This is a genomic window from Paenibacillus faecalis, assembly GCF_900289175.1.
Taxonomy (GTDB): domain Bacteria; phylum Bacillota; class Bacilli; order Paenibacillales; family Paenibacillaceae; genus Paenibacillus_AQ; species Paenibacillus_AQ faecalis.
The window spans coordinates 3,089,667-3,205,009 of the sequence record NZ_LT985747.1 but is presented as its reverse complement, the minus strand read 5'-3'; the positions used below and the strand labels follow the sequence as shown (position 1 = coordinate 3,205,009).

Sequence of the window (115,343 nt, the reverse complement as noted above, 5' to 3'; positions counted from 1 at the left end):
GATGGACGGGGATATGTTATACGTCGTCTGCTGCGCCGAGCTGTTCGCTATGGCAAGGTCATCGGGCTGGATAAACCGTTTATGTATACACTGACCAAAACGGTTGGTGATATCATGGGCGTGTATTATCCGGAGGTTTTGGAGAAACGGGCGTTTATTGAAAAAATTATCGCTACAGAAGAAGAGCAGTTCCATAAGACGCTTTCTGATGGATTGACTATTTTGGAAAATATGAGCACTGAGGCCAAAGCACAGGGAAAAACTGAAATCAGCGGCAATGATGCTTTTAAACTGTATGATACCTATGGCTTTCCGCTTGATTTGACGGAGGATTATGCATCTGAGCACGGACTGACGGTTGATCGGGAAGGCTTTGAGCTGGCTATGAAAGAGCAGCGTGAGCGTGCAAGAGTAGCGCGTCATGAAACGGAAAGCATGAAGGTACAAGGAGGCGTGCTTTCCGATTATACGGTTAAAAGTGAGTTTGTTGGATATAATGACACCGTTCAGCAATCTAAGGTAATGGCTATCGTTGTAGATGGCGGATTTGTTGATCATATTGGAGAAGGGCAGTCTGGTCAGGTCATTTTGGATTCGACTCCTTTCTATGCTGAGAGCGGCGGGCAGGTTAGCGATCAAGGGGTACTGGAAAGCGATCGTGTGCGCGCCAAGGTTGAAGGTCTGTTCAAAGCACCACATGGGCAACATGTTCATATGGTAACGGTGGAATCAGGTGAATTAAAAGTTGATGAAACGGTCAAAGCTGAAGTAGACCGGGAGAAGCGTCTTGATATTATCAAAAACCATACGGCGACGCATCTTCTGCATAAGGCACTCAAGGAAGTGCTTGGCGAGCATGTAAATCAGGCTGGTTCACTCGTTGAGCCTCAACGCCTGCGGTTTGACTTCTCTCATTTTGGCAGCATTACGCCGGAGGAGCTTTCCAAGATCGAGCAGCGCGTAAACGAGCAGATCTGGAAAGGAATCGAAGTTGTCATTGATAACAAACCGATCGATGAAGCCAGAGCGATGGGGGCCATGGCTCTATTTGGTGAAAAGTACGGAGATATTGTGCGAGTCGTTCAGGTCGGTGATTACAGCATAGAGCTTTGTGGCGGATGTCACGTCGACAACACGGCACAGATTGGAATTTTCAAACTTCTCGGAGAGAGCGGTATCGGCTCAGGAGTTCGCCGGATTGAAGCAGTGACAGGACGCTTTGCCTATGAATTTATGGAAGGCGAATTGGAGCTTTTGAGACAGTCCGCTGCTCTGCTAAAAAGCAAATTACATGATGTGCCGAAGCGGATTGAGGCTTTGAACCAGCAGGTGAAGGAGCTTGGCCGTGAGAATGAATCCCTGCTTGGCAAGCTAAGTGCGATCGAAGCAGGTCAGCTTACAGAGCGTGTTGTTGTAGCTGGAAATACCCAGCTTCTGGCTGCAGAAGTACAGGCTGCAAATATGGACGCACTTCGTACGGTAGTTGATGAATTGAAAGGAAAGCTTCCTGAAGCTGTCATCGTTCTTGGTGCCGTCATTGGAGACAAAGTGAACTTTGTAGTTTCCGTGCCTCAAAATCTTGTGAAAAAAGGTCTTCACGCCGGAAAACTGGTGAAAGAAGTAGCAGCTGTTTGCGGGGGAGGCGGCGGCGGTCGTCCGGATATGGCGCAAGCCGGTGGCAAGGATGCTTCCAAAATCAAAGAGGCTCTGAAGCGTGCTGAAGAACTGGTTGCTGGAAGTGTATAGGTTTGACGTTTTTGCCTTTAATTATTTCGAAACAGGTTTCCTTACGGCGTAAGGAATATGTTATGATATAGAAAGATCAAGCTGGTAAATATTTTTCGACGAAGCATGGATTAACATGTTCTTCGAAGAAGCGAGGTGTCACACATGGACTCCATGGATAAGACTGTCAAGTTCAATGTAAAAGGTGATGAGAAGGAGGCTTCTGCCCGGGACATTATACTGTCGGTATACGACGCGTTGGTTGAAAAGGAATATCATCCGATCAATCAGATTGTCGGATATCTGTTGTCCGGGGATCCCGCTTATATACCTCGGCACAACAATGCTAGAAGTTTGATCCGGAAGAAAGAACGAGATGAATTGATTGAAGAACTGGTCCGGTTCTACCTAGCCAGTCATCGTTAGGAGTGCAAGGATGAAGATCATGGGATTGGATTACGGGGACCGTCGAATCGGTGTGGCTCTCAGCGATGTGTTCGGTTGGACAGCCCAAGGGCTGGAAGTGATTGAACGCCGCCGGGACGGCATTGAATTGGAACGGATCATTGCCCTCGTGAAAGAGCATGAGGTCGCTGAGATTGTGGTTGGTCTGCCTAAAAATATGAACGGCACGATCGGTCCCCGAGGAGAAATCTGCATGGAATTCGCAGAAAAACTGCGAGAGTCCTTGTGCTTACCCGTTCACCTTTGGGATGAACGGCTTTCGACAGTATCCGCTGAACGGACCCTGGTGGAAGCCGATGTCAGCCGAAAGAAGCGCAAGCAGGTGGTGGATAAAATGGCTGCAAGCTTGATTTTGCAAAATTACTTGGATTCTAAAAGGTAAAGGTGAGGGGGATCACAATGGCGAATAAGCATATTGGTATGGAAGAGGAACCGGAAATTATTTATATTCCAGATGATGAAGGCCACGAAGAGGAATTTGAAGTCATCATGAAATTTGATGTTGACGGCTCCGATGCAAAGTATATGATGGTGGTCCCGTTGGAATCGGAAGATGACGAGACGGATGAGGTTTACGCATTCCGTTACGAAGAAGACGGTGAAGACCTGAAGCTGTATATGATTGACGATGATGAGGAATGGAGCATTGTTGAAGAGACGTTTAATACGCTCGTAGATCAGCTTAATGGGAGCAATGACAATGACTGATTTTTCTGTTGATCAAGTGGTATGGACCCAAACGTTGAAGGACGCTTTTGGCGAAAGTATAGAACTTCAGGATGAGAAGGGATATACAGCCGTATATGATCTTGCTGCTGAATTCGAAGTGAATGGTCAAGGATATGCCATATTGGTACAACCGGATCGTAAGGCTGAGGAGTATGAAGTACTTCGTATTGTTACTGCGAAAGACGGAAGTCTGGAGTTGGCTACCATTGATGACGACGATGAATGGGAAAGCATCTCTGAGCTGTATGATGAGCTTACATTCCCGGAAGAAGATGAAGATTGATTTTAATTTTTCATGTCTTCCAAAGACATTGTAATTTCAAATAGGGTTCTGGGAAGGGCGGACTGGTCCGCCCTTTTTGGCTGTAAAGGAGATGAACAGATGAAGAAACTGGCCATAACGGTATTGGTGCTGCTCATTATTGCTGCAGGGGTAGTGTTTTACGTGTGGAATGGCATGAAGCCCGTTGCGAGTTCCAATACTCCGATCGAATTTACGATTGAATCCGGTATGAGTACATCTCAAATTGCCGATCTGCTAGAGGAAAAAGGGCTTATTAAAAATGCACTTTTATTTAAAGTTTATTTAAAGCTGGAAGATGAGGGCAGTCGCTTTATGGCCGGTATGTATGAGGCAAAGCCTGGCATCACCTATGATCAGTTGATAACGAAGCTGAACAAAGGGGAAGTGAAGCCTGGAGAGATGATACGTTTTACGATTCCAGAAGGATATACGGTTCTTCAGATCGCAGAGACGATTTCCAAGGAGAGCGGTTTGGATGCGAAGGAAATTGTAAAACAGGCTGATCAGTCATCAGGCTGGGAGGGCACCCTGATTCAAGAAATTCCAAAAGATGCGAAGTTAAGACACCATCTGGAGGGATATTTGTTCCCGGCAACTTATGAGCTGCCTAAAGACAGTACACCACAGGAAATTATCCAAGCTATGCTTAGTGAAATGGAGAAACGATTGAATGAAATACCTGGCTGGGAAGAGCTATTGAAACAGCGAGGAATGACGGTGCATGAACTGCTCACGGTAGCATCCTTGGTTGAACGCGAGGTTGTAGTCGATGAGGAACGCGCTTTGGTGGCAGGTGTTATATATAACCGGATTGAGCAAGGGATGAAGCTTGAGATTGATGCAACGGTACAGTACCTTCTGGATAAACCGAAGGAGCGATTGTTGTATAAGGATCTGGAGGTGGACAGCCCTTATAACACTTATCGGAATAAAGGACTTCCTCCGGGGCCAATTTCAAGTCCAAGCCTCGCTTCCATTGAAGCTGCGCTGAAGCCGGAAGAGTCAGATTATTTCTTTTATGTAACGAAGAAGGATGGAACACAGGAACATCTATTTGCTAAAACCTACAAAGAGCATCAAAAAAACATTGAGAAAAGTAACAAGATGGCACAATAGCATTAGGGGGAATTGCAATGGGTAATAAACCTGAGCTTCTGGCAGCCGCAGGAAGTTTGGAAGATATACAAGTTTATCTGCAAGCTGGGGCGGATGCCGTATTGGTTGGGGATGACCGCTTCGGTTTGAGATTGCCGGGAAGCATGACACTTGAAGACATTCGTAAAGCGACTGAGATGGTACATGATGCCAGTGGTAAAATTTATGTAAGTTTGAACAATTTGATGACCAATGATTTGCTTGAGGCTCTCTCTGAATATGTCAAGGCATTAGGAGAAATCGGCGTTGATGCGGTAGAATTTAATGATCCATCGGTATTAACGGCGGTTAAATCCTTCGCTCCCTCACTTAAGCTTCACTGGAACGCTGAAATGACATCAACAAACTATTCGACCTCGAACTATTGGGGGCGCAGAGGGGCATCACGGGTTATTTTAGCGCGGGAATTAAATATGGATGAAATTACTGAAATGAAACCGAAGCTGGAGATTGAAGCGCAAGTTCAGGTTCACGGGATGACTAACATCTACCACTCCAAGCGTCGGTTGGTGAAGAGCTATATGGCTCATCAAGGACGACCGATAACCGAAGGCAGCATGGGAAAAGAACGGGGATTGTTCCTTATAGAAGCAGAGCGGGAGGAAGAGAAGTTTCCGATTTATGAAGATATCAACGGTACTCATATTATGAGCTCTGATGATATCTGTATCCTTGAAGATCTTCATCTACTGATGGAATCCGGCATCGATAGCTTCAAAGTAGAGACTTTGCTTAAACCGCGCCATTATAATGAAGCTGTGCTTCGCGCGTACCGTAAAGCGATCGATTTATATGAGGCTGATCCAAAGGCCTATGCCTTTGATGAGCAATGGCTGGAGGAGATTCGGGCCCTTCAAGATCCCGAGCGGGAGCTTTCTTTCGGATTCTTTTATAAGGAGCAGGTTTATTAATCAAATTTTCAGTGAAAAAATGAACTTCTCTAGTTCAGTCTATATAACAAGGAGTGACCAAAATGGCAGCTATGGTAAAGCCAAAATATAAAGGCAAGCGTTACCGCTTGGACAAGCCGGAGCTGCTTGCACCGGCAGGTAATCTGGAAAAATTGAAATTTGCAGTTCACTATGGCGCTGATGCGGTTTATATCGGTGGACAAAAATATAGTTTGCGCTCCAATGCCGACAATTTCAGTTTTGAAGAAATGAGAGAAGGCGTTGAGTTCGCCAAAAAGTATGGCGCCAAAGTGATCGTGACAACGAACATTTATGCCCATAATGAGGATATTGAAGGCATTGAGGAATATTTGCGCAATCTAGAAGAGGTTGGGATTTTCGCGATCATTGCAGCTGATCCAGCGATCATCGAAATTGCGCAGCGCTCTGCACCGGGGCTTGAAGTTCACTTGAGCACACAGCAGTCGACGCTGAACTGGCAGGCGGTGAAGTTTTGGAAGGAAGAAGGACTGCCGCGTGTTGTTCTGGGTCGGGAAACAAGTCTTGCGGAAATCGCTGAAATTAAAAAACATGTCGATATTGAAATCGAAGCTTTCGTTCATGGAGCGATGTGCTCGTCTGTTTCAGGACGATGTGTATTATCCAATCACTTTACCGATCGGGACTCTAACCGGGGCGGATGCTGTCAATCTTGCCGCTGGAAATATGATTTGTTTGAGGATAAACGAGACGTTTCTGGGGAACTGCCCGTATTGGACAAATCAGCATTTGCGCCCTCTCCTTTTAAACCAGGTGTAACGCAAATCCCTTTGTTTCAACCGGAAGATAATCAATTTACGATGGGCTCAAAAGATCTTAGCATGCTAAAGCATATTCCGGATCTGGTTGAGGTTGGTATCGACAGCTTTAAAATTGAGGGCCGTATGAAGTCGATTCATTATGTGGCAACGGTTGTTAATGTTTATCGCCAAGCTATCGATTCTTATATGTCTGATCCTGAAAATTATGTGCTGAAGCCCGAATGGATCGAAGAGCTGAACAAAGCGGCAAATCGTCCGCTGAATACCGGATTCTTCTATGATACACCGGATCACGAGGATCATATTTATGAACCGGAAGAGAAGGCGGCCCCTTACGACTTTGCAGGACTTGTAATCGATTATGATCCTGCGACAGAAACGGCGTTAATTCAGCAGCGCAATCATTTTAAACCGGGTCAGAACATTGAGTTTTTTGGACCGGGCGGCACTTTTTTCAAACAGGTGGTCGGTACGATCACGGATGAAGAAGGGAATGAACTCGATGCAGCTCGACATCCGCTACAGCTTGTACGAATGAAAGTGGATCAACCGGTTAAAAATTTTGATATGATGCGAAAGCATAAGTAATGCAGTTGATTTTATAAAATAGGTATAAATATCTTGATTTACAGGATTCCGGTACCTCGTCAGGTGCTGGAATCTTTTTTTAATCATCAAAAAATTAGGACCTTAGGCTTATTTTTGAGTATAAACCCAAAGGAAATCATGCCCATCTGTCGAAATAAAAAGTAGTGTATTGTTTTACTACGGTTTTTAAAAAAATGATAGTGGTGGGTGAACAGCAAATGGGAGAGGTTGAACAGCAAGATAAAAAGCCGAAAAAACAGAAGAAGGTGAAAGAGCCAAAGAAAAATAAACCTGTTACTTCTGGACCGAAGGGGGATCGTTCGAGAAAACCCAAATGGGATGAATGGGTTAAAATCGCCAAACAGATGCGTGTGAATCCTGCCAATTCGGTAGGTATGCGCTTGTTTTTGATTTTCTTTATCGGAATCGTATTATTTGTTGGGATACTTGGTGTACTGTCTTACCTGAAAGCCAAAGATACGATCGAGGACAATGCGGCCAAATCCAATCAGCAAACCATCATTCAAACTTCCGAAAAGGTCAACATTATTTTGGAGAAGTATGAAAATCTGGGAAGACAGATCTTTTATGATAAAGAGCTGCAATCGCTTTTATCGAAGCTTAATCAGGAAAAACTGACGGAGTATGAAAAGTTTACAGCTGAAAAAGATGTTCGAGATAAGCTGACCAACAATATTACGGCTGATGGACATATTAAGGCGATATACATTATTCCACCTGATAAGAGCAATGTTATCGCTGCTGGCGGTACGACGGATAACGTACAAGCTATGGTGGATGAACCATGGGTGCAAGAGCTTGAGAAGGGTGCGAAGACCCTCTGGCTGCCAACGAAAAATGAAAATGGGGTTAACTATTTCACGATCGCCCGCTCTTTAGGTTCAATGAACGATCTCAATGCATCATATATTTTTGTTATTGAGCTTAATGAAACAGTGATTGGCGAGCATATGCAAAATGTTAACCTTGGCGCTGACGGACAGCTGCAGCTCGTTACAAGAGATGGCGACATTATTTCGGCTAATGAGGAATCGTTGATCGGTCAGAAGTCTCTTTTGAATTTTATGAAGGATGAGCCTGAGGATAAAAAGAACGGAAGTCTCAGGGCTCAAGACGTGAACAAAAAAGATATATTGGCGGTATACAATACACTGGATATTAATGATTGGAGACTCGTTGGTACGATACATACTGGAGAGCTGACGAAAGATGCCCAGGGCATTCTGACGATCACGATGTGGGTAGCGCTCGCCGATGTGATTATAGCTATATTGATCGGCATATGGATGGTTCGTATGATTGCACGCCCTCTCGGCAAGCTCAACTTGTTGATGAAAGAAGGCGCTAAGGGGAATCTGAATGTTCGTACCGATCATCGTTCGAAAGATGAGATCGGTCAGCTATCTTCAAGCTTCAATGATATGATGGAGCAGATTACACTCCTTGTTCAGCAGACGAACAATACAGCTCAGGATGTGTTGAGTACTGCATCAGAACTGACGGATGCTTCCAAGAAGACGGCTCTGTCAGCGAAAGAAATTGCTGTGGCAACGGAAGAAATCGCAAATGGAGCGAGCAGCTTGGCTGTGGAGGCCGAGCGCGGTAGCGATCTTACAGGCAACATCTCAAGACAGATGCAGGTCGTGGTTTCAGCGAATGAAGAGATGGGCAAGTCGGCTCGTCATGTTGAGAGTTCAAGTGAACTGGGTACAAAACATCTGAATGATTTGCTCGATAAAACACATCAGACAGAAGATATGACCCGTGCGATGATGCGCAAAGTCGATGGTTTAAAGGAAACGACTTCTTCTGTCGTCAAAGTGCTGGATGTGCTGCAAAATATTACGAAACAGACGAATATTTTATCTTTGAACGCTACGATTGAAGCGGCACGAGCAGGCGTTGCAGGTCGCGGGTTTATGGTTGTAGCAGATGAAATCCGTCAGCTTGCTGATCAATCACGGCAATCGATCGATATGGTCAGCCAGATTACAGACCGGATCATGACGGAGATGAATGAAACGATCCAAGTACTTATGGATGCGAACCCACTGTTTAAGGCACAGATGGATTCTGTTAAAGAAACGAATGATATATTCATCTCGGTTCAGCAGCAGATGGGCGAGTTTATTGAGCGGCTTGACTCTGTTACAGAGTCGATTGGTGGCCTCAATCAGTCACAGATCGTCCTTTCTGAAGCGATGGGCAATGTTAGCGCTGTTGCTGAAGAATCGTCTGCGACTTCTGAAGAAGTGGCCTCCTTGAGCAATGAACAACAAAGTGTGAGCAACCAGCTCGTCAATCTGTCCAGCAAGTTGGAGAATGTATCCAATGAGCTGAAGGCTACGCTATCCCGATTCACATTGTAGGGATGACTGAAACTTGGATTTCCTTTTGGAAATCCAAGTTTTTTTGCATATAAGCCGCTTGAAACGGTTGTGGAAGGGGGATGAGGGAATAATGATAGGAAAAGGGACAGGTTAGGGGGATGATCATGCGAGCGATTCGGCACAAGCGAATACTTTATGGATGGCTGGCACTTATAGCGCTGATAGCTTTATTGGCTTTCCGGTTAGCATGGATTCAGCTTGTCATGAAAAACCAAAAACCTCCCGGCAGTTCGCATACGCTGCTTGAAACATCACTTCTTCAGCGGGAGCAGGGGATTGTACTGGACACGGGACGAGGACATTTCACGGATCGAAACGGTGTGCCGTTAACGGGGAAGCTGATCTGGACCGCCGTCCTTTTTCCCGTTATGAACAAAAATGTGATATCGAATGATACATTTTTGAAGCTGGCTCATATACTGAATACGAAAACGGAACATATAAAAGAAGTATGGCTCACGCTGAACGAGCCGATGCTGTGGCATGCTCAAGGGTCGCGTATTCCGCTTGCGCTGAATTCATCACAGATCGAAGCGATCGAGCAGCTGGAACTGCCTGAAATCCAGGTTCTTCCTTATGAACAGAGGTATGGAGACAAAGAGACGGGGATGCAGTGGTTAGGCTTTATATCGGGGCAGCGGAAAGAGAATCTGTTTTTTCGTGATTATGAGGGGGTACAGGGAACAAGCGGGCTGGAAAGAACACTGGATACTCTTTTACAGGGGACAGGACCTACGGTGGTCTATTTCCCTGTCGATGGCCAAAGGCAAGTTATACAAGAAGTGAAGCCGATGGTGAAAGCAGGGAATAACCCATATTATCCGCTCCGGATGACTACGACCGTTGATGCGAAGCTTCAGAAGGGTATTGAGCAGCTAACAGAACAGGCTGAGATGAAAGAGGGAGCGGTGGTCGTCCTGGATGTTCGGAACAGTGATATCGTAGCGATGGTTTCCAGGCCCTTTTTTAACCCGGAACGCATTCATCCGAAACAGGGTCAATGGCAGAATCGGGCGGTAAAGGGAGCAGTACCGGGATCAATATTTAAAATTGTAACGGCTGCCGCGGCGCTGGAGTCAGGTGTAACTTCAGAGAGAGAAACGTTTTACTGCAGCGGCGAGTATGGAAAATACGGTTTATCCTGTTGGAAAAAGGGAGGACACGGAACGGTTAACCTGCGGCAAGGGTTTGCGGAATCCTGCAATATCGTATTTGCCGAACTGGCTGAACGTCTGACCTCAAGCCAGCTGCAAGATACGGCCTTAAAGCTTGGTTTAGGGCGGACAATCGGCTGGCAGGAGCAGGATGTACTGGGGATGCCTTTGTTGAAGCCGTTGGATTATGAAGAGAGTGGGACGATCTTTGCCCCTGCCGCAGATTTCGCAGATTCTGGTGCGCGCGTCCAAACAGCGATTGGGCAGCGAGATACAATGATTACCCCGCTTCAGGCAGCCAATCTGGTCGTCACACTGCTGAACGGCGGAGACATACATTCCCCTCGCATCGTTCGCCATATCTCATATGCAAACGGCCAGAAACTTCAAGCCTTGGAGCCTTTGAAACTTTCTTTTTCTGAGGGGATGATCTCCAGAGAAACATCTCACTTGCTTGTGGACTGGATGAAGGATGTGGTTCAGAAAGGAACGGGCAAATCCTTGAAGCATTCGACTTCACAACTTGCGGGAAAGTCCGGTACGGCTGAAACGATTGTAAAGGGCCGCTCCCGGAACAATCAATGGTTCGTAGGATACGGCCCTGTAAAGCATCCGCGCTATGCGGTAGCTGTATTGGTTGAAAATGTGAGTCCAGGCAGTAAGCATCAGGCAACAGCACTGTTTGGTCAGGTCATGGATTTGCTGCTTTCCTCAGAAGTGCTGGAGGATTGAGTTGCCTGCGGGTTCATTTCAAACGGTGATACATCAAATTCTTCTTTCGGCAGTGTAATCCATTGCTGCAGGTAACCTTGCATTAACAGTTCTTTCAGCAGGATCAGCAGAATTGGAGACAGGATCAAACCTGCAACCCCGAAAATAGATACCGAAATAATCATAAATGACAGCATAAGAAACGCTGAGGATACACCGAGGGATTGCCCGGTGATTTTCGGCTCGAGCAGCTGACGGGTTAGCATAACGACAGCCAGGAGGATGATCAATCCAATGGCAAGGCCTGCGTTGCCAACGATAAAGAGATAAATGATCCATGGTATAAAAATAACCGGGACGCCCAGCAGCGGCAGCAGATCAAAGACCGCACTCAAAATCGCCAGTGTGAAGGCGTTGTCTGTACCGAGAATAAGAAGGCCTATGTATACGAGAACGAATGTGATGGAAATCAATTTTAACTGTGCCTTTAAATAAGCTCCGATTGCCATAAATACATGTTCCTTCAAAAAGAGAAAAGCTTTCTTGAGCGTCTTTGGCGTCTTCTCTTTGGCTACCTTGCGCCAAGTACCAATTTCGGAACTGAGGAAAAAGGCGAGAATAATGGCAACGCCAAAATTGGCAATAAAGGTAGTGAAAGAGCCCATAAATCCGACGATATAGCGTAAAAATGATTCAGCTGCATTTTGAGCGAAATTGGTAATATCCTTAAAGTAGCCGTTCAACCGCTCCATTAAGTCTGGCGGAAGCGCATCTAGCTTATCTTGCAAATAAACCATGACAGAAGTGAAATTTTCCTGAAGGATGCGGGTATACATCGGGATATTATCCTGGAGATTCATAATTTGTGAAATGATGATTGCTCCAGCGCCAAAGAGCACTCCAGATATGATCAGCAGAAACACCAGTACGGCGATAGCAGCGGCAAACGCTTTGGGTAACCCGCGGCGATGAAAGAACCGTGCCATCGGCTCGATCAGTACAAATACGAGAAAGGACAGGAAGACAGGAGCTGCAATTTGATATAGTTTGCTGAACGCATACATAACGAGATAAACAGTCAGCACGATCACCGCTATATCAAAAAAGGTTCTCCAATATTTTTTGTAGAGGGGAAGCATCGTAAATGAATTCGCTCCTTTATACAATTAGTCATTGTTTCTATTGTACACGATTTGTGAAAAAAACACCTATTTCTTTTTATGCTATGATAAAATATCAATAGTGTACTGCCAAAGGAATAGAATAGAGAGAAGCGGGGAGTTGGCATTGGAGACATTACTGCTCTGGTTATTTTATCTTTCATCTTTTTATGCCTTTATTCCCGGGCTTATAACCCGGATTTTTGGCTTTCGAGTATTTCGCAGAGGCAAGGGAAGTCAGGATTTCGCACTGACGTTTGATGATGGACCAGATCCTGTATACACCCCACAACTGTTGGACCTTTTAAAGCGTTTTGATATGAAGGCAACCTTTTTTCTGGTTGGTTCTCATGCGGAGAAGAATCCTGATGTAGTGAAACGAATTCATGCGGAAGGCCATTTGATTGGAATTCACAATTATATGCACAAATGCAACTGGCTAATGCGTCCCAAAACCGTTCGTCAGCAGCTTAAACGAACCGATGACATCATTTACAATTTGACGGGGGAACGTCCGACCTATTATCGACCGCCTTGGGGAGTTGTGAACTTTTTTGACTTTGCCAAAAACAGCGGTTATCGAATTATACTGTGGTCCTCCATGTTTGGAGATTGGCGCAGCAAGACCGGCTCCAGTAAATTGAAAAAGCGGATGCTGCACAAGCTAAAGCCCGGAGAGGTTATGCTTTTGCATGATTGTGGAACGACGATGGGAGCGAATCCGGATGCACCGGGGCAGATGCTGATTGCACTCGAGCAGGTGCTGGATGAAGCGAAGAACAAAAACATGAAAAGTGTAAGGATCGATACCATGATTCGAGAAGAGAAAAAGTTAAAAAAAGCTCAGCTGTCCATTATGAAGCGTGCTTTAGTCTCTTTATGGCTGCTGTGGGAAAAAGCATTTCACGTCATGTTCAGCCTTCAGACGGTAACACCGAAAGACCCGATGCTCCACTTCCGGCCCATTACGTATCAAGGCGAGACGATCGTTACCGAAGTAGGCGGTCGTCTGGAAAAAGGAGATCAGGTGCTGGAGCTCCATTTTGACAATAAGAAGCTGTTTCAATTTGGAAGCCGCTCCCGTTCGGAAATGCAGCTTGCGATCCAGATGATCAGGGCGGTGCAGAACGATCTTCCTGCGTTGGCCAACATCGTGTTGGAGCGTCCGGAATATATGGATATCAAAGGTATTTACGGGGTCACAATGATTACCCGAGGACCGGAGCAATTTGGTTTTCATATTCATGATCTGCCGAAGGGGTTGTTCGCCAGCTCGACACGTATTTATCTTAAAATTTTGATGAGTGTAATTCATCCGAAAGGCCAATCTCGTATGAAGGAAGGCCGCAAAACGATGGAGCCGAAGATTCTGATGATGACGGTGGATGAGTTAATTCATCGTTATGCAGAAAAGGGAAGCCGTCGGTATCGCTCGTCTGACCAGGAGAGCATGGAGCAGCAGGAAACAAGTGAACTGCCGATAGCAAGCGCATCACAAGGCTTATCTTAAAAAAAGAGGTGTCCGAAAGGTCTGTTAAACCTTAGGACACCTCTTTTTCTGTCAGGAGACAAATATCAGATTTTCAGAACGCCGCCTGAGCTTGCATTCGTTACAAGCTTGGAATAGCGGGCCAAGTAGCCAGTCTTTACTTTAGGCTCGAACTCTTTCCAGCTTTCACGCCGCTTTGCCATCTCCTCGTCGCTAACTTCAAGCTGAATGACACGGTTGTTCAGATCCAGCACAATCATGTCGCCATCTTCAACAAAAGCGATCGGTCCGCCTTCAGCAGCCTCTGGAGAGATATGACCGATACTGATGCCGCGGGAAGCTCCTGAGAAACGACCATCCGTAATCAGGCCGACTTTGGCTCCAAGGCCCATTCCAGCGATCTGGGAAGTCGGGGCCAGCATTTCCGGCATGCCCGGTCCGCCCTTAGGTCCTTCGTAGCGGATAACGACGACGTCGCCTTCCTTTACTTTTCCGTTCGCAATGCCTTCCAAAGCCTCATCCTGAGAGTTGAAGCAAATCGCTGGGCCTTTGTGATAGCCGCCAACAGAAGGATCAACCGCTCCCACTTTAATGATGGAACCTTCTGGAGCGAGGTTTCCATATAAGACCGCAAGGCCTCCGCGTTCGGAATAAGGCTGATCAATCGGATGGATTACATTCGTATCCTGGATTTCACATCCGGCTACGTTCTCGGCTAGTGTCTTGCCTGTAACGGTAATGCAGTCGCCGAACAGAGCACCTGGCTTTTTAAGCAGCTCGTGCAGAACTGCGCTTACGCCGCCAGCAGTATGAACATCTTCAATGAAGTAATCGGATGCCGGGGCCAGCTTCGAAATATGAGGTACCCGGTCTGCCACCTGATTTATACGCTCCAGCGGGTAATCGATGCCTGCTTCGTGAGCAAGGGCGAGCGTATGAAGAACGGTATTAGTAGAACCGCCCATAGCCATGTCCAGTGCAAAAGCATTGTCGATCGCTTCACGGGTTACGATATCTCGCGGCTTCAGATCTAGCTTAATCAGCTCCATCAGTTGGCGAGCCGATTGTTTAACAAACTCTTTTCGTTCTTCTGCAATCGCCAGAATCGTGCCATTCCCTGGCAGAGCAAGGCCCAGCGCCTCAGCAAGGCAGTTCATGGAGTTAGCGGTGAACATACCGGAGCATGAACCGCATGTTGGACAACCGTACTGCTCGAGCTCGAGCAGCTCTTTATCATTGATTTTGCCGATCTGATGGGCACCGACTCCTTCAAAAACAGAAGTCAAGGATAGTTTACGTCCTTTACTGTCAACCCCCGCTTTCATCGGGCCGCCGCTTACAACGATGGTTGGAATGTTAACGCGCAGCGCCCCCATCAGCATCCCGGGCGTGATTTTGTCACAGTTCGGAATACAGACCATGCCGTCAAACCAGTGGGCAGAAACAACGGTTTCCAGTGAATCTGCAATAATTTCACGGCTCGGCAGCGAATAACGCATGCCGATATGTCCCATAGCTATCCCATCGTCTACGCCGATGGTGTTAAATTCGAACGGTACCCCACCAGCTTCGCGAATGGCGTCTTTGACGATCTTGCCGAATTCCTGAAGATGTACATGGCCCGGAACGATATCGATATAAGAGTTGCACACGGCGATAAACGGTTTATCAAAGTCCTCTTCTTTTACGCCGGCGGCACGCAGGAGACTTCGATGCGGTGCCCGATCAAAGCCTTTTTTGATCATGTCTGAACGCATTTTTTTTGCAGTCATGATGTCGGTTTCCTCCCCCAGATTCCATATTTGATTTTGCTAACACTTTATCGCGGTTCACCGGCAAAGCAGCCGGGTGTCCGTGATACACGTTTCGGTTTTAAATGAGTCTATCACAAAAAGGTATGTATTTCTACTTATTTTACGGGAGTTATAGCGCACGGGTCAGCGCTTTATAATAAATGAAGGGGTATTCCTGGCTAAACAAATTTAGAGGAATCCCCTTCGTAAAATGAAGTGACTATTTCGTTATTTTTTTCCGCCTTTACGTCCGATTTCTTGATAAAATTCCCGGCTGTGATTGCGAGAGGTCGCTTCCCCGCCCATTTGGCCGATTTTCTGATAAAACTCACGGTTATGGGTTCTGGAAGTGGCTCGACCGCCCTTTTTTCCAATCTCCTGATAAAATTCACGATTATGCTTTTTTGCAGTTGCCTCACCACCTAGACGACCCGCTTCTTCTCTGGACATTTTTCCGTTTTTGCTGCTGCCTGCCATAACAAATCACTCCTTCTCAGTCGTTTTTTGCTGTGTGTACCACTTACTTACCACAGCAAACTTGAAATGAATCAATAAAACGACTAAAGATTGGAAAAAAGAACACGGTTACCTTGCGAAAAAACGATGAATCACAACATTTTCCAATTGTAAAATTTTATCTACTGTAGGTTCGATGATAGGCTGGAATAAACGTTTAACACCTGGTTGAGCAAGAAGTATGGTGCATAATATGGCAGCTGTAATCAGAAGCACTGCTCCTCCGATATTCGTGATGGATTCATAAAAGCTTGAAGAAGCCATAAACCTGATAATGATTCCGTGCAACAAGAACACATAAACGGTACGGCGGCCCAGCTCGGTTATTTTTCCTGAAGTCATGGGCACAAAGGCAAGGAATGCGGCAGATGCTGTCAGTTGCAAGGCATAAATGGCGATCCGGAACAGACCTGCGTACCACATCTGCTGTCCAAGTTCTGCATAAGTCATGCTTCCGTACAGCCATCCAGCCGGCAGATTATTTCCCCACAGGCCGAACCCAATGAACAGAAGAACCGATATTGCAGCAGCGGCCCGTTTTATCCATGAATGAAAACGAAGAGCAAATATATCAAATGAAAAATGGTATCCTATTAAGAAGAATGGAAAGAAAACAAAAGTACGGCTAAGGCTTAGCCAGACACCTTCTATTGGAAGGTAGCCGGCCAATATGCCGAATATGGCTGCAAATAACAGTTGCTGTCCCGCTGAAAATTTGCCGAGCATCAGGAGCAGCAAACGCCAGCATGCATGGCTGAAAAGAAACCATAATAGAAGGTATGGCGCAAAAAACGAGCGATGTATATCATCGACATGAAAAAAGAATGTATCCAGCAGAGAGTATAAAGTTTGAAAAATGACATATTGTATAGCGATTTGAAATAGAACTTTCCGACAGGTTTTGCCTTCCATTGAGTTTTTTGCAAAGTAACCCGTAACAAGAACAAACAGCGGCATATGAAACGAATAAATCCACATATATAGTGTGTGGAGGCCGCTCATTCGGGTAATTAAAGGTTCAATGGCGTTCGAGATAAACACAGTGACAATCAAAATAAAGCGCAGATTGAGAAAGAAGGTTTCACCTTTTTGTTCAATAGTGTAGTCCATGGTTCCCTCCTAAGCTATAATTTAAAATTACTCCAATTCAAATGTATAGCAGGTGATTTTAATCACGAATCATTTTGTTGTCAGCGTTTTCAACTTGTCAAAGTATTGAATCTCCACGGGTTATCGAGTTACACTTCCACTAGGGGGAGCGGTACGATAGACTTTAGCAAGGAAGAAAAAGAAGACATTTTTATATAGAAAGAGTATTATCGAAAGAAAAGGGAGGGATTGTCAGTGCCGCTTCTTCAGGTCAATGGGCACAGGGCTTCGTGCCGGGGGATTTTGTTTGATAAGGACGGTACGTTGCTTCATTTTATGGCGCTATGGGGAGGATGGGCTGACTATGTTCTCCGGTATATGGAAGAGCATTTGGGGCTTATGGGAGCCGAATTTACCGTACCTAGAGAGAGGGTGCTTGGCACGGTACACGATTCAGGCGGAGCTGTAACGGATTATGATGTTCAAGGTCCGCTTGCCATGGGGAGCGTAGAGGAGACCACCGGAATGCTGGCTTGGCAGCTGTACGCTGCCGGAATGCCCTGGGATGAAGCCATCCTTCAGGTAAATCGAATAACGAATGACGCACTGCTCCAAATTCGGCAGCATAAGCCTGCGTTTCCTATGCCGGGATTGGATGCGTTTTTACAGTCGTGCAGAAAGGCTGGCTTGGAACTAGCTGTGGTAACTTCGGATACGACTGCAGCCGCACTGGAGCATTTGGAATGGATGGGGATTCGCTCCTTTTTTCCGGTTGTTCTTGGCCGAGATCAGGTTAAGAACAGTAAGCCGCATCCTGAAATAGCAGAAAAAGCATGCAGAATGCTCGGGCTGGAGCCGGGTGAAGTTGTTGTAATTGGGGATAGCAATGCGGATATGCTGATGGCCAGACAAGCTGGAGCAGCAATGGCCGTCGGGCTTTGTCGCGGGGACGGAGAAGGCGATCATCTTGTAGATGCCGAGGTTGTCATCTCCGATTATAATGAAATAAAGATTGTTGATTAGATTGGTAAATTGAAATGCTTTTTTTAAAGGAGGTGTATGATTTGGATAACAGGGAAAAGATTGAAAAGTTGGCGACATGGATTGAAGCAAGTGATTATATCGTTTTTTTTGGAGGAGCCGGAACGTCAACAGAAAGCGGAATTCCGGATTTTCGCTCAGCCGCAGGTCTGTATCAAACAGAGCATCATTCTCCGTATCCTCCGGAGGAAATGCTCAGCCATACCTTTTTTATAAATCATCCCGATGTGTTTTTTGATTTTTATCGAAGCAAAATGCTGCATCCAAACGCGGAGCCTAACGGCTGTCACAAGCTGCTGGCCAGACTTGAGAAGGAAGGCAAGCTGAAAGCCATTATTACTCAAAATATTGACGGATTGCATCAAATCGCTGGAAGTACGGACGTTTTGGAGCTGCACGGCTCTATTCACCGGAATTATTGTATGGGCTGTTCACGTTTTTACTCACTGGAAGAGGTTATGGCGATCAAAGAGACCGTTCCGCTTTGTTCCAATTGCGGGGGGATGATCAAGCCGGATGTTGTTTTGTACGAAGAAGAACTGGATCATAACATTCTAATGCGCTCTATACAGGAAATATCCACAGCAGATTTGCTTATCATCGGCGGTACATCGCTTACAGTGCATCCAGCTGCGGCGTTGGTAAATTATTTTCATGGTAGCAAAACAGCGCTGCTCAATGCAGATCCGACGCCATATGACTATCGGGCCGGATTGCTTATCACTGAACGCATCGGCCAGGTCATGGCCCAGATCGATAACCTGCTTCGTTAATATTGAGCAGATGTGGTTGACCGTCCCCTATGCGGTGCCATATTCGCGCGCTGGGAGCAGCGTGCAGATTAAGGATGAAGTGCGTTTCTTCAGAATTATAAGAGCCAAGCAGTTATATTTCATAAAAAGTAGTTGTTTATGAAAATCAAGAGAGGCAGGGATCGCAAATGACTTATGTAGCAAGTGAAGACCGCTATGAAGGAATGATATACAATCGTTGCGGGCGATCAGGTTTAAAGCTTCCGGCCATTTCCCTGGGGCTTTGGCATAATTTCGGCGGCATCGATGCATATGAGAACGGTCGTAATATGATTACTCGCGCATTTGATCTCGGAATCACCCATTTTGACTTGGCGAACAATTACGGACCGCCTGCCGGTTCAGCAGAAGAAACGTTTGGCAAAATACTGTCACGCGATCTGAAACCATACCGTGACGAGCTTGTGATCTCTTCCAAAGCCGGATACTATATGTGGCCTGGACCTTATGGAGAGTGGGGTTCACGCAAGTATATGATCGCCAGTCTGGATCAAAGCCTGAAACGGATGGGGCTGGATTATGTTGATATTTTCTACTCCCATCGAATGGACCCGGACACACCTCTGGAAGAGACGATGATGGCGCTTGACCATATCGTTCGATCGGGTAAAGCGCTTTACATCGGCATATCGAATTACTCGCCAGAGAAAACAGAAGAGGCTATTGGGATTTTGAAAAGCCTGGGTACGCCATTGTTAATTCATCAGCCGAGCTACTCCATGTTAAACCGTGGAGTGGAGAACGGTCTGTTTGATGTATTGGAAAAGAGCGGTGTCGGAGCTATAGCATTTACCCCGCTGGCACAAGGATTGTTAACGAATAAATACCTCAACGGTATTCCAAAGGATTCCCGCGCGGCGAGTCCTTCTGTATTTTTGAATGAAAACAATATTACGCCTGATGTGCTGCGCAAGATTCGTGCCTTGAACCAGATGGCGGCGGCTCGTGGTCAAAGTCTGGCCCAATTTGCATTGGCCTGGGCTTTAAGAGACAGGCGCGTAACCTCGGCTCTGATCGGGGCGAGTAAAGTCAGTCAGATCGAAGATAACGTTGCGGCTCTGAACAACCTGGAATTTTCTAAGGAAGAGCTGGACCGCATTGAAACCATTTTAAAAACGGAAAATGAAGGATAGCGTGTTCAAATGCTTTCAGTTACCTGTCATTTCTTTGCGGTAGCTGGACGGAGATTGTCCACAAAAACGTTTAAACTGTCTTGAAAAATATAATGGATCGGTAAGTCCAACCGAGGCGGAAATTTGCTCAACCGAAAGCTCGGGACGCTCGCGCAGCAGCCGCTTGGCCTTGTCGATTCGTAATTTTAACAGGTATGTCACTGGTGATATACCTGTTTCTTTTTTGAATATACGAGATAAGTATGCACGGTTATATCCGAGACTTGCACACATTTGCTCAATGGAGACAGGATGAGCATATTGAGACGCCATGTAGTTAATCATCTGCTTGACCGTACGCTGTACCTGCGGCTCTACCACCGTCAGCTTGGAAGGATGATTCGCACTGTTCATGATCTCGGCCCAAATGAGGTGCAGATAGCCGATGGCAGCTGTATGAGCGCTTTCCTGTTTCATATGAAAACGCTGCTGAATATGATGAATATATTTAGGTATTATGCTGTCATTGCTTGTCACTGAACTGTTTTTCAGAACAGGGCAGCCTGGAAGGAAGCCGGCAGCTTCCACAAGAGAGCAAGCTGTTTCCCCAGTAAAGGCGACCCATCGGTATTTCCATGGGTCATCGTGACATGATACATAACTGACGAGCTGTCCTGGATGAATGAGAAAACAATCACCCGGTCCAAGTTCATAGACATCTGTTTCGGTGCGGAATGTTCCGTGTCCGGATTCAATGGCATGCAGTAAATAATAGTCATATATTTTGGGGCCAAGGGCATGATCGGGTTTCGTCTGGCTTTCACCGGCAAACAGTACATTCAGCATGCCCGGTTCGATTTGAACGGGATTGGAGGATACGGAGTAGCTTTCTTTTTTTTTCATGCTGATCCCTCCCTTTTAAACATTTTAACTACTTTTATTTTACATCGTGAGGTCACATTTATCCATATATACCACACAAGACTGCATTACGCTTATCGTATAAGTCTTTTATACTATGGATAACGGTACTACCATATGTACAGGATGGAGTGATACATGATGAATACAGAGCAGATGATTAAGAAATTTATAGAAAAATACGGTGAAGGCAATCACTCACATCGGGTGTTCAATGCACCTGGACGTGTGAATCTGATTGGCGAGCATCTGGATTATAACGGAGGCTATGTGCTTCCAGCAGCACTTGAATTCGGGACAACCCTTGTGATCCGTGAGCGTGACGATCAGCAGATTTCATTTGCGTCTACCAATATGCCGTATGAAGTAACTCTCACGATGGAAGAGGTTTTTAGCGGTAAAAGCGGCGAGTGGACGGATTACCCGATCGGGGTCATTCAGGAACTGGATAAGGTTGGATCAAAGCTAACAAAAGGCTATGATTTGCTGTACCACGGTGATATTCCGAACGGAGCAGGACTTTCCTCATCGGCTTCGATTGAAGTTGTAACCGCTTTTGCTTTGCTTTCAATGGAAGGCCGGGAGATCGATACTGTGGAAATTGCAAAGCTGTCCCAGAGAGCAGAAAACTTGTTTGTTGGCGTCAATTCAGGGATTATGGACCAGTTCGCAGTAGCTAACGGGCGCAAAGATCATGCTATTTTGCTCATGTGCGACACGCTGGAATATGAATTGGTTCCGTTTGAAACAGGAGCTTATAAAATTGTAATTGCCAATACGAATAAACGAAGAGGTTTGGTGGATTCCAAATACAACGAACGGCGTAGTGAGTGTGATCAAGCGCTGGAACTATTGCAAAAGGAGATGCCTTCTCTTCAATATTTGGCGCAGCTAACGACTGAACAATTCGCTGCGCTTCAAAACAGCATTTCCGATGAAACGGTAAGACGACGCGCCCAGCATGTCGTGGAAGAGAATCAGCGGGTGCTTGATTCGGTAGAAGTATTAAAGAATAACGATCTGGAGACTTTCGGCAAATATATGAACCAGTCTCACGATTCTTTGCGCTATTTGTACGAAGTTACCGGAAATGAATTGGATGTCATGGTAGAAGAATTCCAGCGTCATGCAGGTACGCTTGGAGCTCGAATGACAGGGGCTGGTTTCGGCGGTTGTACTGTGGCATTAGTTCATGAAGATCATATCGAGAAGGTAATGAAGGAAGTTGCACAACAGTATGAAGCAAGAACGGGACTTCGACCTGATTTTTATGTGTGCGGCGTTGGACAGGGTGTACATGAAATAAAGGGGGCGCTATAAAATGGCGATTTTAGTTACTGGCGGTGCTGGATACATTGGATCTCATACTGTAGCTGAGCTGTTGGAGCGTGGGGAGGAAGTTGTTGTCCTTGACAGTCTGGAAACAGGACACCGAGATGCTCTTTTGGGTGGAAAGCTCTACGAGGGAGATTTGCGTGACAAGGCGTTGTTAAAAAAGCTGTTTTCTGAAAATGAAATTGATGCGGTTATTCATTTTGCAGCCAATTCTCTCGTTGGTGAGAGTATGAAGAACCCTGTGAAATATTATGACAATAACGTATTTGGCACATTGTGCCTGCTGGAAGCGATGAATGAGGCTAATGTGCGAAAGATTGTATTTTCATCCACGGCTGCAACGTATGGCGAACCAGAGAAGGTGCCGATCGAAGAAAAAGACCGTACAGAGCCATTGAATGTATACGGCGAAACGAAGCTGATGATGGAAAGAATGATGTCCTGGTTTGATAAGGTGCTGGGCATCAAGTATGTATCATTGCGGTATTTTAACGCGGCAGGCTCTCATGTCAGCGGCAAGATCGGTGAGGACCATCGTCCGGAAACCCATTTGATTCCGCTCATACTTCAGACAGCGCTGAAACAGCGTGAGCATATCTCCGTCTTTGGTGATGATTATCCGACAGCCGACGGCACTTGTATACGGGATTATATTCATGTCAGCGATCTGGCTGACGCTCATCTTCGCGCAGTAGATTACTTGCGCCGCGGCGAGGACAGCAATGTGTTCAATCTGGGGAATGGACTCGGGTTCTCGGTTAAGGAAGTCATCGAAGTATCCAAGCAGGTAACAGGTCGTGATATTCCGGTTGTGATTGAAGCCCGCCGTGCCGGAGACCCGGCAGTTTTGGTCGCTTCCTCCGAGAAGGCCCGGAACATCCTGGGATGGAAGCCTGCCTATAATAAGCTTGAGGATATCATCGAGAGCGCCTGGAAGTGGCATAGCAGCCACCCGCAAGGGTATGGCGACAATTAAGGGGGATTGAAAAAGATGGAAAACCAGACAGCAAGAACTCCCGAAATGGAAAAAGCGCTTCATGCAATCGAACGCCTTGTTCTCTTTGCCCTTCGCAAAGGATTAATCCGGGAAGCGGATCATGATTACAGCCGAAACCTGCTTATGGAGGATTTTGGATTTAGTGAGCCTTACGCTGGAAAGTTAAATGACGAGCTGCCTGACGGCCCGCAACCGATGCTTGATGTTCTGATCGATTATGCGGCTGACAACGGAATGATTCCAGAAAATACAGACACATATCGTGATCTGCTGGATGCAAAAATTATGGGGCGCTTGATGGCCCGCCCTTCTGAGATCGTTCAGGCATTCAACCGGACGAAGCAGAACCAGGGCATTGAAGCGGCGACAAGCGATTTTTACAAACTTTGTATCGACTCCAACTACATTCGGATGGACCGCGTGTCCAAGAACGAATATTGGAAGCATGCAACTGTTTACGGAGACATTGAAATTACCATTAACTTGTCTAAACCGGAAAAGAGTCCAAAAGAAATTGCCATGGCCAAGCTGCTGCCTCCACCTGTATATCCGAAATGCCAGCTATGCAGGGAGAATGTCGGTTATGCAGGACGGGTTAACCATCCGGCCCGGCAAAATCTAAGAGTGATTCCTTTAGAACTAAAGGAGGAAAAATGGTTTTTTCAATATTCTCCTTATGTGTACTATAACGAGCACTGTATCGTGTTCCATCATGATCATGTTCCGATGAAATTAACAAAGGATACGTTTGAGCGCTTGCTGGATTTCGTCACGGTATATCCGCATTATTTCCTTGGTTCAAACGCTGATCTTCCGATTGTCGGTGGCTCGATCTTGACCCATGATCATTTCCAAGGCGGACGACATACATTTCCGATTCAAAATGCGCCTAAAGTAGCCGGTTTCAAAAATTCAGACTATCCGAATGTTTCTGTCGATATTGTCAACTGGCCGATGTCAGTCATTCGTTTATCGTCGAAGGATCGGAGTGCGCTGCTTGAATGTGCCGATCATATTTATGAATCGTGGAAAAGCTACAGTGACTCTTCAGTAGATATTGAAGCAAGCAGCGAGGTGGATGGAAAGCAGGTTCGTCATAATACGGTTACTCCGATTGCACGCCGAAGTGCTGAAGGCGGTTACGAGATGGATTTGGTGCTTCGAAACAACCGAACGAGCGAGGAGTATCCAGAAGGCATATTTCACCCGCATCGGGAAATGCACCATATCAAGAAAGAAAATATCGGTTTAATTGAAGTTATGGGTCTGGCCATTCTTCCTGGGCGCCTTAAAGTGGAGCTGGATCGAATCGCTGGTATTTTGTCCGGGGATGATGAGCTGTATGAAGCCGTACAATCGGACGGACATGAACTTGCGGTTCATCGTGACTGGATCAAACAGCTGAAGGAGCAAACAGGTGAAGCCATGACGAAGGAGGAAGCGGTGAAGCTGATCCGCAGCGAAGTTGGTGATATTTTCACCACCATCCTCGAACAAGCCGGCGTCTATAAACATACAGACGAGGGGCGTACGGCATTCCGCCGCTTTCTTGAGGGCGCAGGATTTTCAGCACAATAATTTTTAGAGTGTTATAACGAAGCCGCAGTTCCTCATTGGAATTGCGGTTTTTCATATAACGGTTGTATTGAATGAGATCGAAGTAAATATGGCGAATTAGGAAAATGTTTGAAACGAAGTTAACTTTGCCCCGTATTACTTTATTATATACAGTGAGGGATTCTGAAGGAGGCAGTCAAAATGGAGGCACTGTTTTGGGGATGTTTAATCGGAGGGGTACTGTTTGCCGTCGTGACCGTTTTGCTGGGGGATGTTCTGAGCGGAGCACTGGACGGGATGCTTGATTTTTTGTCCGTTGATTTCTTCAAGCCTGTTGTGTTGGCAGCGGCAGTTACTGTTTTTGGAGGTACGGGCATTATGCTGCAGAAGTACACCGACTTATCCCCGGGACCGCAGGTTGTCATATCTGTACTTGTAGCTATTCTGATATCCATTGTCGTGTATTTCGGTTATGTGCGTCCGATGGAGAATAGTGAAAACTCAACAGGCTTTTCCATTCAAGAGTTGGTGGGGAGAATCGGGGAAATTACCGTTCCGTTGCCAGCTCAAGGTTATGGGGAAGTGATGGTGAGGGTAGGAGCAAGCAATACATTACATATTGCCTCCAGTTTTGATGAAACGCCGCTTGCTGCCGGAGTTCGGGTAGTGGTTGTGGAAGTGGCTGAAGGCGTCCTGAGGGTGACCGAGCTGGAAGAACGAAAGGGAGATGAGTATGAACTTGCCTGATTATTTATTGATTCCATCTATTGTTGTAGGGGTTATTATTGTACTGGGTCTTGCTTTTTGGGCTCGCTACAAGACGGTTAGTCCGGATGAAGCCATGATTGTGACCGGGTCATTTCTTGGCAGCAAAAATATTTCACAGGATGAGTCCGGGCGAAAAATCAAAATCGTTCGCGGTGGAGGCGCATTTATTTTACCGGTTTTTCAAAAATCCGAGTTTATTTCACTGCTTTCGCATAAGCTTGATGTCATGACACCGGAGGTCTATACGGAGCAAGGAGTTCCGGTTTTAGCAGACGGAGTTGCGATTATCAAAATAGGTAGTTCAATCGAGGATGTGTCCACAGCGGCAGAGCAGTTCCTCGGTAAACCGGTAGATTCACTGAAGGGTGAGGCTCAGGAAGTGCTGGAAGGCCATCTGCGCGCGATCCTGGGTTCAATGACGGTCGAGGAAGTCTATCGCAACCGGGATAAATTTGCTCAGGAAGTTCAAGGTGTGGCTGCTCGCGATCTGAAGAAAATGGGATTACAAATTGTGTCCTTTACGATTAAGGATGTACGTGATAACCATGGTTACTTGGAAGCGCTCGGTAAGCCGCGGATTGCAACGGTGAAGCGGGATGCGGAAATCGCCGAGGCTGAGGCCGTGCGGGATGCCCGTATTCAAAAGGCGCGCGCCGAAGAAGAAGGACAGAAGGCTGAGCTGCTGCGTGATACGAATATCGCGGAGGCCGCGAAGGATAAGGAACTTAAAGTAGCCTCTTTTAAGAGGGAGCAGGATACGGCCAAAGCGGAAGCCGACCAGGCGTATCATATTCAGGAAGCCAGAGCGAAACAAACGATGGTAGAAGAACAGATGAAGGTGGAACTTGTCCGGAAAGAACGGGAAATCGATCTTCAGGAAAAAGAAATTGTGGTTCGCCAAAAGCAGTATGATGCCGAAGTGAAGAAAAAGGCTGATGCTGACCGATATGCAGTTGAGCAGGCTGCTGAGGCTGAAAAAGCACGTAAAATGCGTGAAGCAGATGCTTTGCAATATTCCATCGAAACTCAGGCGAAAGCTTCCGCTGAGCAGAAGCGTTTGGAAGGTCAGGCTGTCGCTGATGCTGAACGCGCTAAAGGTACCGCGGAAGCAGAGGTTATTCGTTTGCGCGGTTTGGCAGAAGCGGATGCAAAGGAAAAACTTGCGGAAGCTTTCCAAAAGTTCGGGGAAGCTGCCGTACTCGACATCATTGTCAAGATGCTGCCTGAGCTTGCAGGGAAAATCGCGCAGCCTATATCGTCCATTGAAAAATTGACCGTTGTTGATACAGGGAAGGGCGAAGGGGCAGCTCGTGTCAGCAATTATGTGACGGAACTGATGTCTACCGCCCCGGAGATGCTAAAGAGTGTTTCAGGAATTGATGTTGAAAAGCTGATTCAAGATTTGACTAAACGCCCTGCGGCTTCACCTCAAAAGCCAGCTGCAGCTCAACCGATTGAACCAGAGCCGGTAACGCTGGAAGTTGGAGCGGCTAAAGAAGAATAATAGATCTGGATCAGCGGAAATGACCGCTAGATTCGAGAAAAGAAGGTCGAGTTCAGGGGGATATTTTTCTCCCATACTCGACCTTTTACTTTATCACGGCGATTCTCAAGTATTGACATATATCTCGTTTTGATGAAATAGTAGTTATCTGTTAGAATGAGCTAGATATATGTGTTAGTCAAATGAGGTGCGGATGTGAGCAGTTTACGAGTAGCTAAAGTATTAAATAATAATGTAATCATAGCAAAACATCCTCAATATGATGAGGTCGTCGTCATCGGTAAAGGGATCGGTTTCAAACGCAAGCCAAATGAACGTATACCGCTGTCAGCTGTTGAAAAAATGTTTATTTTGACCAAACCTGAGGAGCAGGAGCAGTATAAACAGCTTGTCCCCCAGATTGACGAACAGTTAATTGAAGCCATGAACGATATCATACTTCATGCTTCAAAATCCATGGACGGGTCCCTAAATGAGCATATACACATAGCTTTGACGGATCATATCGCATTTGCTATGAAGCGCCATAAACAAGGTCTTCTGATTCATAACCCTTTCTTGTATGAAACAAAGGAATTGTATCCTGAAGAATTTCAGATGGCTGAATATGCTGTGGAGATTATTAAAAAGCGGCTTGGGGTAGATCTCGGTCAAGATGAGGCCGGTTTCATCGCTCTTCACTTCCATAGTGCATTGACAAATCAGCATATTTCAGAGGTTAGAAAATATTCCGAACTTGTATCTGATCTCGTACAGATGGTTGAGCTTAAACTGGAGTATAAAATCCCGCGGGATTCCCTTGATTATTCTAGACTGGTTACACATCTGCGCTTTGCCATAGAAAGGATACGGCGGGGAGAATCAATCGATGAATCAGGGCCGCTGGATAGTCTTCTTAAACGAGAGTACCCAGAAATGTATGCGCTAGCTTGGACGTTAACCAAAATAATGGAGCAGCGTCTGAAAAAGCCGATTTATCCGGCAGAGGCAGGTTATTTGAGCATTCATTTGCAGCGGCTTGCTCAAAGAAAAGAACAAAATGAATAATTCGTGAACATTTGATGAGTTATCGTGTATTGGCTTGAAACCGGATGAAATGGGTGTTATGATACTGTCAGTAATTTAACAAAACTGCAAATCAACGTGTAACTGATTCGATCAGGCATGAGTGTATAACAGGTTATTTTGGTTGCTTCCATCATTTATATGGGTATATTAGCCGTATAAGTGATAGAAGCAATCGATACCTGGTATATATTCATGCCTTTTTTGATTTGAAGTTTTGTATGTACACCTTGATTCGACAATTAGAAGGAAGGGGTATTACAATGTTCAAGCGATTTTTTGGTGTACTGCAGAGGGTCGGTAAGGCACTCATGCTGCCGGTTGCTATCCTCCCGGCTGCCGGCCTGCTATTGGGGTTAGGTAATATGCTGGTCAATGATGACTTCCTGCAATATGCCCCATGGCTTGGAGCAGAATGGATTCAAGCGGTTGCAACGATCATGATGAACGCCGGACAGATCGTATTTACGAATTTGTCATTGCTGTTTGCTGTTGGTGTAGCCGTAGGATTGGCCGGAGGTGACGGAGTTGCGGGCCTTGCTGCCATTGTCGGATATCTTGTGATGAACGTAACCATGGGAACGGTGATTGGTGTCACACCGTCCATGATCGGGACTGACAATGCATATGCAAGCGTGCTCGGTATTCCAACGCTGTCTACCGGCGTTTTCGGGGGGATCATAGTCGGTATATTAGCAGCCAGCATGTACAATCGGTTTTTCAAAATCGAGCTGCCATCTTATCTGGGCTTCTTTGCAGGCAAGCGATTTGTACCGATTATGACAGCTGTGACTTCGGTGTTGCTGGGCTTGCTCATGACGGTGATCTGGCCGCCGATTCAAACGGGGCTAAATGCCGCTTCACATTTTATGTTGGAGCAGAATTTAACGCTGTCGGCGTTTGTGTTCGGCGTCGTGGAGCGAGGGTTGATTCCGTTTGGTCTGCATCACATCTTCTATTCACCGTTTTGGTTTGAATTCGGTGAGTATGTGAACCAGGCAGGACAGGTCATACGCGGGGATCAAAATATTTTTATGGCCCAGCTTCGAGACGGGGTTGAGTTTACCGCAGGTACTTTCATGACGGGGAAATTTCCGTTTATGATGTTCGGTCTTCCGGCTGCGGCACTTGCGATTTTCCACGAAGCAAGACCGGAACACAAAAAGTACGTTGCGGGTATTATGGGGTCGGCCGCTCTGACTTCCTTTTTGACAGGGATTACGGAGCCGCTTGAGTTCTCCTTCTTATTCGTAGCGCCGCTCTTGTTTGCAGTTCATGCAGTATTTGCAGGTTTGTCCTTCATGACGATGCATATTCTGAACACCAAGATCGGAATGACTTTCTCGGGTGGATTAATCGACTATATGATATTCGGGGTAATTCCAAACCGTACACCTTGGTGGAATGTGATCATCGTTGGATTGATCATGGCAGTGATCTACTATTTTGGCTTCCGATTTGTTATTCGCAAGTTCAATCTGAAAACTCCTGGTCGAGAGGATGGGCAGGAAGAGAAGAATGAATCCGGTGGAGGCAGCAAGGATCAATTGCCGTATGAAATTTTGAGCGCACTTGGAGGACAAGCAAACATCGCGCATTTGGATGCGTGTATTACACGTCTTCGTGTTGAAGTGAAAAATAAAGAGAGTGTTGATAAAGCAGGGTTGAAAAAGTTGGGCGCTTCTGGCGTACTGGAAGTAGGCAACAATATTCAAGCGATTTTTGGTACTCGGTCGGATACGATCAAATCGCAAATTCAAGATATTATGTCAGGTCTTGCTCCTGCTCCTTCCTCTGTAACGAATGAAGAGGAATCGGATGTTGTAGAGCAGGAAGCGGAACAAGATGGCGATGCTGTGATGATGGAAGAGATCGTTGCTCCGGTTAACGGGGAACTGATGGATATTTCCAATGTTCCTGATCCGGTGTTTTCCGAACGGATGACAGGTGATGGATTTGCTATTTTGCCCCATGATGGAATGATTTCGTCACCTGTTTCTGGTAAAGTATTTAATGTATTCCCGAGTAAACATGCGGTCGGCATTATGTCCGATGGCGGTAAAGAAGTGCTTGTTCACATTGGTGTAAATACGGTTAAATTGAAGGGACAAGGCTTTAAAGTGCTCGTGAGCGAAGGGGATCATGTATCACCCGGACAGCCGATAATGGAAGTCGATCTGGAATATGTGAGAGAGCATGCCAAATCGATTATAACTCCGGTTATCTTCTCCAATCTTCCAGAGGGAGTGTCGGTGAAGCTGAATAAAACAGGTGTTGTCAAATCAGGCGAACCCAATATTATTACAATGAAATAGTTCATTGGGGAATAATAAATAAATAAAAAAAGAAAGAGGATGAAGAACATGCAAAAAACGTTTAGAATTGTCGACGAGGATGGGATTCACGCACGTCCCGCTACAGCATTGGTAAATACCGCTAATAAATTTAAAGACACAGAATCTTTCGCTGAGGCGAATGGTAAAAAAGTAACGTTGAAATCGATTCTGGGTGTTCTGTCACTGGGGTTGGAGCAAGGGGATACACTTACTCTTATTTCGGAAGGAGCCAGTGAGGAAGAAGCACTGTCTGCATTGACGGACGTTATGATCAATGAAGGGCTGGGCGAACTCAATGAATAATATAAAGGGAATCGCGGCTTCGGCAGGTATTGCCATTGCCCGTGCATTTACCCTGGAGCATCCGGATTACACGGTAACAACTCAAAAGGCGGAGGATGCCGGCAAAGAGGTGGCCAGACTTGAAAGCGCACTGGATAAATCCCGAGCTGAGCTTGAGGCCATTAAGGAGCGGACCCGTCAAGAGCTGGGTGAGAAGAAGGCTGAGATTTTTGAATCTCACCTTCTCATTCTGGATGATCCTGAGCTGATTACACCGGTAAAAGATAAAATTGCCTCGGAAGCAGTTACGGCAGAATATGCTTTGAATGAAACAGCGGAGCAATTTATCGAGATGTTTCAAAATATGAAAAGCGCTTATCTTCAGGAGCGCGCAGCCGATATGCGCGATGTAACGAAGCGTATACTAAAGCATTTGCTTGGACTGAACTATGTTAGTCCGTCCGAAATCAATGAGGAAGTTATCGTCATTGCCGAGGACCTGACACCTTCAGATACGGCGCAGCTGAATCGTCAATATGTCAAAGGCTTCGCAACGAATATTGGTGGCCGCACATCCCATTCAGCGATTATGGCGCGTTCACTTGAAATCCCTGCCGTTGTCGGTACGAAAAACGTTCTTTCTTTGGTGAAAAACGGTGATCTGGTCATCGTTGATGGTCTTGAAGGGAACGTGCTGATCAACCCTTCCGAAGCGACGGTTGCGGAGTACCGCAACAAGCAGGAGGCCTATGCGAAGCAGGTTGAAGAGTGGAAGAAGCTGAGAAGTGAGCCTACTGTATCGAAAGACGGGGTTCAGGTGGAGCTTGCGGCTAATATCGGTACACCTAACGATGTGGCTGGTGTTCTGGAAAACGGAGGTGAAGGCGTAGGGCTCTATCGTACGGAATTTTTGTACATGGGGCGCGAGAAATTGCCTTCGGAGGAAATTCAGTACAATGCCTACAAGACTGTGCTTGAGAAGATGGAAGGCAAGCCTGTTGTAGTTCGCACGCTCGACATCGGGGGCGATAAAGAATTGCCTTATCTCGATTTGCCAAAAGAGATGAACCCGTTCCTTGGATTCCGTGCAGTTCGCCTTTGTCTGGAGCGACAGGATATTTTCAGAACCCAGCTTCGGGCACTGCTCCGGGCAAGTGTTCACGGCGATTTGCGGATTATGTTTCCAATGATCGCTACTTTGGGCGAATTCCGTGAGGCTAAGGCTCTGTTGGAAGAGGAAAAGAGCAAGCTTGTTTCTGAAGGGATCGCTGTTTCAGATAACATCCAACTCGGAATTATGGTGGAGATTCCGTCAACAGCTGTAATGGCCGATCAGTTCGCGAAGGAAGTTGATTTCTTCAGTATCGGAACCAATGATCTGATCCAGTATACGATGGCTGCCGACCGGATGAATGAACGTGTATCTTATCTGTACCAACCGTATAATCCGGCCATTCTGCGTCTTGTAAAAATGGTCATTGATGCTGCTCACCGTGAAGGCCGCTGGGCGGGCATGTGCGGGGAGATGGCAGGAGATCCCGTTGCGATTCCGCTGCTGCTCGGTTTGGGATTGGATGAATTCAGTATGAGTGCAACCTCCATCCTTCCGGCACGCAGTCAAATTTCCCGTCTCTCCCGTGCGGAGATGCAGGAGCTAGCGGCAAAGGCGCTGGAGATGCGCACAGCGGAGGAAGTTGTTGATCTTGTAAAAAAAGCAACTGCTGAGTAAGCAGTAAGCAAGCTGTATGGTTGATCAAGGTTTTTCGAAGTTTTATCAAGGGTGTTTTTAGCATCCGTCTTTTGAAGACGGGTGCTTTTTTTATTTTAAAATAAATTTCTTGTTCGTTGTCGGATTCTATTTTATCTTTCCTGTCTAAGTATATGTATGTTATAGAAGCGATTGTACAAGCATTGATCAGATAAAGAGAAAAGGGTACATAAGCCGATAGGCATGGCCTGGCATAAACTAAATATGTAGCGATTTATCAACTAAGGGTGAGGTCTGGCTAATGAATCAGAAGCCAATACTATTAGAAATCCAGCGATAAAAAGCGACGGTGATAATGATGAGCATGGACATGTTCCATTATAAAACAAACATAAAACTTGGTGTAACTTATAGAAAAAATAAAAGTGTTTTTAGGCTATGGGCGCCAACGGCCCGTGCGGTATCTTTAGTACTGTATAAAGATGCCGGTATTTACGATGAATCTGGGTTAGTTATGGACCATGAGGGCGGACAAGAAATCCGCATGAGTCGCGGGGACGATGGGGTATGGACTTCCATCATAACTGGGGATTTGGCAGGTCGATACTACCTTTACAAAATAAAACATGATCACGGCGGATATCGCTTCGCTGTAGACCCTTATGCAACAGCAGTATCGGCTAATGGTTGCCGCGGAGCTATCGTTGATCCGGAAGCTTGCCGTCCTGACGGTTGGGCGTTTGATTCATCTCCCCCGCCGATCCAGCCTACCGATGCGGTGCTGTATGAACTGCATGTAAGGGATTTTTCGATATCGTCTAACTCCGGTATGAAATATAAGGGGAAGTATAAGGCGTTTACAGAACACGGGCTGAAGGATGAATACGGAAATAGCCTGGGAATAGATCATCTTGCCGAGTTAGGTGTAACACATGTGCAGCTTTTGCCCATATCTGATTTCAGGACGGTCAATGAGCTTGAAGAGACAGGATCCTATTACACAGGAAAAGAGTATAACTGGGGCTATGATCCGCAAAATTATAACGTGCCGGAGGGCTCTTATTCAACCGATCCGACAAAGCCGGAGGTTCGTATTCGGGAATGTAAAGAAATGATAATGGCCCTTCACAATAAGGGGATCAGAGTCATTATGGATGTCGTTTATAATCATACTTATACGGTTGATGACGGCCCATTTGAGCCGATTGTTCCCGGATACTTTTATCGCCGGCACGAAAATGGCGAATTGTCCAACGGTTCGGGAGTCGGTAATGAGCTAGCTACGGAAAAACCGATGGTTCGAAAATATATTAAAGATTCCCTGCGTTATTGGGTTGAGGAGTACCATATAGACGGTTTTCGGTTTGATCTGATGGCTCTGATCGACAAGACAACGATGTTTGAGATTGTAGAGGAGCTTCGCCGTGAGGTAAAACCTTCATTGCTGATTTATGGAGAGCCTTGGACAGGAGCGGAAAGTCCGCTTGTAAGCAAGACGGTCAAAGGAAGCCAGCGAGGGAAAGGCTTCGCAGTGTTTAACGATCATTTTCGTTACGCCATTAAAGGGGATAATGACGGAAGTGAAAAAGGGTTTGCTACCGGGGCTTCCGGCTTTGAGAAATCAGTGGCTGAAGGTATGCTAGGGTCGATTCACGACTTTGCCTACGCTGCTTCGGAAACGATCAACTATGTGACGGTACATGATAATTTGAACTTATGGGATAAGGTACTGACTGCAATGGGATTAGGACGTAAAGCAGGGCTTCTTCATATGAAAAATGGCGTACCGGCAGATGGTGGAGATATATGGAAGAAAGTGTTTGAAAGTCAACCTTATTTTGCTGTTTCGGATGATGATATATTGAATTCCGAGCCTGTGCGTCGAAGCTTGCTGGCTAACAGTATCGTACTGTTATCCCAGGGGATTCCGCTTATCCATGCAGGCGATGAACTGCTGAGGAGCAAGTTTGGCGATCATAACAGTTATCGGAGCGGAGATGCAGTTAATGCGATAAGATGGGAGAACAAAGCGCGTTTTCTTCCTGTTTTTCAATATTATAAAGGGCTGCTTGAACTTCGTCGGAAGCATTCATCTTTCAGGATGGAAGATCGTGAACAGATCGAAAAGAACATGAGCATCATTCGCTGTGGAGAACAAATTGTAGCTTACCAATTGGAGAATAACGGGAGTGGGGATAGCTGGAACAAAATTGTTGTTATCGTCAATGGACGGTGTAGCGATACCGTTATGGAGTTGCCGGCGTCGCCATATGTTTGGAATGTTGTTGTAAATGACAAAAGAGCTGGTATAGAAACGCTTATGGAGATTGACGCTTCCAAAGTTACCGTACCTAAGCTGTCTGTGATGGTGTTATATGCAGATGAGGAGCGGCCGAAAAAAAATATTGTGGCTATCGAGCTGGAGTATGAGCGGGCAGATCATCATTATGATGGCTGGAATGTTTGGGTATGGGATACGGGGGTCCAGGATGGAAGGATTGACTTCACGCCAAAAGAGGATGGAGGGGTTAGCGCTTTAATTTACGCCGCGGCTGACGTAAAACGGATCGGTTTTATTATTCGTTTGAATGATTGGGAAGCTAGAGAGTCAGAGCAAGACCGTTTTATCACCATCCCTTCAGGGGAAGAGCGGTTAAAAGTTAAGGTGATCAGCGGAAAAGGAAAATGCGGTTCTCACTCAGATATAGCCAGTTAGTATGTAATAGAGCCTTCGGTTTGCCGAAGGCTCTGTATTATTTTAAAGAGGGGGTAATTATATTTACCCTGTTTTTAAAAAAATTAAACAAAATAAAAAATAGTTGTTTCAAAGCCATCAAAATGGGGTAATGGTTAGTTAGACTTTGTTTTCATTCAAGAGGAGGGTGTTTATCACTATGTCATCAAAAGGGAACAATGTTCAACTAACAGCAGAAATTCGCAATGAGTTTACACGGGCTTCACGTCGCAGTCTTCGTCAAAATGGAGGTCTTCCCGGCGTTGTGTACGGCTCTAACATGGAAACGATTCCGGTTTCCGTTGATATGAAAGAAGCCTCAAGACTTTTTATTACAGGTCGTTCGGAAGTGTTTGATCTTGCCATTCCAGGCTCCGATCCGCTTCCCGTACTGATTAAAGATGTTCAGAAGCGGCGTGGCAATGTAATACACGTTGATTTCCTTCGTATATCGATGAATAAAGTGGTTCGTGTTACGATTCCGGTAGAGTATTTGGGAGAAGCAAAAGGAACCAAAAGAGGCGGTGTACTGCAAACCCAGGTAACCGAGCTGGAAATAGAAGGCTTGCCAGGAGATCTTCCAACTACCATTGAAGTGGACGTTTCCGGGATGGATATTGGCGATAAGCTAACGGTTGCCGATATTGACTTGGCTCAAGGGATAACATTGATTGCAGACGGTGAAGAGGTGCTTGCCTCCGTTCTTGTTCCGCGTGCTGTAGAAGCAGCAGAAGCGGGTGAAGAGCAGGCGGAAGAAGCAAGTGAGGCCTAAAGTTATCAGATAAATATAATAAGCAAAAAGCCCTCCGAAATATTTTCGGGGGGCTTATTTATGATCGACAGTTCCTTTGTACGCTGCTGGGGAATCGCCGAAATATTTGTTCCAAATGGTGAGGTAGCTTCCATCTGCGTGCATAGCTTCCAGCGCATTATCGACTGCAGCGACAAGGTCGGAATTACCTTTTGGGAACGCAGCGCATATCTGATGAGCCGGTTTCAGGGAAGCCGCTGTTTTTAAAGGGAAATCGGAGGTTTGCTGGCTCAAGTTCAGCAATGATAGGCTATTTGTAATGATAGCATCTGCTTTACGTTTGACGAGCAGATCAACCGCCTCGGATAAATCATTGGTTACAACGGTTTTGGCTCCATATTTAGAGGCAAGCTGCTGATATTCATCCACTTTTTCAACAGCAACCGTCTGTTCCTTCAGATCGGTAAATCCCTCGACCTTACTTTCATTCGACCGAACTGCTAATACTGTAGCCGAGGTTGTATAGGGTTGAGACATATCATATAGCGCTCGATGCTCCTTGCTATCTGCAACTTCACTAAAGACTGCATCATACTTGCCTTCTGATAAGCCTGGCAGCAGGTCATTTTCTTTCACTTCAACAAAGACAGCTTTCATTTTCAGGTGTCTGGCAACTTCTTCAGCGATTTCGACATCAAAACCTGTTAACCGATCGCCTGTTCCATGATAGCTGAAAGGCGGAAAATCGCTTGTAGTTCCGATACGTAAAGTATTCTTTAATGCTGCATTTTGCAAGAGTCCACCAGTCTTTACCCGCAGCGGGTCTACCCCCATATTTGGATTTGGAGTTCTGTCATAGCTTTTTACGCCACATCCCGGAAGAAGTAGTGCCAATATTATCATGACCAGCAATGTTTTAATGGAGTATGGTTGTCTGACCATTTTATCCACCCTTTCCAGCTTTGGATTTCCAGTCGTTTTTTTATTAAAGTTAGGTTTTCCTAATCAGCGTGATGTATTCGTATAGAAGCGGCGGATGAGCTGGAACGCAAAAAAAGCTTAATCTTCGCGGATATTCCGCCTGGATTAAGCTTTAAAAAAGTAAGATGGCATTATTAAATATCGTTTGTTATCTGGACATCCAACCGCCGTCGACACATAGGACGTGGCCGTTTACGTAATCGGATGCGGAGGAGGACAGAAAGACAGCAGGGCCGCCGATATCTTCAGGCTTACCCCAGCGACCAGCTGGTATGCGCTCTGTAATCGACTTGGTTCTTTCCGGGTCTTGGCGTATAGGCGCTGTATTATCGGTTTCGATATAACCCGGGGCGATGCCGTTAACCTGAACACCGCTTCCAGCCCATTCGTTGGCAAATGCTTTGGTAAGACCTGCAACTCCATGTTTACTTGCCGTATATCCCGGAACAAACATACCGCCCTGATAGGAGAGCATGGAGCAAATGTTGATGATTTTTCCGCTTCCTCTTTCGAGCATATGACGCCCGGCGATTTGAGAGAGAAGATATACAGTGCTCAAGTTGATATCAATGACGTCAAACCAGTCCTTCTCACTGTGATCTTTCACGGGTGTCCGGCGTATGATACCGGCGTTATTCACAAGAATATCAATATGACCTGTGAGCTGAAGGGCTTGATCAAATGTTTCCTGAAGTTTGGAATGATCACTTAGATCGGCAACAATATCCACGCCTTGTCTGCCGTATGACCGGACGCTCTGTAAAGTCTGCTCACTTGAGCTGTAAGATACCGCAGCAATATCTGCACCTGCAGCAGCAAGAGCGGTAGCGATCCCTTGGCCAAGTCCGCGGGCAGATCCGGTGACCATCGCTGTTTTACCTGTTAAGTCAAAGCTGTTCATGAAAGGTACATCTCCTTTTGTAAAGCATGATTAGGTTGTGCAGAAATGCAAAAGCATTATTCTGGCATTTCAATGGAGATTCCCGCATTGCGGTACTGTTTGGCTGTTTCTGCCGGAAGTCCCCGATCGGTAATGATCGATGTTAACTCATTCAAGGCGGCAAAAGTACGCAGCGCAGTTTGTCCGAACTTTTGATGATGCGCTACAGCAAATACTTCGCGAGAAGTACTGACCAGAGCTTTTTTGAAATCGATCAAATCTCCTGTATATATGGAAAGGCCATGCTCTAAATGCACCCCTGTTGCCGATACGAAAGCTTTCTGGATGTTTAGCTGCTTCACGTATTCTGCTGCCTCAGGCCCGGCGAGCATGTTTCGCACACGGTAACCACCAGGGACGACGAGCCGGACCTGATCTTTGGATGCCAATTCGCTGATGATATAAACATCATTCGTAATGACCGTCATTCGTTCATTAGGTAGTTTACGTGCAATTTCAAGCGTCGTGCTGCCGCCATCCAGAGCAATGATATCGTCAGGCTGTATATGATGCAGGGCTAATGTGGAGATCTCAATTTTTTGATCTGCATGTTTGGTCAGCGGTTCTTTAGATGGGAGAATACCGAATTGATCTTTTTGGGCAAGCATCGCTCCCCCGTGAATTCGCACAATCAATCCCTGCTCCTCCAGCTTCGTGAGATCCTCCCGAATTGTTTTTCCTGTAACCTGCAGTCTCTCGCTTAGTTCAGCTACCGTGACTTCCTTCTGAGTCAGCAGCAGCTCCATGATGCTTTCGTATCGTCTAATAGGGTTCATTTCTATTCACTCTTCCGTTTATTGTATTACTTCTATTTTAATTCTTTCATCGATACTGGGTCCATATCATCATACCTTTTGTTATCTCCGGCCATTCCCCAAATAAATGTATAATTGCTTGTTCCTACACCGCTATGAATGGACCAGCTTGGCGAGATAACCGCCTGTTCATTTCTCATGACGATATGACGGGTTTCAGTCGGTTCGCCCATCAGATGGAATACGACTGCGTCTTCCGGCAGATCAAAATATAAATACGCTTCCATACGACGCGGATGAGTGTGAGCTGGCATCGTATTCCACATGTTTCCGGTTTTGAGGAGAGTCATCCCCATGACCAGCTGTGCGCTTTGAATGCCGTTCTGATGAATAAAGCGGTAGATGACACGGTCATTTGAGTTTTTGATATCGCCGAGCGCGCTGGAATCCACTTCTTCCAGTGTCGCTTTTGCTGTTGGGAATGTTTTATGGGCTGGCGCAGAATTCAAGTAAAATTTGGCTGGCTGCTTGGCATCCGTGCTTTTAAAAATAACTTCTTTCGTACCCATGCCGACATACAGGCACTCTTTATGATCCAGCTTATGTTCCGTTCCGTCTGCAATCACAACTCCATCTCCGCCCACATTAATAATACCTAACTCGCGGCGCTCTAGGAAGTAGTCTACACCCAGCTCTTTCATATCTGTTTCCAATTTAACATCTTTATTTACAGGGTGAGCTCCGCCTACGATGAAACGATCCTCATGCGTGAGAACCAATTCCAGTTTGTCAGGGGTAAAAAGAGTTGGGATATGAAATTCCTTTCGAAGCCTTTCTGTATCGAATTGTTTAACCTCATTCGGATGTGAAGCGTAACGTCTTTCCATTTCTTCTATCTCCTTTATGCTGTAATCATGAACCTGTTACCGTTCATATAAGTACAATTTACTCCATTTACGTTCATTTTACAAGTCATAAAGTATGAAGTGAACGAAAACTATATTTTTTATGGGAATCTATCCTTTGGGGAAAGCTAAACCCACTTAAAAAAGGAGGAAATCGATATTCATGTGAAAAAGGTGAGCTGGGTGAGAACGGGGTTACGATTGATTGTTATGGTATTCATTATTTTAAGTTTATGGGGTGACAGTGCGTATGCACTTCTCGGAAAGGACAGTATTAACGGAACGCTGACGGCCATGGATCGTAAAATTCTTCGAATTGCTCATCGGGGGGCATCCGGTTATGCACCAGAAAATACGATGGCGGCATTCGAGCGTGCCCGGGCTTTAGGGGCTGATATGATCGAGCTGGATGTACAACTGAGCCGTGACGATCATGCGGTCGTTATTCATGACACTAATGTGAACAGAGTAAGTAACGCCAAAGGGCTTGTACGGAATATGACATTGGAGCAGCTTCAAAAGCTGGATGTAGGTTTATGGTATGATCCTTTGTTTAAGGGAGAAAAAATCCCGACGCTTGAGGAGGTTTTAGAGAGATTTGGAGGAAAAATGCCGTTGTTAATTGAGATGAAATCACCAGCAATCTACCCGGGGATTGAACAAAAAGTAGCGGATTTGTTGCGGAAATATCGGTTGGATAAACCGTCTGAGGAGATTCCGGAAGTTATAGTACAGTCTTTTAACTCCGTATCTCTTCAACGGTTTCACAAGATCATGCCGAGCGTTCCTCTTGCTGTTTTAGTATCCAATCCGTTAGAGTTGACGGATGGACGGATTGGGGAATTTGTTCAGTTCGCACAATATGTAAATCCGTCACTGGATGCTGCAAATAAAGATAATATTCAAAAAATCCATAAAGCAGGCATGAAGGTATTCGTCTGGAATGTAAAGCATATGCTCGACATGGCACTGCTTCAAAATTCAGCTGTTGACGGGATCATAACCGATTATCCGGACCTGCTGTAAATCATGTATAATGATGTCGAGGTGATCATCGTTGCATCCGGTAACTCGAACATTGGTGATTCTTGGTGTTACATTGATTGTAATTGGTTTATTGTGGCCGCTGATCGGACGATGGATAGGCCGACTTCCGGGTGACATTGTCATTGACCGGCCTGGTTTTAAGTTTTATTTTCCTATTGTCACTTGTATCATTTTGAGTCTTGTCGGGTCTGCGATTATGTTTCTGATCCAGCATTTTCGGAAATAAACGGAAGGTGGGCAGGTTATGGCTCACATAATAAAATGAGCTGGTACTCGTACGAATAATGACTACGAGCCAGCTCATTGTTATGATTTTTGACGAAGCGGCGACACGAAGATAGAGGCGGATGGGTCTATATTACGTACGATTGATTTCAGTCTGATCATTTCCATTACATGTATATGGTATATCAACAGTTGATCAGGTTGTTGCTTCGCAAGAGTAGCTGGATCATTTAAAATATGAAGTGATAAAGACTTCCTCCCGAGCATCTGCTCTAAAGAGTTCTGAATTTCCCGAGTGTGAAAGCTGTGAATGACGATTTCCCGCTTTAATGAATAACCGGAAGCGGTTAATCGAGCGGCCTCAAGGGCCATTAGACAGGCGATTGCAGAATACATTGCCTGTTCTAAACCAAGTAGCATACCAGCCAGAGATAAAACAAATAAATTGATAATTATGCCTGCGTTGGAAAGGCGAAGTTTGCTTATGATGGCTCTAAGGGGTGAATGGATTTTGGGTAAATGTAGCAGTATATCGAGTATAGCTCCGTGCTTGATTGCGATCCCTATGCCTAGACCTAGGAAAAATCCGCCGAGTCCTGCGGCTATCGCCCCGCCTTCAACGAGAGGTGGGAGGGGATGGAGCAGAAGCGAACAGGTCGAGAATACGGCAAGTCCGGTTGTTGCCCTAACGGCCAGCTCTCGGTCAGCTTGCTGGAACAGAATGATAATCAGCGGCAGGTTGAGCATAAACAGAAATTTCCCTGTCGCAAGGCCGGTTACTTGAAAGGCCAAGGCTGAAATTCCAGTAATGCCCCCGGCAATGAATCCGTTTGGAACGAGAAACATATCCAGACCGAAGGCAGCAATGATGCTTCCGATCATAACCATCAATAATCGCCTGCGGTTAGAAATAACAGGTGTATCGTTATGGTCTGAAGCAAGAAACGGCTGATTGGACATGAGATGAACCGCCCCCTTCTTGAATACATCTTTAAATATATAATAGCAGGAAAGCTCTCCATTTTTCGAATTTCTGCTAATTTGTAACATGTAATTAAACAAGGCCTAAGCAGCATATTGCTCTAGGCCTTGTTATTTATTCATCGCGTATGCTTTTATCCTTGGATGTGCTTTTTTCATTTAGAATCTCTTTTTCGTCCTTGTTTTCCAAAATTGCACCAACAACTTCATCAATCATATCGGTTGCATTGTCGTCTGGATTATCCGGTTCGGGGATGGGATGAACGCCTGGAAAACGTTGGTCTGAATCTGATTTTTTTTCGCTCATAATATGCTCAGTCCTTTCTGGCCATATTTTGACTCAATACCGGTCGATATATGTAACGATAAACCAATGAAACATGAATGAATCACGGACCTTATAATGATAAGATTGGGGGAGCAAGATAAAATCATGTGCAATTTGTGGTCTATTTTGATGAGGAAAGCTTGGAGGGGCTTTTATGGTTGTTGAACTGCTGCTATCGATGACAGAACGTATTGGAATCATTGTAACTATTGCTTTTGTCGTGACCCGGTTTCAATTTTTCAGATCCTTGCTTAGTCAGGATTCACTGAATACATATCAACTCATTCAAGCGATATTGCTGTTTGGTATATTGGGGATTATCGGAACGTACACCGGAATTACGGTCAATACCGAATCGCTTGAAATCAATAAGTGGATGTTAGAAGTTACACAGGAAGAAGCGATTGCCAATTCAAGGGTTGTCGGTGTTGTTATGGCTGGATTGTTTGGCGGATGGAGGCTTGGTTTGGGAGCGGGGTTAATTGCTGGTATTCATCGGTTTACCCTCGGTGGATTTACCGGGCTTGCTTGCGGATTAGCCACGATTATTGCCGGGGTTTTGTCAAGTTTGCTTCATAAGAAAAACAATCAGGTCACTTTTACGGCGGCTTTCTTAATGGGAGCCTTTGCTGAAGCTCTTCAAATGCTGATTATTGTACTGCTGTCCAGGCCTTTCGAGCAGGCGGTTTCACTAGTGTCCTATATCGGTATACCGATGATTATAGCCAATGGGATTGGGTGCGTTTTATTTTTGCTTATTATTAAATCGGTTTTGAGCGAGGAAGAGAAGGTTGCTGCTTTGCAGGCCCAAAAATCACTTCGGATTGCAAGGAAAACACTCGGCTTTATGCGTCAAGGCATGAACGAGGATTCCGCCGGGGCAGTGTGCCGGATTTTGCTTGAGGAAGTCAAGGCGAGTGCGATCTCCATGACGGATGATAAAATGATTTTGGCTCATATCGGCATTGGTGATGATCATCATGCCCCCAATCGTCCACTACAGACAGAGGTGACGCGAAGGGTGATCGAGAAAGGCGAGCTTTTGATCGTAAGCCGTGAAGATATTCATTGCCAGGCTGAAAATTGTCCCCTGGGGGCAGCGATTATTGGTCCGCTTAAGCAAGGCGGCAAAACGGTAGGAACTTTGAAGTTTTATTTCCGCAATGCAAAAGAGATTAACCATGTTACGATGGAACTGATGTCAGGTCTTACGATGCTGCTTAGCTATCAGCTTGAGGCCGCCAAGCTTGAGGAAGCCCAAAGATTGGCCAGAGAGGCCGAAATCAGAACGCTGCAGGCACAGATCCATCCTCATTTTTTGTTTAATACGCTGAACACGATCCTGTCTTTAATTCGCATTGACCCGGAGAAGGCTAGAAAACTGCTGCGAAGCTTATCTGATTTCATCAGGCAGAATCTGACCGCTGCCACCTCAGACAGAGCTACATTGAAAGTTGAGCTTCAACATATCAAATCTTATATGAGCATTGAAGAACTAAGGTTTGTAGACAGGCTTAAGGTGTATTACGAGGTGGATGAGGGAGCATTGCGAAGCGAGGTCCCTTCACTAACACTTCAACCGCTTGTGGAAAATTGTATTCGGCACGGTTTTCGGGAAAAGAGCGAGAACTGTGTCATCCATATACGCATTATGAGGAATTCAAGTTCAGGAGTGACGGTGTCGATCAAGGATAACGGTAAAGGCATATCTTCTGAGCGACTGAAATATTTGGGGCAAAAGGTGCTTGAATCTTCTTCAGGTACCGGCCTTGCCGTTTATAACGTTAACAAACGTCTGATCTTGATGTACGGGGAAGAAGCTGCTTTAAAAATATGCAGTGATCAAGAAAAAGGGACGGAAATATCTTTTTCTGTACCGTAATTGCATAGAATTAGAACAATTGGAGGGCAGGGAGTAATCATGAACACATCTATTCGAACATTGGTAGTTGACGATGAAAGATATAGCCGTGAAGAATTGATTTATTTGCTGAAACAGCATCCTTCCATTGAGGTGGTCGGTGAAGCGGAGTCGGGTGAACAAGCTGTGCTCAAAACGATTCAGCTACAGCCTGATGCTGTCTTTCTTGACGTGGAAATGCCGGTTATGAACGGGCTGGAGGCAGCAAAATCGATGATGGAGCTCAAACATGTTCCGAAGATTGTTTTTGCTACCGCTTATCCTCAATTTGGAGCTGATGCATTTCGTCTGGAAGCTGTTGATTATTTACTTAAGCCGATTGACGAAGAGCAGTTGGCCGAAGCGGTCAAACGTTTGGAGAAGGCTTGTCTGAAACCAGTCATACAGCAGGCTGTGAAATCAGGCGGAAAACTTTCCATTGAAGAGAATGGGGAGATTATATATTTGAACCCGGATAATATTATATATATTTCCCGCGAAGAATCTTTTTCCAAGATTAAAACTGCCGCACGAGAATATTTTGTGAAGACGCCGCTTAAGGAATTGGAGTCCCGTCTTCGCCCGTATCCATTTTTCAGAATTCATAAAAGCTATATCGTTCATTTGAATTACGTAAAAAGACTTGTCCCCTGGTTTAACGGCGCTTATCAGTTGGAATTAAACGGGTGTGACGACATGCTTGCTGTTAGTCGTAATTATGCCAAGGCTTTTCGCACGGAGCTTGAGCTCTGATGTAGACGATGAGAAGCTGCACGTTAATTTAAATTTTTAACATCTTAAGCCCTATAATTGACATGTTAATTCAATAGAAAACATATAACTGTGGAATTATTCTATAATAATGTAAGCGATTCCACGGAAGGGGCGATGAATATGTATACTTTTATTATTTCAATCCTTTTGTTAATACTGGGTTATTTCACTTACGGAAAATATATCGAGAAAATGTTTGGGGTTAAAGATACAAGGGCAACCCCTGCTTATGTCAACCATGACGGGGTAGACTATTTGCCGATGAGCACGAACAAAAACTCGCTTATTCAGCTTTTGAACATCGCGGGAGTCGGTCCTATATTCGGGCCAATTATGGGCGCGCTTTACGGGCCGGTAGCTTTTCTCTGGATCGTTCTCGGATGTATTTTTGCAGGGGCGGTCCATGATTATTTGACAGGCATGATTTCGATCCGCAATCGCGGAGCTCATCTGCCTGAGCTGGCAGGAAAATTTCTTGGAAAAGTGATGAAGCACGTCGTCAACGCATTTGCCATTTTGCTGCTTGTTTTGGTAGGTACCGTATTTGTCACATCGCCAGCCAGTCTGATCCACAATTTAATGAACGGTGCTGTCAGTCTGCCGATCATTACGCTTGTCATTTTTGGATATTATATTTTGGCCACATTATTGCCTATTGATAAAATCATTGGACGTTTCTATCCGCTATTTGGCGCATTGCTTCTTATATCTTCTGTTGGCGTAGGCGGAGTTTTGATTTTTCAGCAAGTTCCGATTCCTGAACTGACTCTTGCGAACATGCACCCTGATAATTTGCCAATCTTTCCGCTATTGTTTCTGACGATTACTTGCGGAGCACTGTCCGGCTTTCATGCTACCCAGACACCAATCATTTCACGGACGACGCAGAATGAAAAACAGGGGCGTAAAATTTTCTACGGTATGATGATCGCTGAAGGGATCATTGCTATGGTTTGGGCAGCTGCTGCAATGAGTCTGTTCAATGGACCGGTCGGTCTGAACGAACTTTTGGCAACAGGTGGAACAGGGCTTGTTGTAAGTGAAGTTGCGGTGGCAACACTTGGTGCGGCAGTTGGTACATTGGCTGTACTTGGGGTTATCGTTCTGCCGATCACATCAGGGGATACCGCCTTCCGCAGTGCACGTATGATCATCGCTGATTATATAAAGCTGTCCCAGGTCAAGATAAACAAACGCTTGGTTATTGCTATTCCTTTGTTTATCATATCGATCGCGCTTACTCAAATCGATTTCAATATTTTATGGAGATATTTCTCCTGGGCAAACCAAGCTACCGCGGTGATTGCGTTGTTCGTCGGAGCTATGTATCTATACATCGCCCGGAAAAATTATTGGGTTGCTTTGATTCCGGGGGCGTTTATGCTCTATACAACGACGGTATATATTTTGAACGCGGAGATCGGTTTTAGAATGTCTATGAACATGTCTTATATTGTTGGGGCAGTTATTACCGCTGTTCTTGTCATTATCTTCTTCTCAGCAGCCAAAAAGGCACGAGCCGAAGATATGCCGCTGGAGGTGGATGTTTCAGACTACAAAGCGGCATAACGAAATGGATTATAAATGGCGTGCAAATGGATAACCATTTGGCACGCCATTTTTGTGGAAATCGGTATATCTCCGGTTTAAATAGATGAAACCTTAGAATTTGAATTTTAGTGAATGATGTATTGAATTACATACGACTCGACTGCAAGCGAGGCGTTTCAAAAGATCTCTGGATCTTTTGGGACACCTTTTTTTGCTTTATGAGAAGGCTAGAATTTCTCATTAATGTCACAAAATAGCCAAAATATAGTATGATGTTGTTTATTAGTGAAGGGAGTGATTGGAGCGTATGAAGAAAAAAGCAAGCATCTATATTTTTATCTTTGTAACCGCTTTCCTAGTTTCCGGTTGCGGCCTCATAGGAGATCGTTCGGATAACCGTTCCCCTGAAACACAGAATCTGACGTCCATCCATATCGTAATATCGAATCTGGGGATGACATTTCCTTCTGGGATGGATGAAAATGACAATCCATATCTGAGCTATATCGAGGAAAAAACGGGGATTGACATACAGGTCACGATTCCTCCGGCGGAAGTGTATAACGAGAAGCTTGACGTTATTATGTCCTCAGGCAATTTGCCGGATATGATGCATGTCTATGAACCGGTCTGGTTTGGCAATTATGCCAAACAGGGGGGCTTTATGGCATTGGATGATCTGATTGACCGGTATGGACCGAATCTTAAGGAGAAAATTCCAGGAGAAGTGTGGGAGCGTGTACGATACGGCGGAAAAATATATGCGGTTCCCAGTTTGAATGAGGTCAGTGGTGTGGAGCTGGTTTATGCGAGAAAAGACTGGTTGGATCGGCTTGGCCTAAAACCTCCTGTCACATTGGATGAGTATTACGAGGTCATTCGGGCGTTTACAGAGGATGATCCGGATGGTAATGGTGAGGATGATACGGTAGGACTGATCTTTACAAGCAATTTGGGGCGCTCAGCTCCGTTTTTCGGTGCATTTGGAACTCAGCTGAATTTCTGGTTTGAACGGGATGGAGAACTGGTGAACGGAAATATACTGCCGGAGACGAAAGAGGCGCTTATGTTTTTGGCTCGGTTGTATGAAGAAGGGCTCTTGGATCGGGAATTTCCACTCAACTTGCAGAACAATTTGTACGAGAAAATTGAGAATGGAAAAGTGGGACTGTTCTCTGCAGCTTGGTATGATACCCGAGGTCCGATTGCCGACAATATGAAAAAAGACCCTAGTGCTCAATGGATTGCCCTGGAATACCCGACAGGCCCGAAGGGGCATAAAGGAGTGTACGATAAAGACATCATTCGGGGATACAACGTTATCCCGGCAGGAACACAGAACGCGAAAGCGGTTATCCAGATGCTTGATTTCATTGCAAGTGATTATAAAAATTTGAAACTGGGATTTGAAAATGAAATCTGGCGAATGGATAAAGGCAAGATGGTTATAGATTTTGAGAAGCACGATGAGCATTTATACCGTGGGATATATCAATCGCTTGTGGATGTGCCGGACCCTGTTTTGTCTAAAGAACGTCTGGACTCACTCGGAGATTTTCAATTATATAACAACTTGGAAATGATCAAGAAGAACGTCATTAAAAATGAGTTTTATGGAATACCAACCCCGGCTATGAGTATGTATGACAAGAAGCTGTCCGGGCTGCAGGACATTTTTACAAAGATTATTATGGGAATCGAGCCCATCGATGCCTTTGATACTTATGTAGAGAAATGGAAGCAGGAAGGTGGAGATGAAATTACGAAGGAAGTAAATGAGTGGTACAGAAACAAGACCGTGCAAAAGTTGGGGGCTGGTCTGGATGAATAACTTGTTCCGCAAGGTTCGAGAGAAATTTTCTCAAAATATCCAGGCGAGGTTGACAGGATATTTTCTGTTGATTTTGCTGCCCCTGGTCATGATCAGCTTGTTTGCGCTGGAGAGGTCCCGTGACATCCTGTATGAGCAGGCGGTGGAAAGAACGGAAATGGCGCTAGCATCAGCACTAAACCACTTTGATCTCGTACTTCAAAATGTGGAGGAGATTTCAACGTTAATTGCGGCCGATTCTGCGATGAACGAACTGCTTAACAAAAACGATCCGGATTTTTCTCCAAAATCCATCGTTGATTTTTCAGTTATTTTGGGACAGCTGGCCAATTCCGTCTCGGTCAATCGTTATGTATCCCAAATTTCGATATACCATCAAGCTTCGAATGTATTGATCTCGACGAATTTTGGGGGCCGGAAGTTGGAGTCGGAGCCTCAGCAGGAATGGTTAGTGGAAGCGGCAAGAAAGAATGGAACCGGAATTTCTTATGTCATGGCAGATCATCCTGTGACAGATGATTTAACGTTTGGCAAAATGAGTGGTACCGATACGATTTCATTAATTCGATCGATGGATTTGTACAATTCAGAGCGCCAGTCGAATTTGTTGATCGTTAGCTTTAACAAGACCAAGTTGCAGAATATACTCAAGCCACTTCTTCCTACAGAGAACAGCCGAATCTCCTTACTGAACGAGAAGGGTGATGTTATTCTTGAAACGGGCAGTACTGGTCAGGCAGAATTATCCGAGGATGAGATGCTGGTTACAAAAGACTCTGATTATTCGCTGTGGCGTCTTGCTCTGGTTCAACCTAAAAAAGAACTCTATGAGGAGACCGATCAACTCCGTCTGTATACGTTTACGATTATCGCTATAAGTATTGTGCTGGCAATTATCATCTCCTGGGTAATTTACAGCGGAATTGCAGCTCCCATTCTGAAACTGTCTCGCGGAATGAAAAAGCTGAGCCATGGAGAACTGAATGTATACATTGAAGATAAAAGAAAGGATGAGCTTGGTTTTCTTATTCTTTCTTTCAACCGGATGGTCACCGATCAAAAACATTTAATCGAAAACCATTATGAACAGCAGCTTCGTTTGAAAACAACCGAATTAAAGTTTTTGCAGTCCCAGATTAACCCGCATTTTTTATACAACACGCTCGATTCCATTTACTGGACGGCGAAAAATTACGAGGCCGAAGAAATTAGTGAAATGGTTATGAACCTGTCCAAATTTTTTCGCTTGAGTCTAAATAAAGGGAGACAGGTGTTTTCCATTGCTGAAAGTATTGTACACCTACATTACTATATCCGGATTCAACAGCTTCGGTTTCTGGATCATTTCACGGTAGAGTACCGGATTGATGAGAAGAGCAAATCGATTCCGATCTTAAAGCTGCTGCTTCAGCCTTTGGTGGAAAATGCGATTATTCACGGTATGGAAGGCAAATCATCCGGTGGCGTTCTCATTATTTCCAGCAGCATTGAGCAGATTGGGCAAAAGGACTACGTCAATATTAGCGTTCAGGACAACGGACCAGGGATGACGAAGGAGAGGCTGGAATATATACGAGGTGAGCTGATGCGTATGGGATCGAGCAATTTTCCGTCCCTCTCGCAGGAGGAGGAATATATAAAGGATCTGTTTGGACTTCGCAACGTGTTTACGCGAATGAGATTGTATTACGGTGAAGAGTCGGATATGACGATTGAAAGCACGTCTGGAATCGGTACGATTGTCACGATTTATATTCCACTTGAACGATGTGAAATGGAATGGGAGGGGACCGCATAATGAATTTGATGATTGTGGAAGATGAACCCCGGTTAAGGAATTCACTTGCTTACAACATTCCTTGGGAAGAACATGGTATCGAGATTGTAGGTCTGGCATCTAACGGCGTGGAGGCGCTGGAAATAGCTGAGCGTAAAATGCCGGATATAATGCTTGTTGATGTCCAGATGCCGGAGATGGATGGATTGACACTAATTCGCAAGCTGAAGGAGCGTCAAGCGGAAAGAGATCTTATGAAGATGATCATTTTGAGCGGACATGATAACTTTGAATTTGCTCAACAAGCGATGGAGCACGGCGTGTTGAAATATTTGCTGAAGCCTGCAGGGGAGAAAGAGATCCTACAGGCGGTTTTGGAAGCGAGAGATCAGCTGCGAATGGAGCTGGAGCAATGGCAGATGACCGCGGAGCTGAAGCAGAAGTGGAAAGAGCATCTCCCGAATTTGCAAAATAATTTTATGGTGCATTGGGCACGCGGCAAATATACAGGCAGGGAAGTGCTCGCCAAGAGCAAAGAGCTATATTTGAACATTCATGAGGATGATCAGTTCGCGGTGGCAGTGATCGACCTTGATCCCATTCCTGCTGACAGTACAAGATTCGGATCAGGTGACACCGAGCTGCTTCAATTTACAATGTATTGCTTGGCTAAGGAAATATTGCTGCCCTCTTTCTGCTACGTTTGTACGGACCCGGATTATGATCTGATGCTTGTTTTTGAGGCTGATCCATTACGCAATCCCAAGGATGTTATGCTGTTTATCAACACCACGGTTGTAAAGCTGTTATCCCAGACGAAGGAAGTATTAAAGCTGACAGCGAGCGCGGGCATTTGTGCCGGCATAGGCGGTATTGAAGATATGGGGCATTTGTATTCACAGGCGTGCAGAGCTTTGCAGGAGCGGGTTGTCTATGGTCATAATATCGCTATTCCTTATCGTGAAGAGCAAAGTCCGGCCAGACAGGACATGTCAGGACTGCTTCTGCTGGAAAAGCAGCTTGAGGTAGCGCTCGAAACGGCAGATGAAGAACGAGCCATGCAAGCTTTATCCCAGCTATGGGAAGACGGTTTTTCACAGAGTGAGTCGTCCAAGGAATTTCATGAAGCGGTGCTGTACATGAACAGCCTGTTTACCCGGATGATTTTGAAACAGGGCTGGAGAATCAGGCAGGTTGTAAAGGAAGACTTCGCTTATTTTCAAAATATCAAGCTTCTGAATACGAAGGTGCAAACATGGTCCTGGCTTAAAAGGACAGTACTGAATATTACGGCTTACATGAAGCAGCAGCGCAAAACAACAAGTCACCAGATTGTGAAAGAAATTCTTTCCCTGATTGATCAGGAGATTGATCAAGAAATAACGCTGCATACGATAGCCGACCGGATGTACATTAATTCCTCTTATCTGAGCCGTTTGTTCAAGCAGGAAACAGGCAGAGCCTTTTCTTCCTACGTACTGGAGCAAAAGATGGAACGGGCCAAACGGGTTTTGCAGGAGGGTTGTAAAGTTTATGATGCAGCGCGTATGGTTGGATACCGTGATGTCAGTTATTTTACAAAGGTGTTTCGCAAATATTGGGGGGTAAATCCGGGTGAATTCAAGATGTAAATCAGCTGAGATGTCAGAGCATTCGAGGTGGGTTGTAATAACCATCTTGGATGCTCTTTTTTTTGTATTCACCAAATGAAGTCCAAAGTGTACATCAGATTACCAAAAACAGTAATGACTGTCATCTATCCGAATTTCCTCTGCAAAAATAAAATTATAGTAAGCTGCTCATTCCAAAGAAGAGGGGGGAAGCATATGAAGCCTGGAACAGAAAAAAAGCTGCCCGTACCCCATTCAAATCGTGGATATATGTCACGTCTTTGGTCGGATATATGGAAGGAATGGGATTTGTATTTACTGCTGGTGCCAGGAATTTTATTCATATTGCTGTTCAAGTACACACCTATGTACGGAATTGTTATCGCTTTCAAAGACTTCAACATTTTCACAGGCTTTGCCGACAGCCCTTGGGTGGGGACAAAGCATTTTGAGAGTCTATTTACATCCCCGGATTTCGCACTCGTTTTTAAAAACACGGTCATTATCAGCCTTCTGAAAATTGTTATTTTATTTCCACTCCCGATCATTATCGCTCTTATGCTGAACGAGATCAAAAACTTTATTTTCAAGCGCTCGGTACAGACGATTATTTATCTTCCGCATTTTTTGTCATGGGTTATCGTGAGCGGTTTGTTTATTGATCTGCTGTCGACCAATGGGGGGCTGGTTAATAAGCTGCTTGTCTCTCTTCATCTTGAACCGATTGCTTTTTTCCTTGATAACAGTGTGTTTCGCAGTGTTCTGATCACCTCGGCGGGGTGGAAAGAAACGGGGTGGAGCACGATTGTCTATCTCGCTGCCTTCAGCATGATCGATCCGATGCTGTATGAAGCCGCCAAAATTGACGGAGCTGGAAAATGGAAGCAGCTGTGGCATATTACCCTTCCGGGCATTGCTCCGATTATCATTCTGATGTTCATTCTGCGTTTAGGAAGCATTTTGGAAGCGGGTACAGAGCAGATCCTGACCATGTACAATCCGGTGGTCTACAAAGTTTCCGATGTTATCGGCACTTATGTGTACAGACAAGGTCTTGGCAACCAGGATTACAGCTTTACGACGGCCGTCGGTTTGTTCGAATCGGTGATTTCGTTCACGCTCGTGATCGTTGGCAACTCGTTGAGCAAAAAGTACCTGCAGCGGGGGATTTGGTAATGAAAGGGGGGGAGTGCTAGTGAATCAAACACATAAGTTGCTGATGAAAAAAGCCAAATCTAACGGAGCCATTAAAGCCTCCTTCGGTGAAAAATGCTTTGCAGCTTTCAATTATTGTTTTTTCATTCTGATGGGGTTGACAACGATCATTCCTTTTGTAAACCTGATTGCCAAATCTTTGAGCAGTGAGGAAGCGGTCATCTCCGGAACCGTTGGTTTGCTGCCCGTCGGCGTCCAATTTGAAACCTATAAATATGTGTTGCAGGATTCCATGTTTCTCTCAGCTTTTAAAACATCTGTGTTGCTTACGGTTATCGGAACAACGCTGAGTTTAACGATGACAACGATCACTGCCTACCCATTATCTAAAGTGAGACTGAGGGGGAGGAAGTGGCTGCTTTTAATGTTTGTATTCACGATGCTGTTTAGCGGCGGACTGATTCCGACCTATCTGCTGATGCACAACTTGAAGCTGCTTAATACGCTGCCAGTTCTGTTTTTGCCTTCGATGATCAGCGTGTTCAATATGCTTATTATGAAAAACTACTTTGAGGGACTGCCGGATTCTCTTGAAGAATCCGCAAAGCTGGACGGAGGGGGCAACTTCCGGATTTTGATCCACATTATGCTGCCGCTATCCATGCCGGTGCTGGCAACGATTGCTCTTTTTTATGCCGTTGCGTTCTGGAACGATTTCTTTGCCGCCATGATCTATATTACGGACCCGGAGCTGAAGCCGCTGCAGCTATATTTGAAGGAATTGATCATTTCTTCAAGCGGGGATTTTCTTCGAGATAATGTGGATGCTGCCATCAACACAACACCACAGTCTATTCAGGCATCGTCGATTATTTTGGCGACCATTCCAATTTTGCTCGTTTACCCTTTTCTGCAAAAATACTTCGTTAAGGGCGTGCTTGTAGGTTCGGTGAAAGGTTGAATCTGAATGTTATTTTATAAAGGCGGTGATGCCCTGGTTATATGATGGTTTCGTTTCTCTGATATTCATTTTCAAGGAGGTTATACGATGATTAAAAAATCAGCGATGCTTGCAGTGATTTTGGGAGTTGTTCTTGCCATTGCAGGCTGCGGCGGATCTACGAAAACAGATACACCGAAAACATCCGCTCCTGCTGAAGGGCAGAAGGAAGGCGACAAGCCGGTTATCCGCATGATTATGCAATACGGATTATTCGACCCGAGCAAAGAGTATACGAGCCAGATCATCAACGAGAGAACCGGCTACGATGTTCAGTATGAGATGCTTCCTGCGGAAAATGCGGATGAGAAGCTGAATTTGTTGGTAGCGAATCAAGAAAGCTTTGATGTGATGAAGCTCAATGCAGCTCAATTTTACAATCTCGCTACTTCCGGAGCGCTGGAACCTATAGATGAACTGCTGGAGGCTCACGGTAATCATATTAACCAGGCGATTAAGCCCGAATCTTGGGGAAGTGCAACGATTGATGGCAAGAAGTACGCCATTCCAGAGGTGGGTTCCGGCATAAGTATAGGCGAGGAGCTCGTTATACGTCAGGATTGGCTGGATGAGCTTGGTCTATCGATACCTACCAATACGGATGAACTTTATACAGTGCTGAAGACCATCAAGGAGAAGAAAAATGTGATTCCGCTTACGGGCAGCAAAGATTCAATATACGGTGATATTGCCACTACTTTCGGGGTGTTGACTGATTGGAAGGAGGTGGACGGAAAGCTGGTGCATAAAGCAGAGCTTCCGGAAATGAAAGAATTCATTGCCTATATGAATAAGCTTTACACCGAAGGATTGCTGGATACGGAAATGCCTATTAATACCGCACAGAAAGCGATCGAGAAATTCAGCAGCGGTAAAGCGGCCGCTTACAAGTTGGCTTGGTGGAATGCCGGTAGCACAATTTCTGCGTTAGAGCAAAATTTCCCGGATGCCAAAGTATCCGTTATCCCTTACCTGAAAGGAAAAGATGGCAAGGCAAGGGTTGGTGTTACCGCCAATACGACCTGGTTTATTGCTATTCCAAAATCATCTAAAAACAAGGACGAAGCAATAAAGTTTCTAAATGCGAAGCTTGAGCCGGAAACGTTCAAGGAGCTTGCGATCGGAAAAGAAGGAGTTCACCACGAAGTGAAAGACGATAAGTATTATCCGATCTTGCCGAAATTCAACGATGATTTAGGGAACGGAAGCTCATTCCTGACCGGTGTCGATGAAGAGAAGTATCCGATTTATTGGCAGGCCCGAGTTCGTAAAGATCCTGTACTGCAATCGTATTTTGAAACATTCCAAAAAAATGCGGAGGGCATCATAGTAGTCGATCCTATGTCTTCTGCGCCGCCGATTGAAGCGGTATCGAAAAACACCTTAAAGCTCAGAACGCTGTTGGATGATAATGTTCTTAAATTTATAACGGGCTCAGAACCGCTGGAGAACTATGATAAATTCCTTGAGCAGTGGAGAGCAGCGGGAGGAGCTGATATGGTCAAGGAGGCGAACGAGTGGTATCAGTCCGCCCAATAAGGACGGCATGACGCGTAAAAAAGCAGTTGCTTGTGCAGCTGCTTTTTTTAAAACAACGGCATGAGAGGTGGTAATTTGATGAAGAGAAGCTTCCGGAGACAGCTAGCAGCATTGTTGAGTTTAATGCTGATCCTTTCTTTAATAACTCCATGGGGATTTGGCGCTTCTGCACAGGCCAGTGAAATCAATCAGAGGGAAAATGTGATGCTGGTTTCTCAAGATGGAAGTGAGCAGCTACTCTTGACGGATATAAATGTTGATGAAAACACGTTGGCACAAAGCAGTGATTACCTGGCTGTTTTTACTAGCGGGGGCAGAGTTTTAGATGGCGATTATGATGAAAACGTGCTTGTTAAACCAGGGAACGTAGCCATTGTTGTGAATGCATTAGGACAGATCGAGAACAAATACGGCCCGGACGGTGATCCGCCAACGACTTGGTCGCCGGATGGAGAGGTTATGATTCCAGAGGGAGGTTACATCGTTTTGGCTGGTGGCAGTCCATGGGATGCCTCTACTTACCAGAAAACATTATTTCATCATTTTGAATCTGGCGAATCCGTCAAGCTGATGCGTGGTGATATGGAAGTGACGGCAAAAGATTTTTTTAGACCGCTGCCAGAACCACAACCCGAGCCAAACCCGCAACCCGAGCCAAACCCACAACCCGAGCCGGAGCCAAACCCGGGGACTAAACCTGACCCTGAGCCGAAACCAGAACCTGGACCTGAACCGAATCCAGATCAAGGCCCAAATCCTGAACCAGAACCGAACCCTGGGCCAGACCCGGGAGTGAAGCCTGAGCTCCATCTTAACAATCCGCTCGATATGACGGTTGCCATTCCTTTAACTGAGGTTAGCGGGTATGTTACGGATTATACGGAGGATCAAGATATAAAGGTGATGATCAACGATCAATTGGCACCGCTGGTTGATAGCGGGAGCTTTCGAATGAATGTCTATTTAGACCCGGGGATTAACCCGATTACGGTGCGGCTGCTGGATGGAGAGGAGGAAATTGCGGCAGTTTTGTTAAACGCAGTTTATACTCCAGAGGAAGACGAAGATTATATCGAGGTAGAAGCAGCGCCTGAGGATATCACGATAGGTGTTGAAGGCCCGCGGAAGAGGCTGAATTACATTGACAAAGACGTAAGCGGCATTTCAAACATGGTTGCTTTGTTTACAAGGGACTATGGCTCGTCCATTACGATACCTAAATACAATGTAGCGGTACAGGTTGACGCCAACAACCGGGTGTTGCAAGTGATCAACCCGTCCGTAAACGGCAAGCCTCCGGTGTGGACGGGGCCGACTGAGCTTGAGATTCCAGAGGGCGGATATGTTCTGATGGCACAGGATGACAGCTATGCCGGCAATGATATAAAGCGATTCTTGGCCGAAAAATTTAAAGTCGGTGATGTGATCAAGCTCAGGAAGAACGGTGAGGTTGTAAATGTCAAAGATTTAATTAGTGGGAACGGCTTGATTGCGAAGCTGATTTTGGATAATGTGCCGATGTACACGGTGATAGAAAGTCAAACGGCAGTGACCGGACGAATTGATCATATGGATAATCCGTCAGCGATCACCCTTATGATCAATGATACAGAAGTCCCTTTTGGCGAAGACGGGACCTTTCAATATTCATACCCGCTGCAGGCAGGTACGAATTATATTGATGTAAAAGTACTTAAGAATGGAATGGAGCAGGATCAGCGGAGTATCGTCGTATTTAATAGACCCGGCTTTTCCCCTGACAAGGAAGTGACTTTGTGGGTAGATCAGGCTGCCAATGCGAAGAAATTCAAAACGAGTGAGGATGTGCGCAAGTTTCTGGAGCAAGCCAAAGACGGCGGCATAACATCAGTTGTCCTGGATGTAAAAGGGGTTGAGGGATTTGTTTCGTACAAGAAAAATGACCTGACAAACCGTCCTTACGTAAGTGAAATCAAAGCACCGCAAAAAGCGGGAGCAAGTCCCGATCTCGATCTTTTAGAAGAATTTATTACACACGGTCATGCATTAGGCTTGGAAATTCATGCAGCGATCAATGTATTTGCCGAGGGTTCGTTAGCGCACCAGGAGTTTGCCGTGCTGAATGATCATCTCGATTGGGAGGAAAGAGTTTATTTTGCGGAAAATAACGGGGAGATTAAACGCCTTCGAGAAAGTGCAAAGCAAGGACTAGTCGCCTTTGTTAACCCTGCCAATGATGAAGTTAGGGAGTATCAGCTGAAGACCTTTGAAGAAATTATAAAAAATTATAATGTAGACGGTGTCGTCCATGATCGCGGCCGTTATGATAACGAAGGGGCCGATTTCAGTGAGGAAACGAGGGTTAAGTTTGAACAGTTTTTAGCCGAACGAGGCAAGCAGTTGGTCAATTGGCCGAACGATATTTTTTATTATGAGAACAACACTCGTGTATATGGACCATTAATTCAGGATTGGTGGGAGTTTCGGTCGGGTACAATCCAAAGCTTTTTTAAAGAAGTAAAAGAGCTTGTCGATTCCTATGAATCTCAAACCGGCAGAGAAATCAAAGTTTCCTCTTATGTTGGCTCGTGGTATGAAACATATTACTTGAACGGCGTGAATTGGGGCAGCAAAAATTTCCGCTTTGACCCAAGACTCGGTTTGTTGGATGAATCTGTGTATACGGAAGAGTATTACCAAACGGGATACATTGAGTATTTGGATTTTCTCATGATCGGTGCTTATCAGACGACCAGCCAGGAGGTAAAAAAGTATATTACACTCGGCAACATTGTAACCAATGGTGAAATTCCGCTCTACGCGGGCATTGCCTTAACGAATGTGCAGACTCCTGCCATGCAGCGGGATGTGTTCCAGGCAGGTCTTAGCACTACGAATGGGTTAATGCTGTTTGACGCCTCGCAGGTCAATTGGCCGATTGTTACAGCTGCGCTGCAGGACCGGGAATGGGTCAAGGATTATCAGCTCGGCGTGAGCCTGCCTGAAAAACCGAATGAATTTCTGGAAGGCAGTTTCTATAACGTGAATCGGGTAGAAGGCAATATCAACGTTATGACGGAACAATTCGGTTATACGACAGGAACCAATCGGTTTGGTGTTGAGGTGGTGGTTGATGCGTCCGGCAAAGTTACCCATGTGGTCAACAGGAATCAGGCTATAAACTGGAACTGGGGTTCGCCGGAAGAGAATAACAGTGAAATCCCGCCTGGAGGATTTGTAATTTCCGCAATAGATCCATCAGGGGTACGGACCAACCGGCAGCTTGTTGCTGGTGCATACAATACGGGAGATCAGGTACGCTCAGCCGTTTTAAGCGGGCTTTTGGATGATGAAGGGAAACAGACGGGAAACAGCTCGGTGACGGTGGAAGGTCGTGTGAAGGTTTTGGGGCCAGGAAATGTTTCTGTTCAGTTTAATGGCCAGCCGGCAACTGTACAAGAGAACGGTGACTTTACAGCTGTCGTCCCGCTTTCTCCAGGCTCCAACTTCATAACTTTTGACGTGTATGTGGATCAGTACAAGACGAACAGCAAGTCGCTAAATATGGTCAGAACCTCAAACGGCGGGGGGACTGATCCAGAGCCAGGCAATCCAGGAAGTCCAGGCGGCCCTATCACCTCTAATCCTCCTTCAACTCCGACTTCTCCTACAGTGCCAGAGCGTATGAAGGTGAAGCAGGAGACAGATACGGATGGGCGCACAGTAACACGTGCCGTTGTAAACCTTGCGCGAATGATTGAGGATATCGAAAAGCTGGCTAATGATGAACAATCTTCCGATAAGCTGCAATATACTCTAGAGGATAAAAGCGATGTGATCGAGCTTCACCTGCCTGTAAGTGGATTAGTGACAGCGTTAAAAAGGCTCCCAGCAGGGGAGATTGTCCTCGATACACTTCATGGAGAGCTGCATGTACCGATAAGTAGTTTGCGAAAAGCGTTGGCAGATGGGAAAGAGGCTGAAGTGCTGATCATAAGAGTCGGAAGCTTGAAAGACCAGCAGGAAAAAAAGTTGAATGCAAGATTGGAGAAGGAGAAAATTTCAAGGCTTGGCCAATCGGTAGAGGTGGATGTGACATTTAAGCAAGGGGAAAAAGAAATTGAATTTTCCGGATTTCACGGCAAATATGCAAAATTGTTGATGAATGTACCGAGTGGAAGCGATTTGTCCCACCTGTCGGCATTCAGATATGTTCCGTTATCTGATCGAACCGCTTTTGTGCCGATGCGTGTTCATACGAAGGAAGGAAGATCCTATGCTGAACTGATCTTATCGGATGATGGAATTTTGTCATTCGGAACACGGAAGAAAAATTTCGATGATGTAAGCGGGCATTGGGCACAGGACGATATTACTCTACTGGCTTCTAAAGGGCTCATTGAAGGGGTGGGGCCAGATCGATTTGCACTTGATAAACCGGTGACCCGGGCTGAGTTCACTTCATTTCTCGTTCGGTCGCTCGGTCTGAAGAAACAATCAGACACAGACATTACTTTCAGCGATGTGCAGAAGAGTGACTGGTTCGCTGGATATGTAGAAATAGCTTCTAGTCAAGGGCTGATCAAAGGCTTTGCCAATGGAGAATTCCGGCCAAATGAGCTGATTACGCGCGAGCAGATGAGTACACTATTGGTGCGAGCGCTGAAGATGACAGGCGAGGAGCTGGATACGGCGGGAGTGAACGAGGTTTTACAGAAGTTCAAGGACAGAAATTCGATTGGAGTATGGTCTGAGCAGGCCGTTGCAGCCGTTGTAAAAGCAGGGATTATGCAGGGAAGAGCCGCTGACCGATTTGCACCTGATGCACATTCAACCCGGGCAGAAGCTGCAGCAGTATTGAAAAGAATGCTGGAGAAGGCTGGTTTTATAAACGCCTAGGGAACTGGAAAAAGATATAGCAAAAAGCAGCAGGTCAACCGTAGGCCTGCTGCTTTGATTTGCCGCTGCCGCGCATGATTAGAATTAAACTGGACGTATTTTTGGCCATTGTAGCTCAATGCCTTCTTGGGCCAATCTTTTTTGGAACTCGGTCAGCTCGGCTTCATTGTTACGAACGGCAGTAGGATGGAGATTCCGGTCCAGACAATAGCTTGCACAGTATCCTGCCGCTTCTCCGATGTTCCACTCTACCGGATGAAGTCGGTAACATCCGTTGGTAATGTGGGTAACGCCGATGTTTTTGGCGGCTGCCAGAACATTGGTCATGCGTTTAGGGATCAAGCTGCCGAGCGGGATTTGAAAGGGTAGGGAAGAGATATCGATATAGGGCCGTCCAGTTGTGCTCGGATGCAGGTCTATCCGGTAACATCCAATGCCAACGGAGTCGTGGAACGTTTCCGCTTTTCCATCCGGACGGCTATCCGTACCTACATGCTGCTCCAATACGGTAAACTCCGCTTGAATTCTTCTCGATTCACGTATGTAAGGATACATTGCCAGACCATCTTCGGTACCCACCACATCCGGTCTAAGCCGAAGACCGGGATAACCCTGCTTGCCGTCCGGGCGAGGGGCTTCAGTCTGCAGCCAATACAGCAAAGAGAGGCTCAGTTGTTTGGCGCCATGCAGATGGCGGTGGCGTTCTTCCTCGCTAACATCAATTACAGAGCCTAGCCAGTAGTCATTCTGAGGCCAATTGATCAGTGAAATCGAGCTTTGAAATGTTCCTTTTTGAAAGTGCTTGTGATCGAGGATTTGCCGATACAAGAATAACGAGAATCGATCTGTATCCGGAAATATTTCATATCGGATCGGTTCCATCGTTTCAGGCTTGGCTCCGGTCAGGTCCAGCAGACGACCAGGCCAAAATTCAGGTTGGTAATTGCGCCAAAAGGAATATTGCTCCGGTTTATCGATGGTATGGTCCTCATCCTCCAAATAGTCAACCGCGTAACAATAAGTAAAGCCCTGCATATCTATTGGTAAAGCCTCACCGTCTACTGCATGGGCTTCTCCTGTCTGTGCTTTGGATTCCGCACCAGTGACGTACTCTATTCCTGCCGCTGGAAGAAGGTCACCGCACTCGGTTGCGTCCAGATACATAGGTGCATGAAGAACGACATGATCATGGGTATTTATGTTTTTCATGGTTACGCTGCTGACTTGATCTCCAGCAACCTCAGCCTGCTCTATCGTATGCTCATACAGAATGATTAACTTCCCGCTATGAATATAAGGGGCGAGCATTTCTTGCAGCACGGCCAGAGCTGTACGGGGCTCGTGACATAGTCGGCTTACAATTCCGCCTCCCGGATTCAGATGAACATTCGCTCTGGCGGCTGCCGTTAAAGGAAAGTGCCGGCGATAATATTGTCTTACGCCTTCCCGAAACTGACGATAGCTGCGTGTGCAGCCAAACGACTCTATCCACGGATGCTCATCAGGCGGCACCGCCTGACTGGTGAGCTGCCCCCCAATCCACTGGGTCTCTTCGGTCATAATTACTTTTTTTCCTGATTTGGCAGCAGCAAGAGCCGCGGCCGTACCGCCGGTTCCACCTCCGAGAATAACAATGTCGGCATGCATTTCTTTTATCATTTTGGCAATCGCTCCTCTTTTCATTTGATCGGCTGACAAGCAGATTTCCCTCTCATCAGAAAACTGCGAAAAAATAATGAAGAGATAACTACCCTTATTGTAAAAGTCTACAAGCTGTAAATGTACGGGGGAGAGGTGACCTTTTTTGGTAAAATGATGCTTTTTCATTTGGAGGCAGCTGTAATTTCGAATATATAATGAAAACTGACCTGATCTTCCCCCGTACATGCACACATAGGCATCTACCCACATACAATGAACAGACCAGAACCGAGCGCGATAAAAGGCCGGTTGCATTGTATTTTGCAGGAGGTGTCCCCAGTGCCTGGACTGTTTACCGCAATTGCTTTGTTCATTAAAGAATTAAGCCTGCTCGTTTCGTATGTGAAAAACAATGCGTTTCCTCAGCCTTTGACTGAGGAGGAGGAAGCGAGGCATCTGCTCTTGATGTCGGAAGGTGACCCTAATTCCCGCAACAAGCTTATTGAGCATAACCTCAGGCTGGTAGCTCACATTGTCAAGAAGTTTGATAATACGGGGGAGGATCTGGAAGATCTTATATCGATCGGGACGATCGGTTTGATCAAGGCAATCGAGAGCTTTCGGCCAAACAAGGGAACGAAGCTTGCGACATTTGCTGCACGTTGTATCGAGAATGAAATACTTATGCATCTTCGTTCCTTGAAGAAAACCCGTAAAGATGTGTCTTTGCATGATCCGATTGGAACGGATAAAGAGGGCAATGAAATAACACTGATTGATATTCTAGGGTCTGAAGCTGATGATATTGTGGATGCGGTGCAATTAAAAATTGAAAAAAGCAAGATTTATCGCAATCTCGATATTTTGGATGAACGAGAAAAGGAAGTGGTCATCGGGCGGTTTGGGCTTGAGGCAGGAGGAGAGGAACGAACGCAGCGAGAGATCGCAAAGGAGCTTGGGATTTCGCGAAGTTATGTGTCACGAATTGAGAAGCGGGCGTTGATGAAACTGTATCATGAGTTTTACAAACAAAAAAAGTAGCTTAAAATCAGCCGCCAGCATCCGAAATATCCGGACTTGTGATTTGGCGGCTGACCTATTTCATCAAGGGAAATGTTTCATACATATAGTAATGTCATGGACTTAATTAGCGTAATCCGGCAGCTTGGAAAACTTTATCGAAGCCTCGCCGAGACCGGGCAGCCAGCTCATCCGGGGATTCGGTCGGCATCGACGGAGTTAAAACCTCCTGTGCTACAGGACCATCATATCCGATTTGATGCAGCCCTCTTAGGAATGCAGCCAAATCAATTACGCCTTCACCGGGGTACAACCGATCATTGTCCAAGACATCTTTAACAGGGACATTTTTCGCGTCATTAATATGGACATGAACGATCTGATCTTTTCTAAGACGCAATATATCGGATTCGTCCAGACCGTTTGTATACCAATGATATGAATCAAACAACAATCCGACATTTGGCTTGTTAATAGCATCGATCCAGTCGAGGGTTTCTTCCAAAGTCCAGATAAAAGGGTTTTTCCATTGTGTACGCAAATGATGTGGACCGACAAATTCCAGACCGAGCTGAATTCCACAGGCACCGAGGATATCAGCGCATATCCGAAGTCGCCTGGTTGCAACAGCCATGAAATGTGCTGCAGGGTAATCGGTTGAGGGGAGTACATAAGTACAGCAGCGGGTACAACCTAAAGCGGAGGCCGCAGCAGCCGCTGCCGGAATTTGAGCGATGCCATTTAAAAATTTTTGCTCATCTGCTCTCCATTCAACCGGGAGACCAAAGGCTCCAATCGTAAGATTAAGCTCCTGAAGTCGGTCGGCAGCCTTCTTCGCTCCGAGACGATCAACCAGCTCTTTGGCTTCAATATCGACACTCTGAAAATGGTACCGGGATGCCAGCTCCATAAGTTGCTCATCATTTGCAATGTTACCTAAACCAGCACGTGTTAATCCTTGTTGCATGAAAAAGTCCCTCCAGTTGGTATGTAATCGAGTGTTGCTTCAGCATTTTTGTAAGCCTATCCACAGTATAAATGAATTTGGAGGAATGAACATAACCAGGAACTTGTTTTTAATCGAATGTTTTTTCACATCTGAATAATTTAGCATGAACAAAAAGATCGAGAACGGGAGTAAACGCCCCCTATCTCGATCTTTTATCGAATTTTACGCTCATCCCACAGGTTATGAAAAACGACGTGTGAGATACCATCGTAAGAAAATATCCATCAGCGGAGCAAAAGCGATGCTATGCTCGTTCCAAAATCGTATTCAGCGTCGTACGATCCAGCCCTTTAACCAGCTTATTAAGCAATTCCTTAGCTGCTTCGTAGTCATCCGTATGGATGATTGAAGAGGAAGTGTGGATATATCGTGAGCAGATTCCAATGATCGTCGAAGGAACACCGATGCCGCTCAAATGTACCTGCCCTGCATCTGTACCACCAGGAGATACGAAGTATTGGTATTTGATTTTATTTGTGTCAGCCGTGTCCTGTACATACTCTACCATCCCGCGGTGTGTCAGCATCGTCGGGTCGAAAATGCGAAGCAGAGCCCCTTGCCCCAGCTGTCCAAATTGGCTTTTGTCACCCATCATATCGTTCGCTGCGCTGGCGTCCAGTCCGAAGAAAATGTCCGGCTGAATCAGGTTGGCAGATGTCCGTGCTCCACGCAAACCGAGCTCTTCCTGAACGGTAGCTCCGGCATATACCGTATTAGGAAGCTTTTCTCCGTGCAGAGCTTTGACAAGCTCAATCGCGAGCCCTACGCCGTATCGGTTATCCCAGGCTTTCGCCATGATCTTTTTTGGATTTGCAAGAGGTGTAAACTCACAGATCGGAACGATCTGCTGTCCTGGGCGGATACCGAATGACTCGGCTTCTGCTTTATCATCCGCACCGATATCAATGTACATCGTTTTGATGTCGACCGGCTTACTCCGCTGTGCTTCATCGAGCAGATGGGTAGGGATGGAGCCAACCACTCCGATGATCGGGCCCTGATCTGTAATAATCTGCAGACGCTGTGCCAGCACTGCTTGACTCCACCAACCGCCTAAAGGTTGAAAGCGGATCATACCGGCTTCGGTAATTCCTGTAACCATAAAGCCGACCTCGTCCATATGACCTGCTACCATAACCCGTGGTCCTTGATCATCTCCTCGCAGCACAGCAAACAGACTGCCTAGTCGATCCTGAACAAATTCGTCCGTATATGGAGTGAGGGCATCTTTTACCCATGAACGCAGTTCACGCTCGAAACCCGGAGCAGCCGGGAATTCTGTTAAAGTTCGCAGCAAATCTATAGTTTCTTGATTCATCATGTGTACGCTCCTTTTCGAAAGATATGTATAAAATTTATTCATTTTCTAGTATGCTCTTCCATCGTCAAAAAGTCCATGATCCCTTATCGCTTTATGCACTGGCTCAATTGTGTACACACTCATGAGGCTGGCTATGAGTATACTGTACACAAGGATTGTTTATTACGCATTTGCCCAGGAAAGGAGCATAATATGAGCCAATACACTCTTGATTTGCCTGGCCGTCCTGGCAAAATCAGCGAGATACTGCTTGTGCTGGTGCTTTTTATTCTGCTTGTCATTATATTGTTATATGTGCTCATTTAAGGAACTACTTAAGACAAGATTCAAGCAGCTTTTAGGCACTTATTTCGTGCTTGAAGCTGTTTTTTTATTGTTTTTTTTAAAACGATATCCCTTGAAGGACAAGAAGGATGATTTACCAAACATAAAGAAAGTCAATTCAAACCATAATGATATAGAGCGAAATGTCCATAATCCCCAACTGGTTCTACAACATATATACTTAGCCGGAGGTGTATGAATTGTCTGACTCTAAGCAGAAACCTGACTCAAAACTTAATTCAATGAGCCAAGAAGAATACAAATCGATCGCTAAAAAACACGAGCCGCCGGGCAGTGTAATGAAAAACTGTTTAAAAGCTTTTTTGGTGGGTGGTTTGATCTGTCTGATCGGACAAGGTATTCAGAAGTTTGTTATGTCGGTGTTTGATATGAGCACAAAAGAGGCCAGCAACCCAACAGTGGCGGTGCTTATTTTGATTTCCGTTATTCTGACGAGCTTTGGGGTATACGATAAAATCGCCCAGTGGGCTGGAGCCGGTACGGCCGTTCCGGTAACCGGTTTTGCCAACTCTATGTGCTCTGCGGCACTGGAACATCGTGCAGAAGGGCTGGTGCTTGGGGTAGGTGCGAGCATGTTCAAGCTTGCCGGCTCGGTCATTGTTTTCGGTACGGTAGCTGCGTTTTTCGTAGGTGTGATCTATGCTATTTTCGGCATAGAAGGAGGGCACTGAAGATGAAAGTAACCGGACAAACGTGGAAATATGAGAATAAACCTGTTATTTTGGGAGCCTCCTCAATTGTTGGTCCTGAAGAGGGGGAAGGTCCACTAGCCCAGGATTTTGATTACATCTACGACAATATTGAAATTAATGAAAAGACCTGGGAGAAGGGCGAGCGTCGTTTGCTGGAAGATGCAGCTCAAACGGCATTGGAGAATGCGGGCATTTCGGAAGAGCAGCTTCAGTTTTACATTGGCGGAGACCTGATGAACCAGATCATCAGCAGCTCCTTTGCTGCGCGAAAGATGGGCGTCCCTTATATCGGTGTGTTCGGGGCCTGCTCTACTTCCATGGAAAGTTTAGCGATCGCTTCTCTCATGGTGGATACAGGTGCTGCACAATATGCGATGGCTGGCACAGCGAGTCATAACTGTACAGCTGAAAAACAGTTCCGTTATCCAACGGAATATGGCTCTCAGAAGCCTCCGTATGCGCAATATACGATTACTGGAGCCGGCTGCTCGGTGGTCGGCACCCAAGGAACCGGACCGGAGATCACTTATGCTACGATTGGCAAGGTCACGGATTTCGGAATCAAAGACCCTTTCAATATGGGGGCAGCCATGGCACCTGCTGCAGCGAGTACGATTTCCGCACACTTCAAGGATACGGGACGTTCTCCCGGATACTATGATTTGATCGTGACAGGGGATTTGGCGTCTGTTGGTTTACCCATTGCCAAAGAGCTCTTGAATAAAGAAGGTGTCCCCATGGAGGATACGAATTTTATGGATTGCGGTCTGATGATATACGACCGGGATAAGCAGAAATACGTGCTGGCCGGTGGGAGCGGTTGCGGTTGCTCCGCTGTTGTAACCTATGGTCATATTCTCAAACGGATGCGAAGCGGTGATCTCAAAAAAGTGCTTGTTGTAGCTACAGGAGCGCTTCTCTCGCCACTTTCTTACCAGCAGGGTGAAAGTATTCCTTGTATTGCACACGCTGTAGCACTAGAGATGGGAGGTTAGAAAATGCAGTTTTTATGGGCTTTTATTATCGGCGGTCTGATCTGTGTCATAGGCCAGATTTTGATGGATGTATTTAAACTTACTCCGGCCCATACGATGAGTACGCTTGTTGTGAGCGGTGCGATTGCCGATGCTTTTGGCTTGTATGATCCACTGGTCAAGTTTGCCGGAGCGGGCGCCTCTGTGCCTATTACGAGCTTTGGTAATTCTCTTGTGCACGGTGCTTTAAGCGAGCTTGAACGCGATGGATGGATCGGGGTTGTTACAGGTATTTTTGAAATAACAAGTGCCGGAATATCGTCAGCGATCATTTTCTCGTTTCTGGCCGCATTAATCGTCCGTCCCAAAGGTTAATAAGACGAATCAGAATCGTATAGCTTTGCTCCGGATGCGCTTTTCCGGAGCTTTTTGCTGTGCTGAAAAAGCCGGACAGAAAAACTCTTGTACAGGATTAGAAGGATGAATGTACTCGGAGACCTACATCATGTACAATAGTAGTTAATCTACTATTTATTCCCTTACAGGAGGTTTTTAATACATGCCGGTAAGTCAAGAATCCATGAATATTATTTCTTCGGTACGTTCCAATCTGGAATCGTGTCTGCTGGGCAAGGAATTCGAGATCCAGCTTCTTCTAACTGCGCTGCTTGCTGGAGGACATGTCCTGATCGAGGATGTTCCGGGAACAGGCAAAACCCAACTGATCAAAGCACTTGCCAAATCCATGCAAGGGGATTACCGGCGCATTCAGTGTAACCCTGATATTTTGCCAAGCGATATTACAGGCGTTTCGGTGTTTCATCCTCGTGAGGAGCGGTTTTATTTCAGACCTGGACCTGTGATGACAAATATCCTTCTGGCGGATGAAATTAACCGTGCAACAACCAAGACCCAATCGGCTCTGTTGGAAGTTATGGAAGAGCGCAGTGTAACTGTCGATGGAGAAACCCATGAACTTCCGCATCCGTTTATGTTATGTGCTACACAAAATCCAATTGATTTTGAAGGCACTTATATGCTTCCTGAAGCACAGCTAGACCGTTTTATGCTGAAATTAAGTCTTGGATATCCTGACATCTCGACTGAAAAGGAGCTTATGTTCCGCTCCCGAAACGGACAGCTGGTGGACAAGCTTCAGCCTGTGACACATGTAGACAGCATTTCAGCCATTCAGCATGAAATCAAGGATGTGTTTATCGGAGAACCGGTAGCCGATTATTTGCTCGGTATTACACGCGCAACGAGAGAGCACCCGTCTGTGATTCTGGGGGCCAGCCCGCGTGCTACGCTGTCGTTTATGAATGCCGTAAAGGCATATGCGTTTCTTCAGCACCGGGATTATGTACTGCCCGACGATGTCAAAATTTTAGCTCCTTATGTGCTATCACACCGGATTATGCTGCGTCCGGAATCCCGGCTTGATAATGTGACAACGGAGTCGGTGCTTCAATTTATTCTAAGGCAAGTCAAAGTGCCCGTGCAGATGGGGAGATAAATATGCGCAGGTACCTTTCATTGTGGATGAACGGCATAAAACCGTCGAGACTCGCAGCAGTAGCAGCGGTTTGGGCTATATGTTTGCTCTATGTTCTGTTTCAGGGCGGCAAGACATCCATGATGCTATTTTCCATGGTAAGTCTATTATCGGTTTATTTGATCGGTTCGAGCTTTGGTGGAGTGAATCGAGTAAAGGCTTCCCGCTTTGTTACATCCAGTGAAAAGGACGGGGATGTTCTTCATGCCGGGGACCAGGTTCGCGTCAGGATGGAAATGAATATTCCAGGTCTCTTGCCCACGCCATACCTTATTATAAGAGAAGTGCTTGAGCGTCATAACGGAGACAAATGGTCTTTTGAAGACAGTGTAATTCCGAACCTTCGCGGGGCGGGGGAGCTGGTATTTCAGACGCCTCCGCTTGAAAGAGGGCGTTATAGCTTCTCACGTACTGAATGTATTAGCGAAGATATATTCGGTCTGATGGAGCATCGCGGGGGATTTGAGGTTCAGACGTCATTTCGGGTGCTTCCGAGAACGATATATATTCCGAACTGGCAGCGGAACATTCGCAATTTGAAGTTAGGAGGGACGCATACGACATTTTCCTCCTCCAGACGAGAAACGACCCAGATTAACGGTGTCCGCGATTATGTTTACGGTGACCGAATTTCAAGGATACACTGGAATGCAACCGCCAAGACAGGCTCCTGGAAATCAAAGGAGTTTGAACATGAATCTTACCCTAAAACGATGATCGTGCTGGACTGCACGGCAACAGGGTATGAGAATCCTCAGCAGTTCGAGCTTGCGGTATCAGCGGCAGCTTCACTAGTGGAGTATGGAGCTTTGGAGCATGCGGGTACCGGGCTGTTTACGGCAGGTAAGGATTCTCGTTTATTTGCACCAAGTGATACACCGGGTGAACGAATGCGGATGATACAGCATCTGGTGGATGTGGATGCAGATCGAAGGGAAACGCTGCTAGCTTCATTGGAAAAAGCATACCGTCAATTTCCAAGAGGCGCTTTGTTTCTTCTCGTGAGCCCTTTAGCGGATCAATCGGTTATCGAAGCGATGCGATGGGCTGAAAACAAAGGGATGAACCCTGGCATGCTCCGAATTTTAAGCTCCGATGGAAACAGAAGCGGAAAGGACGATTTTACTGCATTTCTTCAGTCCAGGGGGATTGCGAGCTATAAGGTTTCTTCTCTGGGAGAACTTCCTGCTGTGCTGGGAGGTGGAATTGGATGAAGTCTTGGACGCAAAAGTTCGCTTTGTCTTTTTTCTATATATTATCGTTATTGTGGATTTGGCTAATACTATTGCAGTGGGTTTCCTATACAGAGCCTCTTTTATATGAAGAAACGACCGCCGTCATTATAGCAGCGCTTGCGATAACGGCAATTACCGAATCACTGGTCATGATTAAAAGAGGATTTCGAATACTCATTCAATTGGGTTTCATTATTTTTGCTGTATCCCGCATTCTTGAAAAATACAACATCCCTGTCCCTTCAAGCTTGCTTGAGGGATTAGGGTCGGAACAGATGCTTGAATTTTTACCATACCTTTGGTTTGCAGTTGCATCGTGGGCGATTTTTTTGTTTGCAGCAGTCTGGGCGACGAATAAGAGAAGGATATTGTTAGTCATAGGGCTGAACGTTATAGCCTTTGCTATCTTTGATTCCTTTACGACTTATGTTCTGTGGGATGAAACGGCATGGATCGTAGCTGCGGGTATGGGATGGCTTGTTACAGATCATTTCAAACGTTTTCGCAAAAGGTTCCCGGTCGGTTGGAGCAAGCTCAGGGCGTATCCCTTTAAGATTATTGGGAATATCCTCGTTATTTTTTCATTAATTATTTTGGCCGGTATAAATATGCCGACGATCAAGCCGTCACTTACTGATCCTTATACAGCATGGCGGGAATGGAACGGCATTCCGCTTTCAGGCAGTGTCAGTGGTACGGGGGATTCCATTTTGGAAATCCCCGGAGAGAGTATGTCTGGATACGGCCGCGAGGATAATGAACTGGGCGGGGGCTTTAATTTTGACTATACCCCGGTTATGACGGTTACATCTGATGAAAGAAGCTACTGGCGCGGTGAGACAAGAACTCAGTACTCCGGAACAGGTTGGTCTGACAAACAAAGACGCCGTGATTTTGAAGACATTTTGACTGGAGAGGATCTGGAGGGAGATTTATCAGACAAAATTGAAACCAAGGCGCTTGAGCAGACGGTAACGATGCTTAATGACAATGTCTATCCAGTGCTGTTTGGAGCTTACTCCATATCCAAAGTGGATAGATTGGACCCTGATGTGGAGGAAGGAAGACTCCTTTGGAAAGCTGAAGGCTCTGAGCTTCATCTGGAGTCTGAACCGAAGCGGCTGAGCTATCCGAAGACGTATACGGTTACTTCTGAAGTTCCAATCATCCCCATGGAGGAGCTGAGTGCTAAAACCTATGAGCAATTATATCCCGAACCGATAGATGAGAAATATCTTCAGAAGCCGTCCGGTTTTCCGGAGCGTGTTGAACGGCTGGCAGAGGAAGTTACGGCTGCCGGAGAGACCCCGTATGAGAAAGTCATTTTATTGCAACAATATTTACAAAATAACTTTACTTATTCAAATACACCGGATTTAACGAAACGGAAGAGCCCGGATTTTGTGGAGAGCTTTCTGTTTGAGGTGCAGGAGGGCTATTGCGATTATTTCTCAACATCGATGGTTATGATGACGCGATCGCTCGATATTCCCGCTAGGTGGGTGAAAGGCTATGCCCCTGGAAACATGTCAGCCCCGGAATTTATGTCACAAAGTGGCGAAGAAAGTATCCGATCCGGAAGTTATACCGTTACCAATGCGGATGCTCATTCCTGGGTAGAGGTTTATTTTGGGGATTATGGATGGATTCCGATTGAGACGACACCGGGATTTAGCATGCCGATTTTGGCTGGCAGCGAGCCGCTTGAGCCTGAGGTTCCAGAGGATGAGGAAGAGAAGGTTGAAGAAGTGGAAGAGACGGCTGCGACTCCTGAAGAATCGGGAGAAAACTCTTCTCTATATATGATTCTTGGAATTTTGTCCGGAACAATCATCCTTGCCTGGATTGGGTATATTGCCTGGAGAATGCGGTTTAACCTCCGTTTCTTCTCCGCCCGCCTTCGGGCTGGCAAGCCTCTAACACCAGCTGATAAAGTAATAGCTGAGACAGAACGGTGGCTGCGCTATGTTCATCGGCGCGGTTTGAAACGGGGACCAAACGAAACCCTTCGTGAGTCTGTCCGCCGTTGGGAAAGCCTTTATCCGACGCTTGCGGGTTCGTTAACTCCATTGCTCAAGAAATTTGAGGCTGCACGTTACAGTCCAGTTCACATTTTGGAAGAGGAATGGCGTGCTGTTCAATCCGAAGCGGCTCAGCTTAAGAAAAGTATAAAAAGAGTGAAGATTTCCTGAGTATCGCCGCCCGGATTCCATGAGGAATAACGGGCGGATTTTTCTTGGAAAAATCTGATGTTAAAAAGCTGTAACGGCCTGGCTTTATAAGCTGCTGATTATTTTTACTAACCAACCGTAATATGGTATAGTTTTTCGTATGAAATTGAGGTGACGAATTTGTTTAAGATGTTGGTTCCGAAACTCCGCGTCAATACGGTATTTGACATTAATTTAGAGGAACTTTATGAACAGGGATACCGAGGAATCATTTCGGATTTGGATAATACGCTCGTTGGAGCGAAAGCACCGCTGGCAACCCCGGAGCTCGTCGCTTGGTTCAAGAAAGTGAAAGAGATCGGTTTTCAACTGATCATCGTTTCCAATAACCAGCTGGAGCGTGTGTCCAAGTTTGCCACACCGTTAGATATTCAGTATGTGCATAAAGCTAGAAAACCCATTAACGCTCCCTTTAGAAAAGCAATGAAAATGATGAACCTGACGAACGAACAAACCATAGTTGTCGGAGATCAGATGCTGACCGATGTGTATGGAGGTAATCGTCTAGGTTTATATACCGTTTTGGTTTTGCCGATTGCGATTAATGAAGAAGGTTTTATGACCAGATTTTTCAATCGGCGGGTGGAGCGCATTGCATTGACACGATTGCGTAAACAAGGATTATGGACTGATATTGAGGAGGAAAAGAAACCATGATGGAGCCTTTAGGCGGACAAGACACCAAGAAATGCAGCGGCTGCGGAGTTTTGTTGCAGCATACTGCTCAGGGTGAGCCTGGCTATTTGCCGGAAAAAGCCTGGGACCGGGACCCGGTCATTTGTCAGCGCTGCTTCCGTATTAAAAATTATAACGAGGCTGCTTCTGTTGCTGTCGATCAGGATGAATTTTTACGTCTGCTCGGACAGATCGGTGGGAAGAAAGCCCTCGTCATTCATATTGTAGATATTTTTGACTTTGAGGGGAGCCTGATATCGGGACTTCAACGGTTTGTTGGCAACAATCCGGTTATTTTGGCTGTCAATAAAATTGACCTCCTTCCGAAAGTTACCAATTGGAATAAAGTTTTGAACTGGGTACAGAAACAGTGTAAAGAACACGGGCTTCGCACAATCGATATTGTGCTTTGCAGTGCCAAGAAAAATCAGGGCTTTGACAAATTGCTGAACTCGATGGCTATTCATCGCGGTGATCGGGATGTCTATGTTGTCGGTGCTACGAATGTTGGCAAGTCGACGCTAATCAATCGTCTGATCCGTGATTACAGTGATTTGGAACAGGAGCTGACCACGTCCCGTTATCCGGGAACTACCCTGGATATGGTTAATATTCCGCTGGATGACGGACGGTATATTGTAGATACACCGGGAATTGTCTATCCGTGGAGATACAGTGAGCTCGTCAGCAGCGAGGATTTGGGTGTCGTGATGCCGGATAAGCCGATAAAGCCGCTGGTTTATCAGTTGAATGAAGGCCAGACGTTGTTTTTTGGAGGATTGGGACGCTTCGACTTCATCAAGGGAGAGCATCAATCTTTTACTTGTTTTATCAGCGGGCGGTTAAAGATTCACCGTACGAAGTTAGAGCGTGCAGATTCATTGTTTGAAGAGCATGCAGGTGAGCTGTTGTCACCTCCAACCAGGAAGCAGCTTGAAGAAATGCCGGAATGGACAAGACATGAGATAAGAGTTCCAAAAGGTTCTCGCTGGGATCTGTTCATTTCAGGCTTGGGCTGGATTAAAGTGAACGGGGATATGGGCGCTCTTGTAGCTGTTCATGTTCCAAAAGGGGTTAAGGTGCTGCATCGGCCGTCATTGATCTAACGGGTTGCTGTCCGTTTTTAGAGGGGTGGAACATATGGATTCAATGCATCAAGAAGTGGTTGTCGGCAGCAGCGGAGCTATGCTGCTTGGGGTGATGGGGGACCCGATTCGTCATTCCAAATCCCCGGTTATGCACAATGCTGCTCTAAAAGCATTGGGTATTCCGGGAAGCTATGTTCCACTGCACATCAAACCGGAAGGACTTGAAGGGGCAGTTCAAGCCTTTCGTTCACTAGGTTTTCGTGGGGCTAATGTGACGATTCCACATAAGGTAGAAGTGATGAAATATTTGGACATGATTGATGAAGGGGCTGCTAAAGTCGGAGCGGTTAATACTATAGTAAACGACAACGGTGTTCTGACAGGCTTCAATACGGATGGGATTGGATACGTCCGGTCATTGAAGGAGGAAGCTTGTTCTGATCTGTCCCATAAACATATTGTTGTTCTTGGGGCAGGAGGCGCCGCCCGCGGTATTATCCATGCATTGACGCACGAGAAGCCTGGACTTATTTCCGTCATTAACCGAACGGAATCTAAGGCGAAGAAGCTTGCTGAGGAATGGTGTTCGTTAGCGGATATTCGGGGATTAGCAGAAACGGAAGCAAAAGAAGCTGTGGCATCGGCAGATGTGTTAATTAACACTACTTCGGTCGGTATGCATCCATATATCGAGGATATTCCGCTTCCTGAAGAATGGATTCCTGAGGGTATTGTTGTCAGTGATCTAATATACAATCCGCTTACAACGAAGCTTTTACAACGAAGCGAGGAAAAGGGATGCACCGTTCATGGCGGTCTCGGCATGTTCGTTAACCAGGGGGCTTTTGCTTTTGAATATTGGACAGGACAGGCGGCTCCGGTTGAGATCATGAAGCAGACGGTGCTCGGCAGTTTTTAGAAATAGACAGTTTGTATATGTCATTGCCTAAAGATGAATCAAACGTTAAAATAAAGGTTTCGAAGTGAATGATGAAATAGACGATATTAAGGGAGTTAAGACAAAGTATGTTAACAGGAAAACAAAAGAGATATTTACGGTCCATGGCCCATCACCTTGATCCCATATTTCAGGTGGGCAAGGGCGGGAGCAATGACCATTTGATCCGTCACATTTCCGAAGCACTTGAAAAGCGGGAGCTGCTGAAAGTATCCGTGCTGAACAATTGTATGGAGCAGCCGCGTGATATCGCGGTGGAGCTGGCTGAAGGCGCTCAAGCAGAGCTTGTGCAAGTGATTGGGAAGACGATCGTGCTGTATAAGGAATCGAAGGATCATAAAACGATCGAACTGCCTTGAGTAAGGAGGGGAAGTCGGATGAAGGTTGGCATTATGGGTGGGACGTTTGATCCCATTCATATCGGCCATATGCTGGCTGCGGAAGCAGCCAGGGATGTATATAAGCTGGACGAAGTTTGGTTTATGCCAAGCCATATTCCTCCGCATAAACAGGCATCCGGTGTGACCGGGGAGATCAGGCTGGAGATGGCAGCAGAAGCGGTGTACGATCATCCGTCATTTCGAGTGCTGGATTTTGAAATCGAACGCGGAGGGGTTTCATACACTGTTGATACGGTAACGGAACTGCGCCGCAAGTATCCGCAGATCGAGTTCAGATTCATCATCGGCGCGGATATGGTTAATTATTTGCCGAAATGGCATAGGATTGAGGAGCTTGCGGCAATGATTCAATTTATCGGTGTGAATCGGCCAGGGTCTCAACTGGATGTGCAGCAGCTGCCTTCTTTTTTACAAAATAATGTAAAAATTGCGGATATGCCTTATGTTGATATATCCTCGACGATGATCAGAAGTAGGGTGGCTAAAGGCGAGTCCATCCGTTATATGGTACCGGACCGTGTATATGATTACATTACAAGGAGCGGAATCTATGCGATACAGCCGGGAACAGCTGATTGAAGCCGTATCATCCCAGATGCCTGAAAAGCGTTGGTTGCATACGCAGGGCGTTATGGAAACGGCGGTTCAACTAGCTCATCAGTATGGGGCCGATTCGGAGAAAGCGGATTTGGCGGCTATACTGCACGATGTTGCTAAGTATTGGCCTGTGGTAAAATTAAAAGAGGTGTTGGTGGAAAACGGACTGAACGATGAACTGCTAGAGCATGATAAGCAACTGTGGCATGCTGAAGTCGGTGCCTTTGTTGCAGAAAAAGATTACGGCATCACCGATCAGGAGGTGCTGAACGCAATCCGATATCATACCTCTGGGCGCGTTCAAATGACTCTTTTGGAGAAAATCGTCTGTCTGGCCGATTACATGGAGCCGGGAAGGGATTTCCCGGGTGTGAATAATATTCGTGAACTGGCCAAACATAGCCTTGAAGAGGCGCTTGCAGCCGGGCTTGACTCGACGATAAGCTTCCTGTTATCTCGTAAGCAAGTGATTTACCCACTGACCGTACTGGCTCGAAATGATTTAATAAAGCAATTGGAGGCGAATTCATGACGTTAGATCCGAATGAATTGTTAAATGCGGTTATAGCGGCTGCTGAGGATAAAAAAGCGATGGATATTGTAGCTCTTGATTTAAAAGGAATCTCTCTCGTAGCCGATTATTTTGTTATTTGTCACGGGAATTCTGATACTCAGGTTCAAGCGATCGCTACCGAAGTTCGCAAACGTGCTCAAGAGGTAGGCATAACGCTTCGCGGTATCGAAGGGCTCGATGCGGCTCGCTGGGTTCTGATGGACCTTGGCGATGTCATCGTTCATATATTCCATCGTGATGAGCGTGAATATTATAATATTGAGCGTCTTTGGTCGGACGCTAAAGTGGTGGAGAACGTATGAGCCTGATCGCAGGTACGATTGTACAGCTGGAAGTAGCTCGTGAAGTATCGCCTTACGGTTATTTTTTAAACGGCGGTGATCAGGATGTGCTTCTCCACTATACAGAGCTTACCAAGAAGGTTGAGCCTGGAGATATCGTGGAAGTATTTATTTTTTTTGATACGGAGGATCGGCTTGCCGCTACGATGAAAAAACCATACCTTACGCTTGGTGAAACTGCCAAGCTGATGGTGGCCGACGTTCATCCTCGTTTAGGTTGTTTTTTGGAGATGGGATTGGGTCGGCAGTTGCTGCTTCCGATCCGTGAATTACCGGAGATGCGGGAGCTTCATCCTCAAGTAGGAGATCATGTATTCGTTATGATGGAACATGACAAGCAGGGACGGCTTCGTGCCAAGTTGGCCGGAGAACAGGAACTTTCCGCTCTGGCATTTCATGCTCCTGATGCCTGGGCCAATCAATGGTTTACAGCTCTTGTGTACAAGCCTTTACAGATGGGGACCTTCGTTATTGTAGATGGCGGTGTGCTTGGCTTTGGAGCGATTGGTATGATTCATTCTTCCGAGCGGACACGACTTTTGCGTCTTGGGGAAGAAGTGCGCGTTCGTGTTAGCCATGTGCGCGATGATGGCCGAGTCAACTTGTCTATGGTTCCACGCAAGGAAGTGGGCCGGACAGAAGATGCCGATCGGCTGCTTGCGTTTCTGAAGGAACGTCCCGGAGGGGCTATGCCATATTCTGATGCTACCCCGCCGGACATTATCAAAAAGCGCTTCGGTATTAGTAAATCAGCCTTTAAACGGGCACTTGGAAAACTGATGAAGGATGGACTCGTTACTCAGAAAGACAGCTGGACCTATCTAGTCCAGGATAATGAGGAAAATTCGTAAATCTTATTGAAGAGGGCAAGTTATTAAGGAAGCCTCAAGAAAGTGGTGTCATCATGTTGTCTTATCGCAGATTTGCGTATGTATACGATCAACTAATGGAGGACATGCCTTATCCGGATTGGCTCCGGTTTGCCCGAACAGCGTGGGAAAAACACGGTATGCCCAAAAGTGTAGCAGAGCTCGGCTGCGGTACAGGCAGCATTACGATCCCGCTCGTAAATTCGGGATTTGAAGTAACGGGAATTGATTTATCAGCTGATATGCTGTCCATTGCACGCCGCAAACTGGAGGATACCCCTCAAGGAAATCGTATGTTCCGTGAAGGAAGTGTTCGCTGGGTACAGCAGGACATGCGGGCATGGGAGCTGCCAGAGCAGGTAGATTCCGTTATTTCATTTTGTGATTGCCTGAATTACTTGCTTGAAGAGGATGATATTCGGGCTGCGTTTTCCCGAACATATAAAGGTCTAAAGGATGGAGGTACGTTTTTGTTTGATGTCCACCATCCCAACACCCTGATTCGCTACGGCGAAGAGCAGCCATTTGTCCTGGATGATCCTAAGGTTTCATATATTTGGACCTGTTTTCTGGAAGAGCCCCGCTGTGAGATTGAACATCATCTTTCTGTTTTTGTACGTGATGAGAACGATCGATCTGTGTACCGCCGTTTCGAAGAAACGCATACACAGCGAGGATATGATCCGGAATGGATGAAGGTAGAACTGACCAAAGTCGGATTTCGCGATGTGAACTGTTATGCTGATTTTAAGTGGGAAGAGGCTGGAGAAGATGCGCAGCGTCTTTTTTATGTCGCTGTGAAGTAAATGATCTGCATTGACTTAGCAGCCGATGTTCGATATAATATCGTCATTAAAATCGAATAATCAATCGATGATGAGGAGCAGTAGTTTTCAATCGATCATATAGAGAGCCGGCGGTTGGTGCAAGTCGGTTGACGAAGGAAATGAACTCGCCTCGGAGTAACGATGTTAACCCGGTTCTGATAGCTTATACAGTAAGCAACGAATGTCAAGCCGATGAATCATCGTCGTCTCACCTGCGATAGAGGTGCAAAGTGAGCTGAAGGCAAAGCATGTCTTCGCTAACTAGGGTGGTACCACGGGAATCAAACCTCTCGTCCCTAGCGTTAAGCTATGGATGAGAGGTTTTTTTATTTTGAAAATTAAGATGCATGTGAGTCTATGTTAAGGAGCTGGAATAGCATGAGTGAAAATCAACAAACAGGCCATGGCTATCAACCGCAAGCGATCGAGCCGAAATGGCAGAAATATTGGGATGAACATAAGACGTTTAAAACGGATGATGTTTCGTCGAAGCCGAAATTTTATGCGCTTGATATGTTCCCGTACCCATCTGGTGCGGGTCTGCACGTAGGCCATCCGGAAGGCTATACGGCAACAGACATTATTTCCCGATTCAAACGGATGCGTGGATACAATGTACTGCACCCTATGGGATGGGACGCATTTGGTCTTCCTGCCGAACAGTATGCGATGGATACCGGCAAGCATCCGCGTGATTTCACGTTGAAAAATATCGATAATTTCCGTCGGCAGATCAAGTCTCTCGGTTTCTCATATGACTGGGATCGCGAGATTAGCACAACAGACCCGGAATATTATAAGTGGACACAATGGATTTTTATCCAGTTGTACAAAAAAGGTTTAGCTTATGTTGATGAAGTCCCGGTAAACTGGTGTCCGGCGCTGGGTACAGTTCTTGCCAATGAAGAAGTAATTGATGGCAGGTCCGAGCGCGGTAACCATCCTGTTATTCGCAGACCGATGCGTCAGTGGATTTTGAAGATTACAGATTATGCGGAGAGATTGCTGGAAGATCTGGAGGAGCTGGATTGGAGCGAAAGCATTAAGGATATGCAGCGCAACTGGATCGGTAAATCAACGGGTGCCGAGGTTCGCTTTGATATCGCCGGTCATGACAAGCAGCTGATCGTATTTACAACTCGGCCGGATACATTGTTCGGCTCAAGTTACTGCGTGTTGGCACCGGAGCATGAACTGGTAGAGCAAATTACGACAACAGGGCAAAAGGATGCTGTGAAAGCATATCAGGAACAGGCAGCACGCAAGAGCGATCTGGAGCGTACCGACCTGGCGAAGGATAAAACCGGAGTGTTTACTGGTGCTTATGCCATTAATCCAGCTAACGGCGCTCAAATCCCGATCTGGATTGCGGATTATGTGCTGGCAGGCTACGGTACAGGCGCTATTATGGCTGTTCCGGGCCATGATAACCGGGACTGGGAATTTGCGAAGCAGTTTGGTTTGGACATTATCGAAGTCGTGAAGGGTGGAGATTTGGAGAAAGAGGCTTATACCGGTGACGGAGAACATGTCAACTCTGATTTCCTGAACGGATTGGATAATGAAGAGGCGATTCAGGCCATGATCGAATGGCTGGAGAAAAACGGAAAAGGGGAGAAAAAGGTAACCTATCGTTTGCGGGATTGGTTGTTCAGCCGTCAGCGCTATTGGGGTGAACCGATCCCGATTCTCCACCTGGAGGATGGCACGATGAAAACCGTACCGGAAGATCAGCTTCCGCTGCTCTTGCCGGATGTGGATCATATTAAGCCGTCAGGAACGGGAGAATCTCCGCTGGCGAATGTGACCGAATGGGTTGAGACGATTGATCCTGAGACGGGCATGAAGGCCCGCCGTGAGACCAATACGATGCCGCAATGGGCCGGAAGCTGCTGGTACTATTTGCGTTATATCGATCCTCATAACGATAAAGAGCTGTGCTCCAAAGAGAAGCAAAAGCAATGGTTGCCGGTTGACCTGTATATCGGCGGGGTTGAACATGCCGTTCTTCACCTGTTGTATGCCCGGTTCTGGCATAAAGTATTGTATGACCTTGGGGTCGTGGATACGAAAGAACCGTTCCAGAAGCTTGTGAACCAAGGGATGATTCTGGGTAACAATAATGAGAAAATGAGCAAGTCTCGCGGAAATGTCATCAATCCGGATGATATCGTTAATGAATACGGCGCAGATACATTGCGTGTCTATGAGATGTTTATGGGTCCGCTTGAAGCAACTAAACCATGGAATACGAATGGTGTAGAAGGTATGCATCGCTTCTTGTCTCGGATTTGGCGTCTGTTTGTTAGCGACAATGGTGAGCTGAATGCAAAGATTGTAGACGGCGACGGATCTGACGAGTTCAAGCGGACTTGGCATAAGACGATCAAGAAAGTGACGGATGATATAGAGAATCTGCACTTCAATACGGCGATCAGCCAGATGATGATTTTCATTAACGAGGCATATAAAGTGAATGAACTGCCGCGTAAAGCGATGGAGAATTTCGTGCAGATGCTGTCTCCGTTCGCACCTCATTTGGCTGAAGAACTGTGGAGCCGTCTGGGTCACAGCGACAGCATAACTTATATGCCATGGCCTGAATTTAATGAAGCATGGACCGTGGAAGCTGAAGTTGAAATTGTTATCCAAGTTAATGGAAAAATCGTAGGCCGAACCCATATTGCTAAAGATATGGATCAGGAAGCGATGAAAGAATATAGCCTCTCCCTTCCAAATGTCAAGCAGGCGTTGGAAGGAAAGAGTATCCGCAAAGTGATTGCAGTGCCGGGTAAGCTGGTCAATATCGTGGCCGGTTAACCGCCTTTCCGAAGGCAGCGTCCAGTTTCGCTAGATCCTCCTCATATTTATCATGGGTGGTGGCGATCAGCTGGTGAAACAAGCCGTCCAGCCTGTTTCCAAGAAGATCCAGCGCCTGGGCGGTAATGCCACCGGGAACAGTGACTCTCTCTTGAAGCTGTTCAGGAGAGAAGCCTTCCTCTGCGAGCAGCTTGCCGGTTCCGAGCAGCATTTCTCCGGCAAGTGCATTGAGCGTAAGGCGATCCGCTCCCGTCATCTCGACGGCGGCATCAATCCATTTTTCCAAGAAAAAACTCAAAAAAGCAGGCCCGCAACTGGAAAAATCGGATGCAATCCGAGTGTGTGATTCCAGAACGTGGGTAGGCCTGCTAATCGAAGACAGGAGGCTTTCTAAAAGCAGCCTGTCTTCTTCTTTTATTCGTGATCCATAGATACATAAGGTTGCACCGCTTCCGGCCTGGTTCGTGATGCTCGGTATGATTTTAGCCACCTTGCAAGGGAGCGAAGATTCGAGATGAGACAGCTGGACAGGGCTTGTGATAGACACAGCGATTTGAGAGCTGTGGAGCTGATCTTGGATCTCCTCGATGACCGTTTTGAATTCACCGGGCTTAACGCACAGAAAAAACAGGTCGCTTTGCGACGTGGCTTCCGTATTGTTTCTACATACGACCAGGCCCGGGTGACGATCAGCCAGGTCCAGTGCTTTTTTCAGAGTCCGGTTACTGATCCGGATTTGTTCAGGCAGCAGAGCGCCTGCTCGTATGAAAGAGTCGATCAACAGACTGCCCATGCTGCCCGTACCGATAAAACCGACCTTAATCATTGTACGTTCCTCCTTTCACGCTTTACGGCGTAAGAATGCCGTGTTCATATCGTTAATGTATGCAGCATTGCTGCCAATTGATGACCGTTTTAGCTAGGTTTAAGAAAGTAACAGCGCTGTTATATGATTTGAACGAAAGAAAATCGTTTGGGATCGGAGTGATGATGGTGAGACGAATACCGATAGGCTGGAGCGTAATCGCGGTGTTGCTCGGCTGCGGATTGATTTTATTTGCTGGAGGTAATGCTGATAAGGGAATACCGGGTTGGAAGCCGCTTAATGCTGAAATTGAGGAAGCGATCAGCATGGTGGAGACAGATTCAGCTAAGTCTGTTCCTTTGAAGTCTGAGTCTATGAAGGAACCCATTCAACAGGAAAAGGATGATTCCGTTCCAAAAGGACAAGTCGAGGTGAAAGAGTCGTCTGCTCCTGATTCTGCCGCATCTGAAGATACGTCTTTGCAGGTGGCGGAACAACCCAAGCCAGCCGCAGGAGAAATTCAAACTTCCGAAAAAGCGGATGATCAGCCATCTGCTGATGAATCTGCGGGGAAAATCAACATCAATACGGCGGTTGCGGCTGAACTGATGGATTTGCCAGGGATCGGAGAGAAGAAGGCTCAGGCCATTATTGATTATCGGGCAAAGCACGGGCCGTTTCGCAGCGTATCCGAGCTGATGGATGTGAAAGGGATTGGACCCAAAATGCTGGAGAAAATGAAGCCCTACGTAACTCTTTAAATCCGTGATGAATTCATTTATTTAGCAAGGTTTTCAAGCATTTGAAGGGAAGTGGTGAGGTTTTCACCCCTGTGATACAATAAATTTACCATACTTTTATGAAACAGGTGAGCTACACAGATGAGTACGGATCAACGTAAAGATTGGGATACCTATTTTATGGACATCGCTTTTATGGTATCCACTCGTTCACGGTGCCCCCGCCGTCGCGTCGGAGCTGTTCTAGTCCAAGGCAAGAAGCTGCTGGGAACAGCTTATAACGGAGCCCCAATGGGCGTTCCGGATTGCTCTGAGGAAGGATGTATGATTGCAGAAAATTATGAGCTTGAAGTTCATGATGATGGCACAGAAGAAATGGTTAAGAAGCAGCGCTGTATACGAACGATTCATGCCGAGCAAAATCTGCTGCTGTTCACGGATCGTAATGACCGTGAAGGCAGTACTGTTTATGTGACGGATGAGCCGTGCTGGACCTGTGCCAACATGCTGGCAAACAGCGGCATCTCAGAAGTGGTATTTTACAGACCGTATCCGAAGGATTCGGAGAAGGTAAAACGGATGATGGAACAAAAGGGGATTAAATTTCGCCAATTGTTACGATATGATCCGCCTAAGGAAACGCTGATGACGGTGATGAATTAATTGTTACATCAAGAAGAGGATAATTGTAGTTTGATGAGGAAGAACCTCTGGCTGTCTGGACAGTCAGGGGTTCTTTTTTTGCAGCTTAAAAAATTAAGAGAGGGAGTGGAAGTGTAATGACACAACGGCCGCTGCTCTTTTTTACGTTCTGTTGGGTTCTCGGCAGCGGGATGGCCTGTATGTATTCCGGATGGCAGCTGATGCTAATCATTACAGGTGCTGTAATCTTGCTTCTCATTCCTTTTTTGCTTGGACATACAGGTCCCTGGTTTATTGGCTTTATGATTGCATCGTTGCTGGTTTCATCAGGTTACTGGGAATGGAACGATGGGCGCAACGTCAGCAGTCTGCCGGCGCTTTTAAAGATATCAACAAGTGATGATCATCCGATTCCTGTAACCGCCCAAGGAGTCATTATTTCCCCCGTAAAGGTGGATGGCGATCGTGCTGATTTTGAAATGTCGGTCCAAACGGTTAACTCACATACCGGAATTCAAGAAAAGGTTCAGGTCCAGGTCAAATTGTTAACGGAGTCAGAATCTTTCGAGGCAGAAGAATGGAAGCGCGGGGATGTTGTCCTGATCCAAGGAGAGCTGGAAAAACCGGGTGTAGCTCGTAATTTTGATGGCTTTGATTACCGCCAATATTTACGAACCAAAGAAATTCACTGGCTGCTTAAAGTGAAAGGTTTACAAAATATCACTGCAGAACCGCCGGAAAAATGGAAGATTAATCATGTGCTTCGCTGGAATGATGAAGTTCGTAAATATATGGGACATCGGCTTGAGCAACTGTTCGACGGAGTACATTCGGGATATATGAAAGGGCTTATAATCGGTGACCAGGAAGATTTAAATCCGGATACGTTTGCCGAGTTTTCACGTTTGGGGCTCACTCACATTCTGGCAATATCGGGTATGCATGTCGCTGTCTTTGTAGGTTCGCTGCTCTTTGTTTTCTCGTTGCTTCGGCTGACAAGGGAGGCTTCGCTTACGGCGGTTATGTTTTTGTTGCCGTTGTATGTGCTGCTGACAGGGGCTAGCCCTTCAATCGTTCGTGCTGGTATTATGGGAATGATTGGATTGTACGCTGCGCGAAGAGGACTGCTGAAGGACGGCATGCATATTTTATGTGCCGCTGCTTTCATAATGCTGCTGTGGAATCCGTATTTCTTGGTTAACGTCAGTTTTCAGCTGTCTTTTCTCGTTACAGCCGGGCTGATGATTTTTGTGCCTAAACTGATGCCTTTTTTATCATTTATGCCCCGCTGGTTGGCAGGGACCGTAGGCGTAACGCTTGCTGCCCAACTGGTATCTTTTCCATTGACAATCTATTATTTTAACCAGTTCTCTTTATTGTCACTTGCAGCGAATCTGGTGATGGTTCCGTTGATCAGTCTGATTGTTTTACCGATGGGGACGGTTGCTTTGATTGTAGGATGGGTATGGTTTACGGGGGCGAAATGGATTGCAGAAGTGACAGAGTGGCTGAATACATTTACTTTTTCTGTGGTCGAATGGCTGAATACATCACTTGTATTCCTTACGATCTGGCCCTCTCCGAGTTTGTTTTGGATCATCAGCTATTATATTGTTCTATATTTAACGATATATATATTAGGTAGAGGAAAACGGCCAGAGCAATTATCGAGCGGGGATGTGGACGAGACCGTTCCGTTAACAGATAAAGCTCTCGAAAATTCTGTTGCTCATCGTCGATATTACCGGGGAGGTTCTGTTCATTCCATATCATCTAAATTGGCCGATCGGCTCAGAACCATGGGATGGTACCATGTAGCCGATGTATTGGAGCGTTTCGGCAGCCGTGCTGCGGCATCTGCATCAGCGGGCTTGTTTCTGTTGCTGCTTTATAGCGGTTATGTTGGACAGGCTGAGCAAGGGGCCGGCTGGGTTCAGTTTTTGGACGTGGGGCAAGGAGATTCGATTCTGGTGTCTACACCGGAAGGAAAACATATATTAATTGATGCTGGCGGGACGATCCGTTTCAGGAAAGAGAAAGATGCTTGGAAAATGCGAAGCAGGCCGTTTGAAGTCGGTGAAAAAATCATCGTGCCTCTCTTGAAGAAGAGGGGGATTCATTCACTGGACATGGTGATTATATCCCATAATCATCAGGACCATGCCGGGGGACTGCAGGCTGTTCTGGAAGAGATCCCGGTAAAGGCTATCCTGTTAAATGGTACGATGACAGATTCTGAGACATTTAAGAAGCTGCTAAGAACTGCGATGGATCAAGGAGTGCCCGTTTATCAGGCTGATAGTGGAGACACATATCGTCCGGATGCTCATACTGAATTTGTGTTCCTGAACTCGAATGTACAAGAAAAGGGGCAGGGGGAAGGGAAGGATATCCTTCCTGTCATCGAGGATCAAAATCACGAGTCGATCGTGTTTGAGCTTGTGATGAATGATGCCCGCTTTCTGTTTACCGGGGATGCCGATGCGAAATCGGAACAACGAATTCTGGAAGAGCACTCCGATTATATTGCTGAGCGGTCGATGACCCGCCCGCTTGATGTACTAAAGGTAGGTCATCATGGAAGCAAAACATCTACCACCGAACAATGGCTTCGGGCTTGGAGCCCGAAATCAGCTGTTATTTCTGCCGGTGTGAACAATATATACGGCCATCCCCATCCTGATGTGCTACAGCGGATTCGAAGACATGACTCACTGGCATTCAGGACAGATTTGCACGGAGAAATTCAAATGAAAATTTCTCCCGGAGGTGAAATCAATGTACGCACAAGATTGGAGTCAGATGACTAACTTCAGTATTTTTGGTATAGTTAGATGAACTTTCCTAAAATTAATAGGTAATAAATTGCAACAATTCAGTATGAACATCCGTCTGTATTTATGCAGGGAGAGGGGGATCCACTGTGGTGGAGCAGGGACTCATCAGAGCCGCTCAATCGGGCGATCGCGACGCTCTAATCACCCTATTGCGTGAAATTGAACAACAAGTGTATCGAACTGCTTATTATATTTTGAACAATGAACAGGATGCTCTGGACGCTTCCCAAGAAGCATTGATCCGTGTTTATACAAAGATCAACTCTTATGAAGAGAAAGCTCAATTTAAAACATGGGTGCAGCGCATTGTTACGAACATTTGTATTGATAAGTTTCGGCGAACGAAACCTACGGTTTCCATTGATGAGCATAATCTTGTTTTCCAGGATCGTTATAATGTCGAGAAAGAAGTGATGACCGGCTATTTGGCTCAGGATATTCAGGAGGCGATCAATCAACTGCCGGAGCATCATCGTACTGTAATTATACTTAGATATTTGCAAGATTTATCTTATAACGAAATAGCTGATTGTTTGAACCTGCCGCTCAATACGGTGAAATCGTATTTATTCAGGGCAAGACAACAGCTGCAGAACATGCTTCACGAGCATCAGAAAGGTGGTGTATCTTAAATGAATTGCCAAGAGGTGGTGGAATATATGCACCGGTATTTGGATCAGGATCTTGATCCGGAAGAGACTGCGCAGATGTACCGCCATATTGCTGTTTGTCCGGTTTGTGCGGAGCAGTTTAATGTGCTGAAAGCTCTCTCAAGGAACTTGGAGGATCTTCCGGCCGTCATACCTCCTTACAGCTTGGTTGATTCGATACTGCCCCAGCTGGATGCTATAGACCGGGCTCGTCAGGAACAGATCAAACAGGAGACTGACGAAGGGCCGGCCGTGATGGTGCCGGAGCTCAAGCGTAAGAAACGCTCTGGGAGCTGGTGGGGCTCCATTGCAGGCAGGACAGCGATCGGTACAGCTGCGGCGGTTGTTATTCTCGGGGTTGCGATTTACAATTATGAACCGAAAATGCTTTCCGATGCTGAGCTGCCCATAGAAGAGGCTGTGTCGTCAAGCCCAGATACCGGTAGCAGCGAGACTCAGGAGCTGCCTGACAATGAATCGTCTAGCGGGAATAGTGATACGGGAAATAAGAATGAAAATCAATTGGATATAAACTTGTTCGGGGCTGAAGATGACCGTAATGATCCAGAAGAGGAACAGACCAGTCCGGATGAGAAAACACCATCGAATATGGATTCAGCGCTTGCTCCAGAAGCACAAAGTGATGGAAAGAGCGAGGAAGGCAGCCCTGACACAGAAACATCTCATCGGAAAGATACGATGAAAGACACGGATAATTCGGTGTCAGTACCTGTACCGGAAGCGGATAAACCTTCAGCTCCGCAGCAGGATGCAGTACCAGAGGCTCAAACGCCGAAAGACAGCCAGACTACCCAAAAGCCTTCTACAAACAGTACCCCGATGGAAAATCGGGAAAATGCGTTCGATTATTTTCAAAAATTCAGCATAGCAAGTATGCCTGAGCATTGGACTTCTCCTGATGGTCTTCACAGTGTGTCATTGGAAATGGATCAGCTCGTTGTATATCGGAATCCCTCCGCTACGGATCAAGTGCCAGAAGTGCTACGCACGGTTCCGGTGAAGGGAGAATGGATAGGTGGAGAATGGTCTGAAGACAGCAAGAGCTTCACTTATAAGGTGTTAGTTGACCAGAAAGAAGTAAAGCATGTGTTAAATGTTCAATCAACGGTTGATTCCAGCAAGCCAGGAGACGACAAGGCCGAGAAGCCAGCTACTTCAGAAGAGACAGACCAGACGGATATACCGGAAAAAACAGAACAAACGGATAAAACAGAATCGAAAACAACGCCTTAAAAAGAACATAAATAGGCGCACACTAAGCAAGGGATATGAATAAGTTAGGTTAGATACATTGCCGCTTAACCATCGTCGTATGACCGACGGGCAAGTGATTCTAGAGCACTTTGTCCGGCGTTTATATAGATGTGGGACAAAAGGACCTCAAAAGCCAGCAGGCTGAGGTCCTTTTGTTGTGTAATAAAACGTAATTGCATTCATCATTGTTTTTCTTTCTACTCTCGCTTTGAAGGCAGTTTTTTTGGTATAGTGTACAAGGAGAAGGGGGAACGAGAATGGATGCCAAATCAGCAGCAAAGGCGGTCAAACAGGGGGAGGTATCCTCCGTTTACCTGTTGTATGGCAGTGAGAAATACCAAATGAATGAATTCGCTGCGTTGCTGGAATCGCAGTTGTTAAGTAAAGAAGAAAAGGATTTTGCATTGATTCATATGGACCTGGGGGAAGTTCCTGTACAGGCCGTAGTTGAAGAGGCTGAAACCGTACCATTTATGGTGCCGAGAAAGCTGATTTTTGTGAAAGACAGCTCATTGTTTACAGCAGGTAAAGATAACAGCAAAATGGAACATAGACCAGAGGTATTGTTAGAATATTTAAATCATCCGGCTGATTACAGTGTAATTGTATTTATGGTTCACCATGAAAAGCTGGATGAGCGCAAAAAAATTGTGAAGGCTGTTAAAAAGACAGGTACCGTTTTATCTTTTAAGCCTTTATCCGGGGATGATTTGATAGGATGGGTGGAGAAGCAGGTTCTGAACCAGAACTGTTCGTTTGGTTCGGGAGCTGCAGAGGCGCTCGTTCGTAACGCGGGTACCAGTCTGCAGACCCTGTCTGTTGAAATTGACAAGCTATGTCTGTATGCAGGAGCTGGGGGAACGATCGATGTACAAACGGTAGATCAGATGGTGGCCCGAAGCACGGAGCAAAATGTATTTGCTATGGTTGAGGATATCGCTAATCTTCGAATCGATAAAGCATTATCTATATTTTATGAGCTGCTGAAGCAGCGGGAAGAGCCGATTAAAATAGCCGCTCTGATTACAAGACAGTTTCGAATCATTCTGCAGGTTAAGACTTTGTCGAGACAGAGCTACTCTCAGCAGAGTATCGCTTCTCAGCTTGGCTTGCACCCATATGCCGTGAAAATTGCCGGGGAACAAGCGCGAAAATTCGAAACCTCCAGGCTGGAAAATATATTAAACCACTTAGGAGAACTGGATTATAAGATGAAGACAGGCGGAATAGATAAAGTCTTGGGACTGGAGCTGTTTTTGCTTCGGCTTGGGGCGTGAATTGTTTCCCGACGCCCGACGAATCAAATATTGGATCTCAAAAAAACCCTGATCAGCCGAGGCTGTTCAGGGTTTTTCAGAAACAAGCCATCCCTTCGGGGATAAGGCTTGTTTCTGCTCGCTTATGAAGAAACATAATCTTACGCTTGGGAAGTAAGAGCGTTCAGTTTTTTCGCCAGACGGGACTTCTTGCGGGCAGCCGCATTTTTATGAATCAAGCCCTTCGTAACGGCTTTGTCAAGCTTTTTAGAAGCAACTTGGAAAGCAGCCTTAGCAGCTTCAACTTCCGTACCAGTCAGCGCTACGTCAACATTCTTGATCGCTGTGCGAAGAGCGGATTTTTGAGAAATGTTGAGTGCGTGGCGTTTGTCGTTCGTTTTAACGCGTTTAATCGCGGATTTGATGTTTGGCATTACATTCACCTCCTGTAAGGCATTTCAATAGAGCGAAATGGTTCACAACTTAAAATATTTTAGCATGGGGGTGTACAAAAAGCAACACTAAGTAGAAACGATATCCGCTTGCTTTTGAAAGGTCAAAGGTGGCTTCCGGGGAGAACTAGAAGAGACGGGAGCGACATATCTGCATAATCTTTATCCAACTCCAGCACACTATCATTATTACGATGCAGGAGAGTGAATTGGCATGGAATTAGATTTGCAGCGTTATTCGGTTCGAACCGATTTGGCAGTTGAATCGAGAGAGCTCGCTTCAGGTCCTGATGGTTCACCGATTCCGGGTGTTTTGGAAGAGGTTCAGCAAGAAAATGGAATCAAGATCACCCGGCTTGATGTTCAAAATGAGGCCGCTTCCCAAAAGATCGGGAGGGTTAAAGGAAACTACGTAACACTTGAAGTTCCTGATCTGCGCAACGGAGACACTGGACTTCAGGAGAATGTAGCATCGGTGTTTGCCCGCGAATTCGAACGTTTTATTAAGCGTATCGGCATCGGTAAAGATGCTTCCATTCTAATCGTCGGATTGGGCAACTGGAATGTAACGCCGGACTCTTTAGGCCCGCTTGTCGTTGAGAACGTTATGGTGACGCGCCATTATTTTGAATTGATGCCGGAGCGGGTAGCACCTGGATATCGCCAGATCAGTGCGGTTGCACCTGGTGTCCTTGGGATTACCGGAATTGAGTCAAGTGAAATCGTCCACGGCATTGTGGAAAGGACGCGTCCGGATGCCATTGTCGCGATTGATGCGCTTGCTTCACGGTCGCTGGAGCGGGTGAACACAACGATTCAAATCGCAGATATCGGCATTCATCCGGGATCTGGTATCGGGAACAAGCGAAAGGGTCTGACGCAAGAAATTCTTGGCGTGCCTTGCATCGCCATCGGTGTTCCGACGGTATGTTATGCATCCACGATTGTTAATACGGCAATCGAACTGATGAAGGATCATTTTGGAAAGGAAGCACCGGAAACGGGCCGGATTATGGGTATGCTGAATGAGATTCCTGAAAATGAACGATTGGCATTGGTGAAAGAGGTGCTTGAACCTCTCGGTCATGACCTTATTGTGACGCCGAAAGAGATTGACGAGTTCATTGAAGACATCGCCAACATTGTAGCAAGTGGTCTGAATGCTGCTTTGCATGAAGCGGTGGACCCTGGGAACACAGGTGCATATACGCATTAGATTATACTTAAGCGAGTAGGGCTGCCTCTTTATCATTCTTTGAGAATATGGGGGGCAGTATTTTTCGTTTGTTCCTCTATTAAATTTTGAAAGGATTTTCGGTTTATACGTTCTATCGATTGTTCTCACTTCATAGATTTGAAATATAGGAGATTCCAGATCGCAGGCAAAGCAGACAAGCCCGGGTATTTTTCTGTGAACGACGAAGGAGGACATCGATATGCATAACCGAAAATTTCGTATTTGGAATATTGCTAGATTAAGAAGAAACATGATGGAAGTTTTAAGCATGGGACGAACGTTGGTGCTGCTCATGCTTGGCTCTCTGCTATTTTTTTTACTGCTAGGGCTTGGAGGAATGGCGGAAAAAAGCATGAACACATCTTCGGTCTCTTCCATGAAGGGATTGGCAGCTTCGCTGTCGAGCCGTTTTTTTATGGACATGATTGGAATGGAGATGCCGCATGTTCCGTTGAAGAAGGAGACGTCCACCCTGACTGCGGAAAAAATAACTCCGTTCGTATTTGAGCTTCTGACAAGCGTAAATCCGAAGGACCCCAAAAGTTTAGTAGCTGGCGAGGTTCCGGGGATGAAAACCAATCAGCCAGTACCGCTTAGAACCGGGTCAGGTAATGAGAAAGGGGAAGCGCCTGCGGATTACAAGCCGGATCATCCCCCGGCAGATCCTGAGAACAAACCCGACGTTACGGCGCCTGAAGAGGGTGGGGATAAGCCGGTGGAACCACCATCTACAAGCAGTCCGGGCAGCACGAATAAAAATGGAAAAAAAGGAACGACTTCAGCGAAAAAGAACGTGTTAATTTACCATTCCCATCCGCAGGAAGCATTTAATCCGTTGCTGCAGAAGCCAAGCAGTAATCCGGGATCTTCTTCACCGAATAAAAATATATTGCTGGTGGGAAGCATGATAGCTAAGAGGCTTGAGGCGAAAGGTATTGGAACGATCCATGACAAGACCGATTATCAGAGCAGTGTGCCGGATTATAGCTGGAATTATTCCTATAAATATTCACGTGAAAAAGTAAAGTCGGTTCTATCACAAAATGAAGACGTTACATACCTGATAGATCTCCACCGGGATTCACAGCGACACAACAAGACAACGGCTACAATCAATGGCGTTAATTATGCACAGGTATATTTTATCATCGGTCATGCGAACAAGAACTGGCGTAAAAATGAAGAGTTTGCGAGCAAAATAAATTCTCAGCTGGAAAAATCGTATCCAGGGATATCCCGCGGTGTATGGGGCAAATCCGCTGATCAGGGTAACGGGGAATACAATCAGTCATTGTCTCCCAACAGCATTTTGATTGAGATCGGTGGAATTGACAGCACAAAAGAGGAATTGCAGCGAACGGCCAACATTCTTGCAGATATCATTGCAGATGTGTATTGGCAAGATCAGAAAGCGAAAAAAGCCAGCGCAATGAACAAGCAGGATAAAGGCGAAACAAAGAATCAAACCGCAGCAGTTCAGAAAGATAGCAAACAGTCCTGATTTACATGAAGAATTGAGGGGAAGGAAATGTCGAAAGCTGGAAAAAGGTTGATCACTGTCATCATTTGGGCCGGAATCGGCGTGCTCATAGGAATGCAGCTGGGTGCAATGAATGGAGATATGGCTACAAAAGAACCAGCATTCGGGTGGGTGCAGCAGGGGCAGGAGGATGATCTGTCAGAGCTTGAATATGAAGATGAGAATGCTGCCCCCCAGTCATCTGTCAAGGAAGCTCCTGAACCGAAATTCGAACCGGTCCCTCGCGACATTTTGTTGCCGGAAAGCTCAAAACCGGCTGCGGATGTGCTGGCAGACAAGACAGCAGGGCTGCTTCAACAGCTTTCAAATCAAAGCATTCGCTGGGTCGTTTCCATTTTTGATTCCATTGTAGATTAAATGTAATTCATACTTGGCATTGCTGTGAATACCACCAACTGGTATAATAAATTGATTAAACCATCAGATTGTTGTTGGGGGTAAGGCATGACTGACGTACAAGTAAGACAACAAAAAATTCGTAATTTCTGTATCATTGCACATATAGACCATGGTAAATCGACACTGGCAGACCGCATTTTGGAATACACTGGCGCGCTGACATCCCGTGAAATGCAGCAACAAGTTCTTGACCAAATGGACTTGGAGCGAGAGCGGGGAATAACGATCAAGCTGCAGGCGGTTCGTCTGAACTACCGCGCGGATGACGGCGAAGATTATATTTTGAATCTGATCGATACCCCGGGACATGTGGACTTTACGTATGAAGTTTCACGAAGCTTGGCTGCTTGCGAAGGGGCGCTGCTTGTTGTTGACGCCGCCCAGGGGGTAGAAGCCCAAACACTCGCTAATGTGTACCTGGCGCTGGACAACAACCTTGAAATTTTACCGGTAATCAACAAAATTGATTTGCCGAGCGCTGATCCGGATCGCGTAAAACAAGAAGTCGAGGATGTCATTGGTCTTGACACAAGTGAAGCGGTTCTGGCTTCTGCAAAAGCCGGAATCGGGATTAAAGAGATTTTAGAGCAGGTTGTAAAGCAGGTCCCGGCACCAAATGGACAGGCTGATAATCCGCTTAAGGCGCTTATTTTCGATTCCCATTACGATCCTTATAAAGGTGTCATCGTTTACGTTCGGGTTATTGACGGCAGCATTAAAGCTGGTTCCAAGATCAAGATGATGTCGAATGGTAAAACATTTGAGGTCATCGAAGTGGGGGCATTTAAGCCGCGCATGACCATTGTAGACGAGTTGATGGTTGGGGACGTTGGCTTCATCGTAGCAAGTATTAAGCATGTGGGCGATACGCAGGTTGGTGACACGGTAACTGATGCGAAGAATCCTGCAGCTGAACCGCTTCCTGGCTATCGTAAAATCAATCCGATGGTGTTCTGCGGATTGTATCCGATCGATACGTCCGACTATAACGATTTAAGGGAAGCGCTTGAGAAGCTTAAGCTAAACGATGCTTCGCTCAGCTTTGAACCTGAGACTTCCAGCGCACTTGGTTTTGGATTCCGCTGCGGCTTTCTGGGCTTGCTTCATATGGATGTTATCCAGGAGCGGATTGAACGTGAATTCAATATTCCGCTCATTACGACCGCACCTAGCGTTATTTACCGCATCACGTTGACGAACGGGGAGCAGATTCAGATCGATAACCCTTCGCATTTCCCAGAAGTCGGCAAAGTTGACTATGTGGAAGAGCCATTTGTCAAGGCTTCGATTATTGTACCTAACGACTTCGTCGGTACGGTTATGGAGCTATGCCAGAATAAACGCGGTGAGTTTATCAATATGGAGTATCTTGATACGACGCGTGTTACCATTACGTATCATATTCCGCTGTCTGAAATCGTCTACGATTTCTTTGATCAGTTGAAATCAAGCACGAAAGGCTATGCATCTTTTGACTACGAGCTGTCCGGATACCGGACATCGAATCTGGTCAAAATGGATATTTTGCTTAATGGAGAACAGGTGGATGCATTGTCCTTCATCGTTCACCGTGACCGCGCTTATCACCGTGGCCGCGGAATATGCGAAAAGCTGCGGGAGCTGATCCCGCGTCAAATGTTCGAGGTGCCGATTCAGGCATCTGTCGGAACGAAGATTGTGGCCCGTGAAACGGTCAGAGCAATGCGTAAAAACGTGCTTGCCAAATGTTACGGCGGCGACATATCGCGTAAACGGAAGCTGCTTGAGAAGCAGAAGGAAGGTAAGAAGCGGATGAAGCAGGTCGGCAGTGTTGAGGTACCGCAGGAAGCGTTTATGGCGGTTCTCAAAATCGACGACAATTAAGACCTTTACCAAATGGCTAATAGATACAGAAGATTACGAGAGGAAAGCCGAGCAGGCTTTCCTTTTCTTTCAAAATTTAACGAACAAGGGCAAGCAAGGGAGGGTGTTTATGACGACGCCGCATATAAATCACGGAAGCCGCAAGCGTACAGAAGCGGTTTATATTCACATTCCGTTTTGTACCAATAAATGCTTTTATTGTGACTTTAACTCATATGTTTTAAAAGGCCAGCCTGTGATGGATTATCTTCAAGCGCTTGAACGTGAAATGGAGATGACGGTTAAGGCTTCCCCGCCGGGAGTAATCAAGAGTATTTTTGTAGGGGGCGGCACGCCGACGGTATTGAAACCGAAGGAAATGGAATATTTTCTAAAGACGGTACGCACTCATTTCCCTGAGTGGGATCATGATATCGAATTTTCGATGGAGGCCAATCCTGGAACGACAGATCTCGACAAGCTGACCGTTATGCGAGAAGGCGGAGTGAATCGTGTTAGCTTCGGTGTTCAAGCGTTTCAGAACGAATTGCTGACTGACATAGGCCGTATTCATGATACGGATGACGTTTACCAAAGTCTTGAAAATGCCCGAAAAGCCGGTTTTGATAATATGTCCATTGATCTGATGTTCGGGCTTCCGAACCAGACCGTAGACATGCTTTCGGAAAGTGTGACCAAGGCGCTGGAGCTTGCGCTGCCTCATTATTCGATATACAGTCTGAAGGTTGAAGAAAATACATTGTTTCATACGCTGTATCAAAAAAATCAGCTTCCACTTCCAGATGAAGAGGATGAGCTGAATATGTATCTTCTACTGATGAACCGGATGAAGGAAGCGGGTTACAAGCAGTACGAAATCAGTAACTTTGCCAAACCGGGCTTTGAAAGCAAGCATAATATGACATATTGGTTGAATGAAGATTATTATGGCCTTGGAGCAGGTGCTCATGGTTATGTTGGTCGTAAACGGCATATGAACATTAAAGGAGTAAACCCCTATATTAATGCTGTGAAAAACGGTCTGCCCCGTCTGGATACCTATGATATATCTAAGGAAGAAGCGATGGAGGATTTCCTGATGGTAGGCTTGCGGGTGCTAGATGGTATTTCCCGCAGCCGCTTTGAGCACCAGTTTAACACTTCGCTGGATGTTGTGTTTGCACGTCCGCTTCAAAAGATGGTTCATGCAGGATTGCTCGAAGTAACTGACGATGGCTACAGATTGAGTGAAAAAGGCATCTTGTTCGGTAATGAAGTATTTGCTGAATTTATAGGCAGCTTGTCTGGCGAATAATCTATTGAACTTATATACGCTTTGTTGTATATTTATTCATATTATGACGGAGCGTGTAAAGGGGAGACAGAGAGATGCCGGCCGTATGCAGAAAAGCAAGGGTTGAGGATGTAGAGCTGCTGTATCAGATGATTCAGGGATATGCGGAACAAGGAATTATGCTGCCCCGTTCACGCAAAGTGCTGAAGCGGCAAATTGAGGAGTTTGTTGTAGCCGAATTTGGCGGGATTGTGGTTGGCTGCGGATCTTTATGCCAGCTCGGCAGTGATCTTGTCGAGATCCGATCTCTTGGTATTGCAGAAGACTTCAAAGGCAAAGGGATCGGCTCAATGCTGGTCGATTCCCTTATAGCCGAAGCCAGGCGCCGAGAAATCCCGAAGGTAATGGCATTAACATATGAGGTTTCTTTTTTCATTAAAAATGGTTTCTCTGTCGTGGAAAAAGAGATTTTTCCGGAAAAGGTATGGACCGACTGCATCCACTGCAAAAAACGGCATGCCTGTGACGAAATTGCGGTTTTGAGAGTATTGGATTAGTGTCGTACGCAATAACAGAATGCAATTAAGAATAGAAAACACCACTTCGTTTGGTAAAGTGAGAATTGTGAGCTTCCACGACCATATTGAAGAGGTGTTTTTTTATATGTATGGCAAAAAAGATCGAATGATTTGAAATTACAAAATTTAGGACATAGGATGCTTTTCCATTACTTGTAATTAGAGTAAAGTAAGGATTTAAGAAAGTGATGGAGAGGCTGATTTATGTCTAAAATACTTATTTCTCCAACTCAGTTATTAAACGTTTCTGAACAATTTAAAAATGCTGCGAATAGCTTGGAACAAACAAAGGATACTTTGAATACTCAAATTTCTATGATGATGTTTGTTTGGGATGGAGTATCGAAACATCGTTTTTTTCAGGATTTTCAAGTGGCGCGCAACGAAATGAAACTGACGATCGAATGTATGCAATGGATTAGCGTCGAATTAAAGGAGATCGCACAAAAATTTATAGCCGCCGATGTGGAGAGTGGTAAATTTGATCCGAGATGTGTCAATCCAGATCTTCTACCGCCTGGATTTAGCTATGAAGTGCCAGAAGAGGAAGGTCCTAAAAATCTATTAGATCACGCTGCTGAGTTTGCACAAGGTATAGCATCTGGAGCGAAGATTCTAGGAGATTCCCTTGTTGATACTGGAAAGGCACTTTTAGAAGACCCGTTAGGAACAGCTGGGCAGATGGCCTATGATGCAACGGTTGGAACTGCTGAGGAAGTCGTAATCACAGGCGTATGGGGAGCCAAAATGCTTTTTGATGTTGACGACACTCGGGAGAAGTTTGAAGAGAAGCTAAATGCAGAACAAGAAATCATGAATCAGATGGGTGTTTCGGAGTACTTAGGCCAGAAGGGTGCTATGATTGCAGGAGGAATTGCACTTAGTAGAGCCGGGATAAGGGAAATGCCTAATTTTAAACATGATTCGGGTGGTGACGGGGGAGGGTCTCCTGAGAAGGATGAGGGGACGCCAAAAGCTTCAAATTTTGATAGCGTAGTTAAGGACGGAATTAAAACGAAATATATAAACTCAGCAGGAAATGAATTAACTTGGGTTGATCAACATCCAAATAATATTAATCGTGATATTGATAGTTTTTTGAAGAGTACTAACGTTGGTAAAGCTACTGAAGCCAAGGTTGCGGATTTTGCAAGAAATGAAACTGAAGTTGTTGGATTTGGACAAAAAATATTGAAAAAAGATGGACAACCTGCCGGTGATTTAGATGTTGTTACAAAGAATGCAATAATCGAGGTAAAAGCATCAATTAAGTCTGTTGATGCAGAACAATTCTTGAAAATGACAAACCAGAATCACCCCGATTTTTTCAATTCTGAAAACAAAAAAATAATTCTCTATATTGATAAGCTTTTAGTTAATTTGAGATCTGAGCATGAAAAGATGCTGGAAGACATTAAGTCACAAGGTGTTACAATTGTCAATTCATTAGATGATTTAAAGGGAGAGTTGGAATAAAATGGGAACCACTGCATTTATTTTAACAGATCGTGAAAAATATACTCCGGAGAGGTTCTTAGCTTATACGATAATTGCAACCTTTCATGCAGACGCGAAACTCATTTTTGAAAATCATAAAGTTTTGGAAGAGGGGCGATTTTCATCTACGACTTTGAATGTACTTGATCATTCTTATCGTAGTTCAGAAAATAATCATCAATTTATTTTATATGTGAAGGGCAGAGAGAACCACAGTATCGCATTTAGTGACTATGATGACCTTGGCTTGAATCCGGACTACGAATTGTCTCGAGTAGGTACTATAGAAGAAGTTTACGGAGCAGAAAAGGTAATTTTTCGTTTTATCTATGAGTATTTAAAAATCAATCCCAATGATTACTTTTGGGTCGCGGATTATGACTGGGTTTACAGTTGGGAGGATATGAGGAAATTAAAATCATTACCATATGACCCGAATTGGTGCTATAAGAATCCTAAAACTAATTTGTGAGTGTTTAAAGCTCTAACAATAAATCATACAATACAACCAACAAACCAAATGCAGAACAATTCAAGCATTTGATAAACTTTAAAGCTCCTTCTAACTTGAATTTTGAGTAGGAATGAGCTTTTTTGCGAGTATTTAAGCTGAATCCTTTCAGCATTTACCGTTAATATCAAGGCTGTCTTGTTACTGATAAATTCCGATTAACAATTCAAGAATCGCTCCTTTCTTCTGTGTGACTAGGTGTGATTCCCTGTCTGATTCTTGCCTTGCACAGACATACACAGCAGGTTTATTCATGCTCACGCCCAAATCGCTGTTTTGATACCGAACTGACTTGACAATACTCCGGTCGGTTTGGTATTTTTGTTATAGCGGTTAGCACTCGTTGATGTTGAGTGCTAACGATGTGAAAAAACATGCAGTCAGCAAGGAGGGAGCGGCATGTTAACAGATCGCCAACGCATGATTTTAAGCGCGATCGTCGATGACTATATCCGTTCGGCAGAGCCGGTTGGATCAAGAAGCATATCCAAGCGTGGAGATGTGGGCTACAGCCCTGCGACGATTCGTAATGAAATGGCTGATTTGGAGGAGCTTGGTTTTTTGGAGCAGCCTCATACCTCAGCAGGACGTATTCCTTCGCATAAAGGATATCGTTACTATGTGGATCACCTTACTTCGTCGTTTTCATTGAAACCTTCCGAACTGCAGTTGATAAAAGCTTTTTTCGCCGAGAAGCTGAATGAGATGGAGCAAATGATTCAGCATGCGGCCAGTATTTTGTCACAGATGACGAACTACACTTCCATCCTTCTTGGACCGGAAGTTTTTCATACGTGTTTACGTCATTTCCAGTTGCTTCCTTTAGCGGAAGATAAGGCGGTTGCTATTATTGTTACGAGTACTGGGCAGGTAGAGAACAAGACGGTAGATATTCCAGCAGGTGTATCGGTATCGGAAATGGAGCAAGTGGTCAATCTTCTAAACAGTAAATTGGTAAACGTGCCTCTCTATAAATTAAAAACACGTCTTTACACCGAGTTGGGACAGGAAATGCAGCGGCATATTGATCACTACGAGGGATTGATGAGTATGCTTGATGTCGCTCTGGATAACACAGAACATGATCAAAAAGTGTATCTGAGCGGAGCTACCAATATGCTGAATCAACCGGAGTTTAAAGATGTGGAAAAGGTGCGTAACATTCTTGAATTGCTGGAGCAGACGCCTGTTCTAATGAAAATGATGACACCGGCTCCGGGAGAAACCGGTATCCAGGTTCGAATCGGTACCGAGAACGACCACGAGGCGATTTCGAATTGCAGCCTGATCACTGCCACGTATTCTGCCAATGGAAAGGCGCTTGGAACGATCGGCATTCTGGGACCTACGCGAATGGAATACGCCCGTGTCATCGGGATATTGAACATCCTTTCGCATGATATGACAAGATTATTGTCACACTGGTATAAATAAAGGAGTGAGCGTGATGAGCCAGGGACAACAACCGCATGGTGATGGCGATGAGCGCCACTCTACGCTCATAAATAACAGCAATGCGGTTCGGGCTGTCACATCCGCCGTTGAAGGGACTCTTGGTCCCAAAGGGCTTGACGTCATGCTTGTCGGGCCTCGTGGAGAGGTTGTCATCACAAATGACGGGGTAACCATTTTGGATAAAATGGATGTAACTCATCCGGCAGCCCGCCTTCTGATTCAGGTGGCTCGTGCTCAACAGGAGAAGATCGGAGACGGTACAACAACCGCGACAGTGCTTGCAGGCGCACTCGTTCAGGAAGGTGTTGCGCAGATTGTTCGCGGTGTTCCGGCTTCGAAGGTCGTTGAAGGCATGAGACAAGGCGTTGAAATGGCGCTTGCTTTTCTATCTGACCGAATACGGGTAATTCATGGTTTGGACGACCCTTTACTCGAACGAACCGCTTTTGTGGCCGGGCGTGAACGGCGTGACATGGTTGACCTAGTCATGCAGGCCGCTGGTAAAGTGGGAGTTGACCGTTTAAGGGACCCGTCCTATTCTCTTGCCGACAGTATTATTGCGCTTGAGAAAGCCGAGAATGAGGTGTTCGAGGGAATATTGCTCAGACAGAGGCCGCTGAACACCCGGCAGCAGCAGGAATATACCGATGCTAAGGTGCTGGTGCTGCTGGACTCGTTGGAGCCTGATGAACTGGATGAAGAGGTGCTGACGACTGAAGCGGGATTTTCCAGATATATGGATCTGCGTAAGGTGTTTGCTTCTGATCTCACCCGTTTGGCGGACATGTCTGTTAAACTTATTTTGTTGGAAAAAGGTATTCATCCAGATGCTGAGCAGTTTTGCCTGGATCACGGAATCATGGTCGTTCCCCGTGTTTCACGGACCGATCTGCAGCGGGTCTGCGAAATGACAGGAGCTACTCCGGTGCGCCGGACGGCGCTACATAAAGAATCTGAACAGTTGGTGCCGTTTCTCGGTTATACAGCTAAAGCCGTATATGATGAAACTTTGGAACGTGTCCGTCTTCATGGTGGTGAACATGTTGTTACTATCATTGTCGGCGCCAGCACGTCCGAGGTTGTTGGTGAGGCAGCCCGTATTGCTTGTGATGCAGCTTCTGCCCTTCAAGCCGCTGTCGTAGGCGGTGTGCTTCCGGGAGGAGGAACAAGCGAACTGGCTGTTTCCTACGAACTGGAACGTCACCGGGAAGTTCAAAAGGGAATGGAAGCATTCGGCATAGAGGCTGTCTCAACGGCGCTCCGGCGGCCGATGTCGCAAATACTGCTGAATGCCGGCTATAATCCATTAGAGAAAATGGAGGAAGTCCGCGCAGCACAGATTTCGCTAGGTACGGATTCCATGGGGATCGATTGCGATACCGGTGCGGTGATCAGTTATGAGGACAAAGGGATTGTAGATCCCGCCCTTGTAAAGCTTCATGGGCTTCGTGCGGCAGGGGAAGTAGCTGCAGCTGTTCTCCGTATTCATCATGTCATTAAGATGAAGGAGACAGGAAGCTTCGACGAGTAATATTTTGAGATTGAATTATTATGGAGTTATAAATAATAGGAGGTGGAAGGCATCTTGAACAAGGACGAAGTAAACACGGTACAAGATACTGTAAACGAAGAAGAAAATTTGGAGCAAGCTCCTCAAACCGCATCGGAATCCGGTGAAAATCCGGAGGTGCAGGAGTCTTCTGACGATGAGAATGTTTCCCAGGAGGCAAATTCCTCAGAGGGGGATGACCTTCAGGTTGAATTAGAGAAATTACAAAATGAAATGTCAGAACAGCAGCAGCGCACTCTTCGTGTCCAAGCTGACTTTGATAACTTCCGCAGACGTACTCAAAAGGAAAAGGAAGACTTGGCCAAATATGCTTCCTCCAAGTTGATTACCGAGCTTTTACCGGTATTCGACAACTTTGAGCGTGCGATTGCTGCTTCAGAGGATAATCAAGATTTTGAGTCATTCTCCAAAGGGGTAAGCATGATTTTCCGTCAACTCGAAACGGTGTTGAATGCAGAAGGGTTGACAGCCATGAACAGCGTTGGCCAACCGTTTAATCCGGAATTTCACCAAGCGATCATGCAGGTGGAGAGCGACGAGTATGAGGAAGGCATCGTCGTTGAGGAAGTTCAAAAAGGCTATATGCTGAAAGACAGGGTACTCCGACCGGCTATGGTTAAGGTAAGCATGTAACAGACTTTATCCATTGTCGAATTTGATTAACTAATAAATAAAACGAAACTCACACCGTTTACAGTGTGTGAAATATGAAGGAGGATATTTATTTTATGAGCAAAGTAATCGGTATTGACTTGGGTACTACCAACTCATGTGTAGCGGTAATGGAAGGTGGCGAAGCTGTCGTTATTCCGAATCCGGAAGGCGGGCGTACAACCCCTTCGGTTGTTGGTTTTAAGAAAGATGGAGAGCGTCTGGTCGGTGATACCGCGAAGCGTCAAGCGATCACGAACCCTGACCGTACCATCGGCTCCATCAAGCGCCACATGGGTACCGACTTTAAAGTTACAATTGATGATAAAGAATATACCCCGCAGGAAATTTCTGCGATCGTACTGCAAAAGCTAAAATCGGATGCTGAAGCATATTTGGGTCAACCGGTAACCCAAGCGGTTATTACCGTACCAGCTTATTTTAATGACAGTCAACGTCAAGCAACAAAGGATGCTGGTAAAATTGCCGGATTGGAAGTGCTGCGTATTGTGAACGAGCCAACGGCTGCAGCGCTTGCTTACGGTATGGAGAAAGCCGAAGATCAAACGATTCTCGTATACGACCTGGGCGGCGGTACGTTTGACGTATCCATCCTGGAGCTTGGTGATGGCTTCTTCGAAGTGAAAGCGACTAGCGGGGATAACAGCCTTGGTGGCGATGACTTTGACCAAGTGATCATCGATTATCTCGTTGCCGAGTTCAAAAAAGAGCAAGGTATTGACCTGAGCAAAGATAAAGCTGCAGTTCAACGTTTGAAAGATGCAGCCGAGAAAGCGAAAAAGGAGCTTTCCGGTATTTTGACAACAACAATTTCTCTGCCGTTCATCACTGTTGCTGACGGAGTGCCGCAGCACCTTGAAATGAACTTGACCCGTGCAAAATTCGAGGAAATGTCCGCTAATCTCGTGGAACGTACATTGGGACCTACTCGCCAAGCGCTTAGCGATGCAGGTATGACACCTAATGATATCGATAAAATTGTACTTGTAGGTGGATCAACACGCATTCCTGCCGTTCAGGAAGCGATCAAGAAACTAACAGGTAAAGAGCCGCATAAAGGTGTTAACCCGGACGAAGTTGTTGCACTTGGCGCAGCTGTTCAGGCTGGCGTGCTGACGGGAGACGTAAAGGACGTTGTTCTGCTTGACGTTACTCCGCTGTCCCTTGGTATCGAAACAGCTGGTGGAGTATTTACAAAAATGATCGAACGGAACACGACGATTCCTACAAGCAAATCCCAAGTGTTCTCGACATATGCAGACAATCAGCCTAGCGTTGAAATTCACGTTTTACAAGGTGAGCGTCAAATGGCAGCTGGCAACAAAACGCTCGGCCGCTTTATGCTGGGAGACATTCCTCCTGCACCGCGCGGTGTGCCACAAATCGAAGTTACCTTTGATATCGATGCGAATGGTATCGTAAACGTATCAGCAACGGATAAAGGTACAGGCAAGAGCCAAAAAATCACCATTACTTCTTCAAGCGGTTTGAGCGAGGAAGAAATTGAGAAAATGATGAAGGATGCCGAGCTTCATGCAGAGGAAGATCGTAAGCGTAAAGAGCTTGTAGAAGCTCGCAACAATGCCGATCAGCTTATCTATACGACTGAGAAGACACTCAAGGATCTCGGGGATAAAGTGGATGCTTCCGAAATAGATAAAGCGAATGAAGCGAAAGAAAAAGTGAAAAAAGCTTTGGAATCCGACAATCTGGAGGAAATCAACAGCGCAACGGAAGAATTGACTCAGATCGTTCAGCAATTGTCTGTGAAACTGTATGAGCAAGCTGCTCAAGCAGAGCAAGCTGAAGGAGCTGGGGATGCTTCTCAAGAAGCTCCAAAGCAAGATAACGTTGTTGATGCCGAGTATGAGGTTGTTGACGAGGACAAGAACAAAGGTTAATCTGAATAAATGAGTCAAGGGAAAGTCAAAGCGCGAATCCCGCACTTTGACTTTCCTTTTGTCCGGCAGTTTGAGCAATAAGTGAATGGGGGTGGAACCGTGGCTGAAAAACGTGATTATTATGAGGTACTGGGTGTTGGCAGGGACGCGTCAGAGGATGACATTAAAAAAGCGTACCGAAAATTGGCGCGTCAATATCATCCGGACGTAAACAAGGCTGAGGATGCCGAAGCCAAATTCAAGGAAGTCAAAGAAGCGTACGACGTTTTGAGTGATAGCCAGAGCCGTGCTCGCTATGATCAATATGGACATATTGATCCGAACCAGGGAATGGGCGGCGGTTTCTCCGGTGACTTTAGCGGAGGATTGGGAGATATTTTTGATATGTTCTTTGGCGGCGGAGGGCGTCGTGATCCGAATGCTCCGCAGCGGGGAAATGATCTGCAATATACGATGACCATTGAGTTTAAAGAAGCTGTTTTCGGTAAAGAAACAGACATTACAATCCCGAGAACAGAGTCTTGTGATACCTGTGGCGGTTCTGGGGCCAAACCGGGAACAAAACCACAAACCTGTGGTGTCTGCCACGGCAGCGGTCAGCAAGAGGTTGTGCAGAACACACCGTTTGGCCGAATGGTTAATCGGCGTGCATGCTCCAACTGTAATGGTTCCGGAAAAATTATCAAAGAACGTTGCAGTACCTGTCATGGGAATGGGAAAGTAAAGAAACAGCGTAAAATCCATGTTCGTATACCAGCAGGTGTCGATGACGGTGCTCAACTTCGTATGACCGGTGAAGGTGAAAGCGGTCTGCGCGGAGGGCCAGCGGGCGATCTGTATATCGTCATCCGGGTGAAATCCCACGAGTTCTTCGAGCGTGAAGGAGACGATATTTACTGTGAAGTACCGCTTACCTTTGCACAAGCTGCACTCGGTGATGAAATTGAAATTCCGACCTTGACCGAAAAGGTGAAGCTTAAAATTCCGGCTGGTACACAGACAGGCACTTTCTTCCGCCTGAAAGGAAAAGGAGTTCCGCGTTTACGCGGCCATGGACAGGGTGACCAGCATGTCAAGGTAGTTGTTGTTACGCCAACCAAGCTTAGCGACGAACAGAAGGAACTGCTGCGCCAGTTTTCTTCCTTGGATGGAGAGCGTGCCTTAGAGCAAGATCATTCCTTTTTTGACAAAGTGAAAAAAGCGTTTCGTGGAGATTAAACTAGATTAAAATATGGAGCCGGGCCGAAGTGGTCGGGCTCTTTTTTTATCTCACTTGGAAGCCTCTTTTTCCTGATGCGTGTATTTCTAACCAGCCCCTTAGTACGATACCGGAATAAAACGGTTGCGAATGAAGCACGCTAGAAAAGGTTCCGGCTGGCAGCTGACGGAGCAATTTCAAACGATAAAGCGCAGGTGAGCGTATTGACAGAAAAAAGTATTTTGGCCTATTTCAATACCCCTGAGGAGGCCCAGGGGGCTGCACGTAAATTAGAGATGTTAAGAGTTGCGGATATGTCTATTGACCGATTTAGCAAATATCCTGATGGTGAGCTGAACAACACGATGCACCCCCTTACAGGCGATATTGTCAGTCTAACATCGATGACATTAAATGCTGCATACAGTGGTCCATCAGCCGGGATTTTAGGAGCAGCAGATCCTTCGGCGAGCGGTATGAGCACAGGCCGGGATGATGGTCCGGACGGGCGGGATATTTTGCTAACCGTTGTGTTGGATGAAAATGTGTTCGATCAGGCAAAGAGGATTATTGAAGATGCTGGAGGCATGGTATAACTGCATATATCCAGTGGAAGGAGACGGGCTACATGCGCAGAAAAATGAAAGGCAGAATCGCAGATAAAACCGAGAAGTTAAGGGCGCTGCAATCTGCAAAAGCGGAAGATGTGGAATTTTCCGCTTTGGAGGCCGATCGGGACGATGTAGAGGCTCTTCGCCGCAGTGAGGCAGCTGACAAGCGTCAGCTTCGGGAAATGTTTGATCATCACCGGAATGAGAACTAGCAGCAGTATGCTGATCTACCTGTTTACCAAATGCTCTAAAAGGTCGCTTCATCGGAATTTACCGGCTGAAGGGGCCTTGCTTTTTTTTACACATAAAAAAGTTCTTAAATTTTGTAACAGAGGTCCTCATTATAGTACAATAATACTTATGTGAAAATGAGGAGGAACCTGAACATGTTATGGCATGAATTGACGATACATACTACAGAAGAAGCTGTAGAAATGATCTCTAATTTTTTGCACGAAGCTGGTGCCGGTGGAGTCTCGATTGAAGAATCAGGCTTATTGAATAAGAAGCGGCCAAACCCTTACGGAGAATGGATAGATGATGTTCCTATAAATAGTATTCCAGAAGGACAAGCGATTATTAAAGGATACTTCTCTGAAGAAACGGATCTTGAAGCTACATTGAGTGAGATTTCTCCGCGTGTAGATGAGCTGTCAGAGTTTGGGATTGATACTGGCGATGTCCGTTATGAATTCAAAACGGTAGACGAAGAGGATTGGGCGACAGCATGGAAACAATATTTCAAACCGATTCGTGTTTCCGATAGGCTGACGATTAAGCCAACTTGGGAGGAATACGCTCCGCAATCAACGGAGGAGCGGATTATTGAACTTGATCCAGGCATGGCTTTTGGTACAGGTACACACCCGACAACCTCGCTCTGTCTTCGCACTTTGGATTCCGTGATGCAAGGCGGCGAGGAAGTAATCGACGTTGGTACTGGCTCAGGGATTTTATCCATCGGTGCGGTTCATTTAGGCGCCTCCAGGGTGCTTGCCCTTGATCTCGATCCGGTGGCGGTAAGCAGTGCGAAGGAGAACGTGCATCTGAACGGGATGGAAGATAAAATTACAGTCAAAGAGAGTGATCTACTTGCTGTAATTACAAAGGACAGCGCTGCGGAAGAGCTGGGTGTCAAACTTCCCGTACAAATCGTTCTTGCTAACATATTGGCTGAAGTAATTCTTCTGTTTGTAGATGATGTTTATAAAGCTTTACAGCCGGGTGGTATATATATTGCTTCCGGTATTTATAAAAATAAAATCGATGTTGTTGAGCAAGCGTTAACTAAATCCGGTTTTGAAATTGCGGATATACTTCGTGAGGATGACTGGGTTGCGTTTGTAGCAAGAAAGAGGTAAAGATGGAATTTTTGGATCAACTGCTGTTTTATCCGTTAGATCGGCTTCCTTTTTATTTGATAACTTTAATTATTGCGTTCACTTTGCATGAGTTCTCTCATGCGTATTTTGCGAATAAGTTCGGTGATCCGACAGCCAAGCTGCTTGGAAGGGTAACGCTAAATCCGGCCGTACATTTTGACTTTTTAGGTATTATTCTGCTTCTTCTTGCCGGTTTTGGCTGGGCCAGACCTGTTCCGGTCAATCGGGCGAACTTCAGCAATCCGCGGCGGATGGGTATAATCGTATCGGCTGCAGGTCCCCTTAGCAACTTTTTGCTGGCAGTTATAGGATGCTTAATTTACGCGGGGATGTATCAGTTTGGAATGATTGATGCGATAAGCAACACAAAGGCTGTACAAGGTGTTCATATCTTTTTTGATACATTTATTGTATTGAACTTTTTCTTATTCCTATTTAACCTTGTTCCGCTGCCGCCGCTTGACGGGTATCGCATTGCTGAAGATTTGCTGCCCCGCCGTATAAGCGCCAAGCTGCAAAAGTTTGAGCAGTGGTCCATTATGATCTTTTTGTTAATTATTATCATTCCTGGCTTGTCCAGATATACGATTATACCGCTTTATGATGCAGCTTATTATTTATCGGTCTTTTTTCTGAATATGTTCCAAACTTTATTCGGAGGTTGATTGGATCGATCCGCTGATCATTTTCTCTGGTCAGGCTGGAAGAAAAGTTGTATGATGATGTTTGGTGATTTTGAGATTGGTGAGGATAGTATATATGCAGCGATATTTCGTTTCACCCGAACAGTTCAATGAAGATCGTGTGATCATTACCGGGGAAGATGCCAGACATATTACGAGGGTTATGCGGGGCAAACCAGGCGATACCTTTATCGTTAGTGACGGCGTATCCCGCGAAGCTTTGGTGAAGATTGAACATATAGAACAGACGGACGTGTTTGCCGTCGTGATTGAGCCGCTGGAGATGAAGCAAGAGCCACTTTTGAAAGTGACCATTGCCCAGAGTTTGCCGAAGGGGGATAAAATGGAGACCGTCATCCAAAAATGCACGGAGATCGGAGCTGTTCATTTTGTCCCGTTTGTATCGGCACGAACGATTGTCCAGTATGACGCCAAGAAGGAAGGGAAGCGTCTGGATAGGTGGCGTAAAATCGCCAAGGAAGCAGCTGAGCAGTCTCACCGCAATATGATTCCTGCGATTGATCAGCCGCTCTCTTGGAAATCGCTTTTGGATACATTTTCCGAATATGATGTAGTTTGTTTTTGTTATGAACAAGAGCACGGGTCCCAGCTTAGAGACGTGCTGAAGCCGTTTATCGCGCAAACATTACAGAAACCGGGAACGACCGCCAGCTTGCTGCTGCTTGTCGGTCCCGAAGGCGGATTCACTGAAGAAGAATGCAAAGAGGCAGAGGAAGCAGGGGCTGTTTCAGTTGGGCTTGGGCGCAGAATTTTGCGCTGCGAGACGGCAGGAATGGTTGCCCTGGCCTGTGCTTTATATGAATCCGGAGAAATGGGGGGAGCTTGAATATGCCATCCGTAGCGTTTTATACGTTGGGTTGCAAAGTTAATTTTTACGATACTGAAGCCATCTGGCAGCTTTTCAAAAATGAAGGCTACGAGCAGGTGGATTTTGAACAAACTGCTGATGTGTATGTAATCAATACTTGTCATGTGACAAATACAGGCGATAAGAAAAGTCGGCAGATGATCCGCCGAGCTGTACGCCGTAACCCGGAGGCGATTGTAGCCGTAACCGGATGTTACGCACAAACTTCGCCTGCAGAGATTCTGGATATTCCGGGCGTGGACCTGGTTGTCGGCAACCAGGATCGCGATAAATTTTTAAGTTATGTTCATGAAATTGAACAGCAGCGCAAGCCGATCAACGCGGTTCGCAACATTATGAAGACCCGTGTGTTTGAAGAGATGGACGTTCCCGATTTTGCGGAACGTACCCGTGCTTTTCTGAAAATTCAGGATGGGTGCAACAACTTCTGCACATTTTGCATTATTCCATGGTCTCGGGGTTTGTCCCGCAGCCGTGATCCGAAGAGCATCATTAATCAGGCTGAACAGCTCGTAAGAGCAGGATATAAGGAGATTGTACTGACGGGCATTCATACCGGAGGTTTTGGTGACGATTTGGAGAACTATCGTTTATCTGATCTATTATGGGACCTGGACCGCGTAGAAGGTCTTGAGCGCATTCGGATCAGCTCTATTGAAGCGAGCCAGATCGATGACAAAATGCTTGAAGTGCTAAATAAGTCTACTAAAATGTGCCGTCATTTGCATATTCCGCTGCAAGCAGGGGACGATACCGTGTTGAAACGCATGAGACGGAAGTACACGACAGAGGAGTTTCTCACCAAGATCAAGCTGATTCGCCAAGCGATGCCTGATGTAGCCATTACAACGGACGTCATTGTTGGGTTTCCTGGAGAAACCGATGAAATGTTCCGCAATGGTTATGAGTTGATGAAGGAAATCGGATTTTCTGAAATGCATGTGTTCCCTTACTCCAAACGGACCGGTACTCCGGCTGCACGGATGGAGGATCAGGTGGATGAAGAAGTGAAGAACGTTCGCGTTCAAAAGCTGATCGATTTATCCGAGGAGCTGCAGCTGGCTTATGCGGAGAAGTTTGTAGGACAGATTCTGGATGTAATTCCTGAACGTGAGTATAAGGGTGCCCCAAATAGCGGAAAAATGCAGGGGTACAGCGGGAACTACTTGCAGCTCGTTTTCGATGGAGGTCCTGAGCTGGAAGGAAAAATGTGCCGTGTAAAACTGACCAAAGCCGGAGTGAACGAGTGTGAAGGCGAGTTGGTTAGCGTATTGGAGAGCGGCGTCACCGCTTACGCCCAGTAACTTCACAAATAAAACGGCCATACCTGACAAGGATTTCATTTCCGGTTAAAGGAGGTGAAATCCTTGTTGTTCATAAAGGAGGATGAGGACATGAACCGAAAAGAAATTTCTGCAGGCGGTGTAGTGTACCGTCAAAAAGACGGACAGCTGCAAATTCAATTGATTCAGGACCGTTACGGGAAGACTTCACTGGCCAAAGGCAAGATGGAAGCTGGTGAAACTGTTGAAGAAACGGCACTGCGCGAAATATGGGAAGAAACCGGAATTGTTGGGAAAATCATTAGCCCTGTTGATATTATTGCATATCAGTACAATCACCCTGAATATGGAGTGGTCGACAAAGAAGTGCATTATTATTTAGTAGAAGCTGGAGAAGGCACTCTGAAACCTCAGATAGAGGAGATTAACGGTGTTGATTGGTATGAGCCGCAGGAAGCCTGGAAAAAACAGCTTCAAGGTGGTTATAGTAATAATGACATTATTTTGCAAAAGGCACTGGAGCTATTGAAGATCGACGTTTAGATAGTTGTCGCAAGCCTACGCCACACAGGCAGATAACATAACGGCAGGGCAAGCAGAGAACAGACAATGTTAAAAATCGTTTGGGCATGGGCGATTTGGCTTCCTGGATCGACGGCAAGCCACCCGGAAACGTCCGTGAGAATTTCGATCAAAGGGGCAAAGAGCAGTGCTCCGCCAATATTTAGCCCCAAATGAGACCATGCTACAAAACGGCCGGCTTTGGTGCTGCCAATTGCAGCGATGAGGGCAGTGACGCAGGTCCCGACATTCGAGCCAAGGACGATGGCAACGCCGAGAGAAGGGGGCAGCACTCCAGCTACAGCCAGGCTCATTGCCATGGCGATAACAGCAGCGCTGCTGTGCATCAAGGCGGAAAGCGCCGCACCGGCCAGTATTCCCCAAAGTACACTTTGGGAGGCATGATCGAGAAACCATTGGAACAGCCCCAGCTGCTGCAGGGAGGGCCCAACCGATTGCATGATCCGGATTCCTAACAATATTAAGGCAAAGCCGGCGCAAGCAAGGCATAGAAACTGAGCCTTTTCAAATCGGCTTCGAAGCTGGATAAGACTGAGGGGAAGACGATCGCTAAGAATGACAGCTGCAGCCCAGATCATTAACGAAAGGATAAGAAGCGGCAATGCCGCTTGACTGATCTGCAGGCTGATCAACTCGGTTGTCAGGGTGGTCCCGATGTTGGTGCCGAGAATGATGCCGAGAATTCCGGAATAATTCAGAAGCCCCGCATTCGCGAAGCCGATCGACAGTACCGTGACAGCCGTGCTGCTTTGCAGGAGAGCTGTGAGCACTGTGCTCGTCAGCATCCCTTTGATCGGAGTGGACGTGGCTTTCCTGAGCCATTGATGGAGCAGGGCCCCCGCAAAACGCTGAAGCGACATCTCCATCACCTTCATGCCCAGCAAAAAAACGACGAGACCGTATGTCATCGGAAACCAGAGTGTTGAAAGCATAAGATACGAGAATCTCCTTTGTGTCTAAATCTGCCGCATATGCGGTTTTTCTTGTTCCTAACCGTCTTCTTGCAAGTCATTTGAGCACTACTCTGTTAAAAGTGTCGAAGCCATCTCGTTTATAATCTCGTTTGTAATTTCGTCTGTAATTACGTATATGCCCCGTTATGGACATGCATTCCACGGATTGTCCAAAGGGAAGAAATAAGGAGTGAAGCATGAATATGCCATCGGTCATTTTGGATCGCAGCCGAAAAAAAAGATTGGAACAAGGTCATCCATGGGTTTTTAAAAGTGAAATCGCATCCGTTGAAGGAAACCCGGTGCCTGGAGAACTGGTGCAGGTGCTGAATCATCAAGGCCGTTTTTTGGCCACCGGATACTACAATCCGAAATCTCAGATCACAGTCCGAGTTGTTTCCTACCAACCTCTTGAGAAGATGGACCGCAATTTCTTCGTTTCTCGCTTTCAGGATTGCAAAAGACATCGTGAACGGTTTATCGGAGAGGAAAATGCGTACAGGCTCGTATATGGAGAGGCTGATTTTTTGCCGGGACTCATCGTTGACCGATTTTCTGACGTGCTGGTTGTTCAGCTGCTGACGCTTGGCATGGAGCAATGCAGGGACAGCATTGTTGAAGCGCTGGTGGAAGTGATGAACCCGGCAGGAATTTATGAGCGCAGTGATGTTTCCGTAAGAGAGCTGGAAGGACTGGAGCAGCGGAAAGGCATTTTATATGGGGAATGTCCACGGCATGTTATCGTTACTGAAAATGGTCTGAAAATCAAAGTCGACATTGTGGAGGGACAGAAGACCGGATATTTCTTCGATCAACGTGAGAACCGGGCCTCCATTAAACCGTTGATGACGGGCTGGGGCACTCGCAGCGGGATTAAGCTTCAGGAAGTCGAGCGGGATGGACAATTGGAGCAAATTCCTGTAAACAAAAGCGGTAAAGAGGTTACTTTCCCATACTGGGACGGTGCAACTGTTCTGGAATGCTTCTCCCATACAGGAAGCTTTACTTTGCATGCTTGCAAATATGGGGCCAAGAAGGTTACTTGTCTCGATATTTCCGAGCATGCTATTAACAGTGCCAGAGAAAATGTAGAGCTAAACGGTTTTTTGGATCGTGTGGAGTTTGTTGTGGATGATGCTTTTCACTACCTTCGCTCACAGGTGAAGGGGAAAGAGGAACGTGAAGTGCGTGCCAAGGCAGATCACAAAGTGGATACGTCAAAACCGCTTACAGCCGGCGGCGGGCGCACGTGGGATGTCGTTATTCTTGACCCGCCTGCTTTTGCTAAAACCAAAGGTGCCGTTAAAGGAGCATGTCGCGGCTATAAGGATATCAATCTGCACGGCATGAAGCTGGTGAATGAAGGCGGATATCTCGTAACCGCAAGCTGTTCATACCATATGCGTCCAGATCTGTTTCTGGAAACGATCAGGGAGGCGGCCCGGGATGCTGGCAAAATATTACGTTTGGTTGAATGGCGTGCAGCGGGTAAAGACCATCCCCAAATTCTAGGTGTAGAAGAGGGGCATTATTTAAAGTTTGCCGTGTTTGAAGTCCGAAGCAAACAGGCGCTGTAAGGATGTGCGTTAAGAACTGTTTGTTGGGGCGTTTTTGTAAGGCAAATCCCTCCGAACGATAATAGGGCTTTATTCTAAAGAAAAATGCAGACTGCTTGAGGCTTCCCCTCGAGCGGTCTGTTTTCAATTTACTAGCCCAGAATATCCCTTTTCATGAATTGGAATCCAAACATACGTTCTTTCATTCGGCAGTTATGCTATACTAATAGACACCGTCTATTCATTAGATTTATAGTCAATAGATTTATAGTCAGGAGATTTGAGGAGGCAGGACATGTCGATTTCTTTTGTCATCGGCCGCTCGGGCAGCGGGAAAAGCACATCAATATGTGAAGATATCATAAGACGGCTGGAGGAGGAGCCTCACGGAAAGCCGATCATTCTGATCGTGCCGGAGCAGGCTTCCTTTCAGACGGAGAATGCGCTTGTCACCTCCAGTCGCATCAAAGGAAGTCTTCGTGCTCAAGTGCTCAGCTTCCGGCGGCTGGCTTATCGGGTGATGCAGGAGACGGGCGGCTCGGCTCGGGTTTCGATCAGCGAGGAAGGTAAGCGAATGCTGCTTTACAAAATAATACAGCGGCGTAAAGATGAACTGAATCTGTTCGGCGCATCCGGTGAACAGCTGGGTTTTGTGGGCAAACTTAGCGATCTGTATACAGAGATGAAACGGTACTGTATCGATGCTTCTTGTGTTGAGGACCAGCTTGAGCATATGTCCTCTACTGCAGGGAGTCCCCCGATGCTGCGCCGCAAACTGGAAGATATTTTGGCGTTGTATCGTGATTTTGAGAATGAACTGTCCCCGCTTTATATAGATGAGGAAGATACTTTGGCAGCACTTGCTGAAGGGATCGTTTCTTCGGAGTATATCCGAAGTGCGGATATATGGATTGACGGCTTCCACGGCTTTACACCACAAGAATATTTGGTTATACGAGAATTGATGCAGCATGCATCATCGGTTACGACTGCGCTGACGCTGGACAAGCCTTATGTGTATGGGGCCGTTCCGCATGAGCTGGACTTGTTCCACCCGACGGCTGTTACTTACATAAAACTGATGGGAATAGCTGAAGAATTGGGCCTTGAGACCAAATTTACTTTGCTTGATCCGGATACGCTGCCGAGGTTCAAGGAGCGCCCTGTTTTAGCGCATCTGGAACGTGGTTTTGATCGCAAAGCACGTTGGCGGCCTTTGAACGGTCATGGTCATAAAGAAGGGCATCTGGAAGGATTGTCGATTTATGCAGCAGCTAATCGCCGGACTGAGGTTGAGGGAGCGCTGCGTGAAATGCTGAGGCTGGCGAGAGAAGAAGGGGCAAGATTTCGTGAGATGGCGGTATTCGCTCGTAACCTGGCCGATTATGAGCATCTGATCGGACCGCTGTTTCGTGAATACGATGTTCCTTATTTTCTGGACCAGAAGCGCAGTGAGCTTCATCATCCGCTCATCGAGTTTATTCGAGCTGCTCTGGATATCGTAAATCGTCGCTGGCGATATGAAGACGTATTCCGCTGTGTCAAAACAGACCTGCTGCTTCCTTTGGACGGATCGCTTTCAAGAGAAGATATGGACCTGCTTGAGAACCATGTCCTCGCATGCGGAATTACTGGTTCCCGCTGGACGGATCGACGTCCTTGGAAAGGAGTCCCGAGCCTATCGCTGGAAGATGGGGACGGGGAAAGCCGCCAGGACAAAGGTCTTGATGTCATTGAGCAATGCCGGATGGCTGTTACTGGTCCGCTGTATGCTTTTGAG

98 protein-coding genes, 1 pseudogene and 1 other annotated feature (2 of these 100 cut by a window edge) are annotated in these 115,343 nt (G+C 46.0%); of the genes and pseudogenes, 82 read left to right on the top strand and 17 right to left on the bottom strand.

The window, feature by feature from the left end:
• The 10 genes from alaS to C8268_RS15135 form a co-directional block, all read left to right on the top strand.
• Nucleotides 1–1,746 carry the 3' portion of an alanine--tRNA ligase gene (alaS, locus tag C8268_RS15180; protein WP_106768450.1) on the top strand. The gene continues 882 nt to the left of window position 1, outside the view, so only the last 1,746 of its 2,628 coding nucleotides appear in the window; its start codon lies off the left edge, out of view; it ends in the stop codon at nucleotides 1,744–1,746.
• Between the two features lie 144 nt (nucleotides 1,747–1,890).
• Complete coding sequence (locus tag C8268_RS15175; protein WP_106768449.1) at nucleotides 1,891–2,151, top strand: IreB family regulatory phosphoprotein; 261 nt, start codon at nucleotides 1,891–1,893, stop codon at nucleotides 2,149–2,151.
• A 10-nt stretch (nucleotides 2,152–2,161) separates the two neighbouring features.
• Nucleotides 2,162–2,572: a Holliday junction resolvase RuvX gene (gene ruvX, locus C8268_RS15170; RefSeq protein WP_106768448.1), complete on the top strand. Its 411-nt coding sequence runs from the start codon at nucleotides 2,162–2,164 to the stop codon at nucleotides 2,570–2,572.
• Nucleotides 2,573–2,589: 17 nt separating this feature from the next.
• Complete coding sequence (locus C8268_RS15165) at nucleotides 2,590–2,898, top strand: DUF1292 domain-containing protein (protein WP_106768447.1); 309 nt, start codon at nucleotides 2,590–2,592, stop codon at nucleotides 2,896–2,898.
• A complete protein-coding gene (locus C8268_RS15160) occupies nucleotides 2,891–3,202 on the top strand; it encodes a DUF1292 domain-containing protein (RefSeq protein WP_106768446.1) in 312 nt (103 codons plus the stop codon). Before C8268_RS15165 ends, C8268_RS15160 begins: the two co-directional genes overlap by 8 nt.
• Before the next feature lie 99 nt (nucleotides 3,203–3,301).
• A complete protein-coding gene (gene mltG, locus C8268_RS15155) occupies nucleotides 3,302–4,339 on the top strand; it encodes an endolytic transglycosylase MltG (RefSeq protein WP_106768445.1) in 1,038 nt (345 codons plus the stop codon).
• Nucleotides 4,340–4,356: 17 nt separating this feature from the next.
• The gene (locus C8268_RS15150; protein WP_106768444.1) at nucleotides 4,357–5,289 is read left to right on the top strand and encodes a peptidase U32 family protein; all 933 of its coding nucleotides are present in this window, start codon (nucleotides 4,357–4,359) and stop codon (nucleotides 5,287–5,289) included.
• 62 nt (nucleotides 5,290–5,351) lie between these two features.
• The gene (locus tag C8268_RS15145; RefSeq protein WP_106768443.1) at nucleotides 5,352–6,677 is read left to right on the top strand and encodes a peptidase U32 family protein; all 1,326 of its coding nucleotides are present in this window, start codon (nucleotides 5,352–5,354) and stop codon (nucleotides 6,675–6,677) included.
• Nucleotides 6,678–6,895: 218 nt separating this feature from the next.
• Complete coding sequence (locus C8268_RS15140; RefSeq protein WP_106768442.1) at nucleotides 6,896–9,067, top strand: methyl-accepting chemotaxis protein; 2,172 nt, start codon at nucleotides 6,896–6,898, stop codon at nucleotides 9,065–9,067.
• A 125-nt stretch (nucleotides 9,068–9,192) separates the two neighbouring features.
• On the top strand, nucleotides 9,193–10,974 hold the full coding sequence (locus C8268_RS15135; RefSeq protein WP_106768441.1) for a peptidoglycan D,D-transpeptidase FtsI family protein: 1,782 nt from the start codon (nucleotides 9,193–9,195) through the stop codon (nucleotides 10,972–10,974).
• Here C8268_RS15135 and C8268_RS15130 read toward each other — a convergent pair.
• Nucleotides 10,929–12,092, bottom strand: coding sequence for an AI-2E family transporter (locus tag C8268_RS15130; RefSeq protein ID WP_106768440.1), 1,164 nt, complete (start codon nucleotides 12,090–12,092; stop codon nucleotides 10,929–10,931). The genes C8268_RS15135 and C8268_RS15130 overlap by 46 nt on opposite strands.
• Nucleotides 12,093–12,240: 148 nt before the next feature.
• Here C8268_RS15130 and C8268_RS15125 point away from each other — a divergent pair, with 148 nt between their 5' ends.
• Nucleotides 12,241–13,623 (top strand): polysaccharide deacetylase family protein, encoded by a 1,383-nt coding sequence (locus C8268_RS15125; RefSeq protein ID WP_106768439.1) that lies wholly within the window; start codon nucleotides 12,241–12,243, stop codon nucleotides 13,621–13,623.
• A 65-nt stretch (nucleotides 13,624–13,688) separates the two neighbouring features.
• Here the strand turns inward: C8268_RS15125 and ilvD are convergent, their stop codons facing one another.
• From ilvD to C8268_RS15110, 3 genes and pseudogenes are all read right to left on the bottom strand, one after another.
• On the bottom strand, nucleotides 13,689–15,374 hold the full coding sequence (gene ilvD, locus C8268_RS15120; protein WP_106768438.1) for a dihydroxy-acid dehydratase: 1,686 nt from the start codon (nucleotides 15,372–15,374) through the stop codon (nucleotides 13,689–13,691).
• Nucleotides 15,375–15,629: 255 nt separating this feature from the next.
• Nucleotides 15,630–15,872, bottom strand: a pseudogene (locus C8268_RS15115) (KGG domain-containing protein); the annotation flags it as partial.
• A 108-nt stretch (nucleotides 15,873–15,980) separates the two neighbouring features.
• Entirely contained in the window at nucleotides 15,981–17,021 is a 1,041-nt protein-coding gene (locus C8268_RS15110; protein WP_106768436.1) for an acyltransferase family protein, read from the bottom strand.
• A gap of 234 nt (nucleotides 17,022–17,255) precedes the next feature.
• Between C8268_RS15110 and C8268_RS15105 the strand changes: the two genes are divergently transcribed.
• The 3 genes from C8268_RS15105 (at nucleotide 17,256) to mgrA (ending at nucleotide 19,986) form a co-directional block, all read left to right on the top strand.
• Nucleotides 17,256–18,023 carry an HAD family hydrolase gene (locus tag C8268_RS15105; protein ID WP_106768435.1) on the top strand — a complete coding sequence of 256 codons (768 nt, stop codon included), beginning with the start codon at nucleotides 17,256–17,258 and terminating at the stop codon, nucleotides 18,021–18,023.
• A gap of 41 nt (nucleotides 18,024–18,064) precedes the next feature.
• Complete coding sequence (locus C8268_RS15100; RefSeq protein WP_106768434.1) at nucleotides 18,065–18,814, top strand: NAD-dependent protein deacylase; 750 nt, start codon at nucleotides 18,065–18,067, stop codon at nucleotides 18,812–18,814.
• 167 nt (nucleotides 18,815–18,981) lie between these two features.
• Nucleotides 18,982–19,986, top strand: coding sequence for an L-glyceraldehyde 3-phosphate reductase (mgrA, locus tag C8268_RS15095; RefSeq protein WP_106768433.1), 1,005 nt, complete (start codon nucleotides 18,982–18,984; stop codon nucleotides 19,984–19,986).
• Nucleotides 19,987–20,001: 15 nt separating this feature from the next.
• Here the strand turns inward: mgrA and C8268_RS15090 are convergent, their stop codons facing one another.
• Nucleotides 20,002–20,868, bottom strand: a complete 867-nt coding sequence (locus C8268_RS15090; protein ID WP_106768432.1) for an AraC family transcriptional regulator — start codon at nucleotides 20,866–20,868, stop codon at nucleotides 20,002–20,004.
• A 159-nt stretch (nucleotides 20,869–21,027) separates the two neighbouring features.
• Here C8268_RS15090 and C8268_RS15085 point away from each other — a divergent pair, with 159 nt between their 5' ends.
• The 11 genes from C8268_RS15085 (at nucleotide 21,028) to C8268_RS15035 (ending at nucleotide 35,944) form a co-directional block, all read left to right on the top strand.
• A complete protein-coding gene (locus C8268_RS15085) occupies nucleotides 21,028–22,206 on the top strand; it encodes a galactokinase (protein ID WP_106769978.1) in 1,179 nt (392 codons plus the stop codon).
• A 1-nt stretch (nucleotide 22,207) separates the two neighbouring features.
• Entirely contained in the window at nucleotides 22,208–23,197 is a 990-nt protein-coding gene (gene galE / locus C8268_RS15080; protein WP_106768431.1) for a UDP-glucose 4-epimerase GalE, read from the top strand.
• A gap of 15 nt (nucleotides 23,198–23,212) precedes the next feature.
• Nucleotides 23,213–24,796 (top strand): UDP-glucose--hexose-1-phosphate uridylyltransferase, encoded by a 1,584-nt coding sequence (locus C8268_RS15075; protein ID WP_106768430.1) that lies wholly within the window; start codon nucleotides 23,213–23,215, stop codon nucleotides 24,794–24,796.
• A gap of 180 nt (nucleotides 24,797–24,976) precedes the next feature.
• Nucleotides 24,977–25,522: an NfeD family membrane protein gene (locus C8268_RS15070; RefSeq protein WP_106768429.1), complete on the top strand. Its 546-nt coding sequence runs from the start codon at nucleotides 24,977–24,979 to the stop codon at nucleotides 25,520–25,522.
• Nucleotides 25,515–27,047, top strand: a complete 1,533-nt coding sequence (locus C8268_RS15065) for a flotillin family protein (RefSeq protein WP_106769977.1) — start codon at nucleotides 25,515–25,517, stop codon at nucleotides 27,045–27,047. The genes C8268_RS15070 and C8268_RS15065 overlap by 8 nt, the downstream gene beginning before the upstream one ends.
• Nucleotides 27,048–27,242: 195 nt before the next feature.
• Complete coding sequence (gene glcT / locus C8268_RS15060) at nucleotides 27,243–28,094, top strand: glucose PTS transporter transcription antiterminator GlcT (protein ID WP_106768428.1); 852 nt, start codon at nucleotides 27,243–27,245, stop codon at nucleotides 28,092–28,094.
• Between the two features lie 281 nt (nucleotides 28,095–28,375).
• Nucleotides 28,376–30,427 (top strand): glucose-specific PTS transporter subunit IIBC, encoded by a 2,052-nt coding sequence (gene ptsG / locus C8268_RS15055; RefSeq protein WP_106768427.1) that lies wholly within the window; start codon nucleotides 28,376–28,378, stop codon nucleotides 30,425–30,427.
• A gap of 48 nt (nucleotides 30,428–30,475) precedes the next feature.
• Entirely contained in the window at nucleotides 30,476–30,751 is a 276-nt protein-coding gene (locus C8268_RS15050; protein ID WP_106768426.1) for an HPr family phosphocarrier protein, read from the top strand.
• Nucleotides 30,744–32,459, top strand: a complete 1,716-nt coding sequence (gene ptsP / locus C8268_RS15045) for a phosphoenolpyruvate--protein phosphotransferase (protein WP_106768425.1) — start codon at nucleotides 30,744–30,746, stop codon at nucleotides 32,457–32,459. The genes C8268_RS15050 and ptsP overlap by 8 nt, the downstream gene beginning before the upstream one ends.
• Nucleotides 32,460–32,808: 349 nt before the next feature.
• Nucleotides 32,809–35,154 (top strand): type I pullulanase, encoded by a 2,346-nt coding sequence (gene pulA, locus C8268_RS15040; RefSeq protein WP_234032818.1) that lies wholly within the window; start codon nucleotides 32,809–32,811, stop codon nucleotides 35,152–35,154.
• A gap of 178 nt (nucleotides 35,155–35,332) precedes the next feature.
• Nucleotides 35,333–35,944, top strand: coding sequence for a 50S ribosomal protein L25 (locus tag C8268_RS15035; protein WP_106768424.1), 612 nt, complete (start codon nucleotides 35,333–35,335; stop codon nucleotides 35,942–35,944).
• Nucleotides 35,945–35,998: 54 nt separating this feature from the next.
• Here C8268_RS15035 and C8268_RS15030 read toward each other — a convergent pair whose 3' ends face one another.
• The 4 genes from C8268_RS15030 to kduI all read right to left on the bottom strand — a co-directional run bounded on the left by C8268_RS15030 (nucleotide 35,999) and on the right by kduI (nucleotide 39,486).
• Complete coding sequence (locus tag C8268_RS15030) at nucleotides 35,999–36,865, bottom strand: transporter substrate-binding domain-containing protein (RefSeq protein WP_106768423.1); 867 nt, start codon at nucleotides 36,863–36,865, stop codon at nucleotides 35,999–36,001.
• A 187-nt stretch (nucleotides 36,866–37,052) separates the two neighbouring features.
• Nucleotides 37,053–37,805 carry a 2-dehydro-3-deoxy-D-gluconate 5-dehydrogenase KduD gene (gene kduD, locus C8268_RS15025; protein ID WP_106768422.1) on the bottom strand — a complete coding sequence of 251 codons (753 nt, stop codon included), beginning with the start codon at nucleotides 37,803–37,805 and terminating at the stop codon, nucleotides 37,053–37,055.
• Nucleotides 37,806–37,861: 56 nt separating this feature from the next.
• Nucleotides 37,862–38,620 carry a DeoR/GlpR family DNA-binding transcription regulator gene (locus tag C8268_RS15020; RefSeq protein WP_106768421.1) on the bottom strand — a complete coding sequence of 253 codons (759 nt, stop codon included), beginning with the start codon at nucleotides 38,618–38,620 and terminating at the stop codon, nucleotides 37,862–37,864.
• 32 nt (nucleotides 38,621–38,652) lie between these two features.
• Nucleotides 38,653–39,486 carry a 5-dehydro-4-deoxy-D-glucuronate isomerase gene (gene kduI, locus C8268_RS15015; protein ID WP_106768420.1) on the bottom strand — a complete coding sequence of 278 codons (834 nt, stop codon included), beginning with the start codon at nucleotides 39,484–39,486 and terminating at the stop codon, nucleotides 38,653–38,655.
• A 183-nt stretch (nucleotides 39,487–39,669) separates the two neighbouring features.
• On the opposite strand from kduI, the gene C8268_RS15010 reads away from it, so the two are divergent.
• Entirely contained in the window at nucleotides 39,670–40,530 is an 861-nt protein-coding gene (locus C8268_RS15010) for a glycerophosphodiester phosphodiesterase (protein WP_106768419.1), read from the top strand.
• A gap of 31 nt (nucleotides 40,531–40,561) precedes the next feature.
• Nucleotides 40,562–40,777: a DUF2905 domain-containing protein gene (locus C8268_RS15005; protein ID WP_106768418.1), complete on the top strand. Its 216-nt coding sequence runs from the start codon at nucleotides 40,562–40,564 to the stop codon at nucleotides 40,775–40,777.
• An 80-nt stretch (nucleotides 40,778–40,857) separates the two neighbouring features.
• On the opposite strand, the gene C8268_RS15000 is transcribed toward C8268_RS15005, so the two are convergent.
• Nucleotides 40,858–41,736 (bottom strand): YitT family protein, encoded by an 879-nt coding sequence (locus C8268_RS15000; protein WP_106768417.1) that lies wholly within the window; start codon nucleotides 41,734–41,736, stop codon nucleotides 40,858–40,860.
• A gap of 136 nt (nucleotides 41,737–41,872) precedes the next feature.
• Entirely contained in the window at nucleotides 41,873–42,064 is a 192-nt protein-coding gene (locus C8268_RS14995; protein WP_106768416.1) for a hypothetical protein, read from the bottom strand.
• A gap of 175 nt (nucleotides 42,065–42,239) precedes the next feature.
• Between C8268_RS14995 and C8268_RS14990 the strand changes: the two genes are divergently transcribed.
• From C8268_RS14990 to C8268_RS14945, 10 genes are all read left to right on the top strand, one after another.
• Nucleotides 42,240–43,967, top strand: a complete 1,728-nt coding sequence (locus C8268_RS14990) for a sensor histidine kinase (RefSeq protein WP_106768415.1) — start codon at nucleotides 42,240–42,242, stop codon at nucleotides 43,965–43,967.
• A gap of 39 nt (nucleotides 43,968–44,006) precedes the next feature.
• On the top strand, nucleotides 44,007–44,738 hold the full coding sequence (locus tag C8268_RS14985) for a LytR/AlgR family response regulator transcription factor (RefSeq protein ID WP_106768414.1): 732 nt from the start codon (nucleotides 44,007–44,009) through the stop codon (nucleotides 44,736–44,738).
• A gap of 141 nt (nucleotides 44,739–44,879) precedes the next feature.
• Nucleotides 44,880–46,328, top strand: a complete 1,449-nt coding sequence (locus C8268_RS14980) for a carbon starvation CstA family protein (RefSeq protein ID WP_106768413.1) — start codon at nucleotides 44,880–44,882, stop codon at nucleotides 46,326–46,328.
• A 289-nt stretch (nucleotides 46,329–46,617) separates the two neighbouring features.
• Entirely contained in the window at nucleotides 46,618–48,141 is a 1,524-nt protein-coding gene (locus tag C8268_RS14975; protein WP_106768412.1) for an extracellular solute-binding protein, read from the top strand.
• Entirely contained in the window at nucleotides 48,134–49,939 is a 1,806-nt protein-coding gene (locus tag C8268_RS14970) for a cache domain-containing sensor histidine kinase (protein ID WP_106768411.1), read from the top strand. Before C8268_RS14975 ends, C8268_RS14970 begins: the two co-directional genes overlap by 8 nt.
• Nucleotides 49,939–51,549, top strand: coding sequence for a response regulator transcription factor (locus C8268_RS14965; protein WP_106768410.1), 1,611 nt, complete (start codon nucleotides 49,939–49,941; stop codon nucleotides 51,547–51,549). The genes C8268_RS14970 and C8268_RS14965 overlap by 1 nt, the downstream gene beginning before the upstream one ends.
• A 195-nt stretch (nucleotides 51,550–51,744) precedes the next feature.
• Nucleotides 51,745–52,704, top strand: a complete 960-nt coding sequence (locus C8268_RS14960; protein ID WP_106768409.1) for an ABC transporter permease — start codon at nucleotides 51,745–51,747, stop codon at nucleotides 52,702–52,704.
• 43 nt (nucleotides 52,705–52,747) lie between these two features.
• On the top strand, nucleotides 52,748–53,644 hold the full coding sequence (locus tag C8268_RS14955) for a carbohydrate ABC transporter permease (protein ID WP_106769975.1): 897 nt from the start codon (nucleotides 52,748–52,750) through the stop codon (nucleotides 53,642–53,644).
• Nucleotides 53,645–53,731: 87 nt separating this feature from the next.
• Entirely contained in the window at nucleotides 53,732–55,222 is a 1,491-nt protein-coding gene (locus C8268_RS14950; protein WP_106768408.1) for an extracellular solute-binding protein, read from the top strand.
• A 78-nt stretch (nucleotides 55,223–55,300) separates the two neighbouring features.
• Nucleotides 55,301–60,100 carry an S-layer homology domain-containing protein gene (locus C8268_RS14945; protein ID WP_272939333.1) on the top strand — a complete coding sequence of 1,600 codons (4,800 nt, stop codon included), beginning with the start codon at nucleotides 55,301–55,303 and terminating at the stop codon, nucleotides 60,098–60,100.
• An 84-nt stretch (nucleotides 60,101–60,184) separates the two neighbouring features.
• Here C8268_RS14945 and C8268_RS14940 read toward each other — a convergent pair whose 3' ends face one another.
• Nucleotides 60,185–61,759, bottom strand: coding sequence for an FAD-dependent oxidoreductase (locus tag C8268_RS14940; protein ID WP_106769973.1), 1,575 nt, complete (start codon nucleotides 61,757–61,759; stop codon nucleotides 60,185–60,187).
• A gap of 321 nt (nucleotides 61,760–62,080) precedes the next feature.
• Between C8268_RS14940 and sigK the strand changes: the two genes are divergently transcribed.
• Nucleotides 62,081–62,782: an RNA polymerase sporulation sigma factor SigK gene (gene sigK / locus C8268_RS14935; protein WP_106768407.1), complete on the top strand. Its 702-nt coding sequence runs from the start codon at nucleotides 62,081–62,083 to the stop codon at nucleotides 62,780–62,782.
• A 106-nt stretch (nucleotides 62,783–62,888) separates the two neighbouring features.
• Here sigK and C8268_RS14930 read toward each other — a convergent pair whose 3' ends face one another.
• Complete coding sequence (locus tag C8268_RS14930) at nucleotides 62,889–63,728, bottom strand: sugar phosphate isomerase/epimerase family protein (protein WP_106768406.1); 840 nt, start codon at nucleotides 63,726–63,728, stop codon at nucleotides 62,889–62,891.
• Nucleotides 63,729–64,014: 286 nt separating this feature from the next.
• Nucleotides 64,015–65,088, bottom strand: a complete 1,074-nt coding sequence (locus C8268_RS14925; RefSeq protein ID WP_106769972.1) for a M42 family metallopeptidase — start codon at nucleotides 65,086–65,088, stop codon at nucleotides 64,015–64,017.
• 569 nt (nucleotides 65,089–65,657) lie between these two features.
• Here C8268_RS14925 and spoVAC point away from each other — a divergent pair.
• From spoVAC to leuS, 16 genes are all read left to right on the top strand, one after another.
• Nucleotides 65,658–66,107, top strand: a complete 450-nt coding sequence (spoVAC, locus tag C8268_RS14915; protein ID WP_199794967.1) for a stage V sporulation protein AC — start codon at nucleotides 65,658–65,660, stop codon at nucleotides 66,105–66,107.
• A gap of 2 nt (nucleotides 66,108–66,109) precedes the next feature.
• Complete coding sequence (gene spoVAD / locus C8268_RS14910; RefSeq protein ID WP_106768403.1) at nucleotides 66,110–67,123, top strand: stage V sporulation protein AD; 1,014 nt, start codon at nucleotides 66,110–66,112, stop codon at nucleotides 67,121–67,123.
• Nucleotides 67,124–67,126: 3 nt separating this feature from the next.
• Complete coding sequence (gene spoVAE / locus C8268_RS14905; RefSeq protein ID WP_106768402.1) at nucleotides 67,127–67,477, top strand: stage V sporulation protein AE; 351 nt, start codon at nucleotides 67,127–67,129, stop codon at nucleotides 67,475–67,477.
• 184 nt (nucleotides 67,478–67,661) lie between these two features.
• The gene (locus tag C8268_RS14900) at nucleotides 67,662–68,618 is read left to right on the top strand and encodes an AAA family ATPase (protein WP_106768401.1); all 957 of its coding nucleotides are present in this window, start codon (nucleotides 67,662–67,664) and stop codon (nucleotides 68,616–68,618) included.
• Between the two features lie 2 nt (nucleotides 68,619–68,620).
• A complete protein-coding gene (locus tag C8268_RS14895) occupies nucleotides 68,621–69,871 on the top strand; it encodes a DUF58 domain-containing protein (protein WP_106768400.1) in 1,251 nt (416 codons plus the stop codon).
• Entirely contained in the window at nucleotides 69,868–72,084 is a 2,217-nt protein-coding gene (locus C8268_RS14890; RefSeq protein WP_106768399.1) for a transglutaminase TgpA family protein, read from the top strand. The genes C8268_RS14895 and C8268_RS14890 overlap by 4 nt, the downstream gene beginning before the upstream one ends.
• Before the next feature lie 159 nt (nucleotides 72,085–72,243).
• Complete coding sequence (locus C8268_RS14885; RefSeq protein ID WP_106768398.1) at nucleotides 72,244–72,780, top strand: YqeG family HAD IIIA-type phosphatase; 537 nt, start codon at nucleotides 72,244–72,246, stop codon at nucleotides 72,778–72,780.
• Nucleotides 72,777–73,904 (top strand): ribosome biogenesis GTPase YqeH, encoded by a 1,128-nt coding sequence (yqeH, locus tag C8268_RS14880; RefSeq protein ID WP_106768397.1) that lies wholly within the window; start codon nucleotides 72,777–72,779, stop codon nucleotides 73,902–73,904. The genes C8268_RS14885 and yqeH overlap by 4 nt, the downstream gene beginning before the upstream one ends.
• Nucleotides 73,905–73,938: 34 nt before the next feature.
• Nucleotides 73,939–74,805, top strand: a complete 867-nt coding sequence (aroE, locus tag C8268_RS14875) for a shikimate dehydrogenase (protein WP_234032815.1) — start codon at nucleotides 73,939–73,941, stop codon at nucleotides 74,803–74,805.
• 107 nt (nucleotides 74,806–74,912) lie between these two features.
• A complete protein-coding gene (gene yhbY / locus C8268_RS14870; protein WP_106768396.1) occupies nucleotides 74,913–75,203 on the top strand; it encodes a ribosome assembly RNA-binding protein YhbY in 291 nt (96 codons plus the stop codon).
• An 18-nt stretch (nucleotides 75,204–75,221) separates the two neighbouring features.
• Nucleotides 75,222–75,824, top strand: a complete 603-nt coding sequence (gene nadD / locus C8268_RS14865; RefSeq protein WP_106768395.1) for a nicotinate-nucleotide adenylyltransferase — start codon at nucleotides 75,222–75,224, stop codon at nucleotides 75,822–75,824.
• Nucleotides 75,796–76,374 carry a bis(5'-nucleosyl)-tetraphosphatase (symmetrical) YqeK gene (gene yqeK / locus C8268_RS14860; protein ID WP_106768394.1) on the top strand — a complete coding sequence of 193 codons (579 nt, stop codon included), beginning with the start codon at nucleotides 75,796–75,798 and terminating at the stop codon, nucleotides 76,372–76,374. The genes nadD and yqeK overlap by 29 nt, the downstream gene beginning before the upstream one ends.
• Nucleotides 76,371–76,718, top strand: coding sequence for a ribosome silencing factor (gene rsfS, locus C8268_RS14855; RefSeq protein WP_106768393.1), 348 nt, complete (start codon nucleotides 76,371–76,373; stop codon nucleotides 76,716–76,718). Before yqeK ends, rsfS begins: the two co-directional genes overlap by 4 nt.
• The gene (locus C8268_RS14850) at nucleotides 76,715–77,608 is read left to right on the top strand and encodes a CvfB family protein (RefSeq protein WP_106768392.1); all 894 of its coding nucleotides are present in this window, start codon (nucleotides 76,715–76,717) and stop codon (nucleotides 77,606–77,608) included. The genes rsfS and C8268_RS14850 overlap by 4 nt, the downstream gene beginning before the upstream one ends.
• A 53-nt stretch (nucleotides 77,609–77,661) precedes the next feature.
• Nucleotides 77,662–78,432: a class I SAM-dependent DNA methyltransferase gene (locus C8268_RS14845; protein ID WP_106768391.1), complete on the top strand. Its 771-nt coding sequence runs from the start codon at nucleotides 77,662–77,664 to the stop codon at nucleotides 78,430–78,432.
• Between the two features lie 58 nt (nucleotides 78,433–78,490).
• Nucleotides 78,491–78,754, top strand: a binding site (T-box leader).
• A 77-nt stretch (nucleotides 78,755–78,831) separates the two neighbouring features.
• Nucleotides 78,832–81,273: a leucine--tRNA ligase gene (gene leuS, locus C8268_RS14840; protein ID WP_106768390.1), complete on the top strand. Its 2,442-nt coding sequence runs from the start codon at nucleotides 78,832–78,834 to the stop codon at nucleotides 81,271–81,273.
• Here the strand turns inward: leuS and comER are convergent.
• A complete protein-coding gene (gene comER, locus C8268_RS14835; protein ID WP_106769970.1) occupies nucleotides 81,254–82,096 on the bottom strand; it encodes a late competence protein ComER in 843 nt (280 codons plus the stop codon). The genes leuS and comER overlap by 20 nt on opposite strands.
• An 80-nt stretch (nucleotides 82,097–82,176) precedes the next feature.
• Here comER and C8268_RS14830 point away from each other — a divergent pair, with 80 nt between their 5' ends.
• The 6 genes from C8268_RS14830 to holA all read left to right on the top strand — a co-directional run bounded on the left by C8268_RS14830 (nucleotide 82,177) and on the right by holA (nucleotide 89,499).
• Nucleotides 82,177–82,839, top strand: a complete 663-nt coding sequence (locus C8268_RS14830) for a ComEA family DNA-binding protein (protein WP_420094249.1) — start codon at nucleotides 82,177–82,179, stop codon at nucleotides 82,837–82,839.
• Between the two features lie 120 nt (nucleotides 82,840–82,959).
• Entirely contained in the window at nucleotides 82,960–83,481 is a 522-nt protein-coding gene (locus tag C8268_RS14825; RefSeq protein WP_106768389.1) for a deoxycytidylate deaminase, read from the top strand.
• Nucleotides 83,482–83,597: 116 nt separating this feature from the next.
• The gene (locus C8268_RS14820; RefSeq protein WP_234032813.1) at nucleotides 83,598–86,270 is read left to right on the top strand and encodes a ComEC/Rec2 family competence protein; all 2,673 of its coding nucleotides are present in this window, start codon (nucleotides 83,598–83,600) and stop codon (nucleotides 86,268–86,270) included.
• 113 nt (nucleotides 86,271–86,383) lie between these two features.
• Nucleotides 86,384–86,929 carry an RNA polymerase sigma factor gene (locus C8268_RS14815; RefSeq protein WP_106768388.1) on the top strand — a complete coding sequence of 182 codons (546 nt, stop codon included), beginning with the start codon at nucleotides 86,384–86,386 and terminating at the stop codon, nucleotides 86,927–86,929.
• Entirely contained in the window at nucleotides 86,930–88,201 is a 1,272-nt protein-coding gene (locus C8268_RS14810; protein WP_106768387.1) for a zf-HC2 domain-containing protein, read from the top strand.
• A 278-nt stretch (nucleotides 88,202–88,479) separates the two neighbouring features.
• Nucleotides 88,480–89,499 carry a DNA polymerase III subunit delta gene (gene holA, locus C8268_RS14805; protein ID WP_106768386.1) on the top strand — a complete coding sequence of 340 codons (1,020 nt, stop codon included), beginning with the start codon at nucleotides 88,480–88,482 and terminating at the stop codon, nucleotides 89,497–89,499.
• 140 nt (nucleotides 89,500–89,639) lie between these two features.
• Here holA and rpsT read toward each other — a convergent pair whose 3' ends face one another.
• Nucleotides 89,640–89,912, bottom strand: coding sequence for a 30S ribosomal protein S20 (gene rpsT, locus C8268_RS14800; RefSeq protein WP_106768385.1), 273 nt, complete (start codon nucleotides 89,910–89,912; stop codon nucleotides 89,640–89,642).
• 232 nt (nucleotides 89,913–90,144) lie between these two features.
• On the opposite strand from rpsT, the gene gpr reads away from it, so the two are divergent.
• From gpr to C8268_RS14700, 20 genes are all read left to right on the top strand, one after another.
• Nucleotides 90,145–91,146, top strand: coding sequence for a GPR endopeptidase (gene gpr / locus C8268_RS14795; RefSeq protein WP_106768384.1), 1,002 nt, complete (start codon nucleotides 90,145–90,147; stop codon nucleotides 91,144–91,146).
• Nucleotides 91,147–91,366: 220 nt separating this feature from the next.
• The gene (locus tag C8268_RS14790) at nucleotides 91,367–92,668 is read left to right on the top strand and encodes a stage II sporulation protein P (protein WP_106768383.1); all 1,302 of its coding nucleotides are present in this window, start codon (nucleotides 91,367–91,369) and stop codon (nucleotides 92,666–92,668) included.
• 27 nt (nucleotides 92,669–92,695) lie between these two features.
• Nucleotides 92,696–93,064 carry a hypothetical protein gene (locus C8268_RS14785; RefSeq protein ID WP_106768382.1) on the top strand — a complete coding sequence of 123 codons (369 nt, stop codon included), beginning with the start codon at nucleotides 92,696–92,698 and terminating at the stop codon, nucleotides 93,062–93,064.
• A gap of 87 nt (nucleotides 93,065–93,151) precedes the next feature.
• The gene (lepA, locus tag C8268_RS14780; protein WP_106768381.1) at nucleotides 93,152–94,969 is read left to right on the top strand and encodes a translation elongation factor 4; all 1,818 of its coding nucleotides are present in this window, start codon (nucleotides 93,152–93,154) and stop codon (nucleotides 94,967–94,969) included.
• Between the two features lie 109 nt (nucleotides 94,970–95,078).
• Nucleotides 95,079–96,263 carry a radical SAM family heme chaperone HemW gene (gene hemW, locus C8268_RS14775; RefSeq protein ID WP_106768380.1) on the top strand — a complete coding sequence of 395 codons (1,185 nt, stop codon included), beginning with the start codon at nucleotides 95,079–95,081 and terminating at the stop codon, nucleotides 96,261–96,263.
• Nucleotides 96,264–96,337: 74 nt separating this feature from the next.
• Nucleotides 96,338–96,799, top strand: a complete 462-nt coding sequence (locus C8268_RS14770) for an N-acetyltransferase (protein ID WP_106768379.1) — start codon at nucleotides 96,338–96,340, stop codon at nucleotides 96,797–96,799.
• A gap of 225 nt (nucleotides 96,800–97,024) precedes the next feature.
• Nucleotides 97,025–98,296 (top strand): WXG100 family type VII secretion target, encoded by a 1,272-nt coding sequence (locus tag C8268_RS14765; RefSeq protein ID WP_106768378.1) that lies wholly within the window; start codon nucleotides 97,025–97,027, stop codon nucleotides 98,294–98,296.
• A gap of 1 nt (nucleotide 98,297) precedes the next feature.
• Entirely contained in the window at nucleotides 98,298–98,789 is a 492-nt protein-coding gene (locus C8268_RS14760; RefSeq protein WP_106768377.1) for a hypothetical protein, read from the top strand.
• Between the two features lie 438 nt (nucleotides 98,790–99,227).
• Complete coding sequence (gene hrcA / locus C8268_RS14755) at nucleotides 99,228–100,262, top strand: heat-inducible transcriptional repressor HrcA (protein ID WP_106768376.1); 1,035 nt, start codon at nucleotides 99,228–99,230, stop codon at nucleotides 100,260–100,262.
• A 13-nt stretch (nucleotides 100,263–100,275) separates the two neighbouring features.
• The gene (locus C8268_RS14750; protein ID WP_106768375.1) at nucleotides 100,276–101,814 is read left to right on the top strand and encodes a TCP-1/cpn60 chaperonin family protein; all 1,539 of its coding nucleotides are present in this window, start codon (nucleotides 100,276–100,278) and stop codon (nucleotides 101,812–101,814) included.
• Between the two features lie 54 nt (nucleotides 101,815–101,868).
• Entirely contained in the window at nucleotides 101,869–102,486 is a 618-nt protein-coding gene (gene grpE / locus C8268_RS14745; protein WP_106768374.1) for a nucleotide exchange factor GrpE, read from the top strand.
• A gap of 95 nt (nucleotides 102,487–102,581) precedes the next feature.
• A complete protein-coding gene (dnaK, locus tag C8268_RS14740) occupies nucleotides 102,582–104,426 on the top strand; it encodes a molecular chaperone DnaK (protein WP_106768373.1) in 1,845 nt (614 codons plus the stop codon).
• Nucleotides 104,427–104,525: 99 nt separating this feature from the next.
• Nucleotides 104,526–105,644 carry a molecular chaperone DnaJ gene (dnaJ, locus tag C8268_RS14735; RefSeq protein ID WP_106768372.1) on the top strand — a complete coding sequence of 373 codons (1,119 nt, stop codon included), beginning with the start codon at nucleotides 104,526–104,528 and terminating at the stop codon, nucleotides 105,642–105,644.
• Nucleotides 105,645–105,848: 204 nt separating this feature from the next.
• Nucleotides 105,849–106,220: a hypothetical protein gene (locus tag C8268_RS14730; RefSeq protein WP_199794858.1), complete on the top strand. Its 372-nt coding sequence runs from the start codon at nucleotides 105,849–105,851 to the stop codon at nucleotides 106,218–106,220.
• A gap of 32 nt (nucleotides 106,221–106,252) precedes the next feature.
• Nucleotides 106,253–106,447 carry a YfhD family protein gene (locus C8268_RS14725; protein ID WP_106768370.1) on the top strand — a complete coding sequence of 65 codons (195 nt, stop codon included), beginning with the start codon at nucleotides 106,253–106,255 and terminating at the stop codon, nucleotides 106,445–106,447.
• A gap of 174 nt (nucleotides 106,448–106,621) precedes the next feature.
• Nucleotides 106,622–107,596 (top strand): 50S ribosomal protein L11 methyltransferase, encoded by a 975-nt coding sequence (gene prmA, locus C8268_RS14720; protein WP_106768369.1) that lies wholly within the window; start codon nucleotides 106,622–106,624, stop codon nucleotides 107,594–107,596.
• A gap of 2 nt (nucleotides 107,597–107,598) precedes the next feature.
• Nucleotides 107,599–108,282: a site-2 protease family protein gene (locus tag C8268_RS14715; protein WP_106768368.1), complete on the top strand. Its 684-nt coding sequence runs from the start codon at nucleotides 107,599–107,601 to the stop codon at nucleotides 108,280–108,282.
• A 94-nt stretch (nucleotides 108,283–108,376) separates the two neighbouring features.
• The gene (locus C8268_RS14710) at nucleotides 108,377–109,147 is read left to right on the top strand and encodes an RsmE family RNA methyltransferase (RefSeq protein WP_106768367.1); all 771 of its coding nucleotides are present in this window, start codon (nucleotides 108,377–108,379) and stop codon (nucleotides 109,145–109,147) included.
• A gap of 2 nt (nucleotides 109,148–109,149) precedes the next feature.
• Nucleotides 109,150–110,493: a tRNA (N(6)-L-threonylcarbamoyladenosine(37)-C(2))-methylthiotransferase MtaB gene (gene mtaB, locus C8268_RS14705; RefSeq protein ID WP_106768366.1), complete on the top strand. Its 1,344-nt coding sequence runs from the start codon at nucleotides 109,150–109,152 to the stop codon at nucleotides 110,491–110,493.
• A 90-nt stretch (nucleotides 110,494–110,583) separates the two neighbouring features.
• Nucleotides 110,584–111,015 (top strand): NUDIX hydrolase, encoded by a 432-nt coding sequence (locus tag C8268_RS14700; protein WP_106769967.1) that lies wholly within the window; start codon nucleotides 110,584–110,586, stop codon nucleotides 111,013–111,015.
• Here C8268_RS14700 and C8268_RS14695 read toward each other — a convergent pair.
• A complete protein-coding gene (locus C8268_RS14695; protein WP_106768365.1) occupies nucleotides 111,012–111,986 on the bottom strand; it encodes a Na/Pi cotransporter family protein in 975 nt (324 codons plus the stop codon). The two genes, C8268_RS14700 and C8268_RS14695, sit on opposite strands and share 4 nt — an antisense overlap.
• A gap of 224 nt (nucleotides 111,987–112,210) precedes the next feature.
• Between C8268_RS14695 and C8268_RS14690 the strand changes: the two genes are divergently transcribed.
• Together C8268_RS14690 and addB are read left to right on the top strand one after the other, a co-directional pair.
• Entirely contained in the window at nucleotides 112,211–113,584 is a 1,374-nt protein-coding gene (locus tag C8268_RS14690) for a class I SAM-dependent rRNA methyltransferase (protein ID WP_106769966.1), read from the top strand.
• 274 nt (nucleotides 113,585–113,858) lie between these two features.
• Nucleotides 113,859–115,343, top strand: the beginning of a protein-coding gene (addB, locus tag C8268_RS14685) for a helicase-exonuclease AddAB subunit AddB (protein WP_106768364.1). Its footprint extends 2,034 nt past the window's final position; the window shows 1,485 of its 3,519 coding nt (coding positions 1–1,485); it begins with the start codon at nucleotides 113,859–113,861; its stop codon lies off the right edge, out of view.

Coding starts and splice junctions, on each gene's coding strand:
- C8268_RS14695 (WP_106768365.1), bottom strand. CDS start 111,986: ATGCTTTCAACACTCTGGTTTCCGATGACATACGGTCTCGTCGTTTTT.
- ruvX (WP_106768448.1), top strand. CDS start 2,162: ATGAAGATCATGGGATTGGATTACGGGGACCGTCGAATCGGTGTGGCT.
- C8268_RS14725 (WP_106768370.1), top strand. CDS start 106,253: ATGCGCAGAAAAATGAAAGGCAGAATCGCAGATAAAACCGAGAAGTTA.
- C8268_RS14965 (WP_106768410.1), top strand. CDS start 49,939: ATGAATTTGATGATTGTGGAAGATGAACCCCGGTTAAGGAATTCACTT.
- C8268_RS15175 (WP_106768449.1), top strand. CDS start 1,891: ATGGACTCCATGGATAAGACTGTCAAGTTCAATGTAAAAGGTGATGAG.
- C8268_RS14900 (WP_106768401.1), top strand. CDS start 67,662: ATGCCGGTAAGTCAAGAATCCATGAATATTATTTCTTCGGTACGTTCC.
- C8268_RS15135 (WP_106768441.1), top strand. CDS start 9,193: ATGCGAGCGATTCGGCACAAGCGAATACTTTATGGATGGCTGGCACTT.
- C8268_RS14985 (WP_106768414.1), top strand. CDS start 44,007: ATGAACACATCTATTCGAACATTGGTAGTTGACGATGAAAGATATAGC.
- aroE (WP_234032815.1), top strand. CDS start 73,939: ATGGATTCAATGCATCAAGAAGTGGTTGTCGGCAGCAGCGGAGCTATG.
- spoVAC (WP_199794967.1), top strand. CDS start 65,658: ATGAGCCAAGAAGAATACAAATCGATCGCTAAAAAACACGAGCCGCCG.
- nadD (WP_106768395.1), top strand. CDS start 75,222: ATGAAGGTTGGCATTATGGGTGGGACGTTTGATCCCATTCATATCGGC.
- prmA (WP_106768369.1), top strand. CDS start 106,622: ATGTTATGGCATGAATTGACGATACATACTACAGAAGAAGCTGTAGAA.
- C8268_RS14760 (WP_106768377.1), top strand. CDS start 98,298: ATGGGAACCACTGCATTTATTTTAACAGATCGTGAAAAATATACTCCG.
- C8268_RS15020 (WP_106768421.1), bottom strand. CDS start 38,620: ATGAACCCTATTAGACGATACGAAAGCATCATGGAGCTGCTGCTGACT.
- C8268_RS14710 (WP_106768367.1), top strand. CDS start 108,377: ATGCAGCGATATTTCGTTTCACCCGAACAGTTCAATGAAGATCGTGTG.
- mgrA (WP_106768433.1), top strand. CDS start 18,982: ATGACTTATGTAGCAAGTGAAGACCGCTATGAAGGAATGATATACAAT.
- C8268_RS14845 (WP_106768391.1), top strand. CDS start 77,662: ATGTTGTCTTATCGCAGATTTGCGTATGTATACGATCAACTAATGGAG.
- mtaB (WP_106768366.1), top strand. CDS start 109,150: ATGCCATCCGTAGCGTTTTATACGTTGGGTTGCAAAGTTAATTTTTAC.
- C8268_RS15070 (WP_106768429.1), top strand. CDS start 24,977: ATGGAGGCACTGTTTTGGGGATGTTTAATCGGAGGGGTACTGTTTGCC.
- C8268_RS15050 (WP_106768426.1), top strand. CDS start 30,476: ATGCAAAAAACGTTTAGAATTGTCGACGAGGATGGGATTCACGCACGT.
- C8268_RS15165 (WP_106768447.1), top strand. CDS start 2,590: ATGGCGAATAAGCATATTGGTATGGAAGAGGAACCGGAAATTATTTAT.
- C8268_RS14990 (WP_106768415.1), top strand. CDS start 42,240: ATGGTTGTTGAACTGCTGCTATCGATGACAGAACGTATTGGAATCATT.
- C8268_RS15110 (WP_106768436.1), bottom strand. CDS start 17,021: ATGGACTACACTATTGAACAAAAAGGTGAAACCTTCTTTCTCAATCTG.
- galE (WP_106768431.1), top strand. CDS start 22,208: ATGGCGATTTTAGTTACTGGCGGTGCTGGATACATTGGATCTCATACT.
- yhbY (WP_106768396.1), top strand. CDS start 74,913: ATGTTAACAGGAAAACAAAAGAGATATTTACGGTCCATGGCCCATCAC.
- C8268_RS14955 (WP_106769975.1), top strand. CDS start 52,748: ATGAAAAAAGCCAAATCTAACGGAGCCATTAAAGCCTCCTTCGGTGAA.
- pulA (WP_234032818.1), top strand. CDS start 32,809: ATGTTCCATTATAAAACAAACATAAAACTTGGTGTAACTTATAGAAAA.
- C8268_RS14790 (WP_106768383.1), top strand. CDS start 91,367: ATGCATAACCGAAAATTTCGTATTTGGAATATTGCTAGATTAAGAAGA.
- C8268_RS15000 (WP_106768417.1), bottom strand. CDS start 41,736: ATGTCCAATCAGCCGTTTCTTGCTTCAGACCATAACGATACACCTGTT.
- C8268_RS15150 (WP_106768444.1), top strand. CDS start 4,357: ATGGGTAATAAACCTGAGCTTCTGGCAGCCGCAGGAAGTTTGGAAGAT.
- mltG (WP_106768445.1), top strand. CDS start 3,302: ATGAAGAAACTGGCCATAACGGTATTGGTGCTGCTCATTATTGCTGCA.
- C8268_RS15035 (WP_106768424.1), top strand. CDS start 35,333: ATGTCATCAAAAGGGAACAATGTTCAACTAACAGCAGAAATTCGCAAT.
- kduI (WP_106768420.1), bottom strand. CDS start 39,486: ATGGAAAGACGTTACGCTTCACATCCGAATGAGGTTAAACAATTCGAT.
- C8268_RS15140 (WP_106768442.1), top strand. CDS start 6,896: ATGGGAGAGGTTGAACAGCAAGATAAAAAGCCGAAAAAACAGAAGAAG.
- C8268_RS14715 (WP_106768368.1), top strand. CDS start 107,599: ATGGAATTTTTGGATCAACTGCTGTTTTATCCGTTAGATCGGCTTCCT.
- C8268_RS14945 (WP_272939333.1), top strand. CDS start 55,301: ATGAAGAGAAGCTTCCGGAGACAGCTAGCAGCATTGTTGAGTTTAATG.
- C8268_RS14970 (WP_106768411.1), top strand. CDS start 48,134: ATGAATAACTTGTTCCGCAAGGTTCGAGAGAAATTTTCTCAAAATATC.
- C8268_RS14690 (WP_106769966.1), top strand. CDS start 112,211: ATGCCATCGGTCATTTTGGATCGCAGCCGAAAAAAAAGATTGGAACAA.
- C8268_RS14980 (WP_106768413.1), top strand. CDS start 44,880: ATGTATACTTTTATTATTTCAATCCTTTTGTTAATACTGGGTTATTTC.
- C8268_RS14950 (WP_106768408.1), top strand. CDS start 53,732: ATGATTAAAAAATCAGCGATGCTTGCAGTGATTTTGGGAGTTGTTCTT.
- lepA (WP_106768381.1), top strand. CDS start 93,152: ATGACTGACGTACAAGTAAGACAACAAAAAATTCGTAATTTCTGTATC.
- C8268_RS14820 (WP_234032813.1), top strand. CDS start 83,598: ATGACACAACGGCCGCTGCTCTTTTTTACGTTCTGTTGGGTTCTCGGC.
- C8268_RS15130 (WP_106768440.1), bottom strand. CDS start 12,092: ATGCTTCCCCTCTACAAAAAATATTGGAGAACCTTTTTTGATATAGCG.
- C8268_RS14750 (WP_106768375.1), top strand. CDS start 100,276: ATGAGCCAGGGACAACAACCGCATGGTGATGGCGATGAGCGCCACTCT.
- kduD (WP_106768422.1), bottom strand. CDS start 37,805: ATGAACAGCTTTGACTTAACAGGTAAAACAGCGATGGTCACCGGATCT.
- yqeK (WP_106768394.1), top strand. CDS start 75,796: ATGCGATACAGCCGGGAACAGCTGATTGAAGCCGTATCATCCCAGATG.
- spoVAD (WP_106768403.1), top strand. CDS start 66,110: ATGAAAGTAACCGGACAAACGTGGAAATATGAGAATAAACCTGTTATT.
- C8268_RS14940 (WP_106769973.1), bottom strand. CDS start 61,759: ATGATAAAAGAAATGCATGCCGACATTGTTATTCTCGGAGGTGGAACC.
- spoVAE (WP_106768402.1), top strand. CDS start 67,127: ATGCAGTTTTTATGGGCTTTTATTATCGGCGGTCTGATCTGTGTCATA.
- C8268_RS14770 (WP_106768379.1), top strand. CDS start 96,338: ATGCCGGCCGTATGCAGAAAAGCAAGGGTTGAGGATGTAGAGCTGCTG.
- C8268_RS15090 (WP_106768432.1), bottom strand. CDS start 20,868: ATGAAAAAAAAAGAAAGCTACTCCGTATCCTCCAATCCCGTTCAAATC.
- ptsG (WP_106768427.1), top strand. CDS start 28,376: ATGTTCAAGCGATTTTTTGGTGTACTGCAGAGGGTCGGTAAGGCACTC.
- dnaK (WP_106768373.1), top strand. CDS start 102,582: ATGAGCAAAGTAATCGGTATTGACTTGGGTACTACCAACTCATGTGTA.
- hrcA (WP_106768376.1), top strand. CDS start 99,228: ATGTTAACAGATCGCCAACGCATGATTTTAAGCGCGATCGTCGATGAC.
- ilvD (WP_106768438.1), bottom strand. CDS start 15,374: ATGACTGCAAAAAAAATGCGTTCAGACATGATCAAAAAAGGCTTTGAT.
- C8268_RS14960 (WP_106768409.1), top strand. CDS start 51,745: ATGAAGCCTGGAACAGAAAAAAAGCTGCCCGTACCCCATTCAAATCGT.
- C8268_RS14925 (WP_106769972.1), bottom strand. CDS start 65,088: ATGAATCAAGAAACTATAGATTTGCTGCGAACTTTAACAGAATTCCCG.
- C8268_RS15030 (WP_106768423.1), bottom strand. CDS start 36,865: ATGGTCAGACAACCATACTCCATTAAAACATTGCTGGTCATGATAATA.
- C8268_RS15145 (WP_106768443.1), top strand. CDS start 5,352: ATGGCAGCTATGGTAAAGCCAAAATATAAAGGCAAGCGTTACCGCTTG.
- holA (WP_106768386.1), top strand. CDS start 88,480: ATGGATGCCAAATCAGCAGCAAAGGCGGTCAAACAGGGGGAGGTATCC.
- rpsT (WP_106768385.1), bottom strand. CDS start 89,912: ATGCCAAACATCAAATCCGCGATTAAACGCGTTAAAACGAACGACAAA.
- ptsP (WP_106768425.1), top strand. CDS start 30,744: ATGAATAATATAAAGGGAATCGCGGCTTCGGCAGGTATTGCCATTGCC.
- gpr (WP_106768384.1), top strand. CDS start 90,145: ATGGAATTAGATTTGCAGCGTTATTCGGTTCGAACCGATTTGGCAGTT.
- rsfS (WP_106768393.1), top strand. CDS start 76,371: ATGACGTTAGATCCGAATGAATTGTTAAATGCGGTTATAGCGGCTGCT.
- C8268_RS14930 (WP_106768406.1), bottom strand. CDS start 63,728: ATGCAACAAGGATTAACACGTGCTGGTTTAGGTAACATTGCAAATGAT.
- C8268_RS14975 (WP_106768412.1), top strand. CDS start 46,618: ATGAAGAAAAAAGCAAGCATCTATATTTTTATCTTTGTAACCGCTTTC.
- C8268_RS15075 (WP_106768430.1), top strand. CDS start 23,213: ATGGAAAACCAGACAGCAAGAACTCCCGAAATGGAAAAAGCGCTTCAT.
- C8268_RS15085 (WP_106769978.1), top strand. CDS start 21,028: ATGAATACAGAGCAGATGATTAAGAAATTTATAGAAAAATACGGTGAA.
- C8268_RS14890 (WP_106768399.1), top strand. CDS start 69,868: ATGAAGTCTTGGACGCAAAAGTTCGCTTTGTCTTTTTTCTATATATTA.
- C8268_RS14785 (WP_106768382.1), top strand. CDS start 92,696: ATGTCGAAAGCTGGAAAAAGGTTGATCACTGTCATCATTTGGGCCGGA.
- C8268_RS14825 (WP_106768389.1), top strand. CDS start 82,960: ATGAGTACGGATCAACGTAAAGATTGGGATACCTATTTTATGGACATC.
- C8268_RS14995 (WP_106768416.1), bottom strand. CDS start 42,064: ATGAGCGAAAAAAAATCAGATTCAGACCAACGTTTTCCAGGCGTTCAT.
- C8268_RS14895 (WP_106768400.1), top strand. CDS start 68,621: ATGCGCAGGTACCTTTCATTGTGGATGAACGGCATAAAACCGTCGAGA.
- C8268_RS14700 (WP_106769967.1), top strand. CDS start 110,584: ATGAACCGAAAAGAAATTTCTGCAGGCGGTGTAGTGTACCGTCAAAAA.
- hemW (WP_106768380.1), top strand. CDS start 95,079: ATGACGACGCCGCATATAAATCACGGAAGCCGCAAGCGTACAGAAGCG.
- C8268_RS14850 (WP_106768392.1), top strand. CDS start 76,715: ATGAGCCTGATCGCAGGTACGATTGTACAGCTGGAAGTAGCTCGTGAA.
- yqeH (WP_106768397.1), top strand. CDS start 72,777: ATGATGGAGCCTTTAGGCGGACAAGACACCAAGAAATGCAGCGGCTGC.
- C8268_RS14810 (WP_106768387.1), top strand. CDS start 86,930: ATGAATTGCCAAGAGGTGGTGGAATATATGCACCGGTATTTGGATCAG.
- leuS (WP_106768390.1), top strand. CDS start 78,832: ATGAGTGAAAATCAACAAACAGGCCATGGCTATCAACCGCAAGCGATC.
- C8268_RS15160 (WP_106768446.1), top strand. CDS start 2,891: ATGACTGATTTTTCTGTTGATCAAGTGGTATGGACCCAAACGTTGAAG.
- C8268_RS14765 (WP_106768378.1), top strand. CDS start 97,025: ATGTCTAAAATACTTATTTCTCCAACTCAGTTATTAAACGTTTCTGAA.